Origin of the sequence: Pseudoalteromonas sp. S2893, assembly GCF_005887105.1 — a bacterium.
Lineage (GTDB): Bacteria > Pseudomonadota > Gammaproteobacteria > Enterobacterales > Alteromonadaceae > Pseudoalteromonas > Pseudoalteromonas atlantica.
In genome coordinates this window covers 1-81,486 of sequence record NZ_PNCY01000018.1, presented here as the reverse complement: position 1 = coordinate 81,486, position 81,486 = coordinate 1, and the positions used below count along the sequence as shown (strand labels likewise).

Sequence of the window (81,486 nt, the reverse complement as noted above, 5' to 3'; positions counted from 1 at the left end):
AATGTAATTAATTGCTTCGCGACGCCTGCGGCGGCTTAAACTGTTCCAGACATTTTATCGAACCCTAGAGAGGATTCTCACCCTCCTTGGATACATTGGCTGTTAAATTTCAGGCACAAAAAAACCGCAACTAAGCGGTTTTTAATAAGAAATGGTGGAGAAGGAGGGATTCGAACCCTCGATAGAGCTACAAACTCTATACTCCCTTAGCAGGGGAGCTCCTTCGGCCACTCGGACACCTCTCCAACGCATAACAGATTGTATTAACGGTAGTTTATTCATACCATTAATTAAATAGTGGTGGAGAGATAGGGATTTGAACCCTAGATAGGCTACAAACCTATGCCGGTTTTCAAGACCGGTGCATTCGACCACTCTGCCATCTCTCCGTGACGCAGAATAATACTTAGGTGATACCGTCGTGTAAATAGCAAATAAACTGTTTGCTTAAAAAGTAGGCGTAATTGCGGTTTTTTTTGTAAATAGAGGGAAATTAGAAGGATTTAAACTAAAAATTAAAGGGTGGCAGCAAACTAAGGGAGCTAAAGAAGCGCTTTCAATAGTGGTTAGTTGTTTACTGCCCCTGCTTAATAATCATAACAAGGTTGATTATTTGTATTGCGCGGCGCTGTTTAATGCTAACTTTTTGCCCATACGGTTTAATTTAGCAAGCATTTTAGCTTTACGGTTAGTTGGTTTTACGCCAACGTGGGCTGCTGCATTTTGGTTTAGGGTGTTTATTGGGTTCATGTCTTTGCTCCAAGGTGTATGTGTTTAAATCGCGAGCATTTTGACTCTTTTTTGTTTAAAAATACAACAATATAAATTAAGGCTTGGCTATTAGTTATTTTTATCTGAATTTGCATTGTTTTGTTTTTAATTAAAACTGCTAAGTGCCCATTTTGCATAGTTATTTAATCAGAGGAGTTAGGTTTTGATTTGTTTTATAAGTATTTTTTGTGTTTGTTAATGTTTTTATTAAATTTTTACGCACTTTTATGATTAATTATTCAGATAAATTAATTTTAACTTAATTCTTATTTATGCTGGTGTACTGGCTAATAGGAGATAAATTACTTGCAGTTGTTAATAATAGTTAAACCGAGCGTAAAAAGTGTGGTGTTAGATCACCTCGATTGGCTTAAAAAAACATGCCAGAAGAAAAATATTCTCTATATTACGGTTAAAACGACAGGTAATTTTGAGTACGACTTAGCAAACGTTAAATTGAATGCACAAAAAAGCCAAATAGCAGTGGCTATTGGAGGCGATGGCACGCTTAATTTGGCACTTAATGGTGTGATTGACAGTGCATGTAGTTTGGCAATATTACCTTGTGGTACGGGCAACGATTTTGCCCGTCGCTTTCATTGCACTGCTAAACAGTGGCAAAACGCTATTTTTAATGCCCCCACACACTTAATTGATGTAGGTAAAATTAATACTCGTTACTTTATTAATGTGGCTGGTGTTGGTTTTGATGCTCATGTAATTAAGCAGTTGGGTCATTTACAAAGCATGTCAGCTTGGCGCTATAAGTGGACGAGTTTTAAATCGCTCTTTACTTACAAAGCAAGCACACTAAATGGAGCATTTTTAAATAAGCAATGTAGCTATCAAAATTTAATAACTGTATTTGCGAACTCTCAGTATTTTGGTGGCGGCATTAAAATAGCACCTAGGGCTAAAATTGATGATGGACTGCTTGATTGCTACCAAATGCAAGCGGGTAGGCTTGTTGATCATTTATATAGCTTTATTAAATTAATTTTTAAGCGCCACCATACTTTAAAAAAGCTTACTTATAGCCAACTCAAACAGGCGCGTATTAATACTAAAAACTTATTAATTGAGGCCGATGGCGAGCTAGTAGGTGTTACGCCCGCGGTTATTGCTATTCATGAGCAGGCTATTAATTTCCATATACCAATAAAAAAGCGCCTACAGTAGGGTAGGCGCTTTTGTGTTAGTGCGTTAAAAACGCCTCTAACTGGGGACGGAGCCATTTTTAGCAACGCAGCGGCTTGCTAAAAAGGCGTTAATTCTTTTTGTGGGGGTAAGTACAATTGCATTACCCAGTAGTACTAAACTAAAGCCGGCAAAGGTGTTTGCATGCCACTCAAAGCCTTCAAAAAAGCTGCTTAATGCAACGGCCACTAGCGGAAACAGCACTATGGCGTAGCTTGCTTTTTCGGGGCCAATGTTTTTTAACAAGGCAAAATAGCAGCCAAACGCAATCACAGTGCCAAAAACCGATAAATACAATAGCGACAGCCAATAGCTGGTAGGGGCACTAAAACTGACCGTTATACCATTTATTAATACATAAACGGCTAAACCTACTGCGCTATATAACATGCCCCATGCGTTACCCTGCAGCACACCTATTTGACGATTAGAATTACGTACACTAATCATATTGCCCAATGAAGCCACAAAGGTACCCCCAAGGGCAAGTAGTAACCCGACCAACGCCCCATTACTCAAGTCGAATTGCTGTAAATGCGGCCAAAACAGACAAATAATACCCACCACGCCGATTAACGCGCCGCAGTAAATACGTTTGGCAATGGGCTTTGCAAAAAATAAACGGGTGTTGACTATGTTCATTATTAGCAACATTGAAAATGCAATAGAGGCCATTGCCGATGAGAGGTAGTTTTGTGCCCAATACAAAAGCAAATAATTTAAGCCAAAGTTAGAAATGGCCAATAAAGCAAAAAAGCCATGATCGACTAACGAAAATCGCATATTAGGCTTTTTGTAGGCCACAAATAGCCACATACATGCAGCTGCTATGGCAAAGCGATAAAACAAAGAAAGCTCCACAGCAATATCGCCTAGCTGAAACGAAATCGCGAGCCACGTAGAGCCCCAAATTAACACTGTTGTGAGATATAGCGCTGCGCTTTTCATGGCAAACCTCTAAAAAAACCGATTGAGTGGTTATTTTAGAGTCTATCTGTATACTTACCATATACAGAAAAGTATAAATGTAACCTATACAGATTTGAGGCGAGATATGCAGCCAGCTGCCAATAAGCAAAAAGCCGAGTTTTTATACCAACAAGTTATTGAGCTAATTAAAGACATGCAAGCGCAAAAGGTATTACTACCTGGGGAAAAGCTTCCTTCGCTTCGTAAAATGGCCAGTAACTTAAATATTAGCATTCCGACGGTTAAGCAAGCGTATCAAGCGTTAGAAGATCAAGGGTTAGTAGAGGCACGTGAAAAATCGGGCTACTTTCTAACGGTGCTTAATACGGTTTACAGTTTGCCAAAGCGTGTAAAACTAAGCCGCGAGCCTGTCACTGTAAATAAACAAGCGTTAATAGAGCAGGTATACAGCGCTATTCATCAACCTAATGTAATAGCCTTTGGTATTGCCAATCCCGTTGCTGCCGCGCCTACCGATAAAGCTTTAGCCCGTACCATGCGTCGGGTTATGACAATTGCTGGGGCGAGTGTTATTAATTATGGCCCTATTGATGGTTTTGCTGCGCTTAAAAAGCAATTAGTGCATAGATACTTAGGCTTTGGCATTGGTGTAAATATAGATGAACTGGTCATCACCAATGGCGCGCAAGAGGCGCTGGCTATCGCACTTAAGTGTGTTACTAAGCCCGGCGATGTGGTTGCAATTGAAACCCCCTGTTATCACGGCATTATTGAACTAATAGAGAGCTTAGGATTAAAGGCGCTTGAAATCCCGCTCTGCCCCGACAATGGTATTTGGCTTAACGACTTAGCTCAAGCGCTTGAACAACATGATATAAAAGCATGCTTGTTTTCGACCGCAATAAATAACCCGGTTGGCAGCTTTATGAGCGATGAAAGCCGTAAGCAAATGGTGGACTTAATAGAGTCACATAATGTTGTTCTTATAGAAGATGATGTGTACGGTGATCTGCACTTTACTGCCAAGCGTGGCACGCCCGCTTTAGCGTATTCAAAAAAGGGGCTTGTGATCAGCTGCGCCTCGTTTTCAAAAACGGCTGCACCAAGTTATCGAGTTGGTTGGTTAATAGCAGGCAAGTTTGCAGGTCAAGCGCGCCGGCATAAGCGTGCATTAAGTTGCTCTGCCTCACTTATAAATCAGTGGACGCTTTCTGAGTTTATAGCCAGTGGTGAGTATGACCGTAATTTAAAAGTACTTAGGCAGCGCTTACGTAATAACAAAGAGCGCATGCGGTGGTGCTTATTAAACGCGATGCCTAAAAATACGCGTATTAGTGACCCTAAAGGTGGGTGTGTTATTTGGCTTGATTTAGGGCAAGGGGTAGACAGTCAAAAGTTATTTTTACTGGCGCTAGAAGCTGGTATTAGCATAACCCCCGGACTTATTTTTTCAGCAAGTAATAAGTATAAAAGCTGTATTAGGCTAAGTTACGGGGTGCAGTGGAGCGAAAAAATAGAGCAGGCTATTACCACGTTAGGTGCGCTGGCTCACACGCTAAAAGAATAAAAAAGCAGCACCTAATATACAGGTGCTGCTAAAGGGATGTTAAATACGGTGCGGTGTATTAATTTTGTTTAATGGTAAATAACTCGTAGCCTTTTAGCTGCGGTAACTGCGCCACTAATTGCTCTTCTTGCTGTGCTATGTTGGCAAAGCTGTCGCATAAAGAGTTGGCACGCTTTTCAAGCTCACTGGCATGCAGCTCTACTTTTTCTTCTATTTGCGCGCCCATATTTTCCATGCGTTGCTCAAATGCATCCATATCTCCACCCGAACCAAGCAGCTCAGAGCCTAAAGCAACTAAAATACTGCCCATTGATTGCATAACGGCAGACTCAACCACGGTTTCTATTTGCTCCTCAAATTGGTGTTCAAAGTTTTCACCAAATTGATTAAAGCTTTGTTGGCCCATTACAAACGTACCTTGTTGATAAAAGGTATTTTCTACTTCAAGTCTTATATCGTCCATCAGGCCAGATAAGTCATCAAGGCCATCAATATTAAATGCGTTGGCTACTTCCTCTAGTGCTACACCGGCTATTTTTACTCCGTCTAGGGCAATATTAGCGACCTCAGGTAGCTGCGTACGTAAGTTGTCTGAATACTGGGTAAGCGCTTGGCGTTGTTCGCTGTTAATGGATACTTGTTCGCCATTTATAGTTAAGTTGCCATTGCTGTTAAAGCGCATGAATTGATTAGATGCGGTAAAAATTTCTAATTCGCTAGGTTTAATGCGTACATCGTTTTTAAACTCTACATTGCACTGCTCATTGCTAAACGAAATACCCGCATTGTTATCGTTATGTGCCATTGCAGCGGGTGTACAAATTAAAGCGCTTACTAATAGTAAATTTTTCATGTTTATTCTCTAATAATTGTTGATGACGGCTAAGTATTAACAAGTTTGGTGCCATTATTTATTTTTATTTTAAAACAGTAAGTTATGAAAATTTGTGTGTTTGTAATGATTTTTAATTTTGATAAATAAACTACTTTTTAGTCAAAAACACTAAAAATAAACAAATGATAAATTTTATTTGTCGAAACGATAAAAAACTCTCACTTTCCACTTTCTTAATTTAGCGCTATTTATTCACAATATTGACATGAAGGCTATTTACGATAGTCACGTGGCTTTATTTTGGTGCTAATTTGTTCGTATTTTAGCGCTAAACATTTTTAATTTACCAAGTGCAGGAATAAACCTGAGTTGGTCTCAAACACTTTATGGAGTGGGTTGTGGGTAAGACATTTAGTTACGATGCGCTAGATGATGATTTTGTTGAAGACGAGTACGAAATGGTCGGGCGTAATCAGCATGACAAAAAAAAGCAAAAGGTGAAAAAGAAGTTGGAAGATTACCTTGAGCAAAAACGTTTGCGTAAAAACCTAGGTGAAGACGACTTAAACGATTACATAGACTAAATTGTGCTAGTTAAAATAATGCGCCTTTTTATTAGGGTTTGAATGTGCGTTTACGCATGTTTAAAGGCTAAACATTGGCAATAAAGAGGCTTTATGCCTCTTTATTACTTATTGTGTACTTAATTTAGCGAGTGCTTGTTGAATAGTGGTTTCTAGCTTTTCTGGTTTTGTAAAAGGCGCATAGCGCTTGATAGGTGTGCCATCGGACGCTATCAAAAACTTAGTGAAGTTCCACTTTATTTTTCGTGTTAAAAAGCCGGGTAAGGCCGATTTTAAATACCTAAATACAGGGTGGGCGTGACGACCGTTTACATCAACCTTAGCGGCCATTAAAAAGCTTACCCCGTAATTAATTAAACAGCCTTGTTGTATTTGCGTCGCGTCGCCTGGCTCTTGCTGACCAAATTGATTACATGGAAAACCAATAATAACCAATCCGTTTTTCGCGTACTTACTATGAAGAGTTTGTAGCGACTCGTACTGTTTAGTAAAACCACACTCACTTGCGGTATTAACAATAAGCACAACCTTGCCTTCAAAGTCGCTAAAATTAATTGTTTTACCGTCTAACGCAGTAGCCGTTAATTGATGAAATTCATGCATGATGGATGCTTTTTTATTGTTGTTAGCTACATTCTACCCGCTGTAGCGCGTTACTAAAAGTATAAAATTTAGGCTTGTTAATACCGCGCTTAACTATGCGCCAATGGGTTGGCTGTTATTTAGGGCGTGTTGAACTTTGCGGATTGAAATTTGTTCAACCTAGGGGCGATCAAATCGCGGCGCGAGGTTTGTAACCTAGTGGGCTAAGTAAAAACCGAGCAACAAAGAGTTTATCGCCCCTAGGCAGAACCCAAAGGGCAGCGCATGTTTGGCATTTATGCTACGTTATCGCCTATTTATGGGGAATAACCACACTTCACAGGCTCTGCCTTGCCTAAAAACCAAACATACTGCTGCAAATTCAAACGCCAAAGGTCAACACGGCCTAGTTTAAAATTAAAAATAACCCCATACTGGCAAGCGTTGTGTAATAAATATTATGTGTTTTATAGGCAACAATAATGGCAACGATAGCTGCGCTTAAATAAGGGTTGTGCCAGTTTAGGTTGAGCCCGTCTTCATTTATAAAAATAATAGGTACCCAAATAGCGGTTAGTACAGCGGGTGCGCTAAAGCTTAAAAACTGCTGCATTTTAGGGCCCACTTTAAAACCAAGGCGTTGATGTAAAAATAAGTAACGAGTAAAAAAGGTAATACACGCCATTAATAATATAGTGAGCATCATAACGGGCTGTCCTTTTTTTGTGTAAGCCTTGCAGTAAAGTAGCCTGCACTCATTGCAAGTAAAGCAGCACAAACCAACCACAACTCAAACCCTGTGCTTTTTAAAACTGTGGCGCTAATACCCGCAACAATCACTGTAACCAGCGAGGCTAAATTTTTTATGCCCGGTACCACAAGCGCAATAAATGTAGCTGCAATAGCAAAGTCGAGCCCTAAATTTGTTAAATCAGGGAGCACACTACCTGCAACTATGCCTATGAGTGTCCAAAGGTTCCATGCAATATAAAAACTAAAACCCGCGCTTAAAGCGTATATTAGGCGCGCTTTTGTTTTATAGGCTTTGCGGTGATGCGAAAAGGCAAACAGCTCGTCGGTTAGTACAAAACTTATTGGTAAGCGCCACCGTAATGGCTGTGAAATAACTTTATGACGTACGGCTAAACCGTATAAAAAATGCCGAGAGCTAATAATAAATGTAGTAAATAAAATAGTCAGTAAAGGGGTGTTACCGGCCATTAGTTCAATTGCAACTAATTGTGCAGAACCCGCGAATACAAGTAATGACATTGCTTGTGTTTCAAAGGCACTAAAGCCATTTTGAATCGCTAAAGAGCCACATAATATTCCCCAAGGAACGACCGCCAGGCAAAGCGGGAGCATATCAAAAAAACCTTTTAATACTGCGCGTTTAGTTATATTCATTAATACAAGTAAGTAATAAGTTTGTGCGTTTAGTGTGCCATAAATAGCGCTTTATGTAATATCATTAATGCAGCGGTAGTAAAACTTTGGAATAATGGCTTTAGTATCAAAATAATGTGCCAGAGCCTGGCAACAAGTTGAGGATGTATATGCAAAGTATAAAAGTATGGGATGGCTTTATAAGAAGCTTTCATTGGTTATTAGTGATTAATATTGCTGTGCTTTACTTTAGCATTGACGAGGGCATGATTGAACTTCATTTTGTGGCTGGCTTTTTCGCAATCGCATTAATAGTGACCCGTTTAGTTTGGGGGCTGGTGGGCAGTAAAACGGCAAAGTTAAGCGCGTTACTGCACTCGCCAATAGCAGTATTTAAAGAGTTTAAAAATCCTAGTAAAGGGGTGGGTCATTCGGCGCCAGGTAGCTACATGGTTTTGTTGTTTTTTGTACTTATTATAGTGCAGTTAGTGACCGGGCTAATGAGCAGTGATGGCATTTTGACTGATGGGCCTTTGGTTGAGTATGTGTCGAGCTCAACGGTTGATTTTGCAAATTGGCTGCACCGCCTTAATTTCGATATTTTATTTTATGCCATTTGTCTGCATGTTACTGCCATTGTTGTGTATAAAATAAAAGGAAAACCACTTGTCAAAGCAATGATCACCGGTAAACAGGCTAACAGCGAGCAAGCCACTCAAACTAATATAGATAACACGAAAGCTCCTTGGTTGGCGTGGGCTATTTTTGTTGGATTGTTAGTGCTACTGGCAGTTACGTGGGGCAAAGAACCACTTAGTTATTTGCTAAGTTAATAGCTAACAAAAAACAAAACGGCGCATAAAGCGCCGTTTTAGTGTGTATTGTTTTAATTGTAATTAGTCTTTAAATTGCTTGTGGCAATCTTTACAGCCTTTGGCCCATGCGCCAAATGCCTTACCAATTACCGCCTTATCGCCAGATTGAGCTGCTAAAGCTAGCTTATCTGCATTGGCAGCAAAGGCATTGGCTTTTTTAACAAAGGTTGCATTATCAGACCATACATCAGCTAATGCTGCTGTATCGCCTTTATCAGTGCCTTCGTAAAACGCTTCCCATGGCATTTTAGAAAGGGCTGCTGCGTTATTAGCGCGCATTTTAAATTGCTCTGCATCAAAAGGAATTTTACCTTTTAGCATTGCGCCCATATCGCTAATTTGCACTGAAATCATAGAAAACGCAGCTTGACGGTATTCAATAGCATCACTTGGCTCTTTAAATGCAGTATTTGCAGATACGCTAAGTGTACATGTTGCTAAAGCAACCCCTGCTAAAAATTGTTTTAATTTCATGTTTTGCCCCTGTAAGAAATTATATCTACTAATTAGACATCTTGAATCGATTACTTATTTTATTCAAGTGAAACTTTAATGTCTCATAGCTTGTTTTCTGAATATATCATTACAGCTTGTCAGTTTATTGTTAACGACTGTAAACAGCGCGTTGTTATTAAGTGCCCTGTTGTGTACCTTGAGTCATCATAAAAATAATTAACGAAGGAAGTTTATGAAGCATAATATTTTTAAAATGTCGGCACTTTCTGCCGCAGTAGTTATGACGCTAGCAGGGTGTGGCGGCAGCGACAATGACAATAATAGCCAAGTTGCTGTAGTAACTGATGTTGCACCAAAAGCAAGCGATGTCGCCGTTGCTGGTTTAAAGCAATGGGTACCTGTAACTGCTGAGTTTAATGCAAGTGATAACGATGGCGATACACTTAGTTATACATTTACTGAAAATGGTGAAGCGGTTGAAGCGCAAGATGGCGTATATACTTTTAGCCATGGCTTACTAACTGTTGAAGGCGATACCTTTACTTACGTTCCTGTTTCAGGCGAAGACGCGGTAATTGATTACACCGCTAATGCCAATGGTAAATCGGCGTCTGCGCAATTAACAATTAGTGATATTGCGTCAGATCCTTTGGCTAATCAGCAATGGCACCTGCGTAACACAGGTCAAAAGTCGTATGCTTTAAGCGATGATATGAAACAAGGCCTAATTGATTTATATGTCAACCAATTAGGTTACAGCGAAGAAGAAGCGCAAACTATTTTTGACGAGGATTTTGCTGAATCAGAAGCAGAAGAATTGGTTGCTGGCGAAGATATGAACGTAGCAGCTGCGTACGCTCAAGGTGTTACAGGTGCTGGCGTAACGGCGGTTGTTGTTGACTCTGGTATGGAAATTCGTCACGAAGACTTAGTTGATAACGTGTTACCAAACCGTTCTTTAAATTTAGATGTTGATGTGTTGGATCGCACCGACCCTACTAGCCTGTCAAATAGTGGCGACCACGGTACCAGTGTTGCAGGCTTAATTGCAGCGAAAGGTTGGAATGGTAAGGGCGGGCGCGGTGTTGCACCAGATGCTGGTCTAATTGGCATGAACTACCTAGGTGGCGATAAAATTGAGCAAACTGATTTACTCGCGCATGGTTTCCCAGGTAGCGGTATTAGCACGTCAGAAAATATTTCTGCTTTTAACCGCAGCTACGGTATTACCTTCCCAACGTTTATTGGCTACTCAGAGCTAGATGAAGCTATCGAGTCTTACCCTAACCTTAACCTTCGTGATGGTAAAGGTGCCCTAAACATGAAATCGAGCGGTAACTCGTTTGTAGATGGTAGCGGTGAAGGGTCATTATGTGCTGATAACGGCGCAAATGAGCTAGGCCTTACTTGTTATAACGGCGCGTTTGAGCCAAGCCAAGGTCATCCATATTACTTAAGCGTTGCAGCTGTAAATGCTGATGGTACGCATACAAGCTACTCAAGCGGTGGTGCTAACTTAATGGTTTCAGCCCCTGCGGGTGAATATGGGCGCTGGGCGCCTGCCATGGTAACAACTGATCAAATGACCTGTATTAATGGGTACTCAGGCTTTAATGGTAGCTCGATTACGGCATGGGCTGCAGCATATGGTGAAGACTTTGCTGCATCGCAATACCCATTCAACTACCCAGGACATGAAGATAACGCTAGCTGTAACTATACCTCTACGTTTAATGGTACTTCTTCGGCAGCACCTAATGCGTCAGGTGTAGTATCACTGATTTTATCAGCTAATTCAGAGCTAACATGGCGTGATGTTCGTCATATCTTAGCTACTACAAGCACAGTCAACGATGCAGAAGATGAAGTTGTAACGCTAAGCGTTGGTGAAGGTGAATTTGTAGCGCATGACGGCTGGGTTGAAAATGCAGCAGGTTATAACTTTAATAACTTATATGGTTTTGGACGTGTAGACGCTGGTGCTGCAGTTGCGATGGCAAAAGAGTACGACGTAGCATTAGGTGAGCAAGTTATTACAGATTGGAGTGGTGTTGGCTCTGTTGTTGAAGAAGATGCCCTTACACTAGAAATCCCAGATAACAGTGCCGCGGGTGTTACACAGCAAATCACTGTTGAAGAAGAGCTAAACATTGAAGCAATGCAGTTTAAGTTTGATGTGAGCAATACTGAAATGGGCTTTGGTTTAGCGGATGGTACTCAAACATCTGCTGGTACCGATTTAGCAATTGAAGTGACGTCTCCATCAGGCACACGCAGTGTATTACTAGCGTCTAAGCAAGCTCTATTCTACCCAGCTTATAGCTTTACTAACGGTTGGAACACAGGGTATGTTTTAAAAGATGCGGTACTACTGTCTAATGCTTTCTATGGCGAGACAACAAAAGGTACTTGGACTATTCGTGTTCTTGATGCTGCAGCAGATAGCTTTGCATTCAGCGATGGCGGGGATAACGGACTTGGTGTCGTAGGTATTTCAAATAACCGTGCCGCAAGCGTTTTAGAAGGCGTTTCGTTGAGAGCATTTGGTCACGCAGGTCAAGAGTAAGGAATATAGATATGAAAATGAATAAATTAGTTATTTTAGGTGCTGCTGCGTGTATTTCTCTAAGTGCAACAGCGAGTTCAGTAGCAGATAAAGAGCTGCAACTTCCAAAAAAGCCGGTAAATAGTGTGAAATACAGTAAAACCGACTTTGGCTCTTACGTTGTAGAAAAAAACTTACGTTTAGTACCAACAAGTGTTGCTGCTGATGAGTATGTTGTTTCTACTAAAGGTGAGATGGCGGTTGTTGAATCTTCTGAGGCTTCATCGTTAGTAACAAAAGGTACACTGGTACGTAATGTCCTAACAAACAACTTAACGTCGCTTTCTGGCAATATTACTGTTTTGCTTAAAGATGGCATGAACGCAACAGAGGTAGCTCAGCTGTCTGGCTTAAAGGTAGTGTCTGTTTTCCCAGGTACTAAAATAGCGGTATTAGCTGTTAATGAGGGCCAAGATATTTTAGCTGCTGCAGAGCAGTTAAAGTCATCTGATTATACTAAAGAAGCGCGAATTGAAGTGTTAGAGACTATTTATACTGCGCAATAAAATTAAAATGTTGTGATAAAAGCCCGAGAAAATCTCGGGCTTTTTTATTGCTAATCGTTAATATCAGCAAATATCATCCCTCGGCGCATACTACGTGTGGCCAAAAATACCTCACCAAGTAACGACATAAAACCACATATTAATAAGGCCATTGCAGCCACAAAACAGCTGGCAATTGTCACCCCTAAATTAATAGACTGAATGTGTGATAAAAACAACAGCATAACCACAGCACATACTAGCAAGGCGCTTAGCACGCTCATACTAAAAGCAATGTGAATACATCGAGAGCGCTTTAACAGGGCTCGCAGCTCTGTGGCTAGGGTTTTATTAAAGTCTTCATCGGTGCTCACCTTGAGTTTTCGCTCAAGTTGTCGCGCACGGTCAGTAATGCGGGCTAAACGATTAGATAAAACCCCGAGCGTGGCAGCAATACCCGTAATTAAAAAGACAGGGGCGACGGCAGTCTGAATTACTTTAGCCATGGTTAAAATATTTATAACGTCGTTACTCATTCATTTTCCATAGAGAAGTTAGGTTTTGTTTACAGTGATTTACAAATTACAGAAATGGAAAAACTTATTTAAAATTAGTTTGTTGTGATGTTTTTGCGATGTTTTCCCTGTAGTTTTGTAATCCACTTGTAATTGAGTTGTTGCTAGCCTGAGGGCTGTAGTTCTATATTAAAATCACAATTCTAATCACAATTCTAATCACATTGAATTGAGTAAATACAATAATATAAAACTCACTCCAGGGGAAATAATGTCTAATATAACACTGAAAAGAACCGCTATTTCATCAGCTATAGGTTTAGCTATGATGTCATACGGTGCAGCCGCCGCACCTGATTTATCTAAAGGATATGTCCCAGAAACATCAAGTGTAAAAACATACTCTCAAAATAAAACTATTTCTAATAAAGCACGCTATATTATCCAGCTTGAAGACGAGCCGCTAGCAACCTACAAAGGCGGCATTGCAGGGCTTGAAGCAACCTCTGCAGCAGTAACTGGGGATAGTAAAGTTAATCTATCTTCAGCACCTGCGTTAAAGTACAGCAGCTACTTAAAAGCAAAACAAAAAAGTGTAGCGCAAGTAGCCGCATCTGTTAGCGGTGGCTCAGTTTCACATTCATTTAGTACGTTATTCAACGGTATCGTGGTAGAAGGTGAGCAAGGTCAACGTGAAAAACTCGCTAAACTTGCGGGTGTAAAAAAAGTATTTTTAGATACTGAGTACCACACATTAATGGATGCTTCTATTGATGTGATTAGAGGCGTTGAGGCATGGCAGGCGCTTGGTGGTCAATCTGAAGCTGGTAAAGGGGTTAAAGTTGCTATTATTGACTCGGGTATTCGTCCAGAAAACCCTATGTTTTCAGATGTGGGTTTTGCAGCCGCAGAGTTTAGTGAAGAAGAAGCGGCTTACATTGCAGAAAACCCAGATTACTGTCGTATAGAGGGTGGTGAAGCTGATTTTTGTAATAATAAATTAATTGTGGCGCGTGCATTTGGCCCAACACCAAGTGATGTTCACCCTGATGAATATATTGGTTCTCCACTCGGTTACGACGGTCACGGAACGCATGTTGCGGGTACTGCTGTAGGTAACCCAATTGAAATTACTTACCAAGACAATAACGTGTCAATTTCAGGTGTTGCACCAGCGGCACAGTTAATGGCTTATAAAGCGCTTTGGCACACAGCCGATGGACGAGGCAGCGGTACTACCGTTGCACTAATGGGGGCATTAGAAGCGGCCATTAAAGATGGCGCAGACGTAATTAATAACTCGTGGGGCGGCGGTGCAGGTGGTAATCCATCAAGCAGTGCATACAGTGATTTATTCACAGCTGCAGAAGAAGCGGGTGTAGTGGTTGTAACCGCAGCAGGTAACGATGGTAACGGCGCACAAACTATTGGTTGCCCTAGCTGTATTGAGTCTGGTTTAACAGTTGCCAATACGCAAACAGGGCGTTTCTTCTCTCAACAAATTGAAGTGGCAGGTGAAACCTATTTAAGCATTGAAGGAAGCAATGGTTTATTAACAGACCCTATTTCACTTCCTATTATTTCGGCGCAAGTGATTGCTCCTGATAATTTTGAAGGGTGTGAAGAGTTTGCTGAAGATATCTCATTTGCTGACTCTGTAGCATTAATCTCTCGTGGTAGCTGTGCGTTTTCAGCTAAAGCTGCAAATGCTGAAAAAGCAGGTGCGACGGCGGTTATAATTCACAACAATGTTGCTGGCGGTGCAATGGGCATGTCTATGGATGACGCCACAATTCCAGCCTCAGCGATTAGCCAAGAAGATGGTTTAAGCTTGGTTGAGCTGTTAACTGCAGCTGAAGAGCCGGTTATTGCTTCACTCGACCCTAGTGTTAAAAGAACAATTCAAGAGAAATTTACTGATGCAGTAAATTCTTCAAGTTCGCGTGGTCCTAATGGTGAGCCTAGCTTCTTAAAACCTGATATTGCAGCGCCAGGTACAGATATTTTATCTGCGTACTCGCCAGATGAAGGTAATGGTATTACCTTTAATGCGATTACAGGCACAAGTATGGCAAGCCCTCATGTTGCTGGTGCAGCAGCATTGATGAAGCAAGCTCACCCAGAATGGAATGCGGTACAAATCAAAACGGCGCTTATGAGCTCATCTAAAATGGATGGCCTACATAAAGAAGACTTAGTTACCAAAGCTGATGCATTTGATGTAGGTGCCGGTCGATTAGATATGCCTAATGCGCTAGAGGCAGCACTTACATTTGATCATGGCTCTTACGCCGATCCAAGTTGTTTAAGCGTTTGTAGCTTCTCAAATACCGTGCAAAATATGACTGATGTTGCTGGTGAGTGGACTGCAAAAGTAGTAACCGATATGCAAGGCGCTGAAATTACAGTTTCGCCTAGCACCGTTATGCTTGGCGCGCACGGTTCTACCTCTACAGACTCTGAAGGTGCAGAAACAAGCACTGACATGGCTGAGTTTAACTTAGATATTGATTCAACATTTAACGATGTTAAAGGTTGGAACTTTGGCCACGTAGTGTGGACTCATACTGAGACAGGTCAAATCGCTCACTTACCATTTGCTATTTACGATAACGAAGCAACCAATAGCAGTGTGTTTAGTGCAACAGTCGATGCCGATTCTTTAAATTCTTCTACTCCAGCAAAAGTAGGTGTGCAATTTAATAATACTCTGTTCACTGACGAGCTATCAGTAAATGTAAAACTTGATGAAAATGCGGAACTTCTTAAAGGTGCTGCCCCTGTTGTTGAAGTGACTAATGGTGCAGGTGAAGTAACATTAAGTGAAGACAATAAAGAGCTAACTTGGACGGGTACATTGGGACCAAAAGAATTTGCTATTAACAGCAGTGATTTCTTAGGTACTTTCTCATTGGCTGATGAAGGCATTGAACCACAAGCGTGTCCTGACGGGTGTGATGAGATAACCATTACGGTTGAAGCTGACTTTATTTTTGATGGGAAAGAGTACTCAGCATTTACTATCTCAGATAACGGCTTTATTGCTGTTGGTGCAGATGTAAATACAACTAACTCTTGGAGCCCTCAAGCAATGCCTAATGCACGTACACCTAATGGTGTTATTGCGCCGCTTTGGGCTGACTTTGATTTAGCGGGTGGCACGAGCGGTGGCGGTGATCTTTATGTGGCTAAATTTGATAGCGGCTATGTAGTTGTAGAATGGCATGACGTTGAGCTTTGGGGTAGTTCTTTAGGTGATAAGTACACGTTCCAAGTGATCTTAAAAGAAGGCACTGATGAAGTTCGTATGAACTACATTGATGTGCCTGCTTTACCTGCACCTTACTCAGCGGGTGTAGAGTCTGCTGATGGCAACGTAGGTGCAATGCTGGACACAGTTCCAACGGGTAATGCTATTGGTAGTGGCTACTTAGTCGATCAAATCAAAGGCGGTGTTGTTGATATTCAATATCAAGCTTTTGCAAAAGATCGCAGCCATTACACAGCTGCAGATGCAGTAGAAGTTGATGAAGAACAAACAGTGACTATTGATGTATTAGCTAATGACATGGCTGAGTCGCGTTTTGTATTTGACGCAGTAGCCTCTTCAGAAACAGAAAACGCAGAATTCTCTGCCCATAAAGGTGTAAGGATTAAAGGCAGCTTAGTGGCATCAACTGTTGAGGTGGTTTCTGCACCTGCAAATGGCTCTACAACCGTGAATGAAGATGGCACGATTGATTATACGCCAAATGCACAGTTCTCTGGTGAAGATAGCTTTACATACACAGTGCGTGAAGCATCAGGCACTAGCGCCGAAGAAACTATGGTATCAATCGTTGTTAACGATACCATTGCAGACCCTCAGCCAGTGACACCAACACCAGAGCCTGAAAGCAATGGTTCATCGGGCTCACTAGCTTGGTTAACGTTACTTGCTGCGCCGTTTGCATTTATGCGTCGTCGTAAACAAAAGTAATTTTATAACTAGCACGTTATTTTAAAGGGAGCCTCGGCTCCCTTTTTACATAGCTTCACAAACTAAATTACACCACGCTTTATTATTAGGTATATTTAATAGCACCAACAATAAAAACCATAGAGATTTCATAATGATTCGTTCTTCATTCACGCTAGCCGCGTTATCACTCGCTGTGTTAGCCGGGTGTGATAATGCGCCAAAAAGTACACCTTCAGATTCAGCAACTACTATGCAAACACAACAAACAGAAAAACCAGTGAGCGCCGTGGCGCCAATTGCTAAAAAAGTACCTCATGAAATGACGATTCATGGCGATACGCGTATTGATGATTACTACTGGTTGCGTGATGACGAGCGTAAAGCGCCAGACGTTATAAGTTACTTAAATGCTGAAAACGCTTATACCGAGGCAATGCTTGCGCATACTCAAACATTGCAAGATAAGTTATTTGAAGAGTTAAAAGGGCGTATTAAAAAAGACGATGACTCGGTGCCTGTTAAAAAAGGCGACTATTTTTATTCATCACAAACGCGTGGCGAAAACGAATACCCTACCTATGTTCGCAGTAGCGATTTTAAAGGCACTGATCAGCAAGTTATTTTAGATGTAAATGCGTTGGCCAAAGATCACGACTACTTTGCTGTAAGTGGCTTATCTGTAAGTACTAACGGAAATTTAATGGCGTACGGGGAAGATACCGTTAGCCGTAGAATTTACACCATAAAGGTAAAAGATTTAACCACAGGCCAATTACTCGAAGACACGCTTGAGGGAACAAATGGCGGCGTTATTTGGGCAAACGATAATAAAACCTTTTACTACATTAAAAAAGATGCACAAACCTTACTTGGCTATCAAGTTTTTCGCCATACGTTAGGTACACCGCAAAGCGATGATGAACTTATTTACGAAGAAGCTGATACAAGTTATTACACGGGTATTAGTAAGAGCAAAGATGGCTCAGAAATATATATTTGGCACAGCAGCACCAATGCCTCTGGTATGTCGGTACTCAGCGCAGATGATAATAAAGCAAAACCTAAGCGCTTAATTGAGCGTGAGGACGATCTTGAATACAGTATTTCAAAGCTTGGCAATACGTATTACATCGTCACTAACTTAAATGCGGTTAACTTTCAGCTTATGAAGGTGGATGTAGATAAAGCGCATGATAAAGCAAATTGGCAAACGGTAATTGCGCCGCGCGATAATATTAAGCTAGAAGGCGTTGATTTATTTAAAGACTACCTTGTATATCAAGAGCGAGAGTTGGGTCAGTCGCGCCTTATTGTTCGCCATTTATCGACTGGAGATGAGCACACGCTAAGCTTTAACGACAGTGCCTATACCATTGCAAGCTATGGCAACAACGATATAAACAGCGACAAATTACGTGTTTATTATACCAGTATGACGACACCGGTTTCGTCGTACGATATTGACCTTAAATCGGGTGATAAAACCCTACTTAAGCAGCAAGCCGTGTTAGGTGATTTTAACGCAGATAACTATGCCTCGGAGCGTATTTTTGTAAAGGCGCGCGATGGTATAAAAGTGCCGGTAAGCTTAGTGTACCGTAAAGATGCATTTAAAAAGGATGGCACAAACCCATTACTGCAATATGGTTATGGCTCGTACGGCGCCACCATGGACCCTACTTTTTCAAGCTCACGTTTAAGCTTATTAGACCGTGGCTTTGTGTTTGCTATAGCGCATGTGCGTGGTTCGCAAATGTTAGGACGCCCATGGTATGAAGACGGAAAGTTATTAACTAAAAAGAACACTTTTAACGACTTTGTTGATGTAACCAAATCATTAGTGGCACAAGGTTATGGCGCAAAAGACGAAATATTTGCCTACGGTGGTAGTGCTGGTGGTTTATTAATGGGCGCGGTGGTTAACCAAGCACCAGAGCTATATAAAGGGGTGGTCGCAGCAGTGCCTTTTGTTGATGTAGTTACCACCATGCTTGATGCAAGCATACCACTTACTACCAATGAGTATGGTGAGTGGGGTAACCCAAATGAAAAAGAGTATTACGATTACATGCTGTCGTACTCGCCGTATGATCAAGTCTCAAAGCAAGCGTATCCTAATATGTTAGTGACTACCGGTTTACATGACTCACAAGTTCAATACTTTGAGCCGGCTAAGTGGGTTGCAAAGCTGCGTGACTATAAAACAGATGATAATAAACTGCTGTTTAAAATAGATATGGAAGCCGGCCATGGCGGGGCGTCTGGTCGCTTTAAACGCCTAGAAGATACTGCGCTAAACTATGCATTTATGCTTGATTTAGCCGGTATTAAAAACTAACAAAATCAAAATTAAGTAATGTTCTAAAGGTATAGCCGTTGGCTATACCTTTATTTTTTGCGGCAAGTTAAAGCTAAACATAGTGCCTTTGCCCAGCTCACTTTGTACATTTATATCACTGTCCATAAGTTTTAGTAACCCCTTACAAATAGCCAGCCCTAAGCCACCTTGTTGGCGCCCTTCGTTATTTGAATTTGAAGCCTGGTAATGCGGATTAAAAATCGCGTTTAGCTCATCATGCTTAATACCCACGCCGGTATCAGAAACCTGCACAAATAATTGCTTTTCATCAATACGCTTAACGTTTACAGCTATGCTGCCGCCTTTAGGTGTGTGCCTTATTGCGTTATCAATTAAATTACTTAAAACACGCTCAAGTTTTGCAATATCGGCTACAACAGGAAAATCGCAAATTGCAGGCTCTACCGTTAAGTTAAGGCCTTTTTTCTCGGCGGTTAGAGAAAACTTCGCAATGCAATCGTAAATAAGCTCACCTAAATTAAAGGTTTCTTTGTGTATGCTTATTTCGCCGTTTTCTAAATGGGCTAATTCAAAAATTTGTTCAATAAGCTGTTTAAGCTGCGCGCAGTTATTAAGGGATACATGTAAGTATTCTTGTTGTTCTTGAGCGCTTAATTGTGACCCCGACTGATTAAGCACCTCTAAAAACCCCTGCAAAGAGGCAAGGGGGGTTCTTAAATCGTGAGATAAATGAGTAAGCAACTCCTTGCGCTGTTTATCGCTTTGCTCAAGAGCTTTAAATTGCTCGTCAATACGGGTAACCATCGCTTGAATGTTACGGCCTAAACTGTGCACTTCGTTACTTTTTTGGGTCGAATAGTTGCTGAGTTTGGTATCGGTAAGGCTGTAATTAGCTGCTTCAATATTGCTTACATCACGGGCTAATCGCTGAATAGGGTTGGTAAAAAAGCGCAGTAAAATAAGCATCGCAATCAGTAAAAATGCAAGTGCAGCTCCAAGCCATAATGCGGCAAGCCATAGTTTGTCATTATTTTTAATTGTGTTTAAAGAGGTATCGTAAGCTTCACCGCCAATAATTACATACAAGTACCCTTGCAGCTTATCGTTATTAAAAACAGGCGCTACAGAGAATATTTTTTGCTGCGCTTTATTTCTTGGATCATCGCCATAAATTGGCGCTGCAGCTGGGTTGTTAATCAGCTTTTTTAAGGGGGCTAAATTAATATGAGTGCGTTTAACTTTACCAGGCTCTGCTGAGTAAGTGAGGATTTTTCCGTTTTCATCTACAAAATAAAACTCAAATGCGGGGCCTAATAACATTAAAGTATGAAATAGGTTTTCTAGGGCTGCGTAGTCGTATACACCCTCTTTTATTAATGGGTTATCTTGTACTAAATGCTCAGCTAGGGCTAAGTGCAGGTTTTGCTCGCCATGATGTTTTGAGGTGAGCTCTAGTTGTTTACTCCAGCTGTAAACGAGTGCACAAATAAAGCAAAATATAACCACCAACGACACCGCTAATTTTTGATACAAAGATAGGTTCATAATAAGGCTCTTAAGTAAGTTGGCTTGGATTTAGTTTGTAGCCAACGCCCCAAACGGTTTCGATAATAGGCGCTTGATGATGTAGCTCAAGTTTGGCGCGTAACCTATTTATATGTGAGTTAACGGTATGCTCGTACCCGCTGTGCTGATACCCCCATACTTTGTCGAGCAATTGCTGGCGGCTAAAAACATGGTTTGGGTGGCGAGCAAAATAAACCAGTAAATCAAATTCAGTGGCGGTGAGGTTCAGTGCTTGTTCGTCTAAATAAACTTGATGTGAGCTAAATTCAATATTGAGTGAGCCGATATTTAGCGTTTGTTCGCTGCACGGGCTGTCGTTTTCGTTATTTTGAATTGCTAGAAGCTGTGAGCGGTGGCGTAATTGTGTTTTAACGCGGGCTTGTAATTCGCGAGCAAAAAAGGGTTTACAAATATAGTCATCAGCACCCATTTCAAGACCAATTACACGGTCCATATCGCTACTGAGCGCGGTAAGTAAAATAACGAAAATGGTAGGGTAGTGCTCTTTTATTTTACGGCATAAACTCAAGCCATCCATTTGTGGCAGGTTTATATCCAGTAAAATAAGCCCGTAAGGTTGTTTTGCTATTTTTTTAAGTGCGAGCTCAGCGCTTACAACATGGTCAACATGCAAATTTAACGCAGCAAGTTGAGTTGTTATTAATTGCCCTATTTCTCTGTCGTCTTCTACTACCAGTATTTTTTCGTGCCGCATGGTTAACCTCGTAAAAAAGGGACATCCGTGTCGCCTCACATCCCCATTACAAGCTGTTTTACTGTGTACGAGTGATCACGATTTTTGATACTGGGTTATCAAACTTATGTTCAGCACCTAGTGCAGAGGTTGATAAGCCATCTTGATTAGACACAACACCTGGGTGCATTGTGATTATATCGGCAATATCGTCGCGTATTTCGTTAAACCCTTCGCCGCCAGCAGCGGGACCAGGCACAGTGTCAGCTGTTTCTGTATTTGCTTCCGTACCTGCATCGTAAACGGGCGTCGTTCGTGATATTGAACTGCCTACTTCCAATGTTGATACATCTACAGAACTAAGACCGGTAAAAGCGTCATTTGTATTCCCAAGCATGGCAGCAAAAGATAAATTAAGAACATCTTGTGCATCAACTAAAAGGGTTACAGAGGTTGTTTCGCCAGGGCCAATGCCGCCTTCAGCCGAGGCTGAAGCAAGTGCATTTTCATCGCTAAGGTACTCTTCATTAGCGCCGCTTTCAGCAATCATTTCTAAACCAACAGAAGCCGTCTCACCAAATTTCCATGGTGGGGTTTCATCAAATGCAATGACCGAGAGTGGTGATAGTGGTTGTCCAGCCGTTAAGTTACTAAAAGTGATAGTAAACTCATAAACAACAGGTTCGGGCTCTACAACAACCACAGGTTCTTGCTCTTCAATAGAGTCGTTATTATCGTTATCGCCACATGCGGCTAGTGAGCTGGCTAACAGTAAAATAAGCGCACTTTTTTTAAAATTAGAAAGAGATGACATAATTAACTCTCCTATTTAACCGTCACAGTTAATTTTGCAACGGGGTTTAACCATCTGTGTACAGTGTTATTCAAATCACTGTTTCCACCTTCTAGGTCATCATCGCCAAGGGCACCCGGGTGAATGTGCACCATCGTATTTGTATCGCCAGTTGTAATACCTGTACCGTTAGTGCCTGCTTGGCCGCCCGGCGCAGCAGGGATGCCTAATACACCAGGTGCACCCGAGCCTTCTACTACAAGTTCGTTATTTGCTTCTGTACCTGCATCATAACCATTGAGGTAAACAGTGTAGGTGCCTGCTTCTGTTGGAACTTTCCAGCTATCAAGGCCTACAAAGCCATCATTGGTTGGCAGTAACATAGCCGCTACAGATAGGTATTCGTTGCCATCGGTAGTTGTGAGCTCTGCTGTTGCAGATGCCGCGGGTGCTAAAAGGCCTGCCGCTGGGTTTTCTGCAATATCGCTGCTCGATGCTGACGCTTGAGTAACAAGTGCTGATATATCGCCGCCTTCAGCCATTGCTTGCAGTGCAGCAGAGGCTTCGGTTGCGACTTCAAAAAGTTTATCTTCGCTATCGTGTGCTGTTATTAGTACCGGTGTAAAGTAAAGGCCTTTAGTAAGGTTAGTAATTTCTACTTCTAGCTCTGCTGCCAATGTTGATTGGCTAGCTACTGCTAAAAGAGTTGCAACTGTAAATGCTGAAGCTTTCATTATTATTTCCTGTAAGTGATGATTCAGGCTAAGTATTAAATAACCACATCAAGAAACTCTCACAAAGTTATCACTTTTTTATCACAGCGGGTTAGGGCGTGTTATTTAACAATATAGCCGCCTCTATATAGACACCTGCTCAATAAAAAGGCAGTATGTATTAACTAATAAGGAGAGCGTAATGGAAGAAAATCAACAGCTTGAGCCGTTATCAAAAGACGAAAAAACATGGGCTATGCTTTGCCATTTAAGCGCTGTAGCCGGTTTTGTTATTCCGTTTGGCTCTATACTTGGGCCATTAGTGGTATGGCTTATTAAAAAAGATGAAATGCCAATAGTCGATTTACACGGTAAAAAATCGCTTAATTTTCAAATTACTATGGCTATAGCTTACTTTGTATGTTTTTTACTAGTATTTGCCGTAATCGGCCTCGTTTTGCTGCCTTTAGTGGCTATTTTTTCTTTTATCATGGTGGTTTTAGCCAGTATTAAAGCCAACGAAGGGAAAGAGTTTAATTACCCATTGAGTCTAAATTTGATAAAATAAATGACGACCCTTTAATAAACCCAGCTGTATGCTGGGTTTTTACTTTAAGTACTTAATGCTTTATATCACCTTATTTTTTAGTGCGTTTGTGTCCGCTACTTTATTACCAAGTTCTTCAGAAGTGGTACTTGTTACCATGATAAGCCAAGCAAAAGCTAATCTGTGGCTGCTGTGGTTAGCCGCTACTTCAGGTAATGTGCTTGGAAGTTGTGTTAATTATTGGTTGGGAACTCATGTACTGCGTTTTAAGCACAAAAAGTGGTTTCCGGTATCGGCCAAGGGGCTTGAAAAAGCGCAATCTCAATTTAAAAAATATGGGGTATATAGCTTACTGTTTGCTTGGCTGCCGATTGTTGGCGACCCACTAACGGTAATTGGTGGCATATTTAAAGTGCGTTTTAGCCTGTTTTTATTATTAGTGAGCATTGGCAAAGGCGCGCGGTATTTAGCCGTTATTGCCCTTGCCAGTGGTGCACAAGCGGTTTTGTAAAGTTACTTTGACCAGTCAAGCGTGAGCGAAACTGAGTCGGCAAAGCGCAGTGCATGCGGTTTATCTACTCTGGCTTTTGCGTAATGCACGCTTGGATGTGTATGGCATACTGCAAGTATTTCGGCAACCAGCTTTTCAAGCAACAAAAAGTGCCCTTGCTCTACTAGGTTTATCACCTCTTTGGTGATCACTTTATAGTTAAGCGCTTGGTCCACTTCGTCTGTTTTACAGGCGTCATCGGCAGGGTAGTGAATTTCTAAATTAATCACTACATCTTGCTTTTTTTCCCGTTCTTCTGGGTTAAAACCAATAAATGTACGTAAGCGTAAGTTGGTTACGTTAATAATTGCGTTGGCCATAATTAACCCTTAATAAGCTGTAAAAACTCGTTACGCGTTTTAGAGTCACTTCTAAAGTTACCTAGCATTACAGAGGTACGCATACTTGAGTTTTGCTTTTCTACACCGCGCATCATCATACACATGTGTTTAGCTTCAACAATAACACCTACGCCTTTAGCACCGGTTACTTCTTCAACGGCTTTAGCAATTTGATGAGTAAGCTGCTCTTGAATTTGAAAGCGTCGCGCAAACATATCAACAATACGCGCAAATTTAGATAAACCTAGTACTTTGCCATCGGGAATATAAGCAATATGGCAACGACCAATAAAAGGTAATAGGTGGTGCTCACACATAGAATAAAGCTCTATATCTTGGACAAGTACCATGTCATCAGCGTCTGAGCTAAATACCGCATTATTGGTAATTTCATCAAGCGTTTGACGATACCCTTTGGTTAAATACTCCATGGCTTTTGCTGCACGTTTTGGTGTATCGAGAAGACCTTCTCGGCCTGCATCTTCACCCACAGCGGTAATAATATTTTGGTAGCTTTGCTTTAAATCGTCATGCATAAATTTCTCAGTTTAATGTGTGTTCTACTTTAAATGGCGGCCGCCATCAACAGGCAAAGCGCGGCCTGTGATGTAGTGGCTGCGCAGTAATAAATCAATACTATTAATAATTTCTTGGCAACCTGGCTCTATACCCATAAGAGATTTTTTAAGGGTTTTAGCACGGTAAGCCTCGTCATCGTGCTGGTTAAAAATAATCAACGATGGCGCAACCGAATTCACCTTTATGTTTGGTGCGTACTTAGCGCTAAACGACTTGGTTAAGTTATCAAGTGCAGCCTTACTTGCGGCATAGGCAATGTGCTTTGGGCTACCTGTTTCAACAACGTAATCGGTAAGATGAATAATGTCAGCCGGTGTGCAAGCATCAACTTGGTAAGCCATTAATAGCTGTGCACAGGCATTATTAATTAAATACGGTGTTTTGGCATGAATGCGCATCATGTTATCAAACAAACTCGAAAAATCAGGGTTACTGGCTTCGCAGTCCCAGCTAGAGGCATTGTGCACAATGGCACGTAAAGAGTGAGTTTGCTGTTTGAGTGTTTCAATAAAGCTAGCTATACCGGCATCGCTGCTAAAGTCGGCGTGTATACATACGGCGCCTTGTTGTTCTAAGTCGTCGACTGCATCGTGGCGCGTACGATAGGTAATAATAATAGCTTGGCCTTGCGATAAAAAGTGCTTAGCAAGCGCAAGGCCAATACGTTGACCAGCGCCTGTTATTAAAATAGGAGATGTCATGTAATGCAGTTTTCTCTTTGGCAGGCGTTAAAATTAACTATAAATCAGTTTTTGTTTTACGTAACATTACGGCGAATAGATCAGCTAGTGCATACGCAGCACTAGCTGCTTAGCCGTTATAAATCATCGTAAATAGTCGGAATGGGTTGGCGCTTATGCTGAGTGCGAACATAAATATCAGTTAGTTTTTGCTCAACCTCTGCAGCCACTGGCTTGCCTTCTAAAAAGTCGTCAATTTGATCATAGCTCAGTCCTAATGCTTCTTCATCGGTGAGGCCTGGGCGGTCACTTTCTAAATCAGCTGTTGGGGCTTTTGTCACTAATAGCTCAGGCGCACCTAAGGCAGTTGCAAGTGCGCGAACTTGACGTTTTGATAAGCCAAATAACGGGGCTAAATCGCATGCGCCATCACCAAATTTGGTGTAAAAACCAGTAATGTTTTCAGCGCTGTGATCGGTACCCACAACGAGGCCTTGGCAAAAACCAGCTATTTCGTATTGCGCTACCATGCGTTGGCGTGCTTTAACATTACCTTTTACAAAGTCAATTTTAGCTTGCTCTGGTAGCTCCTCACCACTGCCTACTACCGCCGCCATAGCTTGCTCGTGTAATGCATCGGCAGCAGGTTTTACGTTGACGGTCATGCGTTTACTAGGCTTGATAAAGTCAACGGCCATTTGCGCTTCGTCTTCATCTGCTTGTACACCGTATGGCAAACGAACCGCAATAAATTGGTACTTATTAGTGTTTTGCTCTGCGTTTAGTTCATCTACGGCTAATTGGCACAAGCGCCCGCAGGTCGATGAGTCAACACCGCCGCTAATTCCAAGCACTAGCGATACACTATGGGCTGCCACTAAACGTGCTTTTATAAAGTTAACTCGACGGGTAATTTCGGCGTTTACATCAATAGTTGGCTGAACTTTCATTTCAGCCATAATTTCGGCGCGCATGGCCAGCTCCTCGTTATTTAATAAGTAGTTTTTAAATAGGCTTACATTATCTGGTTTAGTGGTTATTAATTAAAGTCCTAAATGTGCTTTTATACGGCTAAGCTCGGCTTTTAGTTCCTCAATTTCTGCAAGTAACTCGTTAATTTCATCGTTTTTAACTTCTGCGACTTCTGTAGCTGGCACTGGGCTTGGCGCTACTGCTGGGTCAGCAAAAAGGTGCATGTAGCGACTTTCTCGTTTGCCTGGCTCGCGCTCAAGCTTTGTTACGTAGTCATCTATTGCTAACGCGCTCAGGGCAGCTTCTACTTCGCTAACGTTTGTAAAGTCAGCTAGGCGAGCGCTGCGCGTTCTTAGCTCACCGGGTGTTTGTGCGCCGCGTAACAGCAGTAAACATATAATTGCCCGTTGCTGCGTGCTCAACTGTAAACTACTAAATTCTGTATTACAAAAACGGTGATCGTATTTATTAACTCGTCCCGAAAGCCCTTCGTCTAGCGTTACAAGGCGCTGACTTATAAGTTCATCAAGTGTTTGTTGCACCTCACTTTCGCTCAAGTTTACAACCGGGTCTCGATTTGATTTTTGGTTACACGCATTCGTCAGTGCGTTCAACGACAGTGGATAATGCTCGGGTGTAGTGCTTTGTTTTTCTAAAAGGCAGCCAATAACGCGCTGCTGATTTGCTGATAAATGCATGGCTTTTCTTTATTAGTAAACAGTATTTTTAGCTTACACCTTTATTGTGTACCAAGCCATTGTTGTAATTTAGGCTCTAGTGCTGCGGAATCTAAAGGTTTGGTTAAATAATCGTTCATTCCTGCATCGAGGCACTTCTCTTTGTCGCCCTGCATTGCGTTTGCCGTTAAAGCAATGATTGTAATATGTTTATTATGCTTACCCGCTTTTCCTTCGCGTATAGCTTGCGTGGCTTGGTAGCCATCCATCACGGGCATTTGGCAGTCCATTAAAACTAACTGGTATTTTTTGTCTTGGCTGCTGTTTAGCTTATCTAGTGCATCTTGACCGTTTTGTGCAATATCAAAGGTAAGCCCAACTTGTTTTAACAACGCTGAGGCCACCACCTGATTTACTTTGTTATCTTCTACTAAAAGCACTTGCGCGTGCGCTGATATTTCTTTGGGCTTTTCGGTTAACTCATTTTGCAGTTGTGCTTGGCGCTGTTGTTGCTCAATGTATTTATCGTTAGTGAGTGAATCAAATAGATCTGACGGAGTAAGCGGTTTAAATATCAGGCAGTCTATATTTATGCCAATGTTGTTATGCTCTTGCGAATAACTCATCGGTGCCATAACAACCAGTTTGCTTTGCTTGGTGGTTACTCGGTTTTTTAATGTATTTATTTGCGGGTGCGCAGCTTGCTCAAAAAAATGATAATCGACTAATAATGCATCTGGCTGGGTATCGCAGTTATCAAAATAATTAATGATGCCGCTATAGTCACTTAAAATATTAACGTGTGCGCCCCATACGCGTAATTGTTTGGCGGCAATATTGGCGTTAAGTGTGCAGGCATCAATAATTAAAATATGTTTGTTATTAATTAAGTGGCTGGGTAAATCTTGCGCTTTAGTTAAACGGGGCTGTATTTTTATAGAAAACGAGAAAGTACTGCCTTCATTTAGCATGCTGGTTACGCTTACTTCGCCTTCCATTAGTTCACAAAGCTGCTTAACAATAGCTAGGCCAAGGCCTGTGCCGCCAAACTGGCGGGTGGTTGAGGCATCGGCCTGAGTGAATGAGTCGAATAAAGTTTTTTGTTTTTCTGCCTCTATTCCTATGCCGGTATCAATAATAGAGCAATGTAAAAAACTGCCATCGGTGGTTTCATCTATCTGCGCGGTCACCAGAATTTGCCCATCAATAGTAAACTTAACGGCATTGCCAATCAGGTTATTTAAAATTTGACGCAACCTATTCGGATCGCTAATTATTTCGCTGATAGTAATTTGGGTGGCATCTAAAATGAGATTGGTATTGTTTTGCTCCACTTTAAGCGCAAACGACTCAACAACTTCACCAAGTAATTTAGGTAAGTTAAATTGCACATTTTCTATATCAAGTTTACCTGCTTCAATTTTAGAAAAGTCTAAAATGTCGTTAATTATATTTAACAGCGACTGAGCTGAAGATTGTGCAAGCTCAATATGGTGCTCTTGCTGTTGGTTGAGCTGGGTGCGCTTGATAATATTTAGCATGCCCAGTACGCCGTTCATGGGGGTTCTTATTTCGTGGCTCATACTGGCTAAAAATTCACTTTTAGCCATTACTGCTTGCTCTGCAGCCTCTTTGGCGGTGACTAGCTGTTGCTCTGTTTCAATACGTTGCTGGCTTGAATGCAAGCTGCCCACTAGGGCGGCTACAGCAATTAAAAAGCTTTCTTCGTTACGTGACCACGGGCGCATTGAAGCACATTGCTCAGCGCATACTATGCCAATGGTGCCATTTCCCGCCGGTATGATTGCGCACAGCATGGCATTAATATTGAGCGGCGCAAAGTAATGCGCTTTAAGGGGTTTTAGTAGAGGGTGATTTTGGGCATCACTGGTGCTAAACACAGCGTGTTTTTCTATGGCTTCAAAAAAATCAGGCGCCTCTTTTTTAAGCCATACCGCATTATTATTACCCATTCTGTTTTCAATATTATGGGATGCTATAGGACTCAATGAGGTTTTTGAGCTATTAAAAAACCAAATACTGGCTTGCTCAATGTTTAATGCATGGCAAATAGATTCAGTAATAACTTGTTTAGATTGGCTTAATTGGCCACTTAAAATAAGGTCGTTGGCTGTAAGCGACGCTAAAATTTCGTTATGTAGGGCAATTTTGCTGTTTTCAAGTTCAATGCGCTTACGGGTATCAATATTTTGCAATGAGCCAAATATTCTTACACAGCGCTCGTTTTTTCGCTCAGCTTCACCATGAATAAGCACCCACATTTCGCGCCCTTCAGAGTCAATAACTTCAAGTTCGGCTTCGTAACTTTTGCCTTCTTTAATTGCAGATTCAACCAGCTGAGTGATACGTTCTCTGCTTTCGCCTGCTTTAAAGTAATTTAAGTTTGTAGGCCAGGTAGGCTCTTTGTTTAGCGGGTACTTAAAGATTTTTTTGGTCATATCTGACCAATACACTTGTTTGGTTTCTAGATTAAATGACCACGCCCCAATTTGGGCAAGATCACTCATTGCCTCCAGCATTTTTTCGTTTTGTTGCTGGCGGTTTAGCATTTTTAAAAAGAATAAGAACGCCCATATTAGTAATCCGCAAATAATTATAATGGCGATTCTAAGCGGCCATATAGTTGAAGGTGCGGGGCTCCAACCTTCTTTAGGGGCTACGTATAATTGCCAGCTTCCCCCTTGAAAATTAAGCGTAAAATCAAGCGGCTCTTGTGTGGTTATATTGTTATTGCCATAAAAAAACTCGCCTTTTTTGCCTAAACCATGACGCCCTTGAATAGCAATGTTGTAGTTTTTTTCAAGCTCTTTTATGCCTGAGTTTTTATACACTTTTTCAATGTCGAGCACCACAGATAACAACCCCCAAAAGCGGTTTTCGGGCGGAATATAAACAGGCACTCTGGCAATAAGGGCAATGTCGCCTTGCACTAGTTTAAGTGGCCCTGCCATAACAATAGTATTGGTATCACGGGCTCTAATGGCATCTAGGCGTTGGTTTTTGTTTTCTAAAAAGTTTAAGCCAATGGCTTTTTCGTTACCTTTTAGTGGGTAAGACATACGAACTATCATGTCGGGTGCACCACCAATATGGCGCAGCTCACTGGAGGTTTTAAACAAAGGCGCGGCAATTTGTTCAAACCGTGCTTGTTGTAACTCAGGTTCAGCTGATACAGCAACCGCTAATCCACGAACAAGCTGAATGTTTGATACCAAGGTGGCTTCGAGTTGTGCACGGTATGTACTTACTTGAGATAAAATTTGTAGGCGGTGGGCGTCTTTTGCGCGATTGTAGTTAATTCTATCTAACACAATGCTTACTAGTATTATTAGCGTAAGCGATAACCAAAAGGTCAGCTTATAGTTACTAATAGTGTTTTTTTTGTTGTTATTTTTTGGCGGCATTGGCTAAGTCATGCTGTTATTTTAGGCAATTTAACTATAGCTAATTTATTGTATAAATAAAAACGGCGCTGATAAATTAGCGCCGTTTTATTTTTATAATTAGTAGTTTAACTATTAAGCATCGGTTACTTCACGTGCCCAATGGTTTTGCTTAGCGACATGTAACTTACGGTAACCATCAAGTAGTGCTGCATGCTTTTTAAAGCCTTCAAGCGATAAACCTGGGAAGGTTAAACCATTAAATAATTTACGGCCTTCTGCTATTTCAATAGCCAGCGTTACGTTATCGCTGCCAAACATTAAACCCAGTGCATCTTGGTAGTCGGCGTAGTCGCGCTCGTCATCGTATTTAATTTCAAGAATGGCTTTTAAACAGCGGAAGTGGCGCATTGCATCTTCGTTTACTTGGCCTGTGTGTAGTATCCAGTCCACCCAATCAATGGCTTCTTCGTTGCCTGCGGCTAAACATAAGTGCGCCTTAAGCTCACCAATACGCAGTGTATGCCATGGTGTATCGGCATCGGTGGCAAGGCCAATAAATTCAGCAGCACGAATAATATCGCTGTGGCCTGCTTCTTCTAGGCTGTCGTAAATGTCCATCCATTGCTGCGCATCGTACTGATCAAGCGATAGGAATGCTTCACGGAATTTAGCGCCTTCGTTGTTGTTACGCCAAATTAGTTCATCTACTGGGTAAATGTCTGACATGCCTGGTACTAAAATACGACATGCATACACGTTTAAGTGTGTGTAATCCATAATGTAAATGTCGTGGCCCATGCTGTGAATTAAGTCAGTACAGAAGTTGTATTCTTGCTCTGTTGTACCGCTAAAGTCCCAATGAACAAAGTCAAAGTCGGCGTCAGCACGGAAAAAGTCATGCGAGATTAAACCGCTTGAGTCGATAAAGTGCAGCTCAATGTTTTCAGGCGTTGCAACTTCATCGTTATCAAAAGTAGCTGGTTGGAACACATCAAGTTGATCAAGGCGACGACCTTGTAGTAGCTCGGTAACCGTACGCTCAAGGGCAACTTCAAATGATGGGTGAGCACCAAATGAGGCAAACACAGAGCCATCAACAGGGTTAATCAGCGTTACGCTCATTACAGGGTATTTACCGCCTAGTGATGCATCGGCAATACGTAAATGAAAACCATGGCTGCGTAGCTCTTCACACGCCTCGTGAATTTTAGGGTATTGCTTTACAACCTCTTCAGGGACGATAGGTAAACAAATACCTTCTGCGATAATACGGTTTTTAATGGCGCGCTCAAATACTTCTGATAGCCCTTGTACACGTGCTTCAAACTTAGTGTTACCTGCGCTCATGCCGTTAGAAACAAAAATATTACCAATTACGTTTACCGGAATGTATACGTCTTGGTTATCGCGTTGGCGTGTGTATGGCAATGTACAAATGCCGCGCTCGTTATTACCTGAGTTAAAGTCAAAAAGGTGTGAGGCATTAAGCTCACGCTCTGGGTCAAAGTAATCCCAAAGGCTTTCGTCCATTATGCCCTCTGGTACTTCATTGCCTTCAACTTTAAACCATTTCTCATTTGGATAATGAGTAAAGTCGCTGTTTGCAAATTCTTCACCTAGGTAAAAGTCTGCAAAAAAGTAATTACAGCTTAATCGTTCAAAGTATTCACCTAACGCAGAGGCGATAGATGCTTTATCGGTTGCGCCTTTACCATTGGTAAACATAACACCGCAGTCGCTGTCTTTTATATGAACTGAATAACAGTTAGCTACAGGGTTAAGCCAAAGTGCTTCTTCAACATTGATGTTTAGCGCTTTTAGCTTGTTTTGCATGGTAGAGATAGACGATTCTAGGTCGCGGTCTTTACCTTTGATAAATGTTTTTTCAGTCATATGAGTCTCAACTAGATCTGCACAAAATGTGGAATGGCTATTATCGTGGATTTTGATGTTTATTTCACCCTTTGCGAGTAAGAACATTATTATTTAATAAAACTATGGTTATTATATGTGCAACAAATGGTGCAAAGGACAAATTAATGTTTAAAGTAATCAAATGGCTAGTATTACTCGTTGTGGTTTTAGGGTTAGCTGGCACAGCGCTTGTGTATGGCGTATTAAGTTTAAGTATGCCCACACTTGATGGTAAAGGCCAAAGTACAGCAATTAATAAGCCGGTTACTATTTCGCGTGATGCACTAGGGCAGGCGGTTATAAAGGCAGAAAACCGCAATAGCGCCGCATACGGGTTAGGCTATGCGCATGGGCAAGACCGTTTTTTTCAAATGGATTTATTAAGACGTAACGCCGCCGGTGAGCTTAGTGAGTTATTTGGTAAAGCGGCCCTTGGGCTTGATAAAAAAATGCGCTTTCATCAATTGCGAAAACGCAGCCGCGCTATATTAAACACCTTACCCGAAAGTGATAAACAACTATTAAACAGCTACGCCCAAGGTGTAAACGAAGGGCTGGCACAAGTTGGCTTTGCAAGCTTTGAGTATTTACTTACAGGCGGAGCGCAAAAACCATGGCAAAGTGAAGATAGCCTATTAGTTATATTTAGCATGTACCTTGATTTGCAAAGTGCCACCTTTGAGCGAGATGAAGCGCTCATACATATTGAGCAAGCATACGGGCAACACATGGTTGATTTTTTAACACAACCTAGCCAATACCAAGCAGCGCTTGATGGCAGTAAACTTGCCCCGTTTACAGGCACCATTCCTCAACTTCCAGAGCAAGCACAGCACACGGTTAAAAATATTCAGCCAAATCAAGAGCGCGGTAGCAATAACTGGGCAGTAACCGGTGCGCATACCCAAACGGGTGCAGCCATGCTCTCTGACGATATGCATTTATCTATGGCGGTGCCGGTTATTTGGTACAGGGCGCAGCTTAATTACACACAAAATGGCGAGCAAGCTCAGGTAACTGGCGTATCGCTACCCGGCGCCCCTGCTATTGTGGTGGGTACCAATAATAAAATCGCTTGGGGCTTTACTAATGGCTACATAGATACCGCTGATTGGATAGCGCTAAATGATGACAGTAAAACATGGCAAGTAAATGAGCCTATCGCACTGCCTAGTGGCGACGTGGACGATTACTCATTAACCATGAGCGAATACGGCCCAGTAAAATATATAAATAAACAGCCTTATGCACTTAGCTGGGTTGCACACCAACTTTATGCTGTAAACATGGATCTGCTAAAATTAGAGCAAGCAACTAGCGTAGATGATGCGCTAGATGTGGCAAGCGATGTGGGTATTCCGGTACAAAATTTAATGGTGGTAGATAGCCAAGGCAGTGCTGCATGGCAACATATTGGCGCTATACCGGCGCGTAAAACACCGAGTGAGCTAAGTGTTAATGCAAACGAATACTCACCCGACTGGCAGCAAAATGAGCATCAGCGCCCTTATATTAAAAACCCGCAAAATGGACGATTATGGACAGGTAATTCGCGCGTTGTGTCGGCCACTGATAATGCACGCTTTGGTAACGGTGGTTATGCACTAGGCGCACGTTCAAGCCAAATTCGAGATAGGTTATTTGAAAAACAAAGCTTTGCTGAAAGCGACTTTTACGCGCTACAGCTTGATAACCAAGCCCGCTTTTTAACGCCATGGCACACATTGCTACTTAATCAGCTTAAAAAAGACAAAGCCAAAAACGCACAGTACATAAGTGCACTTGAAAACTGGCAGCAATGCGCATGTGCAAGCTCGGTAGGTTATACCTTAGTTAAACACTACCGCAGAACATTAATTAATACCGTATTTACAAGCATGGAGAACAAACTTAATGAGCAAGGCGCCACGCTTAAATATGTAAAACGCGATCTAGAACCAGCTATATGGCAGCTTATTAAAGATAGGCCGGGCTCATGGGTAAACCCTGAGTATAAAAATTGGGACGAGCAGTTATTAGGTGCATTTAGCCAAACAGTGACCGCACTTGGGGCTGAGTATGGGGATAACTTACAAAATTGGCAGTGGGGTAAAGTTAATGCGCTTAATATTGAGCACCCGTTTGCTAAACAAATGCCCATACTGGCTAAGCTTTTAAATATGCCTGTAGCGCCAGCTTTTGGCGATAGCTACATTCCCGCCGTACAGGGCAAAAGCTTTGGTGCATCGCAGCGCTTTATTGCCCAACCAGGGCATTTAGAAAACGCCATTATGGCAGTGCCCGGTGGGCAGTCGGGGCATCCGCTATCCGCGTTCTACCGTGCAGGCTTTAGTGACTACATTGAAGGTAAGCACACGCCTTTACTACCACAAACGCTAATACATCAAATAGTGATAGAGCCAGCACGATGAACTAAATTACAGTTAATCACGTTCTATATAATCATTAATAAATCAACAGAGAACTAAAATGAAAAAAATACTACCCGCATTAATAACAGGCTTATTACTTAGCAGTGCAACACATGCAGATGAAAATCCGGTAACGGCAGAAAAACTAAGCGACAGTGTGTATGTACTGTTTGGCCAAGGCGGTAACATTGCCGCAAGTGTAGGGGAAGATGGCATTTACATTATTGATGACCAATTTGCTAAGCTTTCAGACGACATTAAAAAAACCATTAGCGATTTAAAACCCGGTAGTGCAGAGTTTGTAATTAATACGCATCATCATGGCGACCACACTGGCGGCAACGAAAACTTTGCCAAAGCCGGTGCGCATGTCATTGCGCACGACAACGTACATAAGCGATTAGAAGAAAAACACGGTGCAAACTCAGATTACCTGCCACGCATTAGCTTTGGCCACGATTTAAAACTGCATTTTAATAACGAACACGCCCATGTAGTGCACTACGCCCATGCACATACAGACGGTGATTCGGTGATATTTTTTAATAACGATAACATAGTGCACATGGGCGATATTTACTTTAACTTTGGCAGCTTGCCGTTTGTAGATGTAGATAGCGGCGGCAGTGTTGATGGAATATTAGCAGCCGTAAATGACGTTATTAAGCAAATAGATGAGCGCACCATAGTGATACCCGGGCATGGGCCGGTAAGTGACCGTTCAGGGCTGGAAACGTATGCTAAACTTGTTAAAAAAGCCAAAGATTTAATGCTAAAAGCAATGCAAAATAACGCAAGCTTAGAGCAAGTACTAAAAGCTGATCCATTGGCAGAGCTTGGCCTTGAATACGCAGGCTGGTTGCCAAAAGAGAAAGTGACTACACTTTTTTATCGCAGTTTAAAGTAGTACGCGTAACGTAAAAAACATGATACAAAGCTGAGTGTACTTTAGCGTACATTCGGCTTTTATTTTATTATGCCCAAAGGAGTTGTGTATGTCGGCAGAAAAAACCCACCTAGAAATTTGTAACTTAACAAAAGAGCAGTATCCGCAAATTAAAACTTTGATGGATCAGGCTTATCCCGATTTAGGTGGCGCGTGGCCAAGCCATACTATTTTTAGATTGATAGATCAGTTCCCTGAAGGGCAAATAGGTATTGTAGATGATGGCGTGCTGGTGGGCTTAGCACTAAGCGTGCAAGTAGACTACGCGCGTTTTTCAAATCCTCACACTTACGAAGACATAGCCGATGGGCACGACCGGGTATTTAGTGACTCCGATGGCGATGCGCTATACGGTTTAGATGTAGCAATTAGCGAAACCCACCGAGGCATGCGCTTAGGGCGCAGATTATACGATGCCCGTAAAGAGTTGTGCCGCCAATATAACTTGCGCGCTATTTTAGCCGGTGGCCGTATTCCGCGTTATTACAATCACAGCAGTGAAATGACGCCAATGGAATACATTGAAAAGGTTGACCAAAAAGAGCTTTACGACCCAATTTTAAGTTTTCAGCTCTCTAACGACTTTCAGGTAAAACGGTTACTTAAAAAGTACCTGCCGGAGGATCAAGAGTCTGTAGGTTACGCCACCTTGCTTGAGTGGAATAACATAATGTACGAGCCAACCGACACCGTACTCGAATCAACTAAATCGATAGTGCGTATAGGTGCGGTGCAATGGCAAATGCGCTGTGTAGAGTCGGTTGACGAAATGCTAAAGCAGGTAGAATACTTTGTAGATACGGTATCTGACTACAAAAGCGATTTTATATTATTTCCGGAATTTTTTAACGCGCCACTTATGGGTTTAGGCGATCAGAATAATCAAACCGAAGCAATCCGCTATTTAGCCGAATATACCGAAACATTTAAAAACGCGATGTCGCGTATGGCAATAGAATATAACGCCAATATTATTACCGGCTCTATGCCGCTTGCCGAAGACGATAAAATTTATAACGTAAGTTACTTATGCCACCGTAGCGGTAAAATAGACGAGCAGCGAAAAATACACATAACCCCGCATGAGCAAAATGATTGGGTGATTCAAGGCGGTGACAAAATTGCCGTGTTTGACACCGATGCTGGGCGTGTAGGTATTCAAATTTGTTACGATGTAGAGTTCCCAGAGCTTTCGCGCATATTAGCCAAGCAGGGGCTTGATATACTCTTTGTGCCGTTTTGGACCGATACTAAAAATAGTTATTTACGGGTTCGCCATTGTGCGCAAGCGCGCGCAATCGAAAACGAATGTTATGTGGTTATTGCAGGTTCAGTGGGTAACTTACCTGAGGTAGAAAGCCTAGACGTACAGTACTCGCAATCGGCAGTGTTGACCCCGTCTGACTTTTCGTTTCCGCACGATGCAACATTAAATGAAGCCACACCTAATACCGAAATGTTATTATTTAGCGACCTTGATATGGATAAGCTAAAAATTCTTCATAGCGAAGGTACGGTGCGCAATTTAAAAGATCGCCGCGAAGATTTATACGACGTAATTTTGAAAAAGAGAGATGTTTAATGGCATGGGTTTATTTAGTCATTGCCGGCTTGCTTGAAATAGGCTGGCCAATTGGTTTAAAAATTTCACAAAATCCCGACACACGCTGGCAGGGTATAGTAATGGCCATTGCATTTTTAACAGCCAGTGGTTTTATGTTGTGGCTTGCACAAAAGCAAATATCAATGGGGACTTCCTACGCCGTATGGACCGGAATAGGTGCTGCGGGTACGTTTTTAGTGGGTATATTACTTTACGGTGATGCAGCCACGTTTGGCCGTATTGCTGGTGTACTCATGATTATTTGCGGTGTGATAACGCTAAAAATTAGCTCTTAAGAAGAGCGCTTAATACTCGCTTTTAAAGTTATAAGCAGCCTATAGTAGCGCAGGTTTAAAAGCCTGCGCTTTTTTATGTTCTCAACTGGGCAGCATTACTAAAATAGCGGCAATGGCTATAAGTATTAAGCCCGCGGTGTCTTGCTTTTTAAGTGGCTGTTTGAGCCAAAGTACAGCAATTAGCATGGTAAAAAATACCTCTACCTGACCAAGCGTTTTAACATACGCTACGTGCTGTAAACTCATTGCGCTAAACCAGCCAATAGAGCCTACACAGCTAAAAGTACTAATTGCGGCAGTGGTGCCTTTATATTGCCAAAGTTTGCCAACAGTGTGTGGCTCTTTTAGTAATAAATAGCCAAGTAATATAAGCGTTTGTAGGCTTATTACAAACAGTAAAACCCATGCAGCTGAGTGTGGAAACAATAACCCTGAATTTAAGCTCGCTTCACGCACCCACAGTGATGTAAGGGCAAAGCTGGTACCACAGGCAAGGCCAAGTAACGCTGTTTTACCATCAAAGTGTTTTACGCTGGTTATGCCGCTAAGTAAAAGCACCGCAATAGCGCCTAAAAATACACCCAGCCAACCAAGAAGGCTGAGCGCAGAACCAAAAAACAATACCCCTAAAATAGCCGCTACTAATGCCTCACTTTTAGCAAGCCCTGCACCTATGGCGTAATTATTCATTTTAAACAGTTTTACCATTAAGCCGGTGGCGAGTATTTGCATAACACTTGCGCCAATAACAAACCCCCAAAAGGCATTATTAAACGTAGGCATGGCTGTGTCTTTATATTGATAAAGACCATACAAATACACTGCAGCAATAGGGCCGGCTAAAATAAAGCGCGAGAGGGTTACGCCAGCCACACTTGCATGTGCGCTTAATTTACTTTGTAGGGCATTTCGCCATGCTTGCATAAAGGCGGCTAAAAAAGTGAAAAAGATCCAAGTCATAGGGGTCGTCGGTAAAAAATAAGGTCTATAAGTTAACAATCTTTAGTTATTAATGCGATGCATTAAGGGTGATAGTGAATATTCATCACCTGCGACATTATGCCGCACTGCTTTATAGGTAAACTTAGCTATAGTAAGTATGATGTTATTGTTTAGCCGCCTGCGTATGTCATAAAACGTGTTGGCGGCTTTTTTGTGTATGTGTGTTATATGTATTGGTTAAATAACTAGGTTTTAAAATAAGAGAATAAATTATGACAACATTAGTAGTGTGTGCATTATTGGCCGTATTAATGCCTTATTTTGCAAAAATACCAGTGGCCATTGCGATGGCAAAGCTTGGCCAATACGACAATAAACACCCGCGCTCTCAACAAGCAAAATTAACGGGCTTTGGTGCGCGTGCGCTCGCTGCTCATCAAAATTGTTTTGAATCACTAGCAGTGTTTGCCGTTGCTATTGCGGTGGTATTGGGAACTAACTCGGTAAATGCAGTAACCGAAACCTTGGCAGTTACTCATATAGTTTCGCGCACTTTGTATTGCATTTTTTATTGGTTGAACTTAGATATTATACGTTCGCTTGTATGGTTTATTGGCTTAGGCACTGCCATTGCTATGATTGTAGTGAGTATTTAATTTTATTGTTAAAACCACAAAGCAAGCGGCCTAAAAGGGCGCTTGCTTTGTGCTCTTGCATCACTCATTAGCCTTAATGCGATACTTTAATTCGCTCTATTAAATCGGTATTAGCAACCTCACTGTTTATGGCAAAATCGAGCTGTACAAGTACATCATTAAAGCCTGACTCAGAGATTTTATACTCCCACTTTGCCAGCGCTTCTTTAGCTGATTTATCAAAAACGTCTGACGGCTTAGATTGAATGACACTAATGTTTTTTGTTCTGCCATTGGCGGCTATATCGTACTTTAATACAACCGAGCCGCTAATGCCTTGCTTAGCGGCTTGGGCTGGGTAGACAGGTTCAATGCGTATTGTTGGTGAAATATGCTCCTCTTTCGTTATTTCAGTTTGGGGCTGTTTTGCAATGGCTAAACCGCTAAGCATGCTTGTTGCTATTAGCAGTAAGCCACCTTTGGCAAGGCGAGAGTGATTGCCACTGTGCTTTATATTGGTAAGTCGTTGTAACATGGTTTTTTTATCTCCGTAGTGTGAATAAGCCATTAGGCCTGCGGGCGTTGCTGCCGCGCAGTTAACTAAGGCTTTGCTGTATAAAATGTGTTGGTGTGTGGTTTTATTGGCAAGTACCTGCTGATCACAAGTTAGTTCCTGCAAGCGTCTAAAGCTTGCGTAAGCCATCCACGCGAGCGGGTTAAACCACATTAAAATAGTAGACAGTAACAGCAGGGCATTTATTAGGTTATCTTTGCGTTTTATGTGCACAGCCTCATGCTCTAAAATAAGTGCCAAAGTGGCTTTATCAAACTGGGTTTTGTAATTACTAGGCAGTATGAGCTTACTTTGCAAAATACCTACCACCATTGGCGATGCAATATGGTTACTGGTATAGGTTTTAATGTGTGAGGTTAGAGTGTGTTCGCTATTAATTAAATAATTGAGCTGCAGGTTTTTTATAAAGCGAATATGCACAACAAACGCTACGCTAAACAGCACTAGGCTAACCACTACATAAAGCACGGCCCAATTTAGGCCTAAGTTATTAATAAGGGGCTGGTTAGGCGTTATTAAATAATGGCTAATGGCGCTATTTTGCAGTGGCTTAATGTTACTTGGTAAGTTGGCAACCAGTAACGATACGGGGATTAGGCATACTAATTTATACACAAAGCCTGGGCCAAGCAGCCTTAAACTAAAACGCTCACATATAATAAACCCGCCAAGCATTATGCTGAGTAATAATTGCTGCTCTAGTAACCAGTTAAACAGGGTTTGAATATCCATAGCCACTCCTTACTTTTGGTTTTTTTCCCAGTCATCAATGACCTTTTTTAACTCGTTTATATCTTGTTGCGAAAGCTGCTCTGATTTAGCAAACCCGCTTACCAGCGGCGCTATGCGGCCACTAAAAAAGCGCTCAATAAAGTTTTTGCTTTCTTTTAATGTGTAGTCGGCGCGCTCCATACAAGGAGTATAAATATATTGGCGGCCGTCTTTTTCAAAGGTCAGTGCGCCTTTTTTAACTAATCGACCCAGTAGGGTTTTAATGGTTTTTTCGTGCCATTGTTTATCATCGCTTAAGCGCTCAATAATTTGGCTGGCGGTTGCTGGGTAATTAATCCAAAGCGCATCAAGCACGTCGAATTCTGCTTTTGATAACTCAATCATTTTATTGCCTACAAATGTAATCTTTAAGTTAAGACTACACCTGTAATCTATTTTTGCAAGGTTATTTTTTAACTTTTTATGATGTAATTAAGCGACTTGGTATTAGGTTTTTGAAATATCTGTTTTATTAATTTGTATATAGTGGTTTTCAGGGAGGTTTAGTTTTGAAAGAGCGAGTTCGCTAAATTGCACTCTAAATAAATCAATTACTTTAAAGCCGCAGTAATGCGCCATTTTGCGTATTTGTCTGTTAAGCCCTTGCTTTAAAATAATACTAAACTGGTTGTCAGCTATTTTTGTTACTTCACACGGTAAGGTTACTTGTTTATCTACGGGGATTCCTGCGGCCATTTTTTCGCAAAACGCATTATTAATAGGTTTATCTACCGTGACTAAATAACGTTTCGGCTGGTGGAAGTCAGGGTGAATAAGTTGATTACAAAAATCTCCGTCGTTGGTCAAAATAAGCAAGCCGCGAGAGTCTTTATCTAATCGGCCAATGGGGTAAACCCGAGTGAGGGTAGGTAAATGGTGAATAAGACTGGCGGGGTCACTTTCATTTAATTTGCAGTCAATACCTACAGGCTTGTGGTACGCAAAATAAACTAAATCGGCAGCCCCTTTTACTGCTTGGCCATTAACTATTACGTCGTCTTGCTCATTAACGTGATCAATATGATTCGCTGGGCGATTATTTACAGTCACCACACCTTCATCAATTAAACGCGATGCCTGTTTTCGTGAGCACACACCAGCGTGAGCAATGTATTTAGCGAGTCGAATTTTATTGCTCATAAGCTTAAAAGGCAGTGATGTAATAATTTGATCGCGATTATAGCAAAGGTGCGTATCTATAAAGTTACTTTTTATTAAAAGGCGATTGTTATGGGTATGAAACTTTCTGAGTTAAAAAGGCACGAACCATTACAAAAAGTGGTCGCGCACTCCCTTGAAATGGCGCTCTATCAGGTGTCTGTCATTATAAATAACGTAGAGTATTACGTTACTGAAGAAAATGGCGAGTTTGTTAAAGCGCTCAGCCCGCTGCATATTCAAAAACGTTTTGAAAAAATAGCCTACGCCGAAATGGTACTGCGCCATACTAGCGCTTACGATGAAATGTGCGGCCAACCCGAAAAAATAAGCAGCAATTTGCTAGAAGTACCTTATGGAAAAAATAACCTTTTTTAATTAAGTTTGTTTGCTAGTATCTGCTTCTTTAAGGGCGGTACATGTATCAATTAAAAGCAGATAATACCGATGCGTTAAACTCAGCGCTTCGCACTAAAATAGTTGAATTTAACGCACAGCACTTTGATGCGCAAAGAGTGCCATTAGGCTATAAATTTGTTGATGAGCAAGGTGAGCTTGTTGCAGGTATTAGTGGGTGTGTGTTTGGAAATTGGCTGATGATTAACTGGCTTTGGTGTAGCGATACCGCGCGGGACAAGGGGTTAGCAGGCAAGCTTTTAAATGCGCTTGAGCTTGCTGCTATTGAGCGCGGCGCTAATACCGCACAGCTCGATACACTCGATTTTCAGGCCAAGCCTTTTTATGAAAAGCGCGGATACGTGGTTAAGTATCAGCTTAACAACTATCCGCGCTCTGGTACGCGTTACTTTATGGAAAAAACGCTTTAATTTAGTAGCTTAGTGTTATTTCTCTTGGAGTGGCTCACCATCAAAGCTCAGGCCTAAAAATGGAGTCGTTTCTGGCGCTAACATAAACGTGCGAATGTTCATGTGATCATCGCCTTTAGGGTTTTGTAGTACGTCTTCGCGGTAAAACTTACCAAAACAATCCAATGTATTTTGCTTGCTTAAATCGTTTAATTTAGCAAACGCAAAAATTTTACACGAGCCATTGTTCTCGCTTGCAGAGCTAAGTAAGCCGTGGTTATTAAATCCACACGCGGTAAAATCGTAATTAGCTTCTATTACCGCCATGGTATCGCTAAATTGTATGCTTTTAGGGTTGTCTGCAAGTTGCTGCAAAAAATCGTTTAATAACATGTTTGTCCTTTTCTAACAGAAGATTCAAAGAGAAAAATTAATAGTCGTTGCTTGTAAGCTCTGCACTTAAAAGCTTTCCGTCATAAATATAAAAATAACCATCCCAGTGTTGAGAAGTAAATTCTGCTGAGTCAAAGAACTCGTCGTAATCGCCTAACTTAGCAAGGCTTGCAACAGGGTCGTTGTATTTTACGCCTGATAAGTTCCACTGTGTACTTTGGTTAATATAGCCAGCTAATGCAGCGAGCTTAATTTTAGCGGTTGAAAAGGGCTCCACAAGCTTTAATTTAGAAATGTAGCCGTTGCCTTCATATATAAACTCATAACAAGGAGTAATGATTATATTGTCATGATTTTCATTAACTACTTTAAGCGTTTTACTATTTTTGTGTTTTTTTAAGTATTCATCGGCCAATATTGTGCCGTTATAGCATTGAGTGTTGCTCTTTATATGTTCAACTAATTCACCGTGCGATATACCAACAACTCTTTGCTCTGACTTGTTAATAGATACTTTATAAGATGCGGTTTCCACTTCATCAAAACTGTTTTTTAATTTATTAATTGCTGGTTGGGTTAAATCTGTATCTAAGAAAATAGCCTGATCTGTACCGGTGCTTATTTGTAATTTTTCATTTGCCAAAGAAAGCTCATTATTTATCACCATAGGTAGTAGCGTTTCATGGAACTGATAACCTATAAATACATTGTTTTTAAAGTGAAAAGCATGATTTCTTCCATATACAAGTATTGCGTTATTGTTATCGCTTAGCGATAAACTAGCAAGTCCGAGAGACGCTAATACCTGCTCATAGCTACTGCCAAATTGGAGTCCAAAAAAGTTAGTGGGGGTGATGAGGGGGTTGTTAAATTGAGTAAACTTAGGGGAATTGTTTATGTCTAAAGTGACATCAATTGCATTCCCCTCAATGGTATTTGAGAGGCTGTGCTTGTGCATTCCAGAAATAAATAGCTCGCTAGTCATAGCGACTTGTTGATTGCAGTTTTTTGAGGGGGTGAGCTTAATAAGGTAATGTAATTTTTTTTGGGCTCTGCTTATTGTAGGAGTTTCAGCAGCGTGGCTGCTATTTGTAGTAAAGCGTTCCTCTACATATAGTTGCTCATGCTGTTGATTGTACTGTTCGCTATACTTATTCAGCGCTTTTTGTCTAAGGTTTTGTCTTTTTCTTTGATGGTTATCTAAATCTCTCAGTGTAGCGCTAAGGCTTATTTCTATTTCGGGTGAAATAGCCTCACAACTTTTGTCTTTTACAAAATAATTTGTTGCCTGAGCAGTACATTGCCAAAAACAAAGTAGTGTAAATAGTAGAGTACGCATAAACTTCCTTTTATTATTTTTTGTTTATTTAGCACTCAACTCTAACTCATCTGTTTGTTGATTTATATTAAATTTAAATCTAGATAAAAAGTTCATTCCTAACAAACCTTGGCCGCGGGTGTTTTCAATACTGAGCACTTCAAAACCGTAAATAGTTTGCATCCCTACTTTAAACGACTCAATTTGGTAGCGTTTTACTCTAATTTGCCCATTCGCCGTGTTTACGGTTACATCGCCTAAATACAGTGGTCTGGGTGAAAGTTGGTTAAGCACGTCACTCGAAAGAGAAGTAATACTTGCGCCGGTATCTATCATTAGCTCTGTTTTAATTGAGCTATTTAGCTCGGTGCTAATTAAGTAATGTGCGCCGTAGGGGGTAAGTGCAATAAAGTCATCTTGGGATTGAGCTTTCTCTATCATTGCGTGTAAGGCAGTTACTTCGGCTTGTAGTGGGTGATTTGATGGCATGCGCTCAATAGTTGTTAAGGCGCTAATAAAGTCCTCTAGTTGATAATAAGCATGCGCGAGTGCGTATAAAAAATGGCTATTGTCGTTTTGATAGTCGAGCCAAATTTGAGTTTGTTCAATAATTGTTTGCCAATTTTGCTGCTCACTCAAACTATGCAGTTCGTTAGTCGTTAAATGCACAAGGCGCCTATCTACAGGGCCTTGTTGGTGCTTGTTTAATAATGGGGAGAGCTCAAATAGCGCAATAATTGCGTTTTGCCGTTGCCCGCTTTTTACTAGGTAATCAACGTGTAAAGTGAGTAACTCGGTATTGTAAGGGTCTTTATTTAAAAGTGCATTTAACAATGACTGGCTAAGCAGTAGGTTTGTGTTTAGCCATTGCTTTAGTTGTGCTATCCACGAAGCGTATAAAGTATGTGCTTTTTTTGGAGCGCTTAGATTTAGTTGCTGATATGTATTTACAGCATCATCAAATTTGTGTTGTGTAAATTGCTGTTGAGCTTGGCTGAGCAGGTTACTTTTTGGCGCTTTGATGCTCTCGCCGCTGTGGATTTTTTGTGTGCCAACTACAGGCTTTTCTTGTGGCCACAATAAGTAAGCGTTTAGGCTAAGCGAGCCTATTAATAGCAAGGTAATTAGCTTGGTATAATGGCTCATTGCAACCTCTTCGTTCTATTTAGGCTATTTGATAAAGTGCGCTAAGGCATGAATATTCGCAATTTCAACATCGGCAAGGCCTTTGTAGTGATAAGCCGCGCCTTGGTCGTTTAACCAAACCGATTGGCAGCCTGCATTATTAGCGCCTTGTACGTCGGTATCTAGGCTATCGCCAATATGTAAAATTTCACTTTTAGCGACGTTTAAGTGCGCGGCGGCTTTATCAAACAGTGTACCGTGGGGTTTGGCTTTACCGTGCATACCAGCTTGCAATACTAGCGCAAATTTATCGCGTAAGTTAAAGCGCTCAATTTCAACATTGCCATTGGTTATTGCAATCAGCGTAAAGTGCTGGGCTAAGTTATCTAGCAGCTTTAGTACGTCGTCGGTTACCACTATTTTACTGCGCGCATCGGCAAAGGCGTTATAGGCAGCATCGGCATGATGCTCTACTTCTTGCTCATTTAAATCTAGCTTTGAAAGGGCTAAGCGTAGCGTATGTTGGCGCCATTTAGTTACATTATCAGCAAGCTCTGGTAACTGTAATACAGCCTCGTTGCGGCATTGTTGCCAGTATTTTGGGCCTTTTTGTAAGTAGCTGGGTAGCGCGTTTAAATAATCTTGCTGGGCTTTAACCGCGGCTTTTATTATAGGGTGGTTGTTATACAGGGTGTCGTCTAAATCAAAGCTAATAACTGAAAAAGGGCGAGGAGCACGATTAAATCGGATCATAATTACATTCCTAATCGGTTTGTTTTTTAGCGCGCGGATGAGTGTTGTCGTACACCTTTGCTAAATGCTGAAAATCTAAATGCGTATATACTTGCGTAGCCGATAAACTACTGTGCCCTAATAACTCTTGCACAGCGCGTAAATCGCCAGATGATTCTAAAATATGAGAGGCAAACGAGTGGCGAAGTTTATGCGGGTGCACTTGTGAGCTAATGCCTTGTTTTATTCCCCACTCTTGCATGCGTAAGCGAACTTGGCGAACCGAAATACGATTTTTCTTACTGCTTAAAAACACCGCCATTTCGTCAGGCTTTGCAAATTGCCCCCGTATGTTGAGCCAATTTTTTAACGCTGTGAGCGCTTTGCGACCCACGGGAATGAGGCGCTCTTTGTTACCTTTACCTTTGACTAATATTTCGCCGCTTGCAGCGTTTATATCGCGTAAGTTGGTGCCAACTAACTCGCTAATGCGCAACCCAGATGAATACATAAGCTCCATCATAGCTTTGTCTCGTATGGCTAATGGGTCGTCATCGTTAATCTCTAGTAGGCTTGCCATCTGATCTACATCGAGATTTTTAGGTAAAGGCTTAGAAAATTTAGGCCCTTTAATGCCTTGTGCTGGGTTATGATAATGCGCGTGCTGAGCAATGTTTTTGGCTTTTAAAAATTTATACAAACTACGAATGCAGCTTAATTTTAAACTAATGGTGCGCCCACTTAATTGCTTTGAACGAAGCGCCATGCTGTAGCGGCGAATATGCTCGCCTTGTACGCCAAACCAGTCATCACATAATTTACTAAAATACAGGGCGGCAAAGTTTAGTTGGCTAACATACTGATTTACAGTGTGCTCTGAGTACTGTCTTTCGTACTTTAAATAGTCACTAAATAAATGAATGGGTGTACGCCAATGCTCACTTAATTGCTCAGTGTTAGGCGTTTCGTCGCTCATGCCAATTCCAACAGCCTAAGTTGCAATGCATGAACAAAATCAAGCACGAATAGGTTATCTTGTGCGGGTTCAAAATGGTTTTCATCATGGCTGCCAAAGGCCAATATAGCGACGGGTTTTTCAGCGCAACCAATAAGATAAATAGCAGAAGATTGCGTGTTTTCGCAAAATAATAGCTCACGCTCTTGCTGATTAACGCGTCCTAGGTAGTGCCCAAATTGGCTAAGGCGGTGCTCAATAAGCCCATCTAAAGTGTTGTTGTATTTAACCAACCTACACTCGCTAATGTGTGGGCTGGTACAAATAATATTGCGCAAATTTGCGGCAAGCGTATTAAAGTCGTAGTTTGTCCACAGTTGGCGATGGCATTGGCTAAACAAGCGATACACTAGCTCATTTTGCGTAGCGTGTTCGCTCATACTGTGTATTTGATTTTTTAACTGAGTATTGTGCTCGCGCAATTGGCGCTGTTGTATATGCACAAGCGAGGTGGCGCCTTGCGTTTTGTGGTGTAACTCAAGTTGTGCAAGTAGCTCTGGCTGCTCTATTAAAAAATCAGGGTGGCGCGCCAAATACTCAGCGACTTGCTCTTTTGTTAGCTCGCTCATAAGGCAACTTGCCCATCAAATACATGCTCGGCTGGGCCAGTCATGCGGACAGGGTGACCTTCGCCGCTCCAACGTACTTGTAAAGTGCCGCCGGGTAAATCAACTTGTACCGTGGTGTTAAGTTTGCTTTGAATGTGGCCAATTACCATTGCTGCGCAGGCACCCGTGCCACACGCTAGGGTTTCACTAACGCCGCGCTCCCACACCCTAAGTTTAATATGATCTTGCGAGACCACCTGCATAAAGCCAATATTGGCACGATTTGGAAAACGTTCGTGGTTTTCAAGCAGCGGGCCAAGCACCTCAACTTGGGCGGTAGCTATATCGTCAACTTCTAACACGCAATGCGGATTACCCATAGACACAGCGCCACTAAATACAGTGTGCTCTTGAGCTCTTATTATATAAGTAAGTTCTCGCTTGCTGGCTTTAAGCGGGATTTTAGCAGGCTCAAAATTAGGATGACCCATGTTTACCGTCACTTGGCCGTCTTTTTCTATGTATAGCGTGAGGTTGCCCGACTTAGTCGAGACACTAATTTTGTGCTTGTTAGTTAAGCCTTTCATGCGCACAAAGCGGGCAAAACAGCGTGCGCCATTTCCGCATTGTTCTACTTCATTGCCATCGGCATTAAATATACGGTAATGGAAGTCGAGATCAGGGGAGTAAGGGGCTTCAACCATAAGTAATTGGTCAAAGCCAATACCAAAGTGGCGATCAGCCAGTTTTTTGATTTGATCGCGAGACAAAAATACATTTTGTGTAATGTTATCAATTACAACAAAGTCGTTGCCTAAGCCGTGCATTTTGGAAAAATTAACTAACATAGCGCTCTAATTCGGGTTTGCTCTGCGCTAATCATGCCACAGAGCAGCGCCTTAACAAAAACGTTTATGGTAAAATTTTCTCACCTTGATAAAGGCTCTCGATGGTTTCGCGTTGGCGAATAAGGTGGTGTTGCTCACCATCTACCATTATTTCGGCCACGCGTGGGCGAGAGTTGTAGTTTGAACTCATTGTAAAACCATAGGCACCAGCACTTCGCTGCGCCAATAAGTCGCCTTGTTTAAGGGCTAGTTGGCGGTCTTTTCCTAAAAAGTCGCCGGTTTCGCACACTGGGCCCACAATATCAAAGTTGTGTGTTGGAGTGTCGTCATCGCGCACCGATACAGGAATGATTTTTTGCCATGCCTGATAAAGCGAAGGGCGAAGCATGTCGTTCATACCCGCATCGACAATGGCAAAAAATTTATCCTGGTTTTGCTTAATAAATTCAACCTGCGTTACTAAAATTCCAGCATTAGCGGCTATAGCGCGCCCTGGCTCAAAAATAAGTTCAAGGTGTTTGTAATTGGCTAAGCGCTCGGTAACCTGCGCAGCATATTCACTTGGGTGGGGTGGCTGTTCATCATTATAAGGAACGCCTAACCCGCCGCCAATATCTAAATGAGTAAGCTCAATACCATTTGCTTTAAGCTCATCTATTAATGCCATTAGCTTATCAAGCGCTTCTAAAAAAGGTTTAACCTCAGTTAATTGCGAGCCTATGTGGCAATCTACGCCTGTTACTTTTAGACCTGGTAAAGACGCCGCATGCTGATAAACGCTCACAGCCGTTTGAATATCGATACCAAACTTGTTTTCTTTTAAACCGGTAGAAATATACGGGTGTGTTTTGGCATCTATATCAGGGTTTACACGAATAGAAATAGGGGCTTCTAAATTTAACTCGCACGCTACCTCAGAAATACGCTCAAGCTCTGAGACCGACTCAACGTTAAAACATTTAATACCTAACTTTAGTGCATAAGCAATTTCGTCGGCGGTTTTAGCCACACCTGAAAACACTACTTTACTGGCATCACCGCCGGCTTTTATTACACGCGCCAGCTCACCTTTAGACACTATGTCAAACCCTGAGCCTAAACGCGCTAATATATTTAATACTGCAATATTAGAATTAGCTTTAACTGCGTAGCACACCAAGCTTTTATGATTTTTAGTGGCATTTGCAAAGGCTAAATAATGGCGCTCAAAAGTAGCACGCGAGTACACATAACACGGCGTACCATAGTGCTGAGCAATTGTGGCAATGCTGACATCTTCGGCAAATAATTGATTGTTTTGATAGTTAAAATAATCCATTTATTGCTCCTGCACTTGCTCGGTGTTGGTTTTTTTTACGGGCGTTGGCTGTGCCGTATTAGGGGGTGTGTTTTGCTCAGCCTGTTGCTCTGGTAAATACAAAGGCCCGCTTTGGCCGCAGCCAGCTAATGCACTTAGCAGTAAAGTACTTATATATAGTCGTTTTAATTGTAAGGTATGTGTCGCTTTCATTAGATTAATACGGTTGCTGGCTTTATAATCGCAGAGTAACAGAATATCTAAAAAATGCAGCTATTCGCGGATGATTTTATTCCTGTTACACTAGCTGTATATAAACCGTACCCAATATTAGGCAGCTCGCCTGCAAAGGAAAATTACAATGACTGAACACGAATATCACCAATTAGCCGAAGCTCTTATGTTCACAATTGAAGAGCAAGTTGATGATTGCGAAGCAGATTTAGACTACGAATCGGCAGAGGGTATTTTAGAAATAATTTTCCCTGATAAAAGTAAAATTGTAATTAACAAACAAGCGCCTTTGCATCAAGTGTGGGTTGCGACTAAATTTAATGGCCACCATTTTGAAATGCGTGACGGCCAGTGGATTGATAACCGCTCTGGCGCAGAGTTTTGGGAGTTTATGAACCAAGCGTCTACTCGCCAAGCTGGCCAAGAAATTAAGTGGCAATCAAGCTTATGAGTTTAGAGTTTGCACAATACCCAGCGCAAGGTGAGCACAAAGCCACTGTTATTTGGTTACATGGTTTAGGCGACTCGGGCGATGGCTTTGCTCCGGTTGCACCGCAACTTAACTTACCCAGTGAGCTTGGTATACGATTTATTTTTCCGCATGCGCCTATTCAACCGGTCACCATAAATGGTGGCATGGAAATGCGCTCGTGGTACGACATTAAATCTATAGAATTAGACAAACGTGCCGATGAACAAGGCGTGAGAGATTCAGCCGAAAAAGTGCAAGCCCTGATCAATCAAGAAATTGAAAATGGTATACCTGCCGATAGAATTATTTTGGCGGGCTTTTCGCAAGGGGGCGTGGTGTCTTTACATTTAGCGCCGCGATTTGAGCACAAACTTGCAGGTGTTATGGCGCTGTCTACTTATATGTGCGTGCCTGAAAAGCTAGCTCAAGAAGCAAAGCATACTGATTTAAATGTATTTATGGCTCATGGTAGCCAAGATAATGTAGTGCCGCATAGCGCGGGTAGAAGTGCGTTTGAAGTATTAACAGCACATAACATGGATGTAAGCTGGCAAGAATACCCTATGGCTCATCAGGTTTGCGCAGAAGAACTGCAAGCTATTCGCCAATGGTTAATTGCCCGTTTAAGCTAATTTGGAGCCGCTGAGGTCAATATGAGTCAAAAAATAGTTATTAAAGCAAATGTAAAACGCGAACCACAAAATAGTGTACCTAATGTAAGCTACGAGTGGCATTGGCGTCGTATTGCGAGTGTTTCTATGTTAGTAGCAATGACCTCGGCAGCGGTTGTATATGGCTTAACTAGCTCGGTAAATGCCGAGCAGGGCGAGCAATCTAATGAGCAATCGCCGTATTCACCTTTAAGCGACAACACAGCAGATAATGTTGAGCCCACGGTGAGTATAAATGACGAGCAAACGCGCCCAAATGAGCTTACAAATGATATAGCAGATGTTGCGCCAGCGGGGCTTGAGGATGAAAGCGTTAATAATATTTCGTTAGCGCAAAGCAATAATGAGCAAACGGATATAGAACCAATTGCTAACGTTCAAAGCAATCAAGTTTCTGTTATTGAGCAATCAGATACTGAACTCGCTGAGCCTATCGCTAATCAGCCGCTTACAAGCACGCAGTTAAGCGCATCACCCAATGAACAGTTCACAGATATTGAAAACGACGACGGCTCGCTAACTAGCAGTGAAGGTTTTTCATCTAATGCGCACATTGCCAGTGTTGCGTTAGGCGCACAAATTGATACAGGTAAAATTAGCCGTGCAGTGCTTACTCGCAAAGTAAGTAAGCGCGAGCCCACGAATGTATTTGCTGCAGATATCCGCTTAAATCAGTTTGAAGAGGCACTTTCGTTTTTTAGTGAGCTTAAAAACCTACAAGGCCAACAAGTAAAGCATGTATGGTCTTATGAGGGTGAAACTATGGCTGAGATTTCGCTTAATGTTACCTCGCCGCGCTACAGAACGTACTCAACCAAAAATATTATGAATACACAAACAGGCCATTGGCGTGTAGATGTTGTTGATGAGCAAGGTAATTTAATTGCTCAAAAAGAATTTAGAATTTTAGCTAATTAAGCTTGGCTATTAGCTGTAACTATTTGGATACCCCTATGACAGAAAAAACAAAGTTAGTACGCATTGCAACCCGTAAAAGTGCTTTAGCGCTTTGGCAGGCTGAATTTGTAAAAGCACAGCTTGAGCATTTTCATGCTGATGTACGCGTAGAATTAGTCCCTATGTCTACTCAAGGGGATATTATTTTAGATACACCGCTTGCTAAAATTGGTGGTAAAGGCTTGTTTGTTAAAGAGCTTGAGCAAGCAATGTTAGATGGCCGCGCGGATATTGCTGTGCATTCAATGAAAGATGTACCCGTAGAATTTCCAGAAGGCTTAGCACTGCACACAATTTGTGAGCGTGAAGACCCACGCGACGCGTTTGTATCAAATAACTTTGCCAATTTAAGCGAATTACCACAAGGCGCTGTAGTTGGTACTTCTAGCCTTCGCCGTCAGTGCCAAATTAGAGCTTTGCGCCCTGATTTAGTCATTAAAGACTTACGTGGTAATGTTAATACTCGTTTAGCTAAGCTAGATGATGGCCAGTACGATGCGATTATTTTAGCTGCAGCCGGATTGCTACGTTTAAAAATGGACGAGCGTATTGCTGATTATATTGAGCCAGAGGTATCTCTACCTGCTAACGGACAAGGTGCTGTCGGCATTGAATGTCGTATTGACGATGAAGTAACAAAAGCCTTACTGGCCCCGCTTGAGCATACCCAAACACGTATTCGTGTAAATGCAGAGCGTGCTATGAATCGTCATTTAGAAGGTGGCTGCCAAGTACCAATTGGTGCCTACGCATTAGTTGATGGCGAGCAAGTGCATTTACGTGGCCTCGTGGGCGCGGTAGATGGTAGTGAAATTTTACATGACGAAGTAACCGGTCATATAAATGATGCAGAAGCTATCGGTGTGCAGCTTGCTAAAAAATTATTAGCGCAAGGCGCCGACAAAATATTAGCAGAAGTATATAGAGACGCATAAATGACACATATCCTGATAACTCGGCCCGAAGGAAAAGGCGCAGCCCTTGCTCAGCAACTTGAGCAAGCGGGTTATCAGGCGTCATTATTTCCTGTTTTAAAAATATCCTACCTTACGCCTTCTTCTACCGAGCTAAGCCCGTTAATTAATGCCGATAAAATTATTTTTATCTCTCAAGATGCCGTTACTGCCCTTGCGCAATTAAAGCCAACAATAAATACCAAAGCGCAATTTTACGCAGTAGGGCAGCAAACTGCAGATACTATTTATGCGTTATTTGGCGTGCGCGCAGCAGTGCCTAAGCTACATGATTCTGAAGGGTTATTGGCGCTAAACTCGTTAGCTGAGGTTGATGGTAGCAATATTGTATTAGTAAAAGGCCAAGCGGGGCGCCCTGATATTGCCAAAACCTTAAAGGCGCGTGGGGCATTTTTAAATAACTGTGTGGTATACAAGCGCGAGCCAATAAGCGCTGAAAAAACCAACTGGACAGACCACTGGCAAAGCCTGAAAGTACAAGGTATAGTCATAACCAGTAATGCAGCAGTTGATGCAATATTTAATAACCTGACTGAACAACAGTTACAGTGGTTACAACAGTGCCGATTTTATGTTGCTAGCGAGCGTATAGCCGCTTATTTACAACAGCAACAGGTAAGCTCGGCTAATATACACATTGCCGCAGGGGCAAGCGATACCGCTATGTTTTCCTGCATAAAACAGCAAGGTAGCAAGATGAGCGAACAGTCAAAGCCAGTAACGGCAGATAACACACCAACCACTAAGGCAGCGGCCTCTGCACAAAAAAAAGAGGCAGCTAAAGCACACAGTAAACCACATAACGATAAGCAAAAAATAAGTAAATTAGCGGTATTAGCGCTGATCATTTCGCTTATTGTTGCCTGTGGTGTGGGGTATGAGTTTTACCAAAAACTCAATGCAGGTAAAGCCCAAAATGTAGCTGTTAATGAACTAAAAGAAGAAAACGCGTTATTGTCACAAGAGTTACAGGCGCTCAAGTCGGCGCAATCTAATCTTCAGCAAGCATTGTTCAATAGTGAGCAAAAAGTGGCAGCTGCGCTTAATGAAAGTGCAGAGAGTAACCAGCAACAATTAAAAGCAGCATTGCAACAAGCTCAGCAGCAAGGCGCTTCACTAAACCCGCAAGAAGTAACCAGCTTACAACGTATGGCTGAGTTTAAACTGTGGGCTGAAAAAGATTACCAAGGTGCCAGCGCTGTACTTAAACGTCTAGATGCCTTATTGAGTGAACACCCAGGTACTGTTGCAGTTCGCCAAGCAATAACACAAGACATTCAAACACTAGATAGCTTAAAACCTATCCCAACAGAAGCCATTTACTTAAAGCTTAATAGCGTGTTATCAAACATAGATAACCTTGCATTTAATGCCGTTAACATACCGCAAGAAGCAACAGAAATTGAAAAAAACGCCTTGAGTGAAGATGTAAGCGATTGGCAGCAAAACCTAAGTAATAGCTGGAATAAGCTAGTTGATAGCTTTATTACTATTCGCCAGCACGAAGGGGTTGCTATAGAGCCACTGCTAACCGATCAGGAGCGCCACTTAATTAATCAACGTATTAAATTAAATGTGACGCAAGCTCAAGATGCATTAATGAGCAAACAAGCGAGCATTTATTTTAGTGCCATAAGTGAGGCAAAGCGTCTTGTTAATGAGTACTTTAAGCAAGATGACGAGGCGACAAAAGTGGTTATAAACGCACTAACTAGCCTAGAAAAAGAGCCATTAAACTTTAACCCTGAAGTAAACCTACAAAGTACGCAGCAGGTTAAGGAGTGGGCGCAATGATAGGGCTTATAGTATTAATTGTTGCGATTGTTTTAGTATTAGCGATTACGCCATTTGTACTGGATGAAAAAGGCTATGTGCTGATCTCGTTTAACAACACCACGATTGAAGGCACGATTGTATCGTTTTGTATTATGGCGGTAATTAGTGCAACCATTTTGTTTTTAACTTACAAATTAGTGCGCTATTTATTGTCGATTTATCATAATACTAAACATGGGTTTTTTGCGCGTAGCGAAGAGCGAAAGCAAGCAGCTATAGAGCAAGCCTTATGGAGTGCGATAAACGATGATTACGAGCTTGTAGAGCAAACGTTATCAGGTAATAGTGTACCCAGTAAGTTTGAAGATATACGCTTAGCGCTATTAGCAAAAGCAGCGCTTGCTAATAACCAAACCGACAAAGCACTAGAGCGTTTATTTGAAATTAGCCCAGAGCAGCAACTTAACGTTGCTAAACTTTGGATAGCCAGTGGCGATAGTAGTGCAATAGAATCACAAATGCGTGCTAACAGCGATTCAAAAAAAGCGACACCACTTGAGCTTAAGCTATACGCCGAAATACTTGTACAGCAACAGCACTTTAGTGCACTTGAAGACTTTTTACCGCGTTTACTTCGCAAAAAAGTCCTCAACGATGCGCAGTGGACACAGCTGTTTAATGCCTATTTTAATGCACAAGCTAGCGATAAAATCACTGAAAAATATAAACAACTTCCTAAAAAGCTACAAGCTCATGCTAATACAGCTTACTTAATGCAAATGGCTAAAGTGGGCCAGTTAAGTACGATTGAAAGTGACTTAATTAAAATGGTGAAGCACGACGAGCAACATGCTCAGCTGGCTAATATATTAAGTAACGCCACCTCGGCAGAGGCTGTAAAGCTTCAAAGTAGTATTCAAGAGCGCCTGAAAAAAGATGATGCAAACAACGCATTATTACTCTCGCTTGCGTGTTTAGCTAATGCTCAAGGCGATTATGAGTTAGCCGCAAAGGTTTTTGATAAAGCCTTGAATATCGAAAACAAAAAGCAATTTGCTCAGCAAGCAGCGCTTAGCTATAAAAATACCGCACAAGCCGATAAAGCACTCGTTTTGTATCAATAAAGGCTACACTTATACTTTTGCAGCTTTGATATTCGGGAGCATTGGGTTGAAACACTTTTTTATTGTCACTGTAAGTTTAGCGTGCGCTTACTTTTTTACCGGATATTTTAGTAATTTACTATTAGCGATAGATGGCTACGCAGTGGCTGTGTGGCCGCCTTCGGGAATTGCGCTTGCTGGCTTTTTAATTTGGGGCAGAAAGAGCTTACTAGGTATTGTTTTAGGGGCTTTTTTTACTAACCTCATTCATTTAGAAAGCGCCTCAGCGATATTTCAATTAAGTGTATTTATGCATGCTGCGGCTGTTACCTTTGCTGCTACTTTACAAGCATGGGTAGGTAGCCAGTTGGTCACTAAAGTGATTAAAGCACCACTCGACTTATCTTCTTTAAAGCACTGTATTCAAAGCCTCGTTGTTGCCGGCCCATTGTGCTGTGTTATAGCTGCAGGTGTAGGCACCAGCTTATTAATTTTTAATGGCGTTATTGTGTCTCAAGCCGGTTGGGATACGTTTATAGCGTGGTGGATAGGCGACAGTATTGGGGTGCTTGTTTTTACTCCGCTTATGCTAGCGGCATTTAACTATTCACAGGTAAATTATCGCCTACAAGTTATACTGCCCTCACTGTTAATTTATATGGTTATAAGTATTAGCTTTTATGGCGCGGCCAGTGTAAAAAAAGAAAAAAACATTCAAAAAGAAGAGCTGAAAATATTAGCCACTCAAGATGCTATCAACAATAAAATTAACGAAATAACAGCACACCTCGCCTTACTGGCGACCTTTTTTTCTAGTAGTGACGATGTGAGCTTTACTGAATTTAAGCAGTTTACTTCTAAGCAGCTTAGTTACAGCGAAGAAATTTTAGCATTTGAGTGGGTGCCCTACTTACCAAGTGAAAACTTAGCTCAGTATATAGAGGCTAATAACAATACAGAGCTGGCTAAATATAACTTAAAAGAAAGAGCAAAAGATGGCAGTTGGCAGGCCATACCCCTACGAGATTTTTACTACCCCGTACAATACGCACATCCTTTGTCGGGAAATGAAGACGTAATTGGCTTTGATCTTGCCTCAAATGAGGTAAGGCGATCTGCATTAATAAAAGCAAAAGTGTTAAATGAGTTGGTGATCAGTGAGCCAATAAATTTAGTACAAAACGAAGCTGAGCGCGGCGTGTTGTTTTTTCATCCGGTGTTTGGCAACAATATTACCGAAGACGATTTTAAAGGTTTTGTGGTAGCCGTTGTAAGTTTAGAAAGACTATCAAACGCGGTGTTATTTGATCAAAACAACGGCGTTGCAGTGAGCTTTACAGACACCACAACAGAGAATAATGCACAACCTATTTTTATTGCCGATCACCAACAACTATTGCCGTTAAAAGACTATAAGTTATTGGTAGGTAAGCGGGTGTGGCAGGTGGAGCTGCATCAGCCAATGCAACGAGAGTCATGGTTAGTTTACTGGCTTGCACAAATAGCCGGCATGTTATTTGTTTGGCTGCTTATTACCTTTTTAATATCGGTAACGGGTACCAATATTCGTATACGTGAGCAGGTAGCAAAACAAACAAAAATTTTACGCTTAGAAAAGCAAAAGGCCGATGAAGCCAATGAAATAAAAAGCCAGTTTTTAGCAAATATGAGCCACGAAGTTCGCACGCCTATTAATGGTATTAAAGGGCTGCATTATTTAGCCCTACAGCAAAACGATTGGCAGCAAGCTCGCAGCTATATTGAGCAAGCGGATGGGGCTCTGGGCGTATTGCTAAGAGTATTAAATGATGTGCTCGATTTTTCTAAAATGGAAGCAGGCAAACTTGATTTAATTCAAGAGCCAATTGATGTAGGCACACTCAGTGAAGAAGTGGCTAATTTACTGCAGTTTGATATAGAAGCAAAGTCGCTAGAATTTATGCTTGATTACGATAAATCAAGTAACTTGGTTATTAACACCGACCCAATACGCTTAAAACAAGTTTTGCTAAACCTAATCAATAATGCCATTAAGTTTACAGCCAAAGGCAGCATCACGCTTAAAGTGTGGCAATCTAAAAAAATGACTTACTTTAGCGTTAACGATACCGGTATTGGTATTAGTAAAGAGGCACAAAAACAGCTCTTTAAACCGTTTGCACAAGCAGATAGCTCTACCTCGCGTCAATATGGCGGCACGGGCTTGGGTTTAAGTATATGCAAAAAGCTTGTAGAGTTGATGGGTGGAGAAATTGATTTAATAAGCCACGAAGGGCACGGTTCTACGTTTACCTTCAGCTTACCAATTTATTCGCCGCTACCAAAGGCTGAGCAAATAAAGCAACAATATGATGAGATAGATGTTAGTACGCTTTCTTTTGCAGATTATAAATTATTACTTGTTGAAGATAACCCATTAAATCAGCACGTCGCGAGCGCTATTTTAAAAACCAAAGGGTGCGTTGCTGATATTGCTAATGATGGTTTTGAGGCGATTGAAAAGCTGACAGAGCATACCTACGACATTGTGCTTATGGATATACAAATGCCAAAAATGGATGGCCTTGAAGCCACGCGAGTTATTCGTAATGAACTTGGTTTGTTTGACCTACCTATTATTGGCTTATCTGCTAATGCCCACGATGACGATGTTAAAAAAGCAGTTGCCAGCGGTATGGATAATTATATTACTAAACCCATTGAAGCAAATACCTTATTTAAAACACTCTGGCATCACTTAGCTCATCAAAATAAGTGAACAAAAACCTAATTTTGTTCACTTTTTAAGTAAAAAGCAGACATATGACCGCTAATATTTACTTTAACTGCTCTACACTTGAAAAATAACTGTACCTGCGTATCATGCGCGCAATTTTAACCTAACCGAGTCGCTATTATGATAAATAAAAAATTACCTCTGCTAGATATTCATCGCCATTTAGATGGCAATGTACGTGCGCAAACCATACTAGAGCTTGGTCGACAGTTTAATATTACGCTACCTGCTGATAACGTAGAGGCGCTTATCCCTCATGTGCAAGTTATTGATCCTGAGCCTGATTTAATGGCATTTTTGCAAAAGCTCGACTGGGGTGTAACGGTACTGGGCGATTACGACGCCTGTAGACGCATTGCAGTTGAAAACATAGAAGATGCTCAAGCGCAGGGACTTGATTATGTAGAGCTTCGCTTTAGCCCGTATTATATGGCACAAAGCCAAGGCTTACACCCGCAAGGGGTGGTTGAGGCCGTGGTTGATGGTATTAAATCGGCTACTCAAGGCGCCAATATTAAAGCAAACTTAATTGGTATTATGTCGCGTACTTACGGTGTTAAAACCTGCCAGCAGGAGCTTGACGCATTACTTGCCTTTAAAAATGATTTAGTGGCGATTGATTTAGCCGGAGATGAAATTGGTTTTCCGGGAGAACTTTTTATCGAACAATTTAAGCAAGTAAGAGACGCTTACTTGGCCGCTACCATTCATGCCGGTGAAGCGCTGGGCGCAGCGAGTATTTGGCAAGCCATTAATGAATTAGGTGCAAGCCGTATTGGCCATGGGGTAAAAGCAATTGAAGACCCTAAACTAATGGACTACCTGCGCGATAACCGCATTGGTATTGAGTCGTGCTTAACCAGTAATATTCAAACCAGTACCGTAAACGATTTAGCTAAACACCCTCTTAAACAGTTTTTAGATCACGGTATTTTAGCGTGTATTAATACCGACGATCCGGCTGTAGAGGGCATTGAAATTGAGCATGAATACCTAGTGGCTGCGCCAAAGGCCGGTTTAACACAAGCCGATATGCATAAGGCACAAGCTAATGCCTTAGAGATTGCATTTTTAAGCGACAGCGATAAAAACGCATTAACTGCGCTTGCTGCAGCACGTTAAATACGCTTAATACAAAAAATGCCGCTTATTAGCGGCATTTTTTATGTTAGCTTACTTTTGTTTGGCAGCTCACGTAATTATCAAACAGTGCTTTTAATACATCGCTTCGGCCAATCAGCCCTATCACGGTGTCACCCTCAACAACGGGGTAGTTTTTTGGCTTTCCTGTTTTCATTTGCTCTGCAAGCTCGATAATGTTGGTATCGGCATTAACGGTTACAACCTCGGTTTGCATAAGCTGCGAAACTTTTACAACGCCATCGCAAAAATAGCTGCTTCGCATTAATGGTTTTAACAGCTCTTGCTCAGATATAAAACCAACCAGCGATTTATTGTCATCAAATACTGGTGCACCTAATAAGTTAAACTTTTGCAGCTCACTAATGGCGGTGGTCATTTCGGTATTTGGGGTAATGTGTGGCAACTTACGTTGCATAAAATCTTTTACTTTTGTATTTAACATTTGGGTCTCTCCCGCTGATGTTCTATACAAAGTATGGTTTATAGATAGGAATTTAGGAAATTGTTTATACTGATTAAAGCAATAGGTTATACCAATTAATAGCTTAAAATTTATAGAAATAATAAAGGCGCCATGGGGCGCCTTTGTATTATAAATAAAAATTTATTTTATAAACGCAAATGCGTCAGCGTACATGTTTTCGCGAACAGCACCGTGAGCAATAAAGTCATCACGGACAATGCCAATCATGTCAAAGCGACCAGCCATATAAATGTCGTAAGGTTCTAACGACACAATATCTTGCATTACTGCTTTGTGTACAAACCCGGTGTGGCCTTGCCAATTAGCAGATGGGTTTTCTACAACAGGAATAAATTTAAAGTGCTCGTTACTCTCTGCCCATGCTTGCATTTCGCTGTGAGCATACAATGCAGACTCTTCTTTAACACCCCAGTAAAATAATACCGGGCGGTCGCAGTTAATTTCAGCTAAGTGATCAGCCATTGATTTTGCATAAGAAAAACCAGTGCCGCCAGCCAATAAAATAATAGGGCGCTCGCATTGTAGGCGTAGTTGCGATACACCAAGGCCGGCTTCTATATCTACCGGTGTATTATTTTGATGCGCATTACGCAAATGCTCAAGCGATTGCATTGCGTATGAATCGGCTTTAGATGCGCCAATATGAAGCTCTATTTCATCACATTGCGATGGACGACTTGCAATCGAAAATGCGCGCTTGTCTTTTTCGCCAAGTACAAGTTGCATGTATTGGCCAGCTTCAAACGTAACAGGTTGTTGAGGCTTTAAAATTACTTTATGAACAAATTCTGTAAGTGGGCTGATGGCAACAACTTCAGCTTTTAATGTTTGCATTTTTTACCTTTTAGCAGCGTTTACGCAGATATGCAGTTAAGTGGAGCAATATTAACATATCTGCGGGGTTATTTTATAGCCTGTTTATATTCACTAAGGGTGCTTAAAGTATATCGAGGCTTTGCCAAATTTCGTCAACACGATCTTTTGTTGCTTTATCCATGACAATTGGCTCGCCCCATTCGCGGTCGGTTTCACCTGGCCACTTATTTGTTGCATCCATGCCCATTTTTGAGCCAAGCCCAGATACCGGCGATGCAAAATCGAGGTAATCTATTGGCGTGTTTTCAATTAATGTAGTGTCGCGCGCAGGGTCCATACGGGTAGTGATGGCCCAAATAACATCGTTCCAGTCACGGGCATTTACATCATCATCGCAAACAATAACAAACTTAGTGTACATAAACTGACGTAAAAACGACCATACGCCCATCATGACGCGCTTAGCATGGCCTGGGTATTGTTTTTTCATGGTTACCACGGCCATACGGTAAGAGCAGCCTTCGGGTGGTAAGTAAAAGTCGACGATTTCTGGAAACTGCTTTTGCAATATAGGCACAAACACTTCGTTTAATGCCACACCTAAAATAGCTGGCTCATCAGGTGGACGGCCGGTAAATGTACTGTGGTAAATTGGGTTTTTACGGTGTGTTAAATGGGTCACTGTCATCACAGGAAAATCATCAACTTCATTGTAATAACCAGTGTGGTCGCCATATGGCCCCTCGGGAGCCATTTCGCCAGGCATAATGTAGCCTTCAAGTACTATTTCGGCACTGGCAGGGACCTGTAAGTCATTTGAAATTGACTTAACCACTTCTGTTTTACTACCGCGCAGTAAGCCAGCAAAGGCATATTCGCTTAACGTGTCTGGCACAGGTGTCACCGCACCTAAAATAGTGGCAGGATCAGCTCCTAATGCAACCGAAACTGGGTAAGGCTCGCCAGGGTTTTCTTTACACCATTCTTGAAAATCGAGTGCGCCACCGCGATGCGATAACCAACGCATAATTATTTTATTTTTACCTAATAGCTGCTGGCGGTAAATACCCAAATTTTGGCGTTTTTTATAAGGCCCTTTGGTAACGGTTAAACCCCAAGTAATAAGGGGAGCGGCATCTCCAGGCCAACAATGCTGTATTGGTAACTTAGTTAAATCTACCTCGTCACCTTCTAGAACAACTTGTTGGCACGGTGCTTTTTTAACTTCTTTAGCCGGCATATTGAGTACTTGTTTAAATACCGGAATTTGCCCTAGTGCTTCTTTAATCCCTTTTGGTGGCTCGGGCTCTTTTAAAAAAGCGAGTAGCTTGCCAACTTCACGCAGCTCGCTTACATCTTCTTGGCCCATGCCCATAGCAACGCGCTTAGGTGTACCAAATAAGTTTGCAAGCACAGGCATGCTGTGACCTTTTGGGTTTTCGAACAATAATGCGGGGCCTTTAGCACGTAATGTACGGTCGGCTATTTCGGTCATTTCAAGATACGGGTCGATTTCTTGAGTAATACGTTTAAGTTCGCCTTTTTTTTCAAGCAAATCGATAAAATCACGTAAATCTTTATATTTCATGGTAGGCCGCTACTAAGCAAAAAGTAAAAGTATTATACCCAACTAAACAACAAATGCATGTGCAGTTGTAAGTCAGTGATAGTGTAAAAACAGGGTATTTATTACGATGAGAAAAAAGAAAAAGTTTAAATCGCGAAAGACAAAATTATAAGGCGTCGGCTTGTTGAAGTTGGCAGTGGTATTTTTTACCTGAAACAATCAACATCGCTTCATCGGCTTTAGACCAAAATAGCACTTGCTCATTAATATACTTTACCCCTGATGCGCTCGGCTCTTTATTAAGCGTATATGTTTGCTCATTTAAAGTAAGTGTTGCCCCCGCTCCTTGGTGGGCTAATTCTACTACGCGCTCGTTGCATAAGTAGTGGGTACTTTTAGACTCATTACTACAGGCTGATAAAACCAGCATGCTTGTAAAAATAACCACCAATGCTTTCATTAATATCCCCTAAGTAAGTTTGCCATTGATAAAAATCAATGCGTTTAATCAGCATAACAAAGCAAAATTAACCGTTGGTGAAAATTACGGATTACGCTATGTTGATAGCATTATTTTTTAGCTAGGAAGCAACATGGCAGGCATTAACCTTTTAACATTACTTGATGATATAACCACCTTACTTGATGACATTGCCACAATGAGTAAAGTCGCCACTAAAAAAACAGCCGGTGTACTTGGTGACGACTTAGCACTTAATGCTCAGCAAGTTACAGGCGTTACAGCCGACCGCGAATTACCTGTAGTTTGGGCTGTGGCAAAGGGCTCATTTTTAAATAAAGCCATTTTGGTGCCTGGTGCATTGCTCATAAGTGTATGGCTGCCTTGGTTAATAACCCCGCTGCTAATAATTGGTGGCTTATTTTTATGTTTTGAAGGCGCTGAGAAAGTATTTGCTCGGTTTTTACCTCACCCCGAAAAAGAGGCTGATGAGTCGCAACAATTAGACCCAGCTGAGTATGAAAAGCAAAAAGTAAAAGGAGCCATACGCACCGACTTTATTCTCTCAGCCGAAATTATAGTGATCACCTTAGGAACGGTTGCAGGTGCCACACTTGTAAATCAGGCGCTTGTACTGTGTGTTATAGCCGTATTAATGACCATAGGTGTATACGGCCTTGTAGCCGGTATTGTAAAGCTTGATGACGCGGGGTTGTATTTGCTTAATCAATCAAAGGTGTCGGCTAATAAATTTAAAGAGATGCTTGGTAAGGGGCTATTAGCTGCAGCACCAAGGCTTATGCAATTTTTAGCCTTTGCCGGCACAGTAGCCATGTTTTTAGTCGGTGGCGGTATTTTATCCCACGGTATTGAGCTACTACATCATTGGCAATTAGAAGTAATAACCATAGGCAAGTCGTTATTAAATGGCACCGGCGAAACATTAGCCCCCCTTATATTTGACGGATTACTAGGAGTAGTAGCAGGGCTATGCATTGTTATTCTGCATTTAGTTTGGAGTAAGCTTACTAACCCTAAGCATTAGATTAATAACCCTATTAATTTACGCCTGTTTACATAAAGGGAAGAAGTATGGTGTATGTTTTTGTTAAAAGTATGTAACATAAAGCTCAATCAAAAATAAATAAAAGGAACTTTAATGAATAAGTTTTTGGCTTGTCTGCCTTTATTGCTGGCCAGTATTTTTAGCTCACATACTAAAGCAAGTAACGACTTGGTACCGATAGAAAGCTTTAGTAAAGATATAGAGTTTGCAGGTGTGAAAATTTCACCTGATGGAAAATACTTAGCTGTAATTACTCGCCCTGAAGGAAAAAATGTATTAATGGTGCTAAGCACTGATACATTTAAAGTAAGTCATGCAATTAAGTTTCCTAATGATGCCCAGGTTGGCAATTATTATTGGGTTAACAATGAAAGAATTGTACTGGCTAAAGAGTACATTAAAGGCTGGAAAGATCATCCCGAATTTCATGGTGAGCTTTTTGGTGTAAATGCTGATGGTAGCCGAGGCAAATATTTAGTGGGTTACCAAGGTGAAATGCAAACAGGAACCCGTATAAAAAAAGCGACACCCATACTAGGTACTTCTTATGTACTAGACCCGCTTATTCATGATAGGCGTAAAATGCTGATCCTGACCTACCCATGGAGCGCTTCAAATGAGCCGCATACAATAGTTTATGAAGTTGATATTTACAGCGGAAAGCGAAAAAGAGTCACTCGCTCACCATCAAGAATGGCAGGCTTTTTAACAGATCATGATGGTAATGTGCGTGTTGCTGTTTCAAACGATGATTATATTAATCAAAAAATTTATACCCGTGAGAAGTCAGGTGGTGAATGGCAACAGCTTGATTTAGGAGAGTTAAAATACACTGATATTAGCCTTCATGCGTTTGATAGTACGGGTGCTTCTGTTTATGTTACAGCGTCAGAAAATGGCGAAGCAAAGGGGCTTTATAAACTAAATTTAGAGAGTAAAAAGTTTGAGCTTTTGCATAAAGAACCACAGGTCTCTCCAAAAAAAGTGTGGGTAGATGAAGTTTCTAAAGAATTATTCGCAATTGAAAATGAACTTGGCTATCCTGCCTATTCCTTTATAAATAATTCACATAAAAGTGAGCGCTTAAAGGCATTAATACAATCCCTTCAAGGGCAGCAAGTTCAGCTTGTTAGTAGTACAGAAGATGGTGAGAAGAGTATTATCTTTGCGTCAAGCGATACTAACCCTGGCAGCTACTACTTGTTCGATGCCAAAAAGAATAGCTTACGCTTTTTGTTTGCGACTAAAAGCTGGATCAAGCCAAGTGAAATGGCTATAACCAAACCTGTAAATTATAAAGCGCGTGATGGCTTAACAATATACGGATATTTAACCATCCCTAATAATACTGATGAGAAAAACTTACCTTTAGTTGTTATGCCTCACGGTGGTCCTCATGGACCAAGAGATTGGTGGGGCTATGAGAGCGAAGCTCAGCTATTAGCCAGTAGAGGCATTGCAGTACTAAAAGTTAACTTTAGAGGCTCTGGTGGCTTTGGCCGCAACTTTGAGCATGCCGGACATAAAAAATGGGGTGCTGAAATACAATACGACATTATTGACGGTGTAAAATACTTAATAGAGCAAGGCACTGTAAATAAAGATAATATTTGTATAATGGGCGCAAGTTTTGGTGGCTATTCGGCACTACAAAGTGCAATTTTAGAACCTGATATGTTTCAGTGTGCTATTGGTGTAGTTGGGGTGTACGATTTACCGCTAATGTTTGAAGAAGGCGATATCTCTGAACGTGACCGTGGACAGCGCTATCTTAAAAGCGCGCTTGGTACTGATGAGGCACTGTTAAAGCGTTTTTCACCTAGCTACAACATAGACAAGCTTAAAGCGCCAGTTTTAATTGTACACGGTGGGCAGGATGAAAGAGCACCAATTGAGCAAGCTGAGTCTTTAGTTGCAGCGCTAAAAAAAGAAAACCATCCTTACATATACGAGTTACTTGAAGATGAAGGGCATGGCTTTTATAAAGCAGAGCACAGAACGCGCTACTACAAGCAGGTACTTAACTTTTTAGATGAGCATATGACTTTCTAATTATAAGTATGAATGAAGATTGAAAATGGCCAGTTAAACTGGCCATTTTTTATTTGCAGTTTGCTTTATCGCACATTTCCTCTAATTCTATTTTCGCTTTGCTATTACCTTGCGCTATTGCCTGCTCATACCAATGTTTTGCTGTTTGTACATTTTGAGTTACGCCTTGTCCATCTCGGTACATTTGCGCAAGGTTGAGCTGCCCCCATTGCGAGCCGGCATTTGCGGCTAGAGTAAAACTCTCAAGCGCATCGCTATACTGTCCGTTTTTAAAATATGTAATGCCTTGTTGGTTATTTTTGTCGAGCTTTAAACCTTTATATAGCGGTTTTGGTTTTGGCGGAAACATAACAAACCCACCATATAAACTGTTTGCTGAGGGGCGCAGTACGTCGTAAATCACCCCGTCGTTGTAAAGTCTTTTTACTTCGCTACGAGGTAAAGTAATTTTGTCATCTGAGAAGTAACCTCTTTGTACTAATAAGCTGGTACGCATTGCAGTAGTAATGCCTTTGTTGCGCTTATAGCTGTAGTTACTTACTTGAAACGTTATAAACTGCTCGTCAAAACTTAAAACTTGCGCAACTTTTAAGTTGGTGAGTGTCCATGGCTCATGAGTAAATTTATCAGCGTGTACTAAATACGTATCGTAGGCTTTAGGGTTAGTTAAGTAGCTTTGCTTTTGCGCTTGCGCTGCAGCGTGTTGTTGGTAAAAAAATAACCCCACCCATAACGCTAAAAGTACCCCTATAAAGTATTTAGGTAGAGTGAAAATTTCAAACATCGGTAACTGCTTTAATTTTACAGGCGCATTATGGCCGCATTGATAGCATTCGTATTTATAGTTTAGTGCTAAAGGCAAAACAGGAATAACCGTAAAGCGTAAAAAACGACTTTGGTTTATTAGATGATAGGCGCGGCTATGGCAGTTAGGGCAGCACTGTGTTTGTGCAAAATGAGGAAACGACTGACTCGTATTGAAAAGCAACATGCCCGCACACTCCTTGTTTTATTTAATTTATATAAAGGTAAAACAAGGAGTGCGTTTATTAAAGCGACAAACTGTAAGTAAGTATGTCAGTTATTAGTTAGTCTGCGCTTTCGGTTGAATTGTTGTTTTGGCATCTGCTGCCATTAACGCAAATACAGCATACGCAGCGGTATTTTGGCGCAGTTTAGCAGGCGTTACTTTATCGAGTGTGTCATCAGCTGTGTGATGGTAATCAAAGTAATCAGTGCCATCTTGGGCCAACTCAAATATAGGTGCCGACACCGCTTTTTTTAATGGGATTAAATCCGGCCCGCCGTTAGCCTGGTTTTTACCAATGTACTCAATATTTAATGGAGCCAACTCTTTTGCTATGGCACGGACTACTGGCAGAGAAGCCGCATTAACACTTGACTCAAAACCATATACTACATCGGCGCCAAAGTCCGACTCAGCAGCTGCAACTATATTGTGTAAGTCACTTTTGTGTTGTGCAAAGTAAGCTTTTGCACCCCAAAGTCCAAGCTCTTCTGCTGCAAAAAGTACAACACGAATACTACGTTTAGGGCGTTTAACATCGCTAATGTGTTTAGCCGCAGCCATTGTTAGCGCAACACCGGCACCATCATCTAATGCGCCAGTGCCTAAATCCCACGAGTCTAGGTGGCCGCCAATTAACACATATTGTTCTGGGTTATCGGTGCCATTAAATTGGCCTATAACGTTATAGCTTGTGCCTTCTCCTAGGCTTTGTGTTTGTACATTTATATTAACCGTTACCTTTTTGTTTAAAGCCACTAAGCGCGCTATTTGATCCGCATCAGGGTTGGCAATAGTTACGTTAGGTATTTTTTTAACCCCTTCTTTATAGTAACTACCGCCAGTGTGAGCAAAGCGATGGTGAGCTGTGCTCACTGAGCGCATCATGTAAGCAACCGCGCCTTTTTTTGCAGCTTCAATTGCGCCTGTGGCACGTGCTTTTACTGCGGGGCCGTATCCGTTGCCGTCTATGTCGCGGTTCATGCGGTAATTAATATAGGCAATTTTACCTTCTAAGCTATTTGCTGGTGCTGCAATTAGCTCATCCAATGTTTCAAACAGTACAACCGGTGCACTAATGCCATCATCGGGTGTGCTTACACTATTACCCAGCGCAGTTAAATGCAGAGGTTGCTCACTTGGGGTGAGTATTTTTCCGCTTTCGCTATAACGGCGCCATTTTGGAAATGTTGCTTCTTCAAGCCATACTTTATCAAAACCAAGTTCGTTAAATTTTGCTTTAGCCCATGCTACTGCTTTTTTATCGTTTTCAGTGCCGGGTAAGCGAGGGCCAACTTCTGTTGTGAGTGACTCGAGTAGCTCGTAGCTTAAATGGCTTTTAAGTGCAGCAGTGCGCACCTCATCAACCTGTTGTAATTGCATGGTGGTGAATTCTGCATTGTTTGCGCTAACGCTGAGGCTGCTAGTCATTAGTAGCGCTGTAATAATTTTTTTCATATAGAGTTAAGCCTTTTTATAATTAAGTGTATTAGAGCACTTTTTAAAGGCTTTAAAAAATAGATGAGATGAATGCAGTGGTGTTTTTAATAGGCAGTAAAAAGCCCGCACAATTATTATTGTGCGGGCTTTATAAGTATAAGTTTTATAACTTAAAAGCTAAATTGAGCTGCTAGGCGTACATTGGTGCCTTCGCCAATAGTTACATTACCATTACCGCCGCCACCTAAGTAATCAGTATCAAATAGATTTTCAACGTTAAGGCGAAGATTTATATCGGTGTTACTCATGTTAAACTTATAAGTTGCACCAACATCTATACGTGTATAGGCATCTTTGGTAATAGAATTATCACTATCTGCAAAGCGTTCACCTTCATAAAAAGCACCGGCATTAAACGCAATGGTGTCGTTTAACTCATAGCGTGTCCAAAGTGATGCAGACCATTTAGGGGCATCGGTAGGTCGTTTACCTTGTAGATTTTCGTTCGCTCTTTCATAGTTAGCATCTAAATACATTGCAGATGCCATAACAAATAAACGGTCAGTTGCTGCACCTTGTGCTGCCATTTCAAAACCTTTATGACGCTGTTCACCAACTTGGTTTGTTTCAGTGGTAATTGAGCCGATAGGTGTTTCAAGTTGTTCTGTAACTAAGGTTCCATTTTTACTTATATCGAAAATAGCACCGCTAAGCATTAAACGCTCATCAAATAGCTGCCATTTAATACCAAGCTCTCTTTGTTCAGAGGTGACAGCATCTATTTTCATACCAAAGTTGATATCTTCTTCGTTAGTAATGGTTTCGTTTTGTGGCTCAAAACCTTCTGTATAACTGGCATAAATAGTTGCAGATGCATTCGGGTGATAAAGCACGCCGAATTTAGGCAAAAACGACTCGTTATTTTGTCCTTCACGTGTTTGCTTATCAAAGCGACCGCCAACAGACACTTGCCATTGTGGTAAAAAAGTAATTAAATCTTGGGCGTATACACCGTAGTAGTCATATTCAGTTTCGCTTTTAGTGAGATCAGTTTTATAGCTGACATCTGGGCGGGCAGGTTCATTTTGGCCTGCTGTAAAACTAAATGAATCAGCAGATGTGCGTAGTTGACCATAATAGTAGTCAAGCGAGTTCGCACCGATTAGAAATTGGTGTTGTATGCCAGCCGTTTCAAATTCACCAATAAAATCAATAAATGCAGTGGTGAATTGCCAATCATCAAAACGATCGTATGGGTTCGAAGTGTATGTATTCGTTTGTGAGATGTAAGAATTTCGACTAGGAGATGACTCAAAACGCTGGCGCTCAAATGTTTGCTCGTTGTAACCAAGCTTAACTTGCCAGTGATCGTTTAAGTACACTTCAAAATCTACGCCTAAGTTTTCTACCGTTATGTCGGTAAACGCCCAAGACATATCGCGAATGGTTTTGTCATCACCAATCACATTAGCGTTGTCATCTATCCATGCACCTGTATCAAGGCCTGCTTTGTCGTCTGTGCGGTCGTAATGCACGCGTACTAATGCGTTGTCACTTAAATCGTAATCAACAATTACAGCGCCTAAAAAACGGTCGCGTTCACGGTTTTCGCCGTTTTGGTATTCGCGCCAGTAATCAACATCTTGTTTTACTAAAATACCACGTGCACGTAAATCTTCAGCGTCGGTAAGTGCACCAGCCGCGTCTAGCATAAAGCGGGTAGAGCCGTGTTGGTCTACATCTGCGCTGGCGTTAAATAATGTAGTTGCCGTAGGCTTTTTTGTCACCATGTTTATCAAGCCACCAGGGCCTGATTGTCCGTATAAAATACTTGATGGGCCTTTAATAACTTCTACTTGTTGTAGAATTTCAATCGGTTGCTGGTAGTGAGACCAATGTTGGTGTCCATCACGTAAGTAGCCTGTTGAAGAGCTAAGTTCAAAGCCGCGTAAGTTAAATACTTCACGGTTACGTTGTTGAGAGCCGGCAGTTAAACTTGCATCGTTAGTAAGCACTTCGCCAAGAGTGGTTGCTAATTGCTCGCTAATTATTGTATCGCTAATAACCGTTACTGATTGCGCTGTTTCTAACAATGACGCTGATGTTCTCATTGCTCCGTTGGCGTTGTCGACTTTGTAGTCGTTGAAATAGCTGCCTTTAACTTCAATTCGCTCTAAGTCAGTAGGGGCGGCAAAGGCGCTTGTGCTAATGGCACCAACAAGTGCTACGTACAGTGAGTTTAGTTTCATCAATTACATCCAGTGTTAGGGTGTTAAAATTTTTGGAGATCTTAATGAAAACTAGTATCATTTTCAACTCTTTTATTAACAAGATTTAACACATCGTAAAATAATGGTCATCGGGTATTAATGGTTGCCTTATCTGAATTCTGCTATTATACAGCTCATATTTTGGGGCTAAGCCCTGTGTTGTTTTTATTATTTTGGAATTAATTGTGACTTCTACTGCATTTTCATCTTTGGCTTTACCTGCTGGTTTAGTTGATAATTTATCAACACTTGGCTACTCGCAAATGACGCCTGTACAAGCGCAAAGCTTACCGCCGGTTTTGGCAGGTAAAGATATCATTGCGCAAGCAAAAACGGGTTCAGGTAAAACAGCTGCTTTTAGTTTAGGTGTGTTAGCTAAATTAAATGTAAAACGTTTTCGTATTCAATCGCTTGTACTTTGTCCTACGCGCGAGCTGGCTGAGCAAGTGGCGGTAGAAATGCGTAAACTTGCCCGCGGTATTCACAATATTAAAATATTAACGCTATGTGGTGGAGTATCAATTGGCCCACAAATAGGCTCGCTTGAGCATGGGGCGCATATTATTGTGGGTACACCTGGGAGAGTGGACGATCATATTCGCAAAGGCACACTGCGTTTAGACGATGTTGAAACGCTGGTACTTGATGAGGCAGATCAAATGCTTGATATGGGTTTTCAAGATACCCTTGATGCCATTATTGAGCGCATACCGCAAAATCGTCAAACGTTGTTATTTAGTGCAACCTTTCCGCGTGCAATTGAAGCTATTGCAAAGCGCGTATTAAAAAATCCAGAGATGATAAAAGTAGAAGAAGAGCAAGAAAAAAGCACAATAAAGCAATACTTTTACAAAATGGATAACAACAAACAGCGTTACTCAACACTTAAATTATTACTACTTAAATTTACACCACAAAGCTGTGTTGTTTTTTGTAATACCAAGGTAGAAACACAACAAGTTTGTGATGATTTAGCAAGTGAAGGCTTTAGCGCAGTGGCGTTGCATGGTGATTTAGAGCAGCGTGATCGCGAACGTACGTTAATTCATTTTGCTAATAAAAGTGCCTCAATATTAGTTGCTACCGATGTTGCCGCGCGAGGCTTAGATATTGACGACATGGATATGGTAATAAATTACCACTTAGCACACGACCCACAAACCCATGTGCACCGTGTAGGGCGTACAGGCCGAGCGGGTAAAAAAGGCATTGCGTGCTCTATTTACGGTGAAGCTGAGCAGTTTAAAGTGGCGCAAATAGGCGACCATTACGAACGAGACTTTTTGCCAGAGCCAATGCCTGCTTTTAGTTTATTAGAAAAGCCGCCTTACAAGCCTGAAATGGTTACCCTAATGATCGACTCGGGCAAAAAGCAAAAAGTGCGCGCTGGTGATATTTTAGGTGCACTTACTGGCAAAGATGGTGTTGCAGGACGCCAAGTAGGTAAAATAAATGTACTCGATAACGTTGCCTTTGTAGCCGTTGAGCGCAATGCATCAAAACCTGCGCTACGTAAATTAACCGAGGGCAATATTAAAGGGCGTAAAATTCGTGCCCGTCGCCTTACCCGCTAATTACCTGTTTTGAGCAGCTAGCTTTAGCTGCTCATACTCGGCTCTTATTTGTCTAAATTGACATGCACTCCCAGTTTGCTTATCGGGATGATGTTTTAATGCCAATTGCCGCCAGCGCTTTTGTAGCATAGCCAGGCTAAAGTTTGGCGGTAATTGCCAAGCCTTAAGTAATGACTCAATATGCCCAACTGGTTGCTTTATTAGTGGGCTAAATTGCTGCCAAAAACTATCTAATAATGCCTCTATGTCTTTGGCATTGGTGTCGTAGTTTTCCCAGTTTAAATAGTAACTTTTTAAATGGGATTGCGTTGCTACATTGCTACTTGGCTCTACAAGTTCAATATGTAATGACGATATAATTAAGTGCTTGGGTAATAGCTGTGTTTGCAGCTCAAATAAAGCATTCATAATTAAAAAATTCTTTTTAAATAAATTTTGCTCAGGGTTTGCATCTAAAGGTGGTAACACCCCTTGTTGAGCGAGTGTTGCAGCTAAGGTATGAACTTTCCAAACACGCTGAGTTAAAAGTAGCTCAAAAATCTCATCAATCAGGGGGTTAAGCATTGTTTGCACTCGTTTTGTTGTGTATCTTCAATAAAGATTACACTGACTAAAGCTAAAGTTTGAAGGAATAATATTATGCAAGGCAAATTGAAGTGCCTTTTATTTGTTTTATGTTGTGTGTTCATACTGCCAAGCTTTGCTCAAAATAGTGTATCTTTATTTGATGAATTTAAAAAAGAGCAGCAGTGGGACGTAAAACTCACGCTCGGTAATGCACTGCTTGAAGCAAAAAATATTACAGAATCCCAAAAGGTCAGTGTGTATTCTGAACTTGCCGATTTAGCCTTCTCCTCAGATGATTTTGAAAATGCCCTGCTGTATTTTAAAAAATTAGAACAGCACACCTCCTTAAACTACCTACCAGATATGCACTTTAGAGCCATTAAAATGCAAGGCGTTGTGTTTTATTTTCAGGGATATTTTCAGCAAGCTATTGTTGAATATAGCCGTGCCATGGTGATTGTTGAAAAAAACAATAAGCAAGTAGAGCTTGCAAACCTGCTTAGTAATATTGGTTTAGCGTACTTCGAAATGAATAATATGGAGCTAACGCTCGAATATTATTTAAAAGCAAAAGAGATTTATGAGAAAAAGGGCAGTGCTCAAGACCAAGCTGATATTTTGCTAAATATAGCAGGGGTGTACATAAGGTTATCACGTTACGAAAGCGCCATTTTATTTTATAAAGAAGTACTTAAAGTTTATCAAAAATTAGCTGATACCAGCGGTATAGCGCAAGTTAACAATAATTTAGGGGTTGCTTACTACGAAAGTTCGCAATTTGATTTAGCGCTGCATTATTACCAAATGGCACTGCGCTATTATATTTCTACCAATGATTATAATAAGTTATCTACCCAATATACTAATTTAGCAAACATCAATTTAATTCTTAATAACGTGGATGTTGCCTACGAGCAAGCTAAATTGGGGGTGCAAAATGCCCTTAAAATTGCTAATCACAGTTTAGAGCTTAACGCCTTACATGCACTGGCTAAAATACAATTTGTGAGAGGCGAGCTTGCTGATTCGCAAAAAAGCTTAGATAAAGCAACCGATTTGGCCACACAATATAATAGTGTGCGTATAAAGCGCGATGCTTTTGGTACGCGTTCGCTCCTAGAGGCAAGCAAAGGCAACTACGCTGAGGCATTAACTCTGCACGAAAAGTTTGTAGCAGAGCAGCGCGGTATAAATAGCGAAACAATTACCAGCGCCTTAGCTGTATTACAAAATCAGTTTAAAGCTACTCAGTTAAATCAAGAAATTCAAAAGCTTAAGCAAGAACGAAAAGTACAAAAGTTAAAAATGAGCCAACGCTCGCAGCTTACGGTTTTTATTTTTGTTTTATTATTTTTAGTAATTGTAACGGGCACCGCGCTTTATCGTCGGGGCGCCGAAAAGCGTGCCAAGCAGTTATTAAAAGAACAAGTCGCGCAGCGTACAGCAGAGCTACAAGCTATTGCCCAAGAGTTGCGAGAAGCAAATGATGTTAAAAGCCAGTTTTTGGCAAATATTAGCCATGAAATTAGAACCCCTCTTACCGCTATTTTAGGTCAAACAGATGATTTAATTAATGGTTTGTACGAGCCTGAAAACCTACAAGATGAATTAAAAATAATTCAACGACATAGCGATCACTTAAAAAGTTTAATTAATGACGTACTCGATTTAAGTAAAATAGAAGCAAACAGATTAGAGCTTAATATTTCGTGCTTTGACATAGTGCAGCTAGTTAGCGATGTACATGCCATGTTTATTACGCAGGCTAAGGCGAAGCATTTACAAATTCGTTTTGATAACCATGTAGGCAATGCGTTTTATACCAAGCTCGATTTAATGCGGGTGAAGCAAATACTCATTAATTTATGTGCTAATGCTGTTAAGTTTACGCAGGCGGGGCAGGTAGTTGTGTCTTTAAACAAAACCGAGCAAGGGCTTGTTTTTATAGTGAAAGACACCGGTATTGGCATGAATTCATCACAGCTAAAACAAATATTTGAATGCTTTAGCCAAGCCGATAACAGTATTAGCCGCCGTTTTGGTGGCACCGGGTTAGGGCTTAGTTTGTCTCAACAGCTAGCTTCTATGATGGGCGGCTACATTAGCGTACAAAGTGAGTTTAAACGCGGAAGTCAGTTTTCGCTGTTTTTACCCTGTGTAGAAGTTGAAAAAGAGCCAGATGAGTACGAACATGTAAGCGCCGCTGAACAGGTTAAGCAGTTAACCGGGCGTGTAGTACTGGCTGAGGATCATCCCGACAATCGCAGACTCATAAGTCGTTATTTACGTTCTATGGGGCTTGAAGTTATTGCGGTAGAAAATGGCGAGCAAGCGGTTGAGAAGTGCCTACAAATATACCCAGATTTAGTGCTGCTTGATATACAAATGCCTATTATGGACGGGCGTGCTGCGTTTTCGTTGTTGCAACAGTGCGGCTTTCAAGCGCCTATTTTTGCTTTAACGGCCAATGCAATGAGCCATGAAGTTGATGATTATCTTGCCCTAGGGTTTACAGGGTATTTAGGTAAGCCACTAGATAAAAACGCGTTTTATAACACCCTTGCCCAGCATCTAGGTGAAGCAAAACAAGAGGCAGCCTATACAGCTAAGATAGACATGAGCGACTTAGTAACAAGTTTTAAGCAAAGCTTCACGTTTGAAAGCGAAACCATAAGTCAGCACCATAATAGTAATGACCTAGAAGCACTACAAAAAGACAGCCATCGTATTTTAGGTGCTGCGCAAATGTTTGCGTTAGACGATATTGCCAAGGCCGCTAAAAATCTCGATATGGCTTTACTCAATAAACAAAGCCAAAGTAAAGAACACATTCAAAAGCTTGTAGATGAATTACAGCGTGTACTTAAAAAATATAACGAGAGTTAATTATACCAATCGTGTTAGGTTATTAGACATTTATAGCGACAGATAAATAGAGTGGTCATAAGGCATGAATTTTGACACCTAGTTGTTCTACATAAGAAATTTATAACGCCATTAACGCTTTATTTAGTATGCTAGAAAGGCTAAATATCTAAGCCGATTGGTATTAGTCGTTTACACATAAAAAAAGCGCCCTAGGCGCTTTTTTTATGTAACGAAAACGCGCTTATTGGCGTTTCATCGAATCGAAGAATTCATCGTTCGTTTTGCTCATAGAAAGCTTATCAATTAAGAATTCCATTGCATCAATCTCTGACATTTCATGAACAATCTTACGTAAAATCCACAGCTTTTGTAGCTCATCTGGCTTAGTAAGTAGTTCTTCACGACGCGTACCAGAGCGGTTAAAGTCGATGGCAGGGAATACACGCTTTTCAGCAATCTTACGATTTAAGTGTAGTTCCATGTTACCGGTACCTTTAAACTCTTCGTAGATAACTTCATCCATTTTAGAGCCCGTGTCGATAAGTGCTGTAGCTATAATTGTTAAGCTACCGCCTTCTTCAACATTACGTGCAGCACCAAAGAAGCGCTTAGGCTTGTGCAGTGCGTTAGCATCAACACCACCGGTAAGTACTTTACCTGATGAAGGAATAACAGTGTTGTAAGCACGCGCTAAACGGGTGATTGAATCAAGCAAGATAACCACATCTTTTTTGTGCTCAACTAAACGTTTTGCTTTTTCAATAACCATTTCTGCAACTTGTACGTGGCGAGAAGCTGGCTCATCAAACGTTGATGCAATAACTTCACCTTTAACGAGGCGTTGCATCTCGGTTACTTCCTCCGGACGCTCATCAATAAGTAAAACCATTAATGTAACATCTGGGTGATTGTGAGTAATTGATTGTGCAATGTTTTGCAGTAGCATTGTTTTACCCGCTTTAGGCGGTGCTACTAACAAACCACGTTGGCCACGGCCAATTGGAGATGCTAAATCAAGTACACGAGCGGTAATGTCTTCTTTACTGCCGTTACCGCGTTCCATACGAAAACGTTCGTTTGCATGTAGTGGGGTAAGGTTTTCAAAAAGAATTTTAGTGCGAGAGTTTTCAGGTTTATCGAAGTTAACTTCATTTACTTTTAATAAAGCAAAGTAGCGTTCGCCATCTTTAGGTGGACGAATAAGCCCTGAAATAGAATCGCCAGTACGCATGCTGAAACGGCGAATTTGGCTTGGAGATACATAAATATCATCTGGGCCAGCTAAGTAAGATGCTTCTGATGATCTTAAAAAACCAAAACCATCTTGTAAAATCTCTAGTACACCGCCACCGAAGATGTTCTCTCCGCCTTTGGCGTGTGCTTTAAGAATGGCAAAAATGATATCTTGCTTTCTTAAGCGGGCTACGTTTTCGAGCCCCATGGACTCAGCTAAGTTTACAAGTTCTTTTATAGACTTGTCTTTTAATTCGCGTAAATGCATATTGGTGGGTTCTTTATTACAATTGTCATACTCAAAATCGCTTTGATAGTTGAGTGAGGTTTGTTGAATATAACTAAGGATTAGTTGGCTTTATAAACTAGCAGTTCACTGGCATAGCGTCCAGTCTTTATACAAAATAAACACAAAAAAAGGGCAAAAACGCCCTTTTTTTTAATTTTTACTTAGATATTGTTTTCTAAGAACTCAATAAGTTGAGTTTTAGAAAGCGCACCAACTTTCGTTGCAGCTACTTGGCCGTCTTTAAAAAGAAGCAGAGTAGGAATACCACGAATACCAAATTTAGGCGGCGTACCCGCGTTTTGGTCGATGTTTAATTTAGCAACTGTTACACGGCTTTCGTATTCATCAGCTACTTCATTAAGGATAGGGGCGATCATTTTACAAGGTCCGCACCACTCAGCCCAAAAATCTACTAGTACAGGCTTGTCTGATTGTAATACGTCAGCTTCAAAGCTATCGTCAGTAATTTGGATTATTTTCTCGCTCATTGCGCTCTCCGATTTAGTTAGGCGAAATATTTAGTGCGTATTTAAACACTCTTGTTTCTTATTGCAAGTTTAAACGTTATGCTTAAACGCTATGACTAAGACACATTTGACCGATAAAAAGTTTTCAGACTTTGCTATCGCACCGGAAGTGGTTGCCGGTTTAACCGAAAGTGGGTTTGAATATTGCACACCCATTCAAGCAAAATGCCTACCTTTTATTTGTGACGGACGCGATATCGCGGGCCAAGCACAAACAGGTACGGGCAAAACGTTGGCGTTTTTAACTGCCACGTGCCATCGGTTATTACAATCTAGCAAAGCACCTAGTAAACACCCAAGAGCCCTGATCATGGCCCCGACTCGGGAGCTTGCGATTCAGATACACAAAGATGCTAAAATTTTAGCGCCGCACTGTAATCTTAACTTAGGTTTAGTATATGGTGGCGAAGATTACGAAAAACAACGTGCACAATTAGAAAAAGGCGTTGATATTTTAATTGGTACTACAGGTCGCCTAATCGATTTGTACAAGCAAGGCTGTTACACCCTTAATGAAATTGAGGTAGTTGTGCTTGATGAAGCCGATCGTATGTTCGATTTAGGCTTTATAAAAGACATTCGTTACATGTTCCGCCGTATGCCAGATACAGCAGATAGATTAAACCTATTATTTTCTGCCACGCTTTCTTATCGCGTGCAAGAACTTGCCTTTGAACATATGACCAACCCTGAGCACGTTCAAATCGAGCCAGACGTTAAAACAGGTAAGCGAATTAAAGAAGAGCTATTTCATCCTTCTCAAGAAGATAAAATTAAGCTGCTATTAACTTTAATTGAGGAAGAATGGCCAGAGAAAGCCATTGTGTTTGCCAATACAAAGCACAGCTGTGAAACAGTGTATGCCTGGTTAAAAGCCGATGGCCACCGGGTAGGTATGCTTACTGGCGATGTAAACCAGAAAAAACGCCAATCTATATTAGCGCAATTCACCAAAGGCGAATTAGACTTTTTAGTGGCAACCGATGTGGCAGCACGTGGGCTACATATCCCTGAGGTAAGTCATGTATTTAACTTTGACCTGCCAGATGATTGTGAAGATTACGTTCACCGTATAGGCCGTACAGGTCGTGCGGGCGCATCAGGTCATGCAATTAGCTTTGCATGTGAGCAGTACGCTTATAACCTGCATGAAATAGAAGAGTATATAGAGCACAGCATTCCTTTATCACATTATGATAAAACCGCATTGCTAGATGATTTAACAAAGCCTACTATTCAAAGAAAGCGCAACTATTCTACAGGCCCACGTAATCGTAGTAATAATAACGGACGTCGCCCAAATAATAGTTACCAAAAAGGACGGTCGTAACTCGGCCGTTACTGTACGTAGTAGTAACTAGAGGTTTTTGAACGGTGGGGCAATTTAAACCGCAAAAAAATGTGTATGCAGTCATTGATTTAGGCTCAAATAGCTTTCATATGCTAATTGCTAAATCAATTGCTGGCGGCCTACAAACTATAGGCCGCGTTAAACGCAAAGTAAGATTAGCCGCAGGGCTTGATAAAGATAACGTATTAAGCACTGAGGCAATGCAGCGAGGCTGGGAGTGCCTTGCACTTTTTGCTGAGCGCCTACAAGACATTCCAAAACAAAATATCACCATAGTAGCAACGGCCACATTACGTCTTGCGACGAATGCCGATGTTTTCAAAGCACAAGCAGAAAAAATCTTAGGCCATACTATTAATGTAATAAGTGGTGAGCTCGAAGCACGCACTATTTATAAAGGCGTAGCACACACTTCATCATGCACTGGCAAGCAGCTAGTTATTGATATTGGTGGTGCAAGTACCGAAGTCGTCATAGGTAAGGGCTTTGAGGCACTGCACTATAAAAGCTTAAATATGGGGTGCGTTACTTATTTAGAGCGCTATTTTAAAGATTGCCAATTAAGTGAAGCAAACTTTAACGCTGCCATCAAAGCTGCCCACGAAGTTATTGATGAAATTGCCCCTGAGTATAAACAAGCAGGTTGGCAAATTGCATCGGGTGCTTCTGGCACGGTGCAAGCCATTCAAGAAATAATGGTTGCGCAACACTTAGATGAACTACTCACCCTAGAAAAGCTAAATAAAATAAAAGAGCAATCAATAACGTTTAGCACTATCGCTGCACTAGACTTACCTGGTCTAAGCGAAGAGCGCAGATTAGTTTTTGTATCTGGTCTTGCTATCTTAATTGCGCTATTTGAATCGCTTGAAATTGAAAAAATGGGATTAGCTGGCGGTGCACTACGCGAAGGTGTGCTTTACAGTATGGTGCCCGAGCTTCATAACAACGACATTCGTAAACGCACTGTTGATGGGTTTATGGAACGTTACCATGTTGATCAAAAGCAAGCTAATCGAGTATCGAGCTTAGTTATTCAACTGGCAGAGCAGGTAGGTGAAAGCTGGCCGCTTGTTAGTGAAAATGCGTTGCCGCTTTTAAAAGCCGCAGCACAACTACACGAAATTGGTTTATTAATAGAGTACAAGCAATATCACAAACACACAGCCTACATTATAGAAAACACCGATATGCCAGGTTTTTCACAATCTGAACATAAAGTGATTGCTGCTGTTGCCAATGCTCATCGCTCCGATATTCAAAAAGGCAGCTTCGACGTTTTAGGTGCACATAGTACACTTACCCAATACTTAGTTAGGTTATTAAGAATTGCCGTAATATTATCGATGCGCCGACAAGACGACGTACTTCCTAAAATAGAGTTATCTGTAGAAAAAGACACCTTAGACTTAAAGTTTGCCAATAACTGGTTAAAAGAACACCCTCTTATGGCTAGTGAGCTACAACAAGAGTCTAAATTGCAAAGTAAACTCGGTTGGAAACTCATCGTAAACTAATATAAAAGGCCCGTAAGGGCCTTTTTAGTGTTTAAAGTAACCACTTTGCTACAATTTCACGCGAACAGTCATTTATTTCAAGTTTTCTTCAAAAAAGGGTTGATCTGTTTTCGGATCTCCCTATAATGCGACCCCACTGAGACGGCAGAGCAGGCAACGCTTAGCGAGGCAAGCAAACCACTTAGTGAGTTGAGTAAAACTTAGTTTTAAAAACTTTCAAGTTTAACAAAATTAAGTGTTGACAAAAAAATAGGAAAGCGTAAGATGCGCAGCCCTAGCGAGATAAAGTTTAACGCTTTAATCGCAACGTTCTTTAACAATATAAAGCAATCATCTGTGTGGGCACTCGTAC

Annotated in this window: 73 protein-coding genes and 2 tRNA genes; 31 read left to right on the top strand and 44 right to left on the bottom strand. The window is 41.4% G+C overall.

Translation table 11 applies throughout. The annotated features are described in order from the left end of the window. Positions 1–152: 152 nt before the first annotated feature. The 3 genes from CWC04_RS11590 to CWC04_RS19685 form a co-directional block, all read right to left on the bottom strand. Positions 153–245, bottom strand: a tRNA-Ser gene (locus tag CWC04_RS11590). 53 nt (positions 246–298) lie between these two features. Next, positions 299–389, bottom strand: a tRNA-Ser gene (locus tag CWC04_RS11585). Positions 390–609: 220 nt separating this feature from the next. Next, positions 610–750 (bottom strand): hypothetical protein, encoded by a 141-nt coding sequence (locus CWC04_RS19685; protein WP_004589025.1) that lies wholly within the window; start codon positions 748–750, stop codon positions 610–612. 327 nt (positions 751–1,077) lie between these two features. Here CWC04_RS19685 and CWC04_RS11580 point away from each other — a divergent pair, with 327 nt between their 5' ends. Continuing rightward, positions 1,078–1,950, top strand: a complete 873-nt coding sequence (locus CWC04_RS11580; RefSeq protein ID WP_024032107.1) for a diacylglycerol/lipid kinase family protein — start codon at positions 1,078–1,080, stop codon at positions 1,948–1,950. A 36-nt stretch (positions 1,951–1,986) separates the two neighbouring features. Here CWC04_RS11580 and CWC04_RS11575 read toward each other — a convergent pair whose 3' ends face one another. Further along, complete coding sequence (locus CWC04_RS11575) at positions 1,987–2,916, bottom strand: DMT family transporter (protein WP_055255371.1); 930 nt, start codon at positions 2,914–2,916, stop codon at positions 1,987–1,989. Positions 2,917–3,022: 106 nt separating this feature from the next. Here CWC04_RS11575 and CWC04_RS11570 point away from each other — a divergent pair, with 106 nt between their 5' ends. Continuing rightward, a complete protein-coding gene (locus CWC04_RS11570; RefSeq protein ID WP_055255372.1) occupies positions 3,023–4,465 on the top strand; it encodes an aminotransferase-like domain-containing protein in 1,443 nt (480 codons plus the stop codon). A 58-nt stretch (positions 4,466–4,523) separates the two neighbouring features. Here the strand turns inward: CWC04_RS11570 and CWC04_RS11565 are convergent, their stop codons facing one another. Further along, on the bottom strand, positions 4,524–5,318 hold the full coding sequence (locus tag CWC04_RS11565) for a YggN family protein (protein WP_138685497.1): 795 nt from the start codon (positions 5,316–5,318) through the stop codon (positions 4,524–4,526). 380 nt (positions 5,319–5,698) lie between these two features. Between CWC04_RS11565 and CWC04_RS11560 the strand changes: the two genes are divergently transcribed. Next, positions 5,699–5,884 carry a PA3496 family putative envelope integrity protein gene (locus CWC04_RS11560; RefSeq protein ID WP_004589020.1) on the top strand — a complete coding sequence of 62 codons (186 nt, stop codon included), beginning with the start codon at positions 5,699–5,701 and terminating at the stop codon, positions 5,882–5,884. 108 nt (positions 5,885–5,992) lie between these two features. On the opposite strand, the gene CWC04_RS11555 is transcribed toward CWC04_RS11560, so the two are convergent. From CWC04_RS11555 to CWC04_RS11545, 3 genes are all read right to left on the bottom strand, one after another. After that, positions 5,993–6,487 carry a glutathione peroxidase gene (locus CWC04_RS11555; protein ID WP_138685496.1) on the bottom strand — a complete coding sequence of 165 codons (495 nt, stop codon included), beginning with the start codon at positions 6,485–6,487 and terminating at the stop codon, positions 5,993–5,995. 385 nt (positions 6,488–6,872) lie between these two features. Beyond that, entirely contained in the window at positions 6,873–7,172 is a 300-nt protein-coding gene (locus CWC04_RS11550; protein WP_004589018.1) for an AzlD domain-containing protein, read from the bottom strand. Continuing rightward, on the bottom strand, positions 7,169–7,873 hold the full coding sequence (locus CWC04_RS11545) for an AzlC family ABC transporter permease (RefSeq protein WP_138685495.1): 705 nt from the start codon (positions 7,871–7,873) through the stop codon (positions 7,169–7,171). The genes CWC04_RS11550 and CWC04_RS11545 overlap by 4 nt, the downstream gene beginning before the upstream one ends. 149 nt (positions 7,874–8,022) lie before the next feature. Between CWC04_RS11545 and CWC04_RS11540 the strand changes: the two genes are divergently transcribed. After that, complete coding sequence (locus CWC04_RS11540; RefSeq protein ID WP_138685494.1) at positions 8,023–8,685, top strand: cytochrome b/b6 domain-containing protein; 663 nt, start codon at positions 8,023–8,025, stop codon at positions 8,683–8,685. 63 nt (positions 8,686–8,748) lie between these two features. On the opposite strand, the gene CWC04_RS11535 is transcribed toward CWC04_RS11540, so the two are convergent. Beyond that, on the bottom strand, positions 8,749–9,201 hold the full coding sequence (locus CWC04_RS11535; RefSeq protein WP_024032101.1) for a c-type cytochrome: 453 nt from the start codon (positions 9,199–9,201) through the stop codon (positions 8,749–8,751). Positions 9,202–9,415: 214 nt separating this feature from the next. On the opposite strand from CWC04_RS11535, the gene CWC04_RS11530 reads away from it, so the two are divergent. Beyond that, the gene (locus tag CWC04_RS11530) at positions 9,416–11,749 is read left to right on the top strand and encodes a S8 family serine peptidase (RefSeq protein WP_138685493.1); all 2,334 of its coding nucleotides are present in this window, start codon (positions 9,416–9,418) and stop codon (positions 11,747–11,749) included. A gap of 11 nt (positions 11,750–11,760) precedes the next feature. Then, entirely contained in the window at positions 11,761–12,294 is a 534-nt protein-coding gene (locus CWC04_RS11525) for a serine protease external chaperone (RefSeq protein WP_004589013.1), read from the top strand. Between the two features lie 50 nt (positions 12,295–12,344). On the opposite strand, the gene CWC04_RS11520 is transcribed toward CWC04_RS11525, so the two are convergent. After that, positions 12,345–12,809, bottom strand: coding sequence for a DUF2721 domain-containing protein (locus CWC04_RS11520; protein ID WP_004589012.1), 465 nt, complete (start codon positions 12,807–12,809; stop codon positions 12,345–12,347). A 250-nt stretch (positions 12,810–13,059) separates the two neighbouring features. Here CWC04_RS11520 and CWC04_RS20010 point away from each other — a divergent pair, with 250 nt between their 5' ends. Beyond that, the gene (locus CWC04_RS20010) at positions 13,060–16,767 is read left to right on the top strand and encodes a S8 family serine peptidase (protein ID WP_138685492.1); all 3,708 of its coding nucleotides are present in this window, start codon (positions 13,060–13,062) and stop codon (positions 16,765–16,767) included. Positions 16,768–16,900: 133 nt separating this feature from the next. Next, entirely contained in the window at positions 16,901–19,087 is a 2,187-nt protein-coding gene (locus CWC04_RS11510) for a S9 family peptidase (RefSeq protein WP_138685491.1), read from the top strand. Positions 19,088–19,129: 42 nt separating this feature from the next. Here the strand turns inward: CWC04_RS11510 and CWC04_RS11505 are convergent, their stop codons facing one another. Genes CWC04_RS11505 through CWC04_RS11490 form a run of 4 tightly spaced genes read right to left on the bottom strand, consistent with a single transcriptional unit; the run spans position 19,130 to position 22,856 of the window. Further along, positions 19,130–20,614 (bottom strand): sensor histidine kinase, encoded by a 1,485-nt coding sequence (locus CWC04_RS11505; RefSeq protein WP_138685490.1) that lies wholly within the window; start codon positions 20,612–20,614, stop codon positions 19,130–19,132. A 10-nt stretch (positions 20,615–20,624) separates the two neighbouring features. Next, a complete protein-coding gene (locus CWC04_RS11500) occupies positions 20,625–21,350 on the bottom strand; it encodes a response regulator transcription factor (protein ID WP_138685489.1) in 726 nt (241 codons plus the stop codon). 58 nt (positions 21,351–21,408) lie between these two features. Next, positions 21,409–22,143, bottom strand: coding sequence for a spondin domain-containing protein (locus CWC04_RS11495; protein ID WP_138685488.1), 735 nt, complete (start codon positions 22,141–22,143; stop codon positions 21,409–21,411). 11 nt (positions 22,144–22,154) lie between these two features. Next, positions 22,155–22,856: a spondin domain-containing protein gene (locus CWC04_RS11490; RefSeq protein ID WP_024032094.1), complete on the bottom strand. Its 702-nt coding sequence runs from the start codon at positions 22,854–22,856 to the stop codon at positions 22,155–22,157. Positions 22,857–23,037: 181 nt separating this feature from the next. Here CWC04_RS11490 and CWC04_RS11485 point away from each other — a divergent pair, with 181 nt between their 5' ends. Next, entirely contained in the window at positions 23,038–23,403 is a 366-nt protein-coding gene (locus tag CWC04_RS11485) for a DUF4870 domain-containing protein (protein WP_024032093.1), read from the top strand. Between the two features lie 55 nt (positions 23,404–23,458). Next, positions 23,459–23,893, top strand: a complete 435-nt coding sequence (locus tag CWC04_RS11480) for a YqaA family protein (RefSeq protein WP_024032092.1) — start codon at positions 23,459–23,461, stop codon at positions 23,891–23,893. 2 nt (positions 23,894–23,895) lie between these two features. Here CWC04_RS11480 and folX read toward each other — a convergent pair whose 3' ends face one another. The 7 genes from folX to ycaO form a co-directional block, all read right to left on the bottom strand. Beyond that, positions 23,896–24,252: a dihydroneopterin triphosphate 2'-epimerase gene (gene folX, locus CWC04_RS11475; protein WP_024032091.1), complete on the bottom strand. Its 357-nt coding sequence runs from the start codon at positions 24,250–24,252 to the stop codon at positions 23,896–23,898. Between the two features lie 2 nt (positions 24,253–24,254). Then, positions 24,255–24,809: a GTP cyclohydrolase I FolE gene (gene folE / locus CWC04_RS11470; RefSeq protein WP_004589001.1), complete on the bottom strand. Its 555-nt coding sequence runs from the start codon at positions 24,807–24,809 to the stop codon at positions 24,255–24,257. Between the two features lie 24 nt (positions 24,810–24,833). Beyond that, complete coding sequence (gene folM / locus CWC04_RS11465) at positions 24,834–25,553, bottom strand: dihydromonapterin reductase (protein ID WP_138685487.1); 720 nt, start codon at positions 25,551–25,553, stop codon at positions 24,834–24,836. 116 nt (positions 25,554–25,669) lie between these two features. Further along, positions 25,670–26,506 (bottom strand): NAD(+) synthase, encoded by an 837-nt coding sequence (nadE, locus tag CWC04_RS11460; RefSeq protein WP_055255384.1) that lies wholly within the window; start codon positions 26,504–26,506, stop codon positions 25,670–25,672. 69 nt (positions 26,507–26,575) lie between these two features. Further along, positions 26,576–27,202: a YceH family protein gene (locus CWC04_RS11455; RefSeq protein ID WP_138685486.1), complete on the bottom strand. Its 627-nt coding sequence runs from the start codon at positions 27,200–27,202 to the stop codon at positions 26,576–26,578. Positions 27,203–27,243: 41 nt separating this feature from the next. Continuing rightward, the gene (locus CWC04_RS11450) at positions 27,244–30,606 is read right to left on the bottom strand and encodes an ATP-binding protein (RefSeq protein WP_138685485.1); all 3,363 of its coding nucleotides are present in this window, start codon (positions 30,604–30,606) and stop codon (positions 27,244–27,246) included. 114 nt (positions 30,607–30,720) lie between these two features. Next, on the bottom strand, positions 30,721–32,481 hold the full coding sequence (gene ycaO, locus CWC04_RS11445; protein WP_024032086.1) for a 30S ribosomal protein S12 methylthiotransferase accessory factor YcaO: 1,761 nt from the start codon (positions 32,479–32,481) through the stop codon (positions 30,721–30,723). Between the two features lie 146 nt (positions 32,482–32,627). On the opposite strand from ycaO, the gene CWC04_RS11440 reads away from it, so the two are divergent. From CWC04_RS11440 to CWC04_RS11425, 4 genes are all read left to right on the top strand, one after another. Beyond that, positions 32,628–34,913: a penicillin acylase family protein gene (locus tag CWC04_RS11440; RefSeq protein WP_138685484.1), complete on the top strand. Its 2,286-nt coding sequence runs from the start codon at positions 32,628–32,630 to the stop codon at positions 34,911–34,913. A 58-nt stretch (positions 34,914–34,971) separates the two neighbouring features. Beyond that, positions 34,972–35,820: an MBL fold metallo-hydrolase gene (locus tag CWC04_RS11435; protein WP_138685483.1), complete on the top strand. Its 849-nt coding sequence runs from the start codon at positions 34,972–34,974 to the stop codon at positions 35,818–35,820. Positions 35,821–35,908: 88 nt separating this feature from the next. Continuing rightward, entirely contained in the window at positions 35,909–37,441 is a 1,533-nt protein-coding gene (locus CWC04_RS11430; protein WP_029773759.1) for a bifunctional GNAT family N-acetyltransferase/carbon-nitrogen hydrolase family protein, read from the top strand. Continuing rightward, entirely contained in the window at positions 37,441–37,758 is a 318-nt protein-coding gene (locus CWC04_RS11425; protein ID WP_004588993.1) for a DMT family transporter, read from the top strand. The genes CWC04_RS11430 and CWC04_RS11425 overlap by 1 nt, the downstream gene beginning before the upstream one ends. A gap of 81 nt (positions 37,759–37,839) precedes the next feature. Here CWC04_RS11425 and CWC04_RS11420 read toward each other — a convergent pair whose 3' ends face one another. Continuing rightward, positions 37,840–38,718 (bottom strand): EamA family transporter, encoded by an 879-nt coding sequence (locus CWC04_RS11420; protein ID WP_171038578.1) that lies wholly within the window; start codon positions 38,716–38,718, stop codon positions 37,840–37,842. 254 nt (positions 38,719–38,972) lie between these two features. Here CWC04_RS11420 and CWC04_RS11415 point away from each other — a divergent pair, with 254 nt between their 5' ends. Then, entirely contained in the window at positions 38,973–39,356 is a 384-nt protein-coding gene (locus tag CWC04_RS11415) for an MAPEG family protein (RefSeq protein WP_096738890.1), read from the top strand. Positions 39,357–39,429: 73 nt separating this feature from the next. Here the strand turns inward: CWC04_RS11415 and CWC04_RS11410 are convergent, their stop codons facing one another. The 3 genes from CWC04_RS11410 to CWC04_RS11400 all read right to left on the bottom strand — a co-directional run bounded on the left by CWC04_RS11410 (position 39,430) and on the right by CWC04_RS11400 (position 41,820). After that, positions 39,430–40,641 (bottom strand): M56 family metallopeptidase, encoded by a 1,212-nt coding sequence (locus tag CWC04_RS11410; RefSeq protein ID WP_138685482.1) that lies wholly within the window; start codon positions 40,639–40,641, stop codon positions 39,430–39,432. Between the two features lie 9 nt (positions 40,642–40,650). Further along, a complete protein-coding gene (locus CWC04_RS11405) occupies positions 40,651–41,025 on the bottom strand; it encodes a BlaI/MecI/CopY family transcriptional regulator (protein ID WP_004588989.1) in 375 nt (124 codons plus the stop codon). Between the two features lie 102 nt (positions 41,026–41,127). Beyond that, positions 41,128–41,820 (bottom strand): pseudouridine synthase, encoded by a 693-nt coding sequence (locus tag CWC04_RS11400; RefSeq protein ID WP_138685481.1) that lies wholly within the window; start codon positions 41,818–41,820, stop codon positions 41,128–41,130. A 90-nt stretch (positions 41,821–41,910) separates the two neighbouring features. On the opposite strand from CWC04_RS11400, the gene CWC04_RS11395 reads away from it, so the two are divergent. Together CWC04_RS11395 and CWC04_RS11390 are read left to right on the top strand one after the other, a co-directional pair. After that, on the top strand, positions 41,911–42,216 hold the full coding sequence (locus tag CWC04_RS11395) for a DUF6482 family protein (protein ID WP_138685480.1): 306 nt from the start codon (positions 41,911–41,913) through the stop codon (positions 42,214–42,216). Positions 42,217–42,257: 41 nt separating this feature from the next. Next, on the top strand, positions 42,258–42,665 hold the full coding sequence (locus tag CWC04_RS11390; protein ID WP_138685479.1) for a GNAT family N-acetyltransferase: 408 nt from the start codon (positions 42,258–42,260) through the stop codon (positions 42,663–42,665). Between the two features lie 15 nt (positions 42,666–42,680). On the opposite strand, the gene CWC04_RS11385 is transcribed toward CWC04_RS11390, so the two are convergent. From CWC04_RS11385 to lptM, 9 genes are all read right to left on the bottom strand, one after another. Further along, positions 42,681–43,037, bottom strand: a complete 357-nt coding sequence (locus tag CWC04_RS11385) for a HopJ type III effector protein (protein ID WP_138685478.1) — start codon at positions 43,035–43,037, stop codon at positions 42,681–42,683. 37 nt (positions 43,038–43,074) lie between these two features. Continuing rightward, positions 43,075–44,376: a hypothetical protein gene (locus tag CWC04_RS11380; RefSeq protein ID WP_126005463.1), complete on the bottom strand. Its 1,302-nt coding sequence runs from the start codon at positions 44,374–44,376 to the stop codon at positions 43,075–43,077. Between the two features lie 24 nt (positions 44,377–44,400). Beyond that, positions 44,401–45,501: a retroviral-like aspartic protease family protein gene (locus CWC04_RS11375; RefSeq protein WP_138685477.1), complete on the bottom strand. Its 1,101-nt coding sequence runs from the start codon at positions 45,499–45,501 to the stop codon at positions 44,401–44,403. A 24-nt stretch (positions 45,502–45,525) separates the two neighbouring features. Next, on the bottom strand, positions 45,526–46,233 hold the full coding sequence (locus CWC04_RS11370; RefSeq protein WP_138685476.1) for an HAD-IA family hydrolase: 708 nt from the start codon (positions 46,231–46,233) through the stop codon (positions 45,526–45,528). A 10-nt stretch (positions 46,234–46,243) separates the two neighbouring features. After that, the gene (locus CWC04_RS11365; RefSeq protein WP_004588982.1) at positions 46,244–47,188 is read right to left on the bottom strand and encodes a tyrosine recombinase XerC; all 945 of its coding nucleotides are present in this window, start codon (positions 47,186–47,188) and stop codon (positions 46,244–46,246) included. Beyond that, positions 47,185–47,796 (bottom strand): DUF484 family protein, encoded by a 612-nt coding sequence (locus tag CWC04_RS11360; protein ID WP_024032071.1) that lies wholly within the window; start codon positions 47,794–47,796, stop codon positions 47,185–47,187. Before CWC04_RS11360 ends, CWC04_RS11365 begins: the two co-directional genes overlap by 4 nt. Further along, positions 47,793–48,623 (bottom strand): diaminopimelate epimerase, encoded by an 831-nt coding sequence (gene dapF, locus CWC04_RS11355; protein ID WP_004588980.1) that lies wholly within the window; start codon positions 48,621–48,623, stop codon positions 47,793–47,795. Before dapF ends, CWC04_RS11360 begins: the two co-directional genes overlap by 4 nt. A 64-nt stretch (positions 48,624–48,687) precedes the next feature. Continuing rightward, a complete protein-coding gene (gene lysA, locus CWC04_RS11350; RefSeq protein ID WP_138685475.1) occupies positions 48,688–49,941 on the bottom strand; it encodes a diaminopimelate decarboxylase in 1,254 nt (417 codons plus the stop codon). Then, positions 49,942–50,133 (bottom strand): LPS translocon maturation chaperone LptM, encoded by a 192-nt coding sequence (gene lptM, locus CWC04_RS11345; RefSeq protein ID WP_004588978.1) that lies wholly within the window; start codon positions 50,131–50,133, stop codon positions 49,942–49,944. Between the two features lie 148 nt (positions 50,134–50,281). Here lptM and cyaY point away from each other — a divergent pair, with 148 nt between their 5' ends. From cyaY to add, 8 genes are all read left to right on the top strand, one after another. Further along, a complete protein-coding gene (cyaY, locus tag CWC04_RS11340; protein ID WP_004588977.1) occupies positions 50,282–50,605 on the top strand; it encodes an iron donor protein CyaY in 324 nt (107 codons plus the stop codon). Beyond that, on the top strand, positions 50,602–51,258 hold the full coding sequence (locus CWC04_RS11335; RefSeq protein WP_138685474.1) for an alpha/beta hydrolase: 657 nt from the start codon (positions 50,602–50,604) through the stop codon (positions 51,256–51,258). Before cyaY ends, CWC04_RS11335 begins: the two co-directional genes overlap by 4 nt. A gap of 21 nt (positions 51,259–51,279) precedes the next feature. Beyond that, positions 51,280–52,215, top strand: a complete 936-nt coding sequence (locus tag CWC04_RS11330) for a DUF2914 domain-containing protein (protein WP_138685473.1) — start codon at positions 51,280–51,282, stop codon at positions 52,213–52,215. 35 nt (positions 52,216–52,250) lie between these two features. After that, positions 52,251–53,189: a hydroxymethylbilane synthase gene (gene hemC, locus CWC04_RS11325; protein WP_029773745.1), complete on the top strand. Its 939-nt coding sequence runs from the start codon at positions 52,251–52,253 to the stop codon at positions 53,187–53,189. Then, positions 53,190–55,022, top strand: coding sequence for a uroporphyrinogen-III synthase (locus CWC04_RS11320; RefSeq protein WP_138685472.1), 1,833 nt, complete (start codon positions 53,190–53,192; stop codon positions 55,020–55,022). Continuing rightward, positions 55,019–56,128 (top strand): heme biosynthesis HemY N-terminal domain-containing protein, encoded by a 1,110-nt coding sequence (locus CWC04_RS11315; protein WP_126005475.1) that lies wholly within the window; start codon positions 55,019–55,021, stop codon positions 56,126–56,128. Before CWC04_RS11320 ends, CWC04_RS11315 begins: the two co-directional genes overlap by 4 nt. Positions 56,129–56,174: 46 nt before the next feature. Next, positions 56,175–58,865, top strand: a complete 2,691-nt coding sequence (locus tag CWC04_RS11310; protein ID WP_138685471.1) for a CHASE domain-containing protein — start codon at positions 56,175–56,177, stop codon at positions 58,863–58,865. Positions 58,866–59,003: 138 nt separating this feature from the next. Next, positions 59,004–60,005 (top strand): adenosine deaminase, encoded by a 1,002-nt coding sequence (gene add / locus CWC04_RS11305; protein ID WP_138685470.1) that lies wholly within the window; start codon positions 59,004–59,006, stop codon positions 60,003–60,005. A 46-nt stretch (positions 60,006–60,051) separates the two neighbouring features. Here add and CWC04_RS11300 read toward each other — a convergent pair whose 3' ends face one another. The 4 genes from CWC04_RS11300 to CWC04_RS11285 all read right to left on the bottom strand — a co-directional run bounded on the left by CWC04_RS11300 (position 60,052) and on the right by CWC04_RS11285 (position 63,353). Further along, positions 60,052–60,468: a CBS domain-containing protein gene (locus CWC04_RS11300; protein ID WP_004588969.1), complete on the bottom strand. Its 417-nt coding sequence runs from the start codon at positions 60,466–60,468 to the stop codon at positions 60,052–60,054. 162 nt (positions 60,469–60,630) lie between these two features. Then, positions 60,631–61,344, bottom strand: a complete 714-nt coding sequence (gene fre, locus CWC04_RS11295) for an NAD(P)H-flavin reductase (protein ID WP_004588968.1) — start codon at positions 61,342–61,344, stop codon at positions 60,631–60,633. A gap of 103 nt (positions 61,345–61,447) precedes the next feature. Continuing rightward, positions 61,448–62,914 (bottom strand): 4-hydroxy-3-polyprenylbenzoate decarboxylase, encoded by a 1,467-nt coding sequence (gene ubiD / locus CWC04_RS11290; RefSeq protein WP_024032061.1) that lies wholly within the window; start codon positions 62,912–62,914, stop codon positions 61,448–61,450. Between the two features lie 145 nt (positions 62,915–63,059). Continuing rightward, entirely contained in the window at positions 63,060–63,353 is a 294-nt protein-coding gene (locus tag CWC04_RS11285) for an MliC family protein (RefSeq protein WP_138685469.1), read from the bottom strand. A 133-nt stretch (positions 63,354–63,486) separates the two neighbouring features. On the opposite strand from CWC04_RS11285, the gene CWC04_RS11280 reads away from it, so the two are divergent. Both CWC04_RS11280 and CWC04_RS11275 read left to right on the top strand, forming a co-directional pair. Next, complete coding sequence (locus tag CWC04_RS11280; protein ID WP_064384567.1) at positions 63,487–64,398, top strand: DUF808 domain-containing protein; 912 nt, start codon at positions 63,487–63,489, stop codon at positions 64,396–64,398. Positions 64,399–64,512: 114 nt separating this feature from the next. After that, entirely contained in the window at positions 64,513–66,471 is a 1,959-nt protein-coding gene (locus tag CWC04_RS11275) for a S9 family peptidase (RefSeq protein WP_138685468.1), read from the top strand. 49 nt (positions 66,472–66,520) lie between these two features. Here CWC04_RS11275 and CWC04_RS11270 read toward each other — a convergent pair whose 3' ends face one another. The 3 genes from CWC04_RS11270 to CWC04_RS11260 form a co-directional block, all read right to left on the bottom strand. Further along, positions 66,521–67,462, bottom strand: coding sequence for a tetratricopeptide repeat protein (locus CWC04_RS11270; RefSeq protein WP_055019974.1), 942 nt, complete (start codon positions 67,460–67,462; stop codon positions 66,521–66,523). Between the two features lie 93 nt (positions 67,463–67,555). After that, the gene (locus CWC04_RS11265; protein WP_138685467.1) at positions 67,556–68,956 is read right to left on the bottom strand and encodes a M20/M25/M40 family metallo-hydrolase; all 1,401 of its coding nucleotides are present in this window, start codon (positions 68,954–68,956) and stop codon (positions 67,556–67,558) included. Positions 68,957–69,108: 152 nt separating this feature from the next. Next, on the bottom strand, positions 69,109–71,187 hold the full coding sequence (locus CWC04_RS11260) for a TonB-dependent siderophore receptor (protein WP_138685466.1): 2,079 nt from the start codon (positions 71,185–71,187) through the stop codon (positions 69,109–69,111). Between the two features lie 206 nt (positions 71,188–71,393). Here CWC04_RS11260 and dbpA point away from each other — a divergent pair, with 206 nt between their 5' ends. Next, a complete protein-coding gene (gene dbpA, locus CWC04_RS11255) occupies positions 71,394–72,782 on the top strand; it encodes an ATP-dependent RNA helicase DbpA (RefSeq protein WP_055019977.1) in 1,389 nt (462 codons plus the stop codon). On the opposite strand, the gene CWC04_RS11250 is transcribed toward dbpA, so the two are convergent. Further along, on the bottom strand, positions 72,783–73,346 hold the full coding sequence (locus CWC04_RS11250) for a DNA-J related domain-containing protein (RefSeq protein WP_138685465.1): 564 nt from the start codon (positions 73,344–73,346) through the stop codon (positions 72,783–72,785). 75 nt (positions 73,347–73,421) lie between these two features. Here CWC04_RS11250 and CWC04_RS11245 point away from each other — a divergent pair, with 75 nt between their 5' ends. Further along, the gene (locus CWC04_RS11245) at positions 73,422–76,235 is read left to right on the top strand and encodes a tetratricopeptide repeat-containing hybrid sensor histidine kinase/response regulator (RefSeq protein WP_138685464.1); all 2,814 of its coding nucleotides are present in this window, start codon (positions 73,422–73,424) and stop codon (positions 76,233–76,235) included. Between the two features lie 223 nt (positions 76,236–76,458). Here CWC04_RS11245 and rho read toward each other — a convergent pair whose 3' ends face one another. Together rho and trxA are read right to left on the bottom strand one after the other, a co-directional pair. Beyond that, complete coding sequence (gene rho, locus CWC04_RS11240) at positions 76,459–77,718, bottom strand: transcription termination factor Rho (protein WP_004588958.1); 1,260 nt, start codon at positions 77,716–77,718, stop codon at positions 76,459–76,461. 182 nt (positions 77,719–77,900) lie between these two features. Further along, positions 77,901–78,227, bottom strand: a complete 327-nt coding sequence (trxA, locus tag CWC04_RS11235) for a thioredoxin TrxA (RefSeq protein ID WP_004588957.1) — start codon at positions 78,225–78,227, stop codon at positions 77,901–77,903. 91 nt (positions 78,228–78,318) lie between these two features. On the opposite strand from trxA, the gene rhlB reads away from it, so the two are divergent. Both rhlB and gppA read left to right on the top strand, forming a co-directional pair. Then, positions 78,319–79,596, top strand: a complete 1,278-nt coding sequence (rhlB, locus tag CWC04_RS11230; protein ID WP_024032051.1) for an ATP-dependent RNA helicase RhlB — start codon at positions 78,319–78,321, stop codon at positions 79,594–79,596. A 44-nt stretch (positions 79,597–79,640) separates the two neighbouring features. Further along, positions 79,641–81,134 (top strand): guanosine-5'-triphosphate,3'-diphosphate diphosphatase, encoded by a 1,494-nt coding sequence (gene gppA, locus CWC04_RS11225; RefSeq protein WP_138685463.1) that lies wholly within the window; start codon positions 79,641–79,643, stop codon positions 81,132–81,134. The last annotated feature ends 352 nt before the right edge of the window (positions 81,135–81,486 follow it).

Excerpts from the sequence above, each read along its gene's own strand:
- CWC04_RS19685 (WP_004589025.1), bottom strand. The coding sequence starts at position 750 with ATGAACCCAATAAACACCCTAAACCAAAATGCAGCAGCCCACGTTGGC.
- CWC04_RS11575 (WP_055255371.1), bottom strand. The coding sequence starts at position 2,916 with ATGAAAAGCGCAGCGCTATATCTCACAACAGTGTTAATTTGGGGCTCT.
- CWC04_RS11570 (WP_055255372.1), top strand. The coding sequence starts at position 3,023 with ATGCAGCCAGCTGCCAATAAGCAAAAAGCCGAGTTTTTATACCAACAA.
- CWC04_RS11565 (WP_138685497.1), bottom strand. The coding sequence starts at position 5,318 with ATGAAAAATTTACTATTAGTAAGCGCTTTAATTTGTACACCCGCTGCA.
- CWC04_RS11555 (WP_138685496.1), bottom strand. The coding sequence starts at position 6,487 with ATGCATGAATTTCATCAATTAACGGCTACTGCGTTAGACGGTAAAACA.
- CWC04_RS11550 (WP_004589018.1), bottom strand. The coding sequence starts at position 7,172 with ATGATGCTCACTATATTATTAATGGCGTGTATTACCTTTTTTACTCGT.
- CWC04_RS11545 (WP_138685495.1), bottom strand. The coding sequence starts at position 7,873 with ATGAATATAACTAAACGCGCAGTATTAAAAGGTTTTTTTGATATGCTC.
- CWC04_RS11540 (WP_138685494.1), top strand. The coding sequence starts at position 8,023 with ATGCAAAGTATAAAAGTATGGGATGGCTTTATAAGAAGCTTTCATTGG.
- CWC04_RS11535 (WP_024032101.1), bottom strand. The coding sequence starts at position 9,201 with ATGAAATTAAAACAATTTTTAGCAGGGGTTGCTTTAGCAACATGTACA.
- CWC04_RS11530 (WP_138685493.1), top strand. The coding sequence starts at position 9,416 with ATGAAGCATAATATTTTTAAAATGTCGGCACTTTCTGCCGCAGTAGTT.
- CWC04_RS11525 (WP_004589013.1), top strand. The coding sequence starts at position 11,761 with ATGAAAATGAATAAATTAGTTATTTTAGGTGCTGCTGCGTGTATTTCT.
- CWC04_RS11520 (WP_004589012.1), bottom strand. The coding sequence starts at position 12,809 with ATGAGTAACGACGTTATAAATATTTTAACCATGGCTAAAGTAATTCAG.
- CWC04_RS20010 (WP_138685492.1), top strand. The coding sequence starts at position 13,060 with ATGTCTAATATAACACTGAAAAGAACCGCTATTTCATCAGCTATAGGT.
- CWC04_RS11510 (WP_138685491.1), top strand. The coding sequence starts at position 16,901 with ATGATTCGTTCTTCATTCACGCTAGCCGCGTTATCACTCGCTGTGTTA.
- CWC04_RS11505 (WP_138685490.1), bottom strand. The coding sequence starts at position 20,614 with ATGAACCTATCTTTGTATCAAAAATTAGCGGTGTCGTTGGTGGTTATA.
- CWC04_RS11500 (WP_138685489.1), bottom strand. The coding sequence starts at position 21,350 with ATGCGGCACGAAAAAATACTGGTAGTAGAAGACGACAGAGAAATAGGG.
- CWC04_RS11495 (WP_138685488.1), bottom strand. The coding sequence starts at position 22,143 with ATGTCATCTCTTTCTAATTTTAAAAAAAGTGCGCTTATTTTACTGTTA.
- CWC04_RS11490 (WP_024032094.1), bottom strand. The coding sequence starts at position 22,856 with ATGAAAGCTTCAGCATTTACAGTTGCAACTCTTTTAGCAGTAGCTAGC.
- CWC04_RS11485 (WP_024032093.1), top strand. The coding sequence starts at position 23,038 with ATGGAAGAAAATCAACAGCTTGAGCCGTTATCAAAAGACGAAAAAACA.
- CWC04_RS11480 (WP_024032092.1), top strand. The coding sequence starts at position 23,459 with ATGCTTTATATCACCTTATTTTTTAGTGCGTTTGTGTCCGCTACTTTA.
- folX (WP_024032091.1), bottom strand. The coding sequence starts at position 24,252 with ATGGCCAACGCAATTATTAACGTAACCAACTTACGCTTACGTACATTT.
- folE (WP_004589001.1), bottom strand. The coding sequence starts at position 24,809 with ATGCATGACGATTTAAAGCAAAGCTACCAAAATATTATTACCGCTGTG.
- folM (WP_138685487.1), bottom strand. The coding sequence starts at position 25,553 with ATGACATCTCCTATTTTAATAACAGGCGCTGGTCAACGTATTGGCCTT.
- nadE (WP_055255384.1), bottom strand. The coding sequence starts at position 26,506 with ATGCGCGCCGAAATTATGGCTGAAATGAAAGTTCAGCCAACTATTGAT.
- CWC04_RS11455 (WP_138685486.1), bottom strand. The coding sequence starts at position 27,202 with ATGCATTTATCAGCAAATCAGCAGCGCGTTATTGGCTGCCTTTTAGAA.
- CWC04_RS11450 (WP_138685485.1), bottom strand. The coding sequence starts at position 30,606 with ATGCCGCCAAAAAATAACAACAAAAAAAACACTATTAGTAACTATAAG.
- ycaO (WP_024032086.1), bottom strand. The coding sequence starts at position 32,481 with ATGACTGAAAAAACATTTATCAAAGGTAAAGACCGCGACCTAGAATCG.
- CWC04_RS11440 (WP_138685484.1), top strand. The coding sequence starts at position 32,628 with ATGTTTAAAGTAATCAAATGGCTAGTATTACTCGTTGTGGTTTTAGGG.
- CWC04_RS11435 (WP_138685483.1), top strand. The coding sequence starts at position 34,972 with ATGAAAAAAATACTACCCGCATTAATAACAGGCTTATTACTTAGCAGT.
- CWC04_RS11430 (WP_029773759.1), top strand. The coding sequence starts at position 35,909 with ATGTCGGCAGAAAAAACCCACCTAGAAATTTGTAACTTAACAAAAGAG.
- CWC04_RS11425 (WP_004588993.1), top strand. The coding sequence starts at position 37,441 with ATGGCATGGGTTTATTTAGTCATTGCCGGCTTGCTTGAAATAGGCTGG.
- CWC04_RS11420 (WP_171038578.1), bottom strand. The coding sequence starts at position 38,718 with ATGACTTGGATCTTTTTCACTTTTTTAGCCGCCTTTATGCAAGCATGG.
- CWC04_RS11415 (WP_096738890.1), top strand. The coding sequence starts at position 38,973 with ATGACAACATTAGTAGTGTGTGCATTATTGGCCGTATTAATGCCTTAT.
- CWC04_RS11410 (WP_138685482.1), bottom strand. The coding sequence starts at position 40,641 with ATGGATATTCAAACCCTGTTTAACTGGTTACTAGAGCAGCAATTATTA.
- CWC04_RS11405 (WP_004588989.1), bottom strand. The coding sequence starts at position 41,025 with ATGATTGAGTTATCAAAAGCAGAATTCGACGTGCTTGATGCGCTTTGG.
- CWC04_RS11400 (WP_138685481.1), bottom strand. The coding sequence starts at position 41,820 with ATGAGCAATAAAATTCGACTCGCTAAATACATTGCTCACGCTGGTGTG.
- CWC04_RS11395 (WP_138685480.1), top strand. The coding sequence starts at position 41,911 with ATGGGTATGAAACTTTCTGAGTTAAAAAGGCACGAACCATTACAAAAA.
- CWC04_RS11390 (WP_138685479.1), top strand. The coding sequence starts at position 42,258 with ATGTATCAATTAAAAGCAGATAATACCGATGCGTTAAACTCAGCGCTT.
- CWC04_RS11385 (WP_138685478.1), bottom strand. The coding sequence starts at position 43,037 with ATGTTATTAAACGATTTTTTGCAGCAACTTGCAGACAACCCTAAAAGC.
- CWC04_RS11380 (WP_126005463.1), bottom strand. The coding sequence starts at position 44,376 with ATGCGTACTCTACTATTTACACTACTTTGTTTTTGGCAATGTACTGCT.
- CWC04_RS11375 (WP_138685477.1), bottom strand. The coding sequence starts at position 45,501 with ATGAGCCATTATACCAAGCTAATTACCTTGCTATTAATAGGCTCGCTT.
- CWC04_RS11370 (WP_138685476.1), bottom strand. The coding sequence starts at position 46,233 with ATGATCCGATTTAATCGTGCTCCTCGCCCTTTTTCAGTTATTAGCTTT.
- CWC04_RS11365 (WP_004588982.1), bottom strand. The coding sequence starts at position 47,188 with ATGAGCGACGAAACGCCTAACACTGAGCAATTAAGTGAGCATTGGCGT.
- CWC04_RS11360 (WP_024032071.1), bottom strand. The coding sequence starts at position 47,796 with ATGAGCGAGCTAACAAAAGAGCAAGTCGCTGAGTATTTGGCGCGCCAC.
- dapF (WP_004588980.1), bottom strand. The coding sequence starts at position 48,623 with ATGTTAGTTAATTTTTCCAAAATGCACGGCTTAGGCAACGACTTTGTT.
- lysA (WP_138685475.1), bottom strand. The coding sequence starts at position 49,941 with ATGGATTATTTTAACTATCAAAACAATCAATTATTTGCCGAAGATGTC.
- lptM (WP_004588978.1), bottom strand. The coding sequence starts at position 50,133 with ATGAAAGCGACACATACCTTACAATTAAAACGACTATATATAAGTACT.
- cyaY (WP_004588977.1), top strand. The coding sequence starts at position 50,282 with ATGACTGAACACGAATATCACCAATTAGCCGAAGCTCTTATGTTCACA.
- CWC04_RS11335 (WP_138685474.1), top strand. The coding sequence starts at position 50,602 with ATGAGTTTAGAGTTTGCACAATACCCAGCGCAAGGTGAGCACAAAGCC.
- CWC04_RS11330 (WP_138685473.1), top strand. The coding sequence starts at position 51,280 with ATGAGTCAAAAAATAGTTATTAAAGCAAATGTAAAACGCGAACCACAA.
- hemC (WP_029773745.1), top strand. The coding sequence starts at position 52,251 with ATGACAGAAAAAACAAAGTTAGTACGCATTGCAACCCGTAAAAGTGCT.
- CWC04_RS11320 (WP_138685472.1), top strand. The coding sequence starts at position 53,190 with ATGACACATATCCTGATAACTCGGCCCGAAGGAAAAGGCGCAGCCCTT.
- CWC04_RS11315 (WP_126005475.1), top strand. The coding sequence starts at position 55,019 with ATGATAGGGCTTATAGTATTAATTGTTGCGATTGTTTTAGTATTAGCG.
- add (WP_138685470.1), top strand. The coding sequence starts at position 59,004 with ATGATAAATAAAAAATTACCTCTGCTAGATATTCATCGCCATTTAGAT.
- CWC04_RS11300 (WP_004588969.1), bottom strand. The coding sequence starts at position 60,468 with ATGTTAAATACAAAAGTAAAAGATTTTATGCAACGTAAGTTGCCACAC.
- fre (WP_004588968.1), bottom strand. The coding sequence starts at position 61,344 with ATGCAAACATTAAAAGCTGAAGTTGTTGCCATCAGCCCACTTACAGAA.
- ubiD (WP_024032061.1), bottom strand. The coding sequence starts at position 62,914 with ATGAAATATAAAGATTTACGTGATTTTATCGATTTGCTTGAAAAAAAA.
- CWC04_RS11285 (WP_138685469.1), bottom strand. The coding sequence starts at position 63,353 with ATGAAAGCATTGGTGGTTATTTTTACAAGCATGCTGGTTTTATCAGCC.
- CWC04_RS11280 (WP_064384567.1), top strand. The coding sequence starts at position 63,487 with ATGGCAGGCATTAACCTTTTAACATTACTTGATGATATAACCACCTTA.
- CWC04_RS11275 (WP_138685468.1), top strand. The coding sequence starts at position 64,513 with ATGAATAAGTTTTTGGCTTGTCTGCCTTTATTGCTGGCCAGTATTTTT.
- CWC04_RS11270 (WP_055019974.1), bottom strand. The coding sequence starts at position 67,462 with ATGTTGCTTTTCAATACGAGTCAGTCGTTTCCTCATTTTGCACAAACA.
- CWC04_RS11265 (WP_138685467.1), bottom strand. The coding sequence starts at position 68,956 with ATGAAAAAAATTATTACAGCGCTACTAATGACTAGCAGCCTCAGCGTT.
- CWC04_RS11260 (WP_138685466.1), bottom strand. The coding sequence starts at position 71,187 with ATGAAACTAAACTCACTGTACGTAGCACTTGTTGGTGCCATTAGCACA.
- CWC04_RS11250 (WP_138685465.1), bottom strand. The coding sequence starts at position 73,346 with ATGCTTAACCCCCTGATTGATGAGATTTTTGAGCTACTTTTAACTCAG.
- CWC04_RS11245 (WP_138685464.1), top strand. The coding sequence starts at position 73,422 with ATGCAAGGCAAATTGAAGTGCCTTTTATTTGTTTTATGTTGTGTGTTC.
- rho (WP_004588958.1), bottom strand. The coding sequence starts at position 77,718 with ATGCATTTACGCGAATTAAAAGACAAGTCTATAAAAGAACTTGTAAAC.
- trxA (WP_004588957.1), bottom strand. The coding sequence starts at position 78,227 with ATGAGCGAGAAAATAATCCAAATTACTGACGATAGCTTTGAAGCTGAC.
- rhlB (WP_024032051.1), top strand. The coding sequence starts at position 78,319 with ATGACTAAGACACATTTGACCGATAAAAAGTTTTCAGACTTTGCTATC.